Consider the following 115,343-nt stretch of genomic DNA (forward strand, 5'->3'; position numbering starts at 1 on the left):
CCCTGGGATTTCACATCCGACTTAACAAACCACCTACGCGCGCTTTACGCCCAGTAATTCCGATTAACGCTTGCACCCTCTGTATTACCGCGGCTGCTGGCACAGAGTTAGCCGGTGCTTCTTCTGGGGCTAACGTCAAGATGATAACGTATTAAGCTATCACCCTTCCTCACCCCTGAAAGTGCTTTACAACCCTAAGGCCTTCTTCACACACGCGGCATGGCTGGATCAGGCTTGCGCCCATTGTCCAATATTCCCCACTGCTGCCTCCCGTAGGAGTCTGGGCCGTGTCTCAGTCCCAGTGTGACTGGTCATCCTCTCAGACCAGTTAAAGATCGTCGCCTTGGTAGGCCTTTACCCTACCAACTAGCTAATCTTACGCAGGCTCATCTAATAGCGAAAGGTCCGAAGATCCCCTCCTTTCCCCCGTAGGGCGTATGCGGTATTAGCATGCGTTTCCACATGTTGTCCCCCACTACTAGGCAGATTCCTACGCGTTACTCACCCGTCCGCCGCTCGACGCCTGATAGCAAGCTATCATCGTTTCCGCTCGACTTGCATGTGTTAAGCCTGCCGCCAGCGTTCAATCTGAGCCATGATCAAACTCTTCAGTTAAAAAGCTTGCTCACTCAAATCGTTACACTAACAAATAACTTAATTAACTTGTCACCCTAAGACAACAAATCAACATAAAGCGAATTGTTTGTAGACTCTCGTAAGACTTCAATTTTTTTGATCAACTACCTTCCGGTAAACCGAACGGCGATGATCTTCTGAAGACTCCAGCGAGCGCCCACACAAATTATCTGATTATCTATTTTAAAGAGCGTGCTGACCGTGTTGGCTTACTTAGTAAGCTAGACATCGTCTTCGTTGTTGTGAAGCGTTGTCCGTGTCAGCGAGGGCGTATATTAAGGATCTACAGATTTAGTGCAACCCTTTTTGAACGTTTATTTGGATTAATTTCTAAAAAATACCATTCTGATTAAACAACCATCAAATACGTGCTTTTTTGTATAAAAACCAATCAGAATATCGGTTTTCATCTCTAACTTATCGCTATCACCACATCACACCCTACGATGACTTATGAAAATAGCCTAACCAATCTAACGGCTGCACCTTCACCTATCTCTAATACCTACTTCTTAACACTGCACACTTTACTTATATAGTGAGAAGACATGCCAAGTAGCCCTTAGCTTTGATTACAATACTCCCTTAACAAACGATGCGTTGGTAATGAGAGACATTGGTAATGATAAAACGAAGGTCATGAGCTGATGAAGGTTATTCTTCTAGAAGAACAAGTCATCGTGCAGCACAAGTTTTGAGTGGGAGTATTACGAGAAACAAGGAAAGGACGACATTGACCAGAGGTTCACTTCAAATAATCATTTGAAGTGAACCTCTGGTCAACATTACAACGAACAGTATCAATATATTAAGACTATTTTATTGAAGGCTACTTTATATAAAATCACCTAATCTAACTATATAGCCTCAGCGTCGATCAATCCGACACTTAGCCCCTTACGCTTTTCGTTCAGGGCGACCTTCTTCTTGCCAGAAGGTGTGATATTTTTGACCTGGCTCATCATCAACACGAGCATAAGTATGAGCACCGAAGTAATCACGCTGAGCTTGTAGCAGGTTTGCTGGTAACACTTCTGAACGATAGCCATCAAAATAAGCTAACGCAGAGAAAATAGAAGGCGCTGGAATGCCAGACTGAGCCGCAAGCACAACGGTTTTACGCAACCCTGCTTGTTTTTCTGCCATAGAATGAGAGAAGTAATTACTAAGGAGTAAATTCTCAAGCTCTGGATTTTCTATAAAAGCATCTGCGATTTTCTGCAAGAAAGAAGCGCGAATAATACAACCACCACGCCAAATTTTAGCAATGTCTGTAAAGTTAAACTTCCAGTTATACTCTTTCTCTGCCGCTCGCATCAACTGAAAACCCTGAGAATAAGCGCAAATCTTAGCGCAATAAAGCGCTTCTTCTATCGCCTTTTCAACAACCTCAGCTTCAATCTCACCGCTTTCAACATCTGCCGTTAAAATACCAGCTGCGTGTTCACGCTCCGCTGTTAACGTACTTAATGCTCGAGCATAAACAGACTCACTAATAATACCGGCAGGTACACCCATCTGCGTTGCACTGATAGACGTCCAACGACCTGTGCCTTTCTGCCCAGCACTATCAAGAATCATATCAACCAATGGCGCACCGGTCTTATGGTCGTATTGCTGAAGAATATCCGCGGTAATCTCAACCAAGTAACTGTTAAGAACGCCCTCATTCCATTTTTCAAACAACTTACCAATCTCTGCAGGCTCGTAACCTAACAGTGACCGCAGTAAATGATAGGCTTCACAAATAAGCTGCATGTCTGCGTATTCGATACCGTTGTGCACCATCTTAACGTAGTGCCCAGCACCATTTGGCCCAAGATAAGCAGTACAAGGCTCACCTTCCGTTACTGGCTTGCCTGGTATATCACTAACAATCGGCTTGCCGTCTGCGTCCACTTTAGCCGCGACCGCTTCCCACATTGGTTGTAGATATTTCCAAGAGTCTGCATCACCGCCGGGCATTAAAGAAGGACCGAATCGTGCACCAACTTCACCACCAGATACTGCGGTACCGAAGAATTTAAGACGATCTTTGTATTCCGATTCGCGACGAATAGTATCTGTCCATTGGCTATTACCACAATCAACGACAATATCATCAGGCTCTAGGCCTGCTTTAATTAAGTTATCGCAAACTATATCAACGGGCTTACCAGCAGGAACCAAAACAACAATAACCCTAGGTTTAACTAGGTTATTTAATAGCTCTTCCATACTAGAACTGCCAACGATGCGGGCTTCACTTTGTGAGTCTAGACGCTCACGTTCCTCAGTTTCAAGAACGTCTTTAATTTTTTCGGCGTCAAGATCAAAACCTGCAACACGGTACCCATGATCGGCAAAATTTAGGGCCAGATTTTTACCCATTACACCTAAGCCGACAAACCCAATATTGCAGTTCTGATTCGTTTTTAACATAAGTTCGATTAACCTTTAGAAAGAGGGGGAATTCGAGGAATAATCTTACCATGAAGATTGCCAATTCAGGGAAAACTAAAACAAGAAAAATGCAATTAATTATGAATTTATTGCGGGTTTTGTAGGAGATTTCTACACTTTAATATTCATATCGCAAATCAAAGAACATTTATTGATAAAAACATATAACTATATTCTCAGTAAGAATATTTCTCTTTAGAAAAATATCAACAGAATAGAAAGAAAATAACAAAAAATATTGCACTATGAATCCAAAAACACGCTAAGGGTGATTTTAAATAGCCGAAAAATAACAATTTATACTTTAAAAACAACAAGTTAACTGACATTATTAAGTTACAAAAAAGTAATTAAATAACATATCACCATAAGAATATTTTTTCTTAGATTGTTTTGTTACTATCGATTTCAGCCCAATTCCCCCATAAAAATAATAATAAAAATTAGACCACATTTTATAAATCTGAGGATTTTACGACATGCGTTCTGCATCTAAAGTAACAGCAATTCATTCAAATTTGACAACACCAAAACTCGTTGAGAAAGCGCTAGAAAATGGCGAAGGCGTTCTTGCCGATAACGGCGCACTGGTTGTCGAAACGGGCGCTCGTAGTGGCCGCTCACCGATGGACCGCTTCATCGTAGAAGAAGCATCGAGTAAAGACAGCATCCATTGGGGGCCAGTTAACCGCCCTTTCCCCGAAGCTAAATTCGCGCCTTTATGGGATCGTGTCGAAGCTTATTTGAATGAAAAAGAATCCTTTGTCTCAAATATTCATGTTGGAGCAGGTGACGAGTACTATTTACCCGTTATCATGCGCACCGAAACAGCATGGCACCAATTATTTGGTCGCAACTTATTTATTCGCCCTGAAACATACAACCCAACATCAAAAAGCGAGTGGCAAATTATTAACGCTCCTGAGTTCGTTTGTGAACCGGAACGTGATGGCACTCACTCTGAAAGCTGCGTCATTCTAAACTTTGCTGAACGTAAAGTACTTATCGCTGGCATGCGTTACGCCGGTGAAATGAAAAAAGCCATGTTCTCAGTGCAAAACTACTTATTACCTGCTCACGATGTATTGCCAATGCACTGTGCAGCCAACGTAGGACCAGATGAAGATGTCTCCTTATTCTTCGGCCTATCAGGTACTGGTAAAACAACCCTATCTGCAGATCCAGAACGTTTCTTGATTGGTGATGATGAGCACGGCTGGGGCAAAGACACTGTGTTTAACATTGAGGGTGGCTGTTACGCAAAAACAATCGACCTATCCCAGAAAAATGAACCTATCATTTGGGATGCCATTAAATTCGGCACCATTGTAGAAAACGTTGTATTAGATCCAGAAACTCGCATTGCAGATTACGCTGATACATCATTATCGCAAAACGGCCGCGCTGGCTACCCACGTGAGCACATTGAAAAACGTGCTGCTGGAAACCGTGCCGGCGAGCCAAACGCTATCATCTTCCTAACCTGTGATTTGACGGGCGTTTTACCTCCTGTTTCTGTTCTGTCTAAAGAAGCGGCAGCGTACCACTTTCTAAGTGGCTATACAGCGCTAGTAGGTTCTACTGAAGTCGGCGCAGGAACTGGCATTAAATCTACCTTCTCTACTTGTTTCGGCGCGCCTTTCTTCCCTCGCTCTGCAGACGTTTACGCAGATCTATTGATTAAGCGTATCGACGAATTCGGCAGCAAAGTTTACCTAGTAAACACTGGCTGGACTGGTGGAGCACATGGCAAAGGCGGCAAACGTTTCAGCATTCCAACGACTCGTGCGGTTATTGCTGCGATTCAATCTGGCGCACTTATTGATGCGAAAACAGAGCACCTAGACGATGTAAACCTAGATGTACCCATTCAGGTTCCTGGCGTAGATAGCGTGTTGTTGAATCCTCGCAACACTTGGTCTGACCAAGGCGCATACGAAGATCAAGCGAAAAAACTTATTGCTCAGTTCGTTGAGAACTTCAAAAAGTTTGATAGTGTTTCTGACGCCATTGCGAAAGCAGGCCCAGCGCTTTAATTACTCGTTTCCAAAAAATACGCCCCCCGTATTTACCTTAACCCAGTGTATTTTTACACTGGTTTTTTTTATGCTTAGTTGCCATACCTTCCACAGAAAAATACCCTTTTCAAGATGGAACACAGATGCACAAAAAAGGCCTCTCTTCTTGCCGAAGAGAGGCCTTTCAAAATTACGCTCTAACTAAACGTTTAGCCTAACCATTTTCTTGCGTTTTGGAACAAGCGCAACCATGGTGCTTGCTCTTGCCATTCGCTTGGGTGCCAGCTGTGTTGGACCGTACGATAAACACGCTCTGGATGAGGCATCATAATAGTCACACGACCATCTTCTGATGTTAATCCAGTCACACCGTCTGCTGAACCATTCGGGTTGAATGGGTAGCGTTCAGTTGCCTGACCGTAGTTATCAACATAACGCAATGCAATTTGCGAAGAAGACGCTAACGCGGCCATATCTTGATCGTCACGATATTCAGTTTGACCTTCACCGTGAGCTACTGCGATTGGCATACGCGAACCTTCCATACCCGCCAACAAGATAGAATTCGATTTCTGAACTTCTACCTGTACAAAGCGCGCTTCGAACTGAGCCGATTGGTTACGAACAAATTTCGGCCAATGACCAGCACCAGGAATTAACTCATAAAGGTTAGATAACATCTGACAACCGTTACACACACCTAACGAGAAGGTATCTGGACGCTTGAAGAAGGCTTCAAACTGCTCGCGCGCAACTGGGTTAAAGAGAATAGACTTCGCCCAACCTTCACCCGCGCCTAGTACATCCCCGTAAGAGAATCCACCACAAGCAACCAAACCACTAAACTCATCAAGCGTTGTACGACCCGATAAGATATCGCTCATATGAACGTCGATCGGAGTGAAGCCGGCCTTATGAAAAGCCGCCGCCATTTCAACTTGACCATTCACACCTTGCTCACGCAATACGGCGATCTTAGGTTTCACACCAGACGCAACAAAGGCTGCGACTATGTCTTCATTTTGATCAAAACTTACGTTAGCAGACAACCCTGGATCGTTAGCATCCAACAAGTTATCAAACTCTTGTTGTGCAGACTCTGGATTATCACGCAACGCCTGAATGCGGTAACTGGTTTCAGACCAAACACGCTGCCAGTTGATGCGAGTTTCTTCAAGCACGGTTTCGCCGGCAAAACGAATTCGGATAGTGTCATCACCAGACAAGGTCGCAATCGGAGCAACATTAACGCCCGCTTTCGCGTAAGCCGCAATAATATCCGCCACATCGGCATCATTAACTTGCACGACCGCACCCAACTCTTCACTGAACAAAGCAGGGGCAATTTGAGCACGCTGAGTAATGGTGTCATCGAGGTCAATGTTCAGACCCAAATGGCTGGCGAATGACATTTCTGTCAAGGTCGCAAACACACCGCCGTCAGAGCGATCATGGTAAGCCAATAATTTACCTTCCGCGTTCAACGCTTGAGTCGTATCAAAGAACCCAGCCAACGCGGCGGCACTGTCAACGTCTGGCGTTTGCTGCCCCAGCTTGTTGTAAACTTGAGCAATAACAGAACCACCAAGACGATTCTGTCCCGCGCCCAAATCAATCAACAACAAGCGTGTATCAGCCTTGCTTTGCAATTCAGGTGTTAAGGTTTTACGCACATCCGCTACAGGCGCAAACGCCGTAATCACCAAAGACAATGGAGAAGTAACGGCTTTTTCTTCGCCATCTTCTTTCCAAACAGTCTTCATCGACATGGAGTCTTTACCCACTGGAATCGCAATATCCAAAGCAGGACACAATTCCATACCCACCGCTTTTACGGTTTGGTAGAGTTTTTCGTCTTCGCCTTCGTGACCGGCGGCCGCCATCCAGTTCGCTGACAACTTAATATGGTTACGCTTAGTAATTTGCGCGGCCGCTAAGTTAGTCAATGCTTCACCAACGGCCATACGGCCTGACGCTGGTGCATTAAGCAATGCGATTGGAGTACGCTCACCCATGGTCATGGCTTCACCTGTGGTGCTGTCTAGTGACGAGGTAGTCACTGCCACATCTGCCACTGGAACCTGCCAAGGGCCTACCATTTGATCACGCGCAACCATGCCGGTAATCGAACGGTCACCAATGGTAATCAAGAAGTTTTTGCTGGCGACAGTTGGCAAACTTAAAACACGTTTCGCCGCTTCAATAAGGTCCACGTCTACGGCCGTGAAATCATCACCTTTAATAACCGCTTTGGTGGCTTCACGATGCATTTTTGGTGGTTTGCCAAACAACACAGACATTGGCAAATCAACTGGCTTATTACCGAAATGCTCATCCGCTACTTCTAAATGAAGCTCTTCTTTTGCATCGCCAACAATCGCAAATGGGCAACGTTCACGCTCACATATTGCAGTAAACTCTGCAACACGCTCAGGCGATACCGCCATCACGTAACGCTCTTGAGATTCATTACACCAGATTTCGAGTGGTGACATACCTGGCTCATCGTTTAGCACTTTGCGTAAATCAAAGTTACCACCACGATCGCCATCTTTTACCAATTCAGGTAGCGCATTAGACAAACCACCAGCACCCACATCGTGGATAAAACTGATTGGGTTGTTGTCGCCCATCTGCCAGCAGCGGTCGATTACTTCCTGACAACGACGTTCCATTTCTGGATTACCACGTTGCACAGAAGCAAAGTCTAAATCTTCGTTGCCGTCTGCAGAAGCCATAGAGGAAGCCGCGCCGCCGCCAAGACCAATCAACATCGCAGGACCGCCAAGCACAATCAGCTTAGCGCCTACTTTAATTTCTTTTTTCTCAACGTGCTCACGGCGAATATTCCCCAGACCACCTGCCAACATAATTGGCTTATGGTAACCGCGTACTTCTTCTTGTGTCGCACCTTGGATTTTTTGCTCGTAACTACGGAAATAGCCCAACAAGTTAGGACGACCAAACTCATTGTTAAATGCCGCACCACCAATAGGACCTTCGATCATAATGTCCAACGGTGTCACGATGCGAGACGGCTTGCCGTAATAGCTTTCCCATGGCTGTTCAAAGCCCGGGATTTTAAGATCGGACACGGTATAACCGCTTAAACCTGCTTTTGGTTTTGAACCAATACCGGTTGCGCCTTCGTCGCGAATTTCACCACCAGAGCCAGTTGCCGCGCCTGAAAAAGGAGAAATAGCGGTTGGGTGGTTATGAGTCTCAACCTTCATCAAGATATCGATGTTTTCTTGGCTGAAGGCGTATTCACGGGTACCCGGTGCAGGGAAGAAACGCCCAGCAAAGTTACCTTCCATCACAGCGGCGTTGTCTTTGTATGCCGACAAGGTGCCATCAGGATTGTGTTCGTGCGTGTTCTTGATCATTTTAAACAAAGAGCGCTCTTGCTCTTCGCCATCAATGGTCCAAGACGCATTAAATATTTTGTGACGACAATGCTCAGAGTTCGCTTGTGCAAACATCATCAATTCGATATCGATTGGGTTACGACCCAGCTCAATAAAAGAATCGACAAGGTAATCGATTTCATCATCTGCCAACGCTAAGCCTAGCGTTTGGTTTGCCTCAACCAACGCCGCTCGTCCACCTGCTAACACATCGACCGCGGTCATAGGTGCAGGTTCTGCATGAGAGAACATGTCAGACGCGTCGCTCAATGCCGGAAGCACGCTTTCTGTCATGCGGTCATGCAACATTTCTGACAACAGATCCAGCTCGTCCAGTGTCAATGGTGATGCACTGTGGATGAAATACTCCACACCACGCTCAACACGAGACACGGTCGCTAGACCACAGTTATGAAGAATATCGGTTGCTTTTGAAGACCAAGGTGAAATCGTACCTAAACGCGGAACGACTAATACACTTTGTTCAGACGAACTGACTTGGGAGGATTTAGGACCGTAGGCTAGAGCGCGCTGAAGAACCGTTTCTTGCTCTGTAGAAAGCGCCTGACCGTCATGCAATTCAACAAAATGAAGAAATTGCGCATCCACATCCGTGACGGATGGTACAGATGCTTTCATGTTGGCCAATAACTTTGCCTTGCGAAACGCCGATAGCGCTGCGGAACCATGCAGGGTTAGCATGTCGAGTATTGCCTCACTTGGTAGTTTTGGGGGAAATGGTGCGGGTATTTTAAATCAATGACCCAAATAGAGGCCAGCAGTGTCTGTATTTTCTGCACTAAATGCTGAAAAAAAACGATTATATGGCCTTTTTCGCCAATTGTTTGAGCTTCTTTTTTTGCTCACGACGATATTGAAAGAATTGTGTTAGCTGTAATGATGCTTTTTCTGCGAGTACACCACCACAAACTTCGACTTTATGATTGAGAAAAGGCGCCTCAAAAAAAGCACCTTGGCTTTCTACCACGCCACTTTTGGGCTCCGTCGCCGCATACACCACTCGCGCCACACGAGAATGGATAATTGCACCCGCGCACATAGAACAAGGCTCCAATGTAACGTACAAGGTTGCCCCGATTAAGCGGTAGTTATTTACTTTTTTGCACGCATCACGCAGCGCTTGGATCTCAGCATGAGCGGTTGGGTCACATTGAGAAATAGGGGAATTATAGCCTTTCCCAATCACTTCTCCATCGAGTACAACAAGAGCACCCACTGGAATTTCACTATCAGCAGCAGCTTGCTCCGCTAATAACAGCGCTTTTGCCATCCACTCTTCGTCGCTGATCATTTAGTCACCCTATTGTTGATTTGTCTCGTAGCAATATAATTGCTTTTGAGAGCGGCTTGCACCACACTGGCTGGCATAAAAATTGGGAAAAAAGGAAACTCAAACTATGATGACCGTTGCAGATTTGATGGTGACAAATTTAGCCACACTCGAAGAAACTTGTTCATTAGCCGAAGCCAAAGAGTTAATGAGTGAAAAGAACATTCGCAACTTACCCATTGTTAACCAAAGCGGCGAATGTATTGGCATGCTCACACAACGAGAATACCTTCGCTATGCCTTTTATTTAGTCAGTCAGTTTGGCACTCAGCAACTGGCTAAAAAAGAAGAACAAACACCTGTTTCCAAAGTAATGAACAAAGATATCCTTACTATTGAACCAGGTGTCAGCTTAGATGCTGCCGCTGAATTCTTCATCGAGAACAAATACGGCAGCTTACCTGTCGTTAAAAACAACAAGCTTCTTGGCATTTTAACACCAGTAGATTTTGTAAAGCTCGCTCATAAAATGCTACTAGAACAAAACAAATAACACGCTAGGCATTTGCGGTTCTGTACTCGCCTTCTGTTGCAATAGAAGGCGATACTTCTTCTATTCGAACGTCCACAGCTTGAAGACCAAACTCAGTACTCGCTAATTCAAACGACACAGATTGACCTTTTTTTAAGGTTTTATGCCCATCTAGTGCAATCGATTTGTAATGCACAAACACGTCACTGTCAGCGTCTCTTTTGATAAAGCCAACACCTTTAGCATCATTAAACCATTTTACTTTTCCACTGACTCTTTCCATTACTTATTGCCTCTTTTTTTATTTTTATAGAATGCAATGAATGCCAGGCACGCTAATAACATGCCTGACATAACTTTTTATTTATGACTATTTATTTATGACTATTTATAACGACTGGTTCACAACGACTCAATACTCGCTTTCTGTTCTTCCAGTTTACTCACGGTCAAACGAAGGTCGTCACACTTAGCGCGCTCTTTATCCACCACTGCTGCTGGCGCTTTCGCCACAAAGCTTTCGTTGGACAATTTGCCTTCAATGCGCTCTAGATCTTTCGTCGCTTTATCGATTTCTTTTTGCAAACGGGCAAGTTCAGCGTCTTTATCTATCAAACCTGCCATTGGCACCAAGACTTCCATATCGCCGACCAAGGCCGTCGCTGACATAGGTGCATCATCGCCTGCATTCAACCAAGTAATGGTTTCTAACTTGGCCAATTTCTGCAAGAAAGCCAAGTTGGCTTCTAAGCGAGCGCTGTCTTGCTCAGTACCATTACGGAACAACACATCTAGCGGCTTCGATGGTGCGATATTCATTTCACCACGAATATTACGAATGCCTTCGATGACGCCTTTCAACCATTCGATATCGGCTTCGGCTTGTTCATCTTTTTTCGCTTCGTTTGCAACTGGGTATTCCATTACCATGACGGTATCACCTTCAACACCCGCCAATGGCGCAATACGCTGCCAAATTTCTTCGGTTAAGAATGGCATCATAGGATGCGCCAAACGCAAGAAGGTTTCTAATACGCGAACCAAGGTACGACGTGTACCGGTTAACTGTGCCGCACTGGCATTTTCGTCCCAAAGCACAGGCTTAGACAACTCCAAGTACCAATCACAGTATTCGTGCCACATGAATTCATACAAGGCCTGTGAAGCCAGATCATAGCGATGGGTATCAAACGCACGATTCACCGCATCTTCAGTGTGCTGCAAGCGAGAAATGATCCACTTATCTGCCAATGACAACTCAACGTCTGCGCCATTCTGACCACAATCTTGATCTTCTGTGTTCATCAGAACATAACGCGTTGCGTTCCAAATTTTGTTACAGAAGTTGCGGTAGCCTTCAAGTCGGTTCAAATCAAATTTGATATCACGACCACCAGAAGCAAGGGAGCAAAGCGTAAAGCGCAGCGCATCTGTGCCGTAGGCTTGAATACCTTCAGGATAAGTTTCACGGGTATTCTTTTCGACTTTTTCAGCAAGACGCGGTTGCATCATGCCGTAGGTACGTTTCTTAACCAAGGATTCAATATCGATGCCGCCAATCAAATCCAATGGATCGATTACGTTGCCTTTCGATTTCGACATCTTATCGCCGCGCTCATCACGAATCAGCCCCGTGATATAAACGGTTTTGAATGGCACCTTGTTGGTGAACTTCAGCGTCATCATGATCATTCTGGCTACCCAGAAGAAGATAATGTCAAAGCCAGTAACCAACACATCAGATTCACTGAATTCTTTAAAATCTTGTGTTTCTTCAGGCCAGCCTTGAGTCGCAAACGTCCACAAAGCAGAAGAGAACCAAGTGTCTAATACGTCTTCGTCTTGAGTCAGTGTGACATCGTCCGCTAAGCTGTACTTAGTGCGTACTTCTGCTTCGTCTTTACCAACATAAAATTTACCGTCGGCATCGTACCAAGCTGGGATTTGATGACCCCACCAAAGTTGACGAGAGATACACCAATCGTTCAGATCGCGCATCCAAGCAAAGTAAGTGTTTTCCCATTGTTTAGGGACAAACTGAATATCGCCGTTTTCTACCGCTTCAATGGCTGGTTTCACCAAGGTTTCAACCGCCACATACCATTGCTGAGTCAGGTAGGGTTCGATCACGGTATTGCCACGTTCTCCGCGTGGCACTTTTAATTTATGGTCTGCTATTTTTTCTAACAAGCCTAGCGCATCAAAATCTTCAACGACGGCTTTACGCGCTACGAAGCGATCCATACCACGGTATTTTTCTGGCGCCGTATCATTGATCGACGCATCGTCCGTTAAAATATTGATTAACGGCATGTCATGGCGTTTACCAACTTCATAGTCATTAAAGTCATGAGCTGGCGTAATTTTCACACAACCCGTACCGAATTCTTTGTCTACATACTCATCGGCTACAATCGGAATACGGCGGCCAACAAGAGGCAATTCTACGAACTTACCAACCAAGTCAGTAAAGCGCTCATCGTCTGGAGCAACCGCGACCGCAGCATCACCAAACATGGTTTCAGGACGAGTCGTGGCGACCACGATGTAATCTTTACCATCGGCGGTTGTGACACCATCCGCTAATGGGTAACGGAAATACCACATGAAGCCATTTTCTTCTTCAGAAATAACTTCAAGATCTGAAATGGCTGTATGTAAAACAGGATCCCAGTTAACCAAACGCTGACCACGGTAAATAATGCCTTCGTCGTATAGGCGAACAAACACTTCTTGTACGGCCGCAGACATACCTGGGTCCATCGTGAAACGTTCTTTATCCCACGCAACAGAGTCACCTAGAACACGCATTTGATCGGAAATAGTACCGCCTGACTGGTCTTTCCATTCCCAGACTTTTTCTAGAAATTTTTCACGACCAAGATCATGACGTGTCGTATTTTGAGCCGCCAATTGGCGCTCAACGACCATTTGTGTTGCGATACCAGCATGATCACTGCCTGGTTGCCACAAAGCGCGCTTGCCTTTCATTCGCTCACGACGAATCATGGCATCCATTAGAGTATGCTGAAACGCATGCCCCATGTGCAGACTGCCGGTGACGTTTGGTGGTGGTATCATGATTGAAAAAGGGGTGCCGTCGCCTTGAGGCGTGAAGTAACCACCCTCTTCCCAACGTTGGTAAATAGGCTGTTCAATACTTTGTGGTTGGTAGGTCTTTTCCATTATGGTGTCTTAAAGCTCTTATAGAGAGGTAAATTGAATTTTGGAAATTATAGCGCGTCATCGCAAGATAAAGAATAACCTCCAATCTGACGATGGTTATGATTAGATCGATTTAGTCAATTATTTAGCCTTTGTAGGCAAATTTTGCATCACACTCAGCACTTCTTGTACTAATTCAGGCAATCGTTTCTCAAGCACTTTACTTACTGCCTCGGCGATATGCTCATGAGTAAAAACAGCAACATCTTCCGCTAAGTTTTCAGCCTTTGCTTCAACATGAGTACTGGCCAATACAACATCAGGTTCTTCATTGCATAAGACAGGAATCGTAGATTCTTGTTCTAATACTAGGTTTTTCATCGCATCAGAAAGCTGACCCTCCTGACTAAGAGAAGACGACAAGGTGTCCGCAACAACATCCATAAGAATCGGAATATCGTCCTGATTTCGCAACGCCGCAACCAAATCTTCTTCGTCTGGTTCTAATTCATCATGATTAAACGCATTGCCAGTAAAAGCATGGCTCTCAAAAACATCGTCTGTAATCTTTGACGCTACATCAGGCATAAGCTACTAACCAATAAAAATATAAACGAATAGAGGTGATAACAAATAAACAGCAAGGCTTAATTGATCGAAATTTATTTCATCAACTTTCGCATCCAAAACTCGAAATGTCTACCCTCAAAAAATGGTGGGCTCAATTTAGCGTCTAAAAAAGATAAAAAAAAAACAGCAATGACAATCATTGCTGTTTTTTTGGAAAAAGTATCGATGTGACAATATCAATACATTAGTTAGCTTTAGCCAATAAGTAACGAGTCAACAAAGCAACCGGACGGCCGCTAGCACCTTTAGATCCACCACCAGCCCAAGCTGTGCCAGCAATATCCAAATGCGCCCAAGGGTATGCTTTCGTAAAACGAGACAAGAAACACGCCGCCGTTACAGAGCCTGCTTCTGGACCCCCAATGTTCGCAATATCCGCAAAATTACTGTCTAACTGCTGTTGGTATTCTTCGTTCAAAGGCATTTGCCAAATTTTATCCGCTGAAATCTGGCTAGCATCTTTCAACGACTCGGCAACCGCATCATCGTTGGCATACATACCTGAATTCACGCTACCTAAAGCAACCACACATGCGCCCGTTAAGGTCGCGATATCAACGACAGATTTTGGTTTGAATCGCTCGATGTAAGTCAGCGCGTCACACAATACAAGACGGCCTTCAGCATCGGTATTCAACACTTCAACAGTTTGACCAGACATCGTTTTTACAATATCGCCAGGTTTTGTCGCACGCGCACTTGGCATATTTTCAGCCGCCGCCACAACCGCTGTGAAGTTCAGCTTAGGTTTCAATTCACAAATCGCTTTCATGGTGCCGAACACACTCGCCGCACCACACATGTCATATTTCATTTCATCCATTTTTTGACCAGGTTTCAATGAAATACCACCCGTGTCAAAAGTAATGCCTTTACCAAGCAAAACATGAGGCGCTTCATTGGCTTCGCCACCTCGGTAATGCATCACAATAAGGTAACTTGGCTGATCACTACCACGACCGACAGAAAGTAGGCAATGCATGCCTAGCTCATCCATTTTTGTTTCGTCTAGCAACTCAATATCGATGCCGTATTCTTCACCAAAGTGCTGAGCTTTCGACGCCAAGTAGTTCGGCGTACACACGTTACCTGGTAAGTTGCCTAGCTGACGAGCAAACGCTGAACCATTAGCGGTTGACGTACCAATCGCCAATGCGGCTTCGTCAGTACCTTCGATCAGTAGGTTTTCTACTTTAGTACTTTTCTCAGCATCGTCTTGTTTAAAGCCAAGAAAGTTATAAAAACCTTCGTTTAGCCATTGTGCAATCAACGCTGTCACTTCACTTTGTGAACGCTGCTTTAATACTAGAGCGCGACTCGCAAGCGCAACCGTAGCATAAGGAAGTGATTTGATTTGAGTTGCGACTGCCGCAATCACCTTGCGCGCTTGCATATCGCTTAATTCAGATTCTTTGCCGGTACCGACCAACAATACTGGTTGAGCAAAATCTTGAGTTACGCTAGGCAATAATAATGTTTGTGCTAAACCACCTTTAAAAACATTGCTTTCTCGTAACTGTGACAACTGACCATCGGCATTATCATCAACCCAAGCTGTAGACTCAGGAAAAGCGCCTTCGCTTGGTACAAAAACAACGACCAAGTCTGCTTCAACCGTGGATACACGGTCAAATAATGTTGTATTCATGAGAGGTTCCTCAAAATAATAACTTTTAAAAAAAACTGGATAATGTCCTTCTTACCACGAGATAATGGGGGCTTTAGATTTGTAATCAACTCTCCGCACTTAGGCGGCATCCAATTGAGGTGACTTTGAGACTATTCAGATACTTGGCGAAAGAAGTGTTGGTGTCAACCGCTGGGGTGACGCTAATTTTACTTCTCGTTATTTTAAGCAGCCGATTTGTAACCTATTTAGGGCGTGCAACCGAAGGGAAAATGACGTTCGAATTTCTATTCGCCATTCTCGGCTATCATATTCCTTATTTTGTTCAGATCATTTTACCGATTGCATTTTTCCTATCATTGTTGCTGACCTTTGGCCGCCTTTATATTGAAAATGAGATGTCTGTTTTGTTTTCAAGCGGCATCAGCAAACTCAAACTAGCCGGCTACACACTTGGCATTGCGGCGATTGTTTTCTCTATTAGCGCAGGATTAAACTTTTGGTTGACGCCAACGAGTGAATACAAAGTAGCCAAAGCTGTTAATGAGCAAGGGCAACTTTCTAGCTTTTCCTTTTTAATCCCTAGACGCTTTCAAGGGGATGGCCAACGCACTACCTACATAGATAACTTCACACCAAAAGAAGGCTGGATGAACAATGTTTTTCTTTCCGACTTTGTGCGTGAAAATGGCAAATCCATTCCAGTTCAAATGCTCGCCTCTTACGCCGAAGAGATAAAAATGGACTCCAAAGGTGGCCAAAACTATTTGGTATTTAAAAATGGTGTCCGTTATGAAGGTGTTCCTGGCACCGCGGCTTACCGAGTCACTGAGTTCGACACCTATGCGATGCGAATGAAAAGTTCACCTCAAGAATCCATTACAGACCCGACAACTCGAAGTACATATGACCTAATAAAGAGCACTGATCCAGAAGACAAAGCAGAACTGCAATGGCGAATCGCTTTAGTGATAATGATTCCAATCCTTTCCATCATTGGATTATCCCTCAGTCAGGTAAACCCAAGGCAAGGCCGATTCTTTAAAATGCTGCCCGCAATCCTATTAATGATTACCTATATGGCGTTGCTTATTTGGGGGAAAACCGCCATTGGCAAAGAAAAAATTCCTGCTTATTTAGGACTTTGGTGGATTCACGGCATATTCCTCATCATCGCTTTGGGATTATTCGTCCAATATAATCAGGTCTTTAGCCGTAAAAGCGCTCGACTTCCCGCTCAACTAGACAGCGAGTCTAAGCAATGAATAAAATAGACAGATACGTGGCCTCCAGCGTCCTTTGGTCCTTTTTGATCGTGATGTTTGTATTACTTGGCTTAGACACCGCCATTGCTTTTATTGATCAAATCAAAAAAGTGAGTGACGACTATACGGTGCAATCAATCTTTCAAGTTCTCATGTACCGCCTGCCAGGAAAATTTGCAGAGTACGTACCCATTTCATCGCTAATTGGCACATTAATGGGACTGGGCACATTGGCGTCTACCTCTGAATTAACGGTTATGAGGGCTGCCGGAATGCCTATTTGGCGTATCGGATTTTCCGCCTGCCAACCTATAATACTGGTCGCACTAATCGGCATGGGGTTATCAGAATTTGTCGCGCCAGCAGCAGAACAAAAAGCCAACCTAGTAGAAAAACTGCAAGATCAAAAACAAGGAAATTTTGCTTTAACAGGCGGAGTATGGCTTAAGGCTGATAATAACTTTGTCTATATCAATGCCGCAGACAGCACAGGAAAACTGTATGGCATTAAAATTTTCTCCCCTAAAGAACAACATTTAACAAGCATTACCGATGCGAAAACAGCCGTCCATATCAATGATACTCAATGGCTATTGAGCAATGTAAAAAAGACCATTTTTTACCCTGACCATGTTGAAGTCAAAAACTTAGCAACGCAAAAATGGTCTGTTAGCATCAAACCAGAGCACCTGTATTTAGCATCACAAGAACCTGATTACCTATCGCTAAGTCAGCTCAGAACGTATCAATTGTATTTAGAGTCTCAAAAGCAAGACGGCGCCCAATATGCGCTTGAATTTTGGAGTAAAGCATTACGCCCTGTGGCCTGTATCGCACTCGTCCTTGTTGCACTTTCTAGTGTATTTGGGCCGCTGCGCTCATCAACAATGGGCGGTCGTGTTTTTTCTGGCGTAATGATTGGCCTTGCTTTTCAAAACGGCCTGAACTTATTTGGAAGAATGAGCGTCGCAACTGGCTATCCACCCGTTATCGGCGTCAGTATTCCCATCATTATCTGCATAATATCGGGCATTCTCTTAATGAGAAGAAAGGGCTAACGCCATTTTCGGACTTTAGCCTGATGATGGCTAGGATTGAATAAATGCATCAATTCTAGCCAGAGCTTCATTCAATCGAGATTCATCGCAAGTATAGGCAAAGCGTACATATTTATGGGCGTCTTTGACCCCAAAATCCGCGCCTGGCGTCAGCGCCACACCTTTCTCTTCTAATAAGCGCAAACACCAATCCATTGCATCATTGGTCACATTAGACACATCGACATAAACATAAAAGGCCCCTTGTGCTGGCGCAACAACAGGTAAACCAATACGACCCAGCCCTTCTAGCAGAGCCAAACGACGGCGATTTAATGTTTGACGACGGACTTCACACTCTTCGAGCACGCCTGGTTTAAACGCCGAAATAGCCGCGTATTGCGCCACACTTGAAGCAGAAATAAATAGGTTTTGCGCTAATTTAGTTGCCCCTTCAATCGCCCATTCCGGAACCACAATCCACCCGAGACGCCACCCCGTCATGGCAAAATATTTAGAGAAGCTGTTTATTACAAAAATATCATCATCAATAGACAGCGCGGTAAAATCTTCCCCCTCAAAGACCAAACCTTGATAAATTTCATCAACCAATAGATGCCCACCTAGGGCATTGGTTTGTTGCCATGCCTGCGTGAGATACTCTTTGCTCAACACCGCACCAGTAGGATTCGAAGGGGAAGCTAACCAAAGGCCTGAGGTGTTTTTGCCCCAATAAGAAGCCAATTTTGAGAGGTCTATTTCGAAAGCCTGCTCAGGTAACGTATCAATCAATTTGGCTTTCGCGCCAGCTTGGATTAAAAAATGACGATTGCATGGATAACATGGATCCGGCATTAAAACGTCATCACCTTCATTAACCATCAATGACGCCATCAACAATAAAGCGCCCGAAGCACCCGGCGTTACAATAATTCGCTCAGGAGCAACCGACACTTGATAGCGAGAAAGATAATGCTGACTAATTGCTCGCTTTAACTCTGGCAACCCTGTGGCTGGCGTATAACCTGTTTTGCCCTCTTCTATTGAGCGCACTCCCGCTTCATTAATATCTTGCGGAGCAACAAAATCAGGTTCACCTACTTCAAGGTGAATAACATCAAAACCTTCCACTTGTAACTGCTTCGCACGCTCCATCACCGCCATGACTTGAAACGGTGCTATTTTTTCTACTCGAGAGGCCAACTTCTGCTTAGACATATCCATTTCTCAACCTAATTCAACATTTTCATGAAAATTTGCGCAAAAATTGTGGTTTAAAGCCAATTAATCTGGTAAGTTTCCGGCCGAAAAATAAACCACCTAATTTTTATAGTTTACAGGTTACCGCAAAGGAATACCTGAGAAATGAGGCAATGCGTATGCCAAGCACGAACCCGGAATCATTAATGAAGGACTTCACACCTTACGTCGCTAAGGACGGTGAAGAATACATGAACGAGAACCAGTTGGCGCATTTCAAAAGCATCCTGCTTAACTGGAAGCAGGGTCTAATGGAAGAGGTTGACCGTACCGTTAATAACCTTAAGGAAGAAGCAGTAAACTACGCGGATCCTAATGACCGAGCTAGCCAAGAAGAAGAATTTAGCTTAGAACTACGTGCACGTGATCGTGAGCGTAAACTGGTTAAAAAGATCTCTCAAACCATCGAACGCATTAACGAAGACGATTACGGCTTCTGTGACGAATGTGGCATTGAAATCGGCATTCGCAGACTAGAAGCCCGCCCAACAGCCACTATGTGTATTGATTGTAAAACATTGGCTGAGATCAAAGAGAAACAAATCGGCGGTTAATTCGATGCTATCGAATTACCGAGGCCGTTTTGCTCCTTCGCCAACCGGCCCACTCCATCTAGGCTCGCTTGTTTCTGCACTAGCGAGCTATTTGGATGCGAAATACCATCAAGGCACTTGGGTTATTCGCATTGAAGATGTCGATGCCGTTCGTTGCCGCCCTGAATTCACCCAACAAATACTCACCACATTAAACAGCTATCAATTGATAAGCGACGAAGACATTCGCCTGCAAAGTGAACATTCAACGCTATACGAAACACATCTAACAGCCCTAAAGCAATCCCACAATGTCTTCCCATGCAATTGCACACGCCAATCATTAAAAGAATTCTCTGGGCTGCATCCTCACATCTGTTCAAGCGACATCACATCACCACATTCTTGGCGATTAAAAACCAATAATGAACACTACCAATACAATGATCTGATACAAGGCGAAATGGCTTTTTTTGATGATCTTAGTAACAACCATCCTATACTCAAGCGCAAAGACGGCTACTTCTCTTATCAGCTTGCTGTGGTTGTTGACGACCACTTACAAGACATCACTCACCTTATTCGTGGCGCTGATTTAATCGAAACCACCGCCCAGCAACTTCACCTATATACTTTATTAGGATGGCAAGCGCCGCAAATAGGCCATATTCCACTGGTCGTAAATCAAGACAATGAAAAAATCAGCAAACAAAACCATGCAAAACCCATATTAAACGGCGATCTACACACTCTAAAACGAGCATTAAGTTATCTTCAGATAGAGGTTAATGAGAGCAGCAACATCAAAGAAGCACTAGCGCTTGCCATTTCTAAATGGAATCCACTTCTACTAGCAAAGCAAAAAAGCATCGCTATCACAGCAGAAGATCTGCCCTTCATATAGCACAAACACTTTCCAATAATGCCAACATTCCCCTCTGGCGGACAGCGAGCCAATGTGTATAATCGTTACATTGGTTACAAGAGGTGACATTGAAATGCATCACATAATGATAATCTGCCCAGAAGACTCCCCATTAAAAGACGCAGACCGATGGCTTTCTCGCTACGGTTTTCAAGTCAATCTGAGCCACTCCCTTGAGCAAGCAAACAAATATTATGAACTCGCCGACTTCGATCTGTTACTGATCGATCAGAGTATTTTAGCGGTATTAGAACCTGACTTATCAACATTGCAAGGAATGCCACCACGCATCGTATTAGATGCGCGCCCCAGCCTAAACACAGGTGTTAGCGCAATGTCCATGGGGGCAAAATACTACCTCCCCCTACCAACAGATTCCGAGAATCTTCTCAAACGCGTTATTGATGTATTAGAAAACACCCCAGCTCAAGAACCGCAAAATACCGCTCCCAATCCAGAGCTTGAACCGCCCTTACTGTTTGCTCGCTCCGAAAAGGAAGAAGAAGCGAACAAGCTTGGCGATACAGACAGCGGCATCATTGGTAATTGCCCTCCAATGCAAGAACTGTATAGCGATATCAGAAAAGTCGCAGGAACCGATGTTACCGTGCTGATTCGGGGTGAATCTGGGACCGGTAAAGAGCTAGTTGCTAAAGCCCTACACAATCTAAGCAAAAGACACGAAAAGCCACTCGTCAGCGTCAACTGCGCCGCCATCCCAGAGAATCTGATCGAGTCAGAACTCTTTGGGCATGAAAAAGGGGCTTTTACCGGCGCTGTCTCAGCACGAGATGGTCTTATCTTTGCTGCAGATAATGGCACCTTGTTTCTTGATGAAATAGGCGAACTGCCATTAGAAGCTCAAGCGAGACTGCTTCGTGTACTGCAGGAAGGAGAAATTCGTCGCGTTGGGGCGGTTCAGTCTACTACGGTTAATGTGCGCCTAGTGACCGCAACACACAGAGACTTAATGGACATGGTACGCAAAGGTTATTTTCGGGAAGATTTATACTATCGACTCTATGTTATGGAGCTGCTAATCCCGCCGTTACGAGAACGTGACGATGACATTTCTACCATTGCTAAATTTCTTCTCGAAAAAGTTTGTAAGAAGCACAACCGCGCAGCACTCAGTTACAACAAAGAGTTTGATCGCGCGATTCGAGCCCACAACTGGCCTGGCAATGTTCGTGAATTGGAAAACGCCATTGAGCGCGCTGTTATACTAAGCCCCGTCAACAAAGTGGAAGCAGCAAATCTAAAATTAGCGCCCAATACAACAAGCAGGCAGAAAAATGTCACCAGCTCTACAGATTCAAATACGACAAACCAAATGGCGCCATCAAGCGGCACCACACTAGACGACTACTTCAAACACTTTGTGCTGACGCACCAGCACAAGATGACAGAGACGCAACTTGCACAATCTTTGGGCATATCAAGAAAAAGCTTATGGGAAAGACGCCAAAAGCTTGGCATACCCAAAAAAGTAACAACCGATAAGTAACACTTGTTACCAATTCACACAAAAATGCAGAAAGATATTGTAAGAAAAGTGAACAAATAAAGTGTAAAAACCTTATAATTCAATGGAGTATGTTTTTTGGCATAGGATATGCTCTATATAGATCACAACGATAATAAGATTGACCAAGAATAAAAATAAGTTAGTCGTCGTGTGTAAGTTCTTAACAATAAAAATAAAATATAGGAACACTGTAGCCTCTTAAAATAAAAATAAAAATTTGAGGCTATGGATAGAAAATCGCTTTGGATAATTGATTTTTTTAGATATGTAAGCCTTAGGGCGATGAAAACATTGCAATAATAAAAATAAAACTTGAGTAGAACTGCATAAGCAGCACCCACTTTGTTTTCGGAACTAGTATCTTCATGTATCCAAAGCGATTATTTTGTTTTTAATAATCGCTTCCTCCCTACGCACATCATAGTACAATCATCCAATTTGAATACTTTAATACTCGTGTAACTTCTTAGCCACACGTGTAGAATACAGTTTTCGCTAACTTAAAATTTGTCGTCTAATGTTTACAGGATTAAAATCTCTGGTACGTAAAGCCACCTCAATCTTTGCCTCACCTAAGGCTCAGACTTACCCTATTATTATCCCGCGTAGCGATCATAGCTTATCTCGCCAAAATTTAAGCCCGAACGCTGTCAAAGTACTCTATCGACTAAACAAAGCTGGCTATGATGCCTACTTAGTTGGCGGCTGTGTCCGCGATCATTTGATTGATATAGAGCCAAAAGATTTTGACGTCGTTACGAACGCTACTCCTGAAGAAGTTAATGATCTATTTTCGAACTCTCGTCTAATCGGACGCCGCTTTCGTTTAGTTCATGTTACGTTTGGAAGGGAAATTATTGAGGTATCTACTTTTAGAGCCAGCGCTGCTCACGATAGCGGTGCAAGCCAACCTCAAGAATCCTTAAAGGGCAAGGACTCAGCACGATCAGCTCATGGTATTGTGCTACGAGATAACGTTTACGGCAGCATCGAAGAAGACGCTGAACGCCGTGACTTTACCTTTAATGCTCTTTATTACAACGTAAAAGATTTTAGTATCCACGATTACTGTGGTGGCCTAGAAGATATAGCGAACAAAAAAATACGCATGATCGGTGATGCAAGAAAACGCTATCAGGAAGACCCTGTTCGCATGCTTCGCGCTATCCGCTTTGCTGGTAAGCTTGGTTTTGACATAGAAGAATCAACCGCCGCCCCTATTAAAGAAATGGCCCATTTATTGGACCACATTCCACCAGCTCGCTTATTCGAAGAAGTTCTTAAATTACTTGGCAGCGGCAATGGCATCAAAACCTTTCATTTGCTACGTCAATACGGTTTATTCAAATACTTATTTCCAGACACTGAAGCGTTATTGGTGAGTGGCTGGAAACGTGAAGACATCAACCCCGAAGCCTTCATATTGCAGGGCTTAGAAAATACCGATAATCGACTTCAAAATGGTAAAACGACGGCGCCATATTTTTTATATGCCGTCATGTTATGGCCAAGTGTTTTGCTTCGTCATGAAGAATTTTTATCTCAAGGCATGCCAGCGACGCCAGCACTTCATCAAGCGGCTAGTATGGTGCTAGACAATCAGGTTGCTTCTACCGCTATCCCAAGACGTTTCTCTACACCAATGCGCGAAATTTGGGATATGCAGTTCCGTTTACCAAAGCGCTATGGCAAACGCGCCTTTATATTGCTTGATCATCCACGCTTTCGTGCTGCTTTTGATTTCTTACTAATCCGCGAGCTCAGCGGCACCAAACTCGACGACCTTGGTGCTTGGTGGGAATCTTTTCAGTTTGCTAACGAAAATGATCAAAGAGAACTCATCAAAAATATTGATGTACGCTCTAGCGATAAAGAAGCGGTAAAAAAACGCCGCCCTCGCCGTCGCAAGAAAAGTAATGCCCCTCAAAGAGAAACACCTACAGAGTAAAAGGGACTAGAGTGAACCTTGCTTATATTGGACTTGGTAGTAATTTAGAAGACCCAATAGCTCAAATGCACAGCGCTATTGGGCAATTGTCTGCACACCCAGATTTGACCGGTTTTCACATTTCCACACTCTACTCCAGTAAACCGGTTGGTCCTCAGGATCAGCCGGACTACGTAAATGCTGTTGCTTGCGTACAAACCCATCTAAGCCCCATCGAACTACTCGACGTATTACAAAGTATTGAGCAAGCGCACCATCGCGTTCGAGAACGTCATTGGGGACCACGTACACTCGATCTTGATTTATTGCTATATAACAATGAGACCCTTGCCTTGCCTCGCCTCACTGTTCCTCATCCTCACATGCTAGAAAGAGGGTTCGTTATCCGTCCCCTTATGGATCTGGCACCAGAAATGCTCCTAACTAACGGCAACACCGTGGTAGAGCATTTACGCCAACTTGATACCAGCGACTTGGTTTCTATAGAAGAAGAATGATCTATGTATTCAAATAACTCTGAAAAAAAACTCAGCCGTCCAATCTCTTTGTCTGACCTTAAAGCCATGAAGGAAAACAAAGAAAAGTTCACCTGCTTGACCAGTTATGATGCGACTTTTACTCACGTCATGAACGAAGCAGGCGTTGAAACAATTTTGATTGGCGACTCTCTCGGTATGGTTATTCAGGGTCAAGAAAGCACACTACCCGTCACCATTGAAGACATGTGTTATCACACAGCGGCGGTCAAACGCGGCAACACTAACGCCTTCATATTGGCCGACATGTCCTTCATGACGTACAACTCCATCGAACACGCCCTAGAAAACGCCGGTAAGCTGATGCAAGCTGGCGCCAATATGGTGAAAATCGAAGGGGCTGCGTGGCTAAAAGACATCATTAAAGCACTCAGTAATCGTGGCATTCCCGTGTGTGCTCACCTTGGTTTAACCCCTCAGTTTGTCAATAAGCTAGGTGGCTATAAAGTACAAGGTAAAGGCCAACAAGCGGCAGACTTGTTACTGTCTGATTCACTTGCGCTGGTTGAAGCCGGTGCCGATGTATTGCTTTATGAATGCATTCCCACTGAGCTAGGTAAAACCCTTACCGAAGCAGTTTCAGTACCGACAATCGGCATAGGCGCAGGCCCACATACCGATGGACAAGTCCTAGTGATGCACGACATGATCGGCGCTAACATCGGTAAACGTCCGCGCTTCGTAAAAAACTTTTTAACCGATGGTCGTAGCATTCAAGAAGCTTTCGAAGCCTACGTTTACGAAGTCAAAAACCAACAATTCCCTACGTCAGAACATGGATTTAAATCATGAAAACCTTTCACACTGTTGCCGAACTTCGCGCGGAATTAAAAAAAGAACGCCTACAAGATAAAAGCATCGCGTTCGTTCCAACCATGGGTAACTTACACGATGGGCACATGTCATTAATTCGACGTGCCGTAAAAGAAGGCGATGTGGTCGTGTCTTCTATTTTTCTAAACCCAATGCAATTTTCTGCTAATGAAGATATTGAACGCTACCCAAAAACATTAGAAGAAGACAAAAAAGTCCTCAAAGCAAATGGCTGTCATTACTTGTTTGCCCCAGACGCAAAAGAAATGTACCCAGATGGCAAACGCAGCCAAACCCAAATTGAAGTGGTTGGTTTATCCAATATATTGTGTGGTGCTACTCGCCCCGGACATTTCGTTGGTGTTTCCACAGTTGTGACAAAATTGTTTAACATTGTTCAGCCAGACTGTGCCATATTCGGCAACAAAGACTTTCAACAACTCAAAGTCATTGAAGACATGGTGCGCGATCTAAGCTCTAACGTTCGTATCATCGGTGTCGATATTGCACGCAACGAAGATGGCCTAGCCATGAGTTCGCGTAATGGTTACTTAACAGAAGAAGAAAGACGCATCGCTCCTGCAATGTACAAAACCTTGTTATGGGCAAAAGACGCGTTACTAGAAAACCGTGCGAGTCACGAGGACATTCGCGAACAAGCTCAAAAGAAGCTTGAAACGGCTGGCTTTAAGCGTGATTATTTCGAAATCCGCGCACAAGATAATTTACAAACACCGTCAGAAGAAGAGAAGAGCTTAGTCATTTTGGCTGCGGCATACCTAGGTCATGCACGTTTAATAGATAACTTGCGTATTGAATTGGCCTAACTCATTTTAAGACCAAGGGAGATTGTAATGCATTCACCTACCCAACTTAGCGCTTGGCAAGCACTAGCAGAGCACCAAAAAGAAATCGACTCTGTTGAGATGAAGTCCTTGTTTGAACAGGACAAAAATCGCGCCGAAAAGTACACAGTACAAGCCGCTGGCTGGACACTGGATTACGCAAAAAACCGCGCGAATCAAAAAACCTTATCCTTACTAATCGACCTTGTTAAAGAAGCCGGCTTAACAACCGCCATCAAAGGCATGTTTAGTGGTGCACATATCAACAACACCGAAGATCGTTCCGTGTTGCACATAGCGCTTCGCGCAAGCCAGGCTCAAGAATCGCTCATGGTAGATGGCGTCAATGTCTTGGCAGAAGTTCGCTCAACGCTAAAACAAATGGAAAAATTTGTTGCCCAGCTGCACAGCGGCGAATGGAAAGGCTACAACGGAAAAACCATTACAGACGTGGTTTCTATCGGTATCGGCGGCTCTTACCTTGGGCCTAAAGTTGTCGCTGAAGCGCTCACCCCCTACAAAAAAGATGATATCAAAGTACACTTTGTTGCCAATATTGACGGCTCTGACATCACGGGTAAGCTTAAACAACTGAACCCTGAAACCACCGTTTTTGTGATTTCATCAAAAACTTTTGGCACTCTAGAAACCTTGTCGAACGCCAACGCTGCGCGCGACTGGTTCCTAAACAATGGCGGTTCAGAAGACACCGTTAGCCAACACTTTGCTGCTGTTAGTTCGAACGTAGAAAAGGCCGTCGCTTTCGGCATGGCAGAAGAAAACATCTTTCCTATGTGGGACTGGGTAGGCGGTCGCTACTCTCTTTGGTCTGCGATTGGTCTGCCAGTTGCGATTGCGGTTGGCATGGATAACTTCTACGCCTTGCTCGATGGCGCACATCAAATGGATGAGCATTTTCGTACAGCACCGTTTGAAGAAAATCTACCCGTCATCATGGGTGCATTGGGCGTATGGTATATCAACTTCCATAACGCACAAACTCATGCCTTGATCCCTTACGACCATTACTTACGCGCCTTACCAGCGCATATCCAACAACTGGATATGGAGAGTAATGGTAAATCGACCCTCTTAAATGGCGATGGCGTTGAAACAGACACAGGTCCAATTATCTGGGGTGGCGCTGGCACCAACGGCCAACACGCTTATCACCAGTTATTGCATCAGGGTACACGTCTTGTACCAGTGGATTTCATTGCGCCATTGGCGTCACACAATCCGATTAAAGATCATCACGCACAATTGTTTGCCAACTGCTTAAGTCAATCGCAAGCGCTAATGGTTGGTAAAACCCTTGAACAAGCGCAGCAAGAGCTTCGTGATGCCGGCGCGACTGCCGAGCAGATCGATACCATTGCACCGCACAAGGTGATCAAAGGCAATCGTCCAAGCAACACACTTCTAACGAATAAGATGACACCAGAAACCGTCGGTGCATTGATCGCCCTTTATGAACACCGTACTTTTGTACAAGGCACAATTTGGGGTATCAACTCATTCGATCAGTGGGGTGTAGAGCTCGGTAAAGTATTGGGTACTGACATCTTTAACCGCCTTGTTAGCGACAGTGACAACAGCACATTAGATGCGTCTACCCAAGCACTGATTAAAGCGTTCAAGAAAGCACAAAGCTAATTTAGAAGCATTGTTCCTTTCCTTTAAAGGCCTTCAACATGAAGGCCTTTTTACGTTTAAGCACTCTTCCTGCAGCACCACCCTCACCTCATAAATAGAAAAATTCTTCGTTTCTACTCTTCTCGCATTACTTACACCTTTTTAAATTTCAGTAAACATTGCTGATTAAGATTGAAAACACACAAGACCTAGTTGACGAAGACAACCGATAAGGATGAGAATCAATACCAATTAACGTATTGATAATAATTATCAATACTCATAACACTCTTTGGTTGAAGTCGATACTTCAACCAAAGACAAAGAGAGAGATACCTCATGTTGCTACGCTGTTTCCTTCTGGTTTCCGTTTTTTCAGGTGTTTGCCTTCCGGCTTATGCCGAGCGATTAATTATCCCGTTGGAATTAACACCTAATGGTTTTTTACCAAAGCAACTCCACATTCCAGCTAATACTCGCATACAAATTAAACTCAACAATAACACCAAAAAAGTAGCGGAACTCGAAAGCTACGACATGAAATTCGAAAAAATAGCGGTACCAAATGGGCATATATCTGTATTTACCGGCCCATTAAAAGCAGGGAAATATACCTTTTTTAACGACTATGCATCGAACGTAGCCGGCACTGTCATCGTTAAAAAACCATAAAGGAAACACCTTATTATGATCGCGGTTTTACTCATTGTGTTCAGAGAAGTCCTCGAGGCTGGACTGATTATTTCCATCGTCGCGGCAGCATGTAAAGGGCTCAATATTCGTATTCAAGTACTTAGCGGCATTATCCTTGGCCTACTCGGTGCTGTGCTGCTGGCGAAATTCACCAGCTTAGTAGAATCATCGTTATCTGGTTACGGGCAAGAAATATTCACCGCCTCAATTTTATTAATCGCAACGCTTATGCTGGCTTGGCAAAATATTTGGATGTCGGTAAAAGGGCGTGAAATAGCGGAAAAAACCAAACAGGAAATGCAAGTAATGTTGCTGGATAACAAAGGCAGCTTTGCTATCGTCATTGTTATCGCCATTGCGGTATTACGAGAAGGGTCTGAAGTTGTACTCTTTTTATACAGCCTTTTCCTCTCTTCTGGCCTTACCGAAAATTCCATGTTGCTTGGTGGTTTACTTGGCACCGCTTTAGGCGTGTTAGTCACCTACTCCCTGTACCGAGGCATCGTCATGATTCCTCTGCGCTACATCTTTTCTTCCAGCAACTTCATTTTATCGTTAATCGCGGCCGGCTTATCCAGCCAAGCCGTCGGCATACTTGCGAACATTGGATTTTTACCTCAACTCGGTTCGCAGGTTTGGAACAGCTCATTTTTATTATCCAGCAACGGTTGGGCTGGTGTACTGGCTCACTCCGTTGTTGGCTATACAGCGACCCCTATGGGGATTCAAATACTAACGTGGTGCGTCGTTTTGCTGGCCATTTCAATAACCACTCAGCGACTCAAACAAAACCACCTCAACAATCAGGAAACTAAACATGCACTCAACATGTAACATGAAAAAAGCACTTTCTATAACCGCTATATTGTGTAGCGCCGCAGTCATGAGCCAATATGCAAGCGCTCGTGAATACCCAGTTGGCGGACCTATCCATAAAGATGGCATGGAGATCGCTTCGTCTTATTTGCTGAATATTGAAACCAGTCCGGCGCCAAGTTCAATGATAATGGGCAAAGATGTGGTGCATCTTGAATCCGATGTACACGCGACTCAAGACAACAAATGGGGATTCCCTAACGGTGCTTGGATTCCATACATGAGTATCGACTATGTGGTCACGAAAGTGGGTGATCCAAGCTTTATGGAATATGGTCAAATGCTACCAATGACCGCCGCAGATGGCCCTCATTACGCGCACTCCGTACAATTAAAAGGCAAAGGTACCTACATCGCCCACCTTCAATACACAGCACCAGATGAAAAAGGCTTCTTACACCACATAGATAAAGCCACCGGCGTACCGTCTTGGTTCAAACCATTTAAAGTCGATTTCAAATTCAAATACCCACAGTCTTAACTGCTTCCTAAATAAAGCTCTATAAACAAAAACACCAGCCGTTGCTGGTGTTTTTGTTTAGCCTGCTCACTTGACGCTACTCTATTTAGATAACATCAAGCCTAAATCAAACAGGTTAATCCAAGCCTGAGTCGCACAAACCAAACCAACCCAAGCGGCATTTCTCTTCGCTTTTAAACTCCAAGTAAAACCGCCTAGCTCATCAAAACGTCGCTTGGCTTCTGCAAACATGCATTTTTATGTCCCGAGCAACACCCTCTAAACCAGGGTATATAAAATAAGCAGAGACCCCCATCTCCCTTAAAGAATTCCTAATGTCAGCTTTTAAGTGATGCGGAACAATGAGCTTGCGGTGTTTACGAAAAGATGGCTCATTAAAAGGCTCAACACCAAGAAAAAGTACTGTTGATTGATTCAAGTAACGCTGATCTTCATACGGAGGCCTTATAAAAGTTCCAGTGTCGGCTACAGTAGGTTGAATAACTAAGGAACTATTTATTTCTTGATCTACATAACACGTCTTTAAATTTATATATTCAATCCGATCTTCTATCATGGAGTCTTCAACAATATGAATCACGCCATCATTATCGTCATGAGTTTCACTCGCAAAGAATAAAGCAACCAGAGGGTTTGTAGTCCAATCGAGCAATCTAGTTGGACAGCCATAATGCTGAGCTAAAACCATCCACTCCAATTCACAGCTAGGTTTTTCTCGATTAGTTAGAAACGCTCTAGCACCACGCTTAAACTCTGAAATCACATTTGGCTCATGACAATCGAAAAAAATCTTAGCACCCTCAGATAAACCTCGAACTATTGAAGGCAAAAGAGGGTAATTTTGTGATTGCCCTCTAAAAACTTTATCTACCATTCCTTTTACGGGGTTAAGGTCTTTAATACCATCGTGAAAATTTAACCAAAATTGATTAAGAGTAAGTGATTCTTCCATTTCTATCTCACTAATACAAAAGGAGTAGGCCCTTAAAACACAGACTATCGCGAATTTTTCTAGCTAGTCTATCCGAGTACTTAAACTACCAGATCCATTAACACCAAGTTAAACTCATTCTTCCATACGATGCGGGCAATTTTCCTCAGCATAGCCTCCGAAGCTGAAAAGAATCTTGCAACAGCAGGAATCAAGCTGTTTAATTCAAACAGTAGATTTAATAGTGATATCGTAGCTGTGCTATCAAGATGGCATCGTCTTGATATTTATAAACAATTCGGTGTTCGTCGTTAATACGGCGAGACCAATAGCCAGCAAGACCATGCTTTAGAGGCTCAGGCTTGCCAATCCCTTCATAGGGTTCGCGCTGAATGTCTTTAATCAGTAAATTAATCCGTTTTAATACTTTTTTGTCCGTACTTTGCCAGTAAAGATACTGATCCCAAGCCGCGGTTGAAAACGTCAGCTTCACTCGATTAATTCTCTCTCAACGCCCTTACCTGCTTCCAGCTCAGCAATAGATTCCAGCAATACTCTTGCGTTTGCTGGTGAACGTAGCAAGTAGGTAGTCTCTTGCATGGCTTCATAATCTTCTAACGACATAATGACAACTGGGCTCTCGCTTTTACGCGTAATAATGACTGGCGAATGATCATCACAAACCTTAGCCATCGTCTTAGCTAAGTTTGCCCGAGCTGCGGTATAGCTGATAGCATCCATTACTTATATCCTGTACTTAATTCTGTACCACTGAGTATAAAGTAAACACCCAAAGTAAATCAACAAATCACACCCAGGACATGATCAGTGAACACCCTTACCACCGCCTTCAAGGCAGTCGAACCCTGCATTCAGACAAGTGACTCACCTCTAGCGCGTACTGATACAAGGCATTTCGGCATTGTGTGTCGTCAAAGGTAAAATTTGGCCCATCAGGGTGTTGCCAGCTGTATTTCATAGTATGAGCCGATTAAGTGGATTATTCGGCTCAGAATTACATTATATTTTGAGCCGAATAAGATATTTATTCGGCTCATTTTAATTTTTGCGCTTTTCAGATCGAGATACAGCGCCATTCCACCCTATGCAAAGCGTTCATCTAATAGGCGAGCAAACTAATCCTATTACTCAGGAAGAAATAAAGGCCTTTTAGTATCAATAAATAAAAATTCACGAATCAAAAATAACATCTTAAGCATCGTTTACTCTTGAGACGTATTGCTTTTTTCAGGGGAGAACTCGGCTGCACGCTCCAAAAGCCATGATCTAAATGCTTCTACATAAGGTAAGCCTGCACTGTTTGGTTCAATCACAAGATAATGCGCACCAATGGCGATGGGGGCAGAACGTACAGCAGGTACCAAGCGGCCCTCTTGTAGTTCCTTACCGATATAAGCCATATTCGCGAGCGCTACGCCGTGCCCAGCGGCGGCGGCTTGGATAGCTGTATCATCATGTTCGAAACGAATCGCGGTATCCAACAGCACTTTGGCCTCTGGAACAAATTTGAGCCAAAGGCGCCAGTCACGTCCGGTTAGCTCATTAAATATCAATTTAAATTGCTCCATCTCTGAAGGCCGCTTTGGCTTACCACCTGCTAACAGAGCCGGTGAGCATACTGGCATTAACCATTCTGCCATAATGAATTGACTGTTGTCAGGAATGACCGCTTTTGAATCATAAGGATCCCCCAACATATAAACGATACTGACATCGGAGCGTCTGCCTTCTCTTTGATGCGTTTTTCCGTCTGCTTGCAGGTTGATGGGGTAGTTTGGGTAGATAGATTCAAAGTCTGCCAGTCTGGACATTAGCCAACGGATGGCAAAGCTCGTGGTGACCGACAACGTAAGCGCTGGGGTATAACCTAATATTTCTTCAGATACTTGAGAGATATCCTGCATTGCCGGATGGCTGACGGCCAATAGCCGACGCCCGATATCGGTTAACTGAACACCGCGTCCAACTCGATCAAACAATGGCAGGCCATAGTAATCCTCTAATAGCTTAATTTGGCGACTGATGGCGCCTTCTGTTACATGATATTCCATCGCGGCAGATTTAAAACTCATATGCGACGCCGCCGCATTGAAATAAGTCAGAGCGGTTAATGGTGGTAATTTCATTAGCTAGACACTCTTTTAATCTTTACATTATGTAAAGATTAGCAATTATTTAAATCGTTTGTAAGTACTCATAATCCACTGTGTAATGTCTGCTTCGACAAGCTAAACATTAGGCAGTCTATAAATGACCATTGATATCGAAAAAATCAGATCTGAGACCCCTGGGGTAGATAACAGCATTCATCTACTTGCCTCTGGATCTGCTCTTATGCCCCAGCCAGTTATTGATGCGATCATTAATCATACATTGCTCGAAGCTCGCATGGGCGGCTACGAAGCTCAAGCGGAAGAAAGCGAAAAACTGGAGGCGACGTATCAGTCTATTGCGACTCTGATCGGAGCAAAAAAACATGAAATTGCTCTGATGGAAAATGCGACAGCCGCATGGTGTCATGCTTTTTATGCTTTGCCATTAAAAGCAGGCGATAGAGTACTGACTTGTGAAGCAGAGTATGCCGCAAATTATGTGGCTTATTTACAGCGAGTAAAGCGTGATGGCATTGTAATCGACGTTATCCCAAGCGATGAATCGGGAGCCATTGATACTGTAGCGCTTGAAGCAATGATAGATGAGCGGGTTGCTCTGATTGCAATCACCTGGATCCCTACCAATGGAGGACTAGTCAATCCAGCAGCAAAAGTAGGAAAAATCGCTAAGCGCCATGGTATTACCTATTTGTTAGATGCTTGTCAGGCGGTGGGTCAAATGCCAGTCAATGTGCAGCAGCTAGGTTGTGATTTTCTCTCTGCGACGGGAAGAAAGTTCCTTCGCGGGCCTAGAGGGACAGGATTTCTTTATGTTACAGAAGCGTTAATCGAGGGCTTAGAACCTATCGTAATTGATCACTTTGCAGCCCCTTGGGTAGCGAAAGATCAGTATCAATTACGAGGCGATGCACGACGTTTTGAAAACTGGGAAAATTCTTATGCCCTCAGGTCAGGTTTATCGGCAGCAGTAGAATATGCGATGGCAATAGGTCTTGATGACATACAGCAGCGCTCTTGGTACTTAGCAAACTACCTACGAGGACAACTCTCAGACATACCGGGAGCCATCATCCGAGACTTAGGTACTGAGCAATGCGCTATTGTCAGCTTTACCATTGATGGGAAAACACCAAGCAATGCCGTGTCTCAACTTCGGCATAAAAATATTATCATAGGCGCGTCTGACCCTTCGAGCACAAGGCTGGATGCTGAAGCTCGAAACTTACCAAGGGTCATGCGGGCAGCACCTCATTACTACAATACAGAGAGTGAAATTGACCTGTTTATTGCGGCATTAAAGAGCGCTTAAGGGGTCAGAGCAGTTTTTACTATCGAAAGAGAAAAGCCACTTTGCTTTCACAAGGTGGCTTCCAATATTAAAGAGAAGTATCTAGCAGTTCGATTAGGCTGTGGCGATGATATCGTCCATCGCTAGACGAGCTTTTGGTAGGCCGTGGTTCCAATCGTCGCCGTCTTTGTGGTAACCCATTGCCAAGGCAACTTCACACACATGGCCGTCTAACTCTGTAGCAAATGTTTCGCCAATCAACTCAGGATCAACCCCTTCCATCGGTGTAGAAGCAATACCTAAACGCGCCAAGGTATGCATGATGTTCCCCAACGCCAAATATACTTGAGCTTTAGTCCAGCTCGCGTTATTGCCATGTTCGTCGGTATTCATCTCGGCGAATGCATAAGCGCCCATAAAGCTGTCATACATTTCAGCAGGCAAGTGACCTGAGCTTACTTCAGCATCGACACGCTTTCTGAATTTGTCTTTCGTAAAAGTCGGATCATACGCCAGTAGCAAGGTGTGTGACGCTTCTTTTGCATGCAGTTGATTGAACTGATGTTTATTGGCAAAGGTGTCATGCAAACGCTGTTTACCTTGCTTACTTTCTACCAAGACGAATTTCCATGGCTGAGAGTTGATAGAAGAAGCTGACAAACGGATTGCTTCTTTGATCACATCTAGATTTTCAGGCGAGATACGCTTATCCGCATCGTATTTCTTAGCCGTATAGCGGCTGTTCAAGTCTTGAATAATTTGGTGAGTCATCATCTTCTCCAACGAGTCATAAGGGTAATAACGAATTGAAGCCATTATAAATGCATCACTTTAAATTTATAATTAACCGTATAGACTAAACTCTTTAAATTTTTTGTTAATAATTTTCTTTCTGCTTAGGCATAAAAAAAGCCACGATGCTTTCACATCATGGCTTTTAAAAGAATGAAATCACCTAATACAGATCAAATGTATTCGACTTTCTCAATCTCATATGTTGCTTCGCCGCTTGGGATTTTAACAACGACTTCGTCGCCTTCTTCTTTCCCAATGATGGCTTTCGCGATTGGTGAAGCGTAAGAAATCTTCTTCACTTTCACGTCGGCTTCATCATCCCCTACAATTTTGTAGGTTACGGTTGCTTCTGTATCCACATTAAAAAGTGTCACGGTCGTGCCGAAAATCACTTTGCCGGAAGCCGGTACAGATTTCACGTCGATTACTTGTGAATCAGACAGCTTGCCTTCGATCTCTTTGATACGACCTTCAGCAAAACCCTGCTCTTCACGAGCTGCGTGATATTCCGCGTTTTCTTTAAGATCGCCATGCTCACGAGCGGTTGCGATATCCGCAATCACGCGAGGACGAACTACGGTTTTAAGATGATTAAGCTCTTCACGTAGACGAGCTTCACCTTCTACCGTCATTGGTACTTTTTTCATTATTTCCCCAAGTGCAAATCTTGCAGTCTTCTAACTTTTGTTTCACCTTTCAAGCTGATCGCCATGCTAGTCGCTTCAGCGCCGGCCAATGTTGTAGTGTAACAAACCTTTCGCTGCAATGCTGTGCGGCGAATGACAGAAGAGTCAGCAATTGCCTGTGTGCCTGATGTGGTGTTGATAATATAATCAATTTCACCATTTTTCAGCATATCAACAATATGAGGACGTCCTTCGTTTACTTTATTTACTTTGCTTATTGCCACACCGCGCTCAGATAAGAATTTTGCGGTGCCTTCGGTACCGACAATATCAAACCCTAATTCGATCAAGCGATGAGCAACATCAACCGCACCTTCTTTATCCATATCACGAACACTGATGAAGGCTCGTCCAGACGTTGGCAACACAGTACCGCCACCTAGAACCGCTTTACCAAAGGCTTCAGCGAATGTATCGCCCACACCCATGACTTCACCAGTCGATTTCATTTCAGGGCCAAGAATAGGGTCAACGCCTTGGAATTTATTGAACGGGAAAACCGCTTCTTTCACGCTGTAGTAAGAAGGAATGATTTCACTCGTGAAACCAAGCTCTTCTAGCGTTTTACCCGCCATAACTAGCGCAGCAACTTGTGCGAGAGAGCGACCAATACACTTAGAAACAAACGGTACCGTACGTGATGCGCGAGGGTTAACCTCAATCACATAGATTTCGCCGTCTTGTACCGCAAGCTGAGTATTCATCAAACCGATAACACCAAGCTCAAGCGCCATGTTTTTAATCATCTCGCGGATGTCGTCTTGAACATTCGCTGGCAATGAATAAGGAGGCAAAGAACACGCTGAGTCACCTGAGTGAACACCGGCTTGTTCAATGTGCTGCATGATGCCGCCGATAACCACTTGATTACCATCACTGATACAGTCGATGTCAATCTCGATCGCCGCATTCAAAAAGTAATCCAATAAGACTGGGCTGTCGTTAGACACTTTCACAGCCGTTGTCATGTAGCGCATCAATTCTTTTTCGTTATAAACGATTTCCATTGCACGTCCACCCAGTACATAAGATGGGCGAACAACAAGAGGATAACCGATTTCAGCGGCTTTCATCGCGGCTTGGTCAACGCTACGCACGGTAGCATTATGCGGCTGTTTGTAACCTAGACGCTGGATCATGCTTTGGAAACGTTCACGGTCTTCGGCACGGTCAATCGCTTCTGGCGTTGTACCAATAATAGGCACGCCTTCGTTTTGCAAGGCACGAGCAATTTTCAGCGGTGTTTGACCACCAAACTGAACGATCACACCTTTTGGCTTTTCTTTGCGAACGATTTCAAGTACGTCTTCCAGAGTAACTGGCTCGAAGTACAAACGATCCGACGTATCGTAATCGGTAGAAACTGTTTCTGGGTTACAGTTAACCATGATGGTTTCGTAACCCGCTTCGCGTAAGCCTAGCGCCGCGTGTACACAGCAGTAATCAAACTCGATACCTTGACCGATACGGTTTGGGCCACCACCTAGGATAATGATTTTATCTTTATCAGTCGGCGCCGCTTCACACTCATCTTCATAAGTGGAATACATGTACGCTGTGTTGGTCGCGAATTCTGCAGCACAAGTATCAACACGCTTGTAGACTGGGTGCACATTGACTAAGTAACGACGCTCGCGCAATGACTTCTCAGTCACTTGCAACAAGCTTGCTAGGCGAGAATCGGAGAAACCTTTACGTTTCAAGCGACGCATTACGTCGTAAGTCATGTCGGTTAGGCCTTTATCAGCCAGACCCGCTTCTTCTTTGATCAAGTCTTCGATCTGTACAAGGAACCAATGATCGACACCTGTATCGGCGTAAATTTCATCAATTGTCATGCCAGAACGGAACGCATCGCCAATGTACCAAATGCGGTCTGCACCTGGATTTTGAAGCTCATACGCAAGTTTTTCTTTGCTGTTTTCTTCAGAGAAATCCAACTGAGGATTAAAGCCATCCGCGCCGACTTCTAAGCCACGCAAGGCTTTTTGCAAAGACTCTTGGAAAGTACGGCCAATCGCCATCACTTCACCCACTGACTTCATTTGCGTCGTTAGACGGTCGTTCGCCGTTGGGAATTTTTCAAAAGTGAAACGAGGAATTTTCGTCACAACGTAGTCGATTGCAGGCTCGAAGCTCGCTGGCGTTTGACCACCAGTGATGTCATTTTGCAATTCGTCTAGGGTGTAACCGATTGCCAATTTCGCGGCAATTTTAGCAATTGGGAAACCTGTCGCTTTCGATGCCAAGGCAGAAGAACGAGACACGCGAGGGTTCATCTCGATAACCACCAAACGGCCGGTTTTCGGATCCATACCAAACTGTACGTTTGAACCGCCGGTCTCAACACCGATTTCACGCAATACCGCCAAAGAAGCGTTACGCATGATTTGGTATTCTTTATCCGTTAGTGTTTGTGCTGGCGCAACAGTAATGGAGTCACCTGTGTGAACCCCCATAGCGTCAAAGTTTTCGATTGCACAAACAATGATGCAGTTGTCTTTTTTGTCGCGGACAACTTCCATCTCGTACTCTTTCCAACCGATCAAAGATTCGTCGATTAGCAGTTCGTTAGTTGGGGATAAGTCCAAACCACGAGTACAGATTTCTTCAAACTCTTCCATGTTATACGCGATACCGCCGCCGGTGCCGCCCATGGTGAAAGAAGGTCGAATAATACAAGGAAAGCCTAAATCAGCTTGTACGCTTTTCGCTTCTTCCATGCTGTGAGCGATGCCGGCACGAGGACACTCAAGACCAATTGCCTTCATTGCTTGGTCGAAACGATTACGGTCTTCCGCTTTGTCGATGGCGTCTGCCGTCGCACCAATCATTTCAACATTGTATTTAGCTAATACACCGTGACGTTCAAGATCCAACGCACAGTTCAGTGCTGTTTGGCCACCCATGGTTGGTAGCACAGCATCTGGACGCTCTTTCTCGATGATTTTTTCAACCGTTTCCCACTCAACCGGCTCAATGTATGTTGAGTCCGCCATCACAGGGTCAGTCATGATGGTTGCTGGATTTGAGTTCACTAGAATAACGCGGAAACCTTCTTCGCGTAGCGCTTTACACGCTTGAGCACCAGAATAGTCAAATTCACAGGCCTGACCGATAACGATAGGACCTGCACCTAGAATTAAGACGCTTTTAATATCAGTACGCTTTGGCATAGTGTTTCGTTCCTGCTCAGGCTTTGTTGGCTTTGATGTTTTCGATAAACTGATCAAACAGTGGCGCAACGTCATGCGGCCCTGGGCTCGCTTCCGGGTGACCTTGGAAGCTGAACGCGCTCTTATCAGTACGGGAAAGTCCCTGCAAAGAACCATCGAACAAGGATTTGTGCGTCATCTTAAGATTGGCAGGCAATGTGTCTTCGTCTACCGCAAAACCATGGTTCTGGCTGGTAATCATCACAGTGCCTTTTTCAATGGCTTGTACTGGATGGTTAGCGCCGTGGTGACCAAATTTCATTTTCTTCGTTTGCGCGCCAGAGGCCAACGCCAATAACTGATGACCAAGACAGATACCGAAAACAGGAATCTCTGTTTCTAGAATCTCTTTGATTGCTTGAATCGCGTAATCACATGGCTCTGGGTCACCAGGGCCATTAGAAAGGAAAATACCATCTGGATTCAAAGCGAGCACATCACTTGCTGGCGTTTGTGCTGGCACAACCGTTAGACGGCAACCGCGCTCAACCAACATACGCAAGATGTTCTGCTTCACACCAAAGTCATAGGCAACCACGTGGAAATCGAATGATTCAGGGGTTGTATGGCCTTTTACTAGATCCCAAGTAGACTCCGTCCACTGGTAAGTCTCTTTAGCAGACACTTCTTTCGCTAAATCCATACCCTTAAGGCCAGGAAATGCTTTTGCCGCAGCAATAGCAGCGTTTTCGTCTAGATTTTCGCCAGCCATGATACAGCCAGATAGAGCGCCTTTTTCTCGCAGAATACGTGTTAACTTACGCGTATCAATATCTGCAATGCCAACAACGCCTTTTCGCTTTAAATAAGAGCCTAAAGACTCTTGTGAGCGCCAGCTGCTTGCCATCAAAGGAAGATCACGAATAATCAAGCCTTCACACCAAACGTTATTTGATTCTTCATCTTCAGAGTTAACGCCAGTATTCCCAATATGGGGATAGGTCAAAGTGACCATTTGTCGAGCATAGGAAGGATCTGTAAGAATTTCTTGATAACCAGTCATCGAAGTGTTGAATACCACTTCGGCTGTTGAGGAGCCATCTGCTCCGATCGACACCCCTTTAAATACAGTGCCGTCTTCTAGAGCAAGAATCGCTGATGTTGCCAAAGGAACCTCCCGTTTAGAGCCTATCAGGTTGCAAAAAAGCGAGAGAACCATCGGCTCATCTCGCTTTTAAGAAATTGCGTTTTTGCCGTTCATCCATTGATCAATAATCAAGGGATCTCGCGTTCAAAAAATCTGCCCAATTTTACTCTTATACGCCCTTAGCGTCCACCGCAAAGCCACGTAAATTAACAAAAACTCTGAGTTTATTTCAAAATTCAATTGACTTTATGGTCAAGAATAGATAATCGGCCACTATCTATTAGCACAAGAGTCCATCGGCTACTTCTTGAGCAACTTCATAGCCTTTTAGATTTCCTAACACAGCTAAAGAGAAGGTCATCGCAGCAGCAGGGCCCTGTCCAGTAATAATGTTATCGTCCATCACGATTGGCTGATCCGAGATATATTCTGCACCGATTAGGCCTTTTTCAAATCCTGGGTAACAAGTAGCCTGTTTATCCGCAACAAAACCATGCGTACCAAAAACTAACGCAGGTGCCGCACAAATCGCACAAAGCAACGCATCTTGAATGTCGTGCTTTTCCAATATATCGATCAATAATTCACAGTCACGTAAATGCTCAGCGCCAGGCATGCCACCAGGTAAAACAATGGCATCGTATTGAATGCCGACCACCTCTGGCAACAACACATCCGCTTCAATTTTACAGCCATTGGCGGCCGTAATATTCTTAGAATCATGTACGCTGGCTACCGTGACATTAACACCACCACGGCGCAACACATCGATAATAGTGATTGCTTCAATATCTTCACTGCCGTTTGCAATAGGGACTAATACATTACTCATGGTTTGATTCCTTCTTTCAATTCGTGCTTTCTATTTTATAAAAACTCACCAACAACACACATCGCTCTAGACTAGATAACATGGCAGAGGTGACAAATAAGCATTACACGCAGACATTTAATGTGAACAAACACGCGGTTTCTCGCCCTTGCTCCGTTGTATAGTAATTTTTACGGCGCCCTACTTCGTCAAAACCTAATGATTGATAAAGCCGTATCGCACCTATATTCGATTCACGCACCTCTAAGAGATACTCTATCACCCCTTGGGCGGCCGTTTGTTCGATCCAAGCAGACAATAACTGTTTAGCCAAGCCTTGGCGACGCTGAGTTTGATCCACCACAATCAGTTCTAATTCTGATTGCTCGAACAATAAAGACGCTGTTAACCAGCCAACCAGTGTTGTCTCATTGTGTTGCACGTCGGCTGCGCGCTCTTTTAAAGTCGCTTCGACGACCCAATTAACACGCGAGACGAGCGCCTCTTCGACCAGCGTCGCACTCCAAGGATGAGGATTCGACTCTTGATCCAGCAGGATAAGCGCTGCCGCATCAGCTAAGGTTGCAGGACGCACTATAAATGAGGTCATAACAAATTTCTTTTAGTCAAAATTAGAAAGCTAGCTAAAAATAGAACTAGCTGTTTTGAAACAAGGCACTCTGCATAATCTGCCAAGCGTCTTTGCGTAACTCGGGGATACGGTAGAGTTCAGGCAAACTCACAATGCGCGCGACGGGGAATGCCTTTATGGCGCAGTCCGCAGACAACTCATCATATAAGGTCGCAATATTGTCACCCGCCAACACCACTTTTGGCTCACCACGAAAAAATTGGGTGAAGCCCAATACAAAACTCTCTAATGCGCCCAATAACCAGTCTTGTCGCACTAAAAAATAAGGATTCCTCAACGCACCAGGCCAAGATAAGCCACGACAGTCCCATTCCTCGATAGGTGTTTTTAACAACGCCTGAGCCATTTTTAACGCTAAACGATCAATCTCTTCTTGTTGCGTAAATACCGTAGGCACTTCGCTTAAAATCAGTAGTTGATTCGCAAACACATACCCTCTTAGCTCAATTCGTGTAATCGCTGTCGTCGAAGACACGGCTTCAATAGGCACTTCTATATCAACCGCTAACTCTTCAATCGGTTGTAGATCTTCAACGACAATTTCAGGGCCTGCATTTAGCTGCTCGCGCAAATACGCCACCGATTGCTCTTTTTCTTCTGGAGCAATTTTAGCCACAGGTTCTGGCATTGCAGAGCCAAAGCCTTTAGAAGGCGTCACCGCACTAGGTATAGATTCAGTAATAGGCTCAAAGGATTGATCCATTGCCCAAGGTTGCGCAGGATAAAAAACCGTTCCTGTAACCTCATCAGAAGTCGACAACCAAGCCGTTACTCCCATCTGGGCTAAGCAATGCGTCTGAAAAGACTGTTTTTGATCCAATTCGCGCGTCATAGCACCCTTATATTCTCAGAAAAATGACACGATCTAGCCGATTGGCATCGTGACTTTATGAACTCTAATAAAGAAGCGAATATACGCTTTTGGCCAAAAACTTGCCACTTCACGCCCATTTAATCCTAATTTTAACGAACAATATAACAATCATCGATTAACTCCCTTTAGGATGACGTAGTCGGCCATTCTTGACCTGTGTATAATCCTAAGCAATCATCCCTTAACCATTTGCCTTCGAAGGATCACTATTCATGAAATCCCTCATTTCATGTCTTGCTCTTACCCTCGCTGTTTCTTTCAGTGGACTAAGCCAAGCAGACAATTTACCTAATTTAAAAGGTCGAACTATTGTCGCGGTAACCGAAAATGCTTACACACCGCTTAACTTTGCAGATCCGGCAACAGGAAAAGGCATCGGCTGGGAATACGATGCGATGAACGAAATTGCCCGCCGTTTAAATGCCAAAGTTGATTGGCAATTAAGCAGCTGGGATACCATGATCCAAGCAGTAAAACAGGGACAATATGATATTGGTATGGATGGCATCACTATTAATGCTGAACGCGCCAAACAAATCCAGTTTTCTGATCCTTATATGACATCCCAGCAATTCATGTTAGTGCGAGCAGATGAAACTCGCTTTGATGATGCTAAGTCTTTCGCGGCGAATAAAAACCTTCGTTTTGGCGCTCAAGCTGGTACCACCAATTTTTATGTGGCGGTCTATGATGTGTTAGACGGAAATGAAAACAACCCTCGTATCACCTTACTCGATACATTTGGCACCTCGGTACAAGCATTGAAATCTGGTGACGTAGATTGTGTACTCATGGATTCAACTTCCGCTCGCGGCTACATGGGCGCGAACCCTGGCAAATTTAAAATTGTCGGCGGCCCGCTTGGTTCCGAAGATTTTGGCTTTATCCTAACCCCTGGATCTGATCTTCTGAAACCGGTTAATGCGGCAATCAAAAGCATGAAAGCCGATGGCACTATGGAAGCGCTAAACAAAAAATGGTTTTTTGACTACAACCAAACAAAGTAAGCCTTCTGAACCATCACACTCTGTGTAGTGTGATGGTCAATTTCGATTCATTCAACCGCGATAGAGCGGTCTAGCTATTTGATAATTATGCCCTTTAAAAAGACCTTAGACCGTACCCCATGGTGGCTTGTCGCGACCATTATCATTTCATTAATGCTCATCTGGCATATGATTTCAGACCAAAGCTACCAACGCATTGCTGGGGCATTAAGCAAAGGACTGTTAACCACGCTAGGCGTGACATTGAGCGCTTTTTTCCTAGCCAGCGTGATGGGGTTATTAGTTGCTTTATCTGGATTTTCTCGCTTTCGTATTGCACGGGAACTTAGCCGCTTCTATGTGGAGATTGTTCGCGGCGTGCCGGTGCTTGTTTTACTCTTTTACATTGCTTTTGTCGGCGCGCCAGAGCTGGTTAAATTCTATAACTGGGTATTACAAATCCCCATTGAATCTGGATTATTAGATAAAGCCCAAACGCGCGACTTCAACATGCTATGGCGTGCTATTTTTGCGCTCTCTATTAGCTACAGTGCATTTATTGCGGAAGTCTTCCGGGCGGGCATTCAAGAAGTAGGTAAAGGACAAATTGAAGCAGCAAAGGCATTAGGTTTGTCGAACTGGCATCGCTTTCGCTTCATTACGTTTCCACAAGCCATCCGTAAAATTCTCCCGCCATTGGGCAATGACTTTATCGCCATGATCAAAGACTCGGCATTGGTCTCCGTGCTCGGTGTGCAAGACATCACTCAGCTTGGCAAGATATTCAGCTCATCGACTTTTCAGTTTTTCGAAACCTATAACGTCGTGGCGTTTATGTATTTGGTACTAACGCTTTCCCTATCTCTTATGATTCGAGGGTTTGAAGCTCACCTTAGACGCAATGATCATCATTGACTAAAGACGCGCTATCACTCGAATACATTATGTAAGCTTGGAGAAGCGTGTTTGAATCGAGTAATCCTTGTTCGGACCCACCACCGAAAAGCTCAGTTCAAATTTATCGTCTGACAAAAATTCAAACTTGGCGTCGTAATGATCTTTGATACACAAGTGGTGAGAGGTCAGGGTACTGGCTTGAGTAAACGCAAAACTCAAGAACAACTCGCCTTTCGTGGCGCCATCAGAAAAGTAAATATCAAACCCTGCGTCCGTCATCCTATAGGTGTAGCGTCTAAACGCATTGGGCTTTTTATGTTCTGAATTCGGCAAGACCATGGCTTCTTGAAAATCTAGCCATTGCTCATTATCGGTATGACGCTGAAAACTGGCTTTTCCGTTGATATTGCCAAAGCCCGAAATTACTCTCTGCACTTCCCAGTCTCCCAGAAAGTACGATAAAACGTCTTTTGCTGCTATTGCATACATGCACACAAACACTCTATTTTTGCCAAGATGGTTTACGAATAAGAAGACAGCTAGCACCCTAGCCGTGCTGCCACTCTCTCTAATTAGGAGTACTTATAAATTCAACAATTAACATTATTAATACAATAATTCTGGATTGATATCATCCAGCTTCTCAGTACCTGACAATGCCATCGCTACTTCAAATTCTTCGCGTAAAATACGTAACATATGAGCAACACCTGGCGCACCCGCAACAGCCAAGGCATAAAATTGCGCCCGACCTAACAATACAGCGTTCGCGCCAAGAGCAATCGCTTTAAAAACATCCGTTCCCCGCTGAATACTGCCGTCCATTAAAACCACAAAATCCTTGCCAACCTTCTGCCGTATTCTTGGCAATACCTCTATAGGGCTCGGCACACAATCTAGTGTTCTACCACCATGGTTAGATACAACAACCCCTTTAGCACCTATTTTCTGAGCTTTTAGAGCATCATCTGGATGTAAAATTCCTTTGATAACAACAGGCAGGCTAGTTTGCGCTATCAACCATTCAATATCTTCCCAAGTAGGTGCTTCGCTCATCATGCCCTGAAATACAATACTTTCATCAGGCATAAACTCTTTCGTAGGCAAGGGTGGACGGTGTATTAAATTAACAGCAGAAACATGATCAGGTAATTGAAATTTTGCACGCTGAGCCCGGTTACGAATACCATGAATCGCTGAATCAACCGTCACGGTCAACGCTGTAAACCCAGCCAACTCTGCTCGTTTCACTAAGTCTAAATTAAAATTACGGTCTAGTTGCCAATACAGCTGAAACCACTTTGGTGTGGTTAGATATGAGCTTATTTCTTCCAATGGCTGGCTACTCAAAGTACTTACCATCATACCCACATCAAGCGCACTGGCCGCTCGTGCGGTGGCGATTTCCCCCTCCTCATGCGCCATTCTTTGAAATGCTACTGGCGCTAACATTATGGGCGTACGCCACTGCTCTCCAAAAATAGTCGTGGCTGTCGAACCACGGGTGACATCTTTTAACACACGCGGGAATATTTTTATTTTGTCTAAAGACGCCCTATTTTCTCTGAGTGATATTTCATCAGCACCGCCGCCATACACATATTCATAAATAGCATGAGGGAGAACATTTTTGGCAAGACGTTCATAATCTGCAAGGCATAGCGCCTCATTAATAGAATTAGAAGAACTCATAAATTATGTATCTACATGCAGTCGAACAAGACGATGATATAAGGCACTTAACTTGATGACTTGTGGATTATCCAAGCCTTGCTCAGTTCCTAACGTTTGAATGGATTGATCTAAATCGTAAAGTATCTCACGCTGTTCATGATCACGAACCATGCTTTCAATCCAGAAAAAACTGGCGAGACGCTGCCCCTTAGTAACGGGCAAAACTTGATGTAAGCTGGTTGATGGGTACAAAATCATATCTCCTGCTTTGAGCTTAACTTTATGCTCTCCATAGGTGTCTTGCACACACAACTCCCCCCCTTCGTACTCACTAGGATTGTTAAGAAACAAGGTAGCTGATAGGTCAGTACGAAGTCGAAAGGGGGTATCCGGCACAATACGAATCGCATTATCAACATGCCATCCATAGTGCCCACCATTCTGATAAGCATTAAACAACGGTGGGTATATTTTACGCGGTAGCGCTGCAGAAACGAATTGCGGACTATTCGCCAACACTTGCAAAATATGATCGCCCAATTGGCGTGTCAGTGGATCATTAGAGGGTAATTGTTTATTTTTTTTTACTTTAAAAGCCTGCTCACCAGCACTCTTTGATCCTTCCTGCCAATCTGCAGCCGCCAAATGTTGTCGATACTGTTTTAACTCATGCTCAGACAGTACATTCGGAATAGTGATCAACATAATTTCTCTCTATAAAAATAAGCCAAAGGCAATTGGGGTTAGCAACTGCCTTTGACTTTAATGGCTCAACTCAGTAGCCATAAATTAAAATTTATATTTGGCCGTAATACTGGCAGAACGCCCAGCGCCTAAGTAAACAAAATTACCGCCGCGATAGATTGCTGTGTAGTATTCTTTATCCGTAATATTTTGCACATTCATTTGAAGGTCAAAATCTTTATTAACCTGATAAGTGGCAAAAGCATCGTACACAACATAAGAAGGAGCTCGTATGTTAGTGTCTGCAGATGTCCCTGCATCAGGTTGTCCACCTAAGATTTCACTAGAGTAGGTTGCTACTGCGCCAAGACCAAATTTTGGCGTGAAATGGTACTTCATTTGGAGGTTAGCGCTTCTATCAGCAAAATTGGCTTTTGGCTTACCAACATTAGTATCGTCGTAAGACTTTAATGTTTTAGACTTCATTATTGCAAGCCCTGCTTGCGCACTCAACTTAGGCGTTACATTACCAGATAAGCCAAGCTCAATACCTCGTACTCGATTTTTACCCGTATTCAGAGAACCGCCAGACTGATAGGAATCATTGCCTCCTTCAATCACATTGTCTTTCGTAATTTGAAACAGAGCAGCCGTTAATAATAACTTGTGATCCATCAAGTTCCATTTGGTTCCTACTTCTAAATTGGTTGTTTTTTCTGGCTCTGCATTGCTGTAGTTTCCATCAGAATCAACACAAACACCGCCATAGCCACAACCAGAAACAGAATCTATTTCCCCGCCATTAATATTAGAAGACGTTGACCAAGTAGCATAGACATTCCCATGCTCCCATGGAGAATATACAGCCCCAAAGTGACCATTAAAGAAGCCATCACTGTACTTATAATTCCTCTCAGCTACAGCGTTACCTCCGCGATCCGTCGATGCGGCAATAAATGCATCATAATCAAAATAATCATATCGAACACCACCATGCACTTCCCAATCGTCAGACAAAGTGACGGTATCCATTAGGTAGGCTGACAAGGTTTTAATTCTCGCTGTACTAGAGGCCTCATTATTTCTAGTGACAGATCCCTGCCATATAGAATTGTCTGCATTCAATGGGTCAACCGTAATAGGTAAGCCCGTTACGGTGTAAGCTCCCGTGCTATTTCGACCGCCATTCGCGTCTGTATGCTCATCAGCGTACTCAACACCCGCAACAAAAGAATTTCGTTTACCAAACAACATAGAATCCCAAATAAAGTTCGTTTGGTTTCCTACATATTCATTTTCCTGCCAGCCATTAAAGGCTGTAAATGATGAAGTGCCTTGCACCGCAGAAGTAATGTAATCGTTAAGCGTTTTACCGACTCGTGTTTTGTTTTCTAAGCGCAAATCATCAGTTAAATAAGCTTCTACCTTGATCGTTGCAATATCCGCTTCGCTTTTGTCAAAATCTAAGCCATTTTGTCCAACATAGTCATACTTTCTCACCTCTCCCGTATTGCTATCCATTGAATAACCAACATCTTGTTTGTCATTCGCTCGGAAGTAATAATAATCTGCGCTAATAGTAACGTCAGTATTTGGCTCATAAACCGCAGAAATCAGAAACCCCTCTTGGTCTATCGCGTCTTCTACGCGATCTGTATCTGCATCAGAGAGCAACGCATTAAATCGTATGGCAAATTCATCATTTACAACTTTGTTAGTATCAAGCGTAAAACGCCTCTTATTATCCGTACCTATGGTGCCACCAATGATGGCAAAATCTTCGTTATAAGATGCTTTCTTGGTTACTGAGTTTACCGCTCCCCCTGTCGTTCCACGACCTCCAAAAGTAGAGCTGGGGCCTTTAGAAATTTCCACCTGCTCTAAAGCAAAAGTTTCTCGAGAAATAAGGCCTGGCTCACGTAAACCATCGGTATACACATCACTTCTCGCTTCATAACCACGGATTATGTAACGATCGCCAAAGGAGTTGCCACCTTCTCCTGTACCTAAAGTAATGCCCGGTTGAGCGCTCAAAATAGACTCTAGATCCGTTTTACCAGAATCTTCTATCTTCTCCTTTGTCAAAACGGTAATGGTTTTAGGTGTATCCGCTATGTCTCGGGTATATTTCGAATCAGACATTTTTTTTGCTTTATACCCAGCCCCAGCCTCTGCGTATGGATTGTCGTCTCCTGCCACCTCAGTATCTTCAACTAATAACGTATCTAACGTTTTCTCAGCGGCAAATACTTGAGGTGCAAATGAAGCTGAAATAGCCAACGCTATTAAGCTCATTTTCATAGGAGCAAGCGACGCTGATCGACTGCCTTCGACTGAACTACGAATATTGATATGTTCCAATTAACTATCCCCGATCTAAAGTGATATTAAATTCTTATAAATGAGATTGATTATTATTAGCATTTAATAATTTTAGTCAACCTGATACGTCATAATGCTTACATTATTTTACAAATGAATTAGATGGAAAATTATGGATTTGATACTGGACATGAATGGTAATGATAATTAATATCATTACGTTATAAAAACTAAACACTCGATGGGTCTTATAGAAAATGAAATTAAACTTAACAATACCGCTTAAAACACTAGTAAATGGGGCGCTTATTACTGCTTTTGTAATGACTACCAACCTCTATGCCAGCGGTAATTTAAATGTATATTCCGCCCGAAAAGAAGCGCTTATCAAGCCGGCGTTAGATGCTTTTGCGAAAAAATACAGAGTAAATGTTAATTTAATAACCGCTAATGCGGATGTGCTTCTTAATCGACTGATAAACGAAGGCGATGCCAGCCCTGCAGATATTTTTATAACAGTGGATGCTGGACGATTATTTCGGGCGAAAGAAGCTGGTGTTCTCAAACCCGTTGAAACAGATTATCTAACCAAAACAGTTCCTGCTCATTTACGTGACAAAGATAACTATTGGTACGGTTTATCTCAGCGTGCACGAGTAATATTTTATAATCCGAAGCGAATTAATAAGTTTGACTTTTCAACATATGAAGACCTTGCCAACCCAAAATGGAAAGGCAAGATATGTACCCGTTCGTCATCAAATATTTATAATCAATCATTAGTTGCCTCGATGATTGCAACGCAAGGAAAAGAAAACACACTGAACTGGATAAAAGGCTTTGTGGACAACCTTGCTAGACCACCATTTGGCGGTGATACTGACTTACTTCATGCCGTGGCGGCTGGTGTTTGTGACCTGACTATTGCGAACACTTACTATTTTGGGCGCATGGGACAAAGCAACAATAAAACAGATCAAAAGACTTACCAAAGCCTCGCTTTATTTTGGCCAAACCAAGGTGTTGACGAGCGTGGTGCTCACGTAAACGTTAGTGGTATTGGGATGACTAATTCGGCTAAAAACACTCGGAATGCACGACGCTTAATGCAATTTTTAACGAGTGAAGACAGTCAAAAATGGTATGCAGACGTTAATAATGAATACCCTGTTAAAGTCGGTATTCCTGCACCGAGAAATTTACAAGTATTCGGCACATTTAAAGCTGACACCCTATCTCTGAGCGCCTTAGGTGAAAACAATAGGTTGGCGGTAGAGCTGATGGATCAAGGTGGCTGGAAATAAGCCACTAGAACTACTAAACCTCTCATTTTTTAGGCTCAAAATAAAAGAGGGTTCTCTTTATACAAAAGTAATCATCAACGTCATTTTCTTCGTTCTTTTTATCAGGTCACTTCTTGATCTATGTCTACTAGGCTCGTTGTTACTAGCAGTAGACTAATGTCGCGCGAGTGACATAAAAACGATTTTCTGCCACTCAATTGTATTGTTTCATCCACAACAACAAGGGGTAGGGTTATGTCATTACAAGGTAAAGTGGCACTAGTAACTGGTGCTGGACAAGGTATTGGTCGAGCTATTGCGTTACGTTTAGCAAAAGAAGGGGCTGATATTGCTCTAGTTGATTTAAACGAAGAAAAAATACTTGCTGTCGCTCGTAAAATAGAAGGCTTAGGACGAAAAACAGCCATTTTTAAAGCCGATGTTAGCGATCAAAAACAAGTCTATGCCGCGATCGACCACGCTGAAAAAGTATTGGGTGGTTTTGATATTATGGTGAATAACGCGGGTATCGCGCAAGTACAAGCGATTTCGGATGTGACACCAGAAGAGCTCGATAAAATCCAAAAAATAAACGTCGGCGGTACGCTTTGGGGAATTCAAGCCGCCGCGAAAAAATTTATTGCTCGCAAGCAAAAAGGCAAAATTATCAACGCATCTTCCATTGCAGGTCATAATGGATTTGCTCTGCTGGGTGTTTACTCGTCTACCAAATTTGCAGTTCGCGCTCTAACTCAAGCTGCGGCGCAAGAGTACGCAAGCCAAGGTATCACAGTGAACGCTTATTGCCCTGGCGTAGTTGGAACAGACATGTGGGTTGAGATTGATAAACGCTTTTCTGAAATCACCGGAGCAGCGGAAGGTGAAACCTACAAAAAATATGTAGAAGGTATCGCGCTTGGTCGTGCGCAAACACCAGAAGATGTCGCAAATTTTGTATCCTATCTTGCTGGCCCAGACTCTGATTATATGACAGGGCAAGCGCCATTGATCGATGGTGGCATGGTTTATCGTTAACCGATCAACAACATAAATGACAATACTAAAAAGCCACCATACATCTCGTATGGTGGCTTTCTTATCTGACCATCACAAAGAAATAACAGGTCTCTAGGCGCTAAAAAACGAAATGAACCAAGGCTTGTAGCACAACAAACGACATCACACCCGCTAGAATATCGTCTACCATGATACCAAAGCCGCCACCGACATTTTTATCCAACCAAGAAATGGGCCAAGGCTTCAAGATATCAAACAAGCGAAACAAAACAAAACCCAACACTATGTAAAACCAGCCTGCTGGCGCTAGCCACATGGTAATCCAGTAACCGACAAACTCATCCCAGACAATCCCAGAGTGATCATGAACACCTAAATCTTTGGCCGTTTTATGACAAAGATAAATACCCACGACCGAGGTAATAATCAGCATCAGTAAATATTGCTGATTCGTTAAATGCTGAAGAATAAAATAGAAAGGTATAACCGCCGCCAGCGTACCAAACGTACCTGGTGCTTTTGGTGCTGCGCCCGAACCTAAGCCGAATGCTAAAAAATGTATTGGATTTCGCCAAATGGAACGAGGTACAGGATGTGCCATGAATATTTTCCGTGTCTATTAAAATCTAAAATTAGAGTAAATAACCATCGTCATTTGCTCATTAAAAATGTTGCCAGCCTTCTAGCTCACCATGATAACCATCAATTTCAAAACCAGATTCCACGATGGTCCCTATTTTAGTGCAAGGCAAATGCAATGTCTGGGTAATTAACGAAATCTCTTCGGCCATCTCTGGCGACGCGGTAAAGCAAAGTTCATAATCATCACCACCGGTTAACGCAAGCACTGTTGCCAGCTCGGGTTGCCATTGGCACAACTCATTAGAAATAGGCAGTGCATGAACCTCTAATTTTGCCCCGACACCGGACGCCTTTAGTATGTGCTGAAGATCTTGCGCCAGTCCATCAGAAATATCCATCATCGCATGCACGACTCGTTTTAAGGCCATGCCGGCAATTAAACGCGGTTGGGGGCGCCAAAATCGATCATAAAAATAGTCAAAACGCTCGCTGGTTACTTGAACCTCTCCCGTGACAATCGGCACCGCAGCGCTGGCATCACCCAACAGACCAGTCACATAAATATCATCACCGACGTTAGCATGGGAACGCAGTGGTACTTGATCCGCTTCCACATAGCCATGCACTTGTAAGGTAATGGTTAATGGCCCTTTTGTTGTGTCACCACCAACTAAAATCAATCCAATGGGTTCTGCAAGCTCAGCCATGCCTTGCGCTAAACCGGCAAGCCATTGCGGATCAGATTCTGGAATCGTGAGAGCGAGAGTGAAAAAAGCGGGTTTCGCACCCATTGCCGCCAAATCACTCACACAAGTGGCAACGGCTCGGTAGCCAATATCTACAGGGTCTGCGTCTACTGGAAAGTGCCGCCCTTCTACTAAGGTATCCATCGAAAATACTAAGCTTTGACCAGAAGGCACCACGACTTGCGCGCAATCGTCCCCAATACCCAATAATATATCGTTACGCCCATGCGTATCCGCCATCATTGAGGCTTGGAAAATATTTTGTATTAACTCAAATTCTTTCAACAGAATACCCTTTTTCTGATACCGTTTAACGCCCGACCATAGCACTAGAAAATCTGACTATCGTACTAGAAAGCCTGACAATGAGACCCTACAGTGGCTGTTATTCATGGCTAAAGAGAATACCCCATTGGCCAAACAATGTCAGACACGGCATCGCGGCTTAGCGCCCTAAGATTTCAGCTCTTTCGTCAAGGCATTCATAGGAGCCCATTTCGAACTCTCGACAAATCCACGGGCGATTTTCATAAATAGTACACATCAAGGTGTCACGGTCGACCGCGGAACACCAGCCATCGTCTAAACGCAGCATGGTTTCTGCCCCCCATTCATCCACAGAAATATGCTTCTCTGGCACGCCTGTATCAGTAATAATCATGACCTCTAAGCGACAACAGCACGCCTCACAATTGGAGCACGAAACTTCTGGAACGGTGACATTTTTAATCGGAATGGTCATTGCTATCTATCGTTAATTAAGTCGCTCTATAGTACTGCAAAATACAAAGAGGTAATAATTGTATATTAGCCATAAAAAAGCCCCTGCATGATCACTTTTCAGTCATCCTACTGGGGCTATTTGCCATTTCACAATGGCGTTATCTCATTGACTCACATCGCCGAAAAGACAATGTTTTAGCTGTTTCGACGAGCCGCGATTTCTTCACGACGAACGCGTTGTGCTAATTTATCAAGAATACCATTAACGTATTTATGGCTTTCTGATGCACCGAATCCTTTCGCAAGCTCAACACCTTCGTTGATAACAACACGATATGGAACATCCAAACGCTCAGACAATTCATACGCACCGATACGCATAACGGCAAGTTCGATCGAGTCTAATTCGCTCAACGAACGATCCAAAAGCTCTTCGAACAAATCGTCTAATTTTTTTGCACGACTAGTAACGCCTTGCAACAATTCACGGAAATAGGCCTTATCACATTCGCTCATGTCTTGGTCTAGGGTGAATTGTGTTTCGATTTCACTGACAGGTGAATGATTCATCTGCCATTGGTAAATCGCCTGTAGTGCCAAACGACGAGAAGCACTGCGCATTTGAGAACGTGAAGGTTTTTTTACCTTACGTTTCTTCGGTGCCGGATTTTGGTCGTTTGTTGTTTCCACTTCGCTCATTTTTTGCCTCAGTTATCCAGACTACGTAGGACAGCCACGGTTTCTAGGGCAGACAATGCTGCTTCTGACCCTTTATTGCCCGCTTTTGTACCTGCACGCTCAATCGCCTGTTCAATGGTATCTACGGTCAACACGCCGAAAGATACCGGAATACCATATTGTAGCGCTAATTGGCCAAGGCCTTTCACACACTCACCAGCAACATATTCAAAATGTGGCGTACCACCACGAATGACCGCGCCTAACGCGATAATGGCATCGTGCTTTCCTTGGTCAGCCACTTTTTTTACGACCACTGGAATTTCGAATGCACCAGGTGCACGAACAATGGTCAAATCTTCCTTGCGAATACCATGGCGCACTAATGTGTCCACCGCACCTTCTAATAAACTTTCAACGATGTAGCTGTTAAAGCGACCAACAACAAGAGCGAACTTCGCACCTGGTGCTGCGAAGTGACCTTCGTAGGTAGTAATATCGTTCATTATCATCTCTCTTAATCTTGTGTCACGGCTGCTGTATCAGCACCCGGATAAGGAATAAATTCAACCGCTTCTAAATCGAAGCCCGTCACCGAAAATTTCTTCGGTGAACTTAATAAACGCATTTTACGAATACCAAGGTCTCGCAAAATTTGTGATCCAGTACCCACTGTCAAATACGTGCCAGAACCACTTTTATCTGACCCTTTTCCAGCAGGTGGACACAGCGACGCTTCAAAACTGCTCGCTAAATCATTGGTTTTATCTGGGCTGTCGATCAACACAACCACACCTTTCCCTGCTTTACCTATGTATTCAAGTGACTTACTCATCGACCAACGAGGCTCGTCTGACTCACTAAGAATCCCTGCAAAATCACGCGCAGGATCGGCCACATGAACGCGAACCAAACTCGGTTCATCATCACTAATTTCGCCTTTTACAAAAGCAAGGTGAGATAAGCCCTGAACGGTATCACGATAGGTAATCAGATTGAATTCGCCCGCCTCTGATTGCACAGTACGTTCGTTTTCACGAACCACTGTGGTTTCATTCAGCGTACGATAATGTATCAGGTCGGCGATTGTACCAATTTTTATGCCGTGTTTCTCGGCAAACTTTTCTAAATCTGGTCGACGTGCCATTGTTCCATCATCATTGATGATTTCAACGATGACAGAAGCGCCTTCATAACCGGCCATACGAGCCAAATCACAACCTGCTTCAGTATGCCCTGCACGACTTAATACACCACCAGCACGCGCCATCAAAGGGAATACATGACCGGGCTGAACAATGTCTGATGGTTTCGCATTCGCCATCACTGCACGCTTCACGGTTAACGCACGATCTGCGGCTGAGATCCCCGTCGTTACGCCTTCTGCCGCTTCAATCGATAGCGTGAAGTTGGTCGCATAAACCGTACCATTATCATTGACCATCAAAGGCAAATTCAGCTGCTTACAACGCTGTGGCGTTAACGTCAGGCAAATTAGCCCACGCGCGTTAACCGCCATAAAGTTAATGATTTCTGGAGTAATGCATTCTGCTGCAACGATTAAATCGCCTTCATTTTCACGATCTTCATCGTCCATCAAAATAACCATTTTACCTTGACGGAAATCACCTAAAATTTCATCTACACTGTTTAACGCCATCTTAATCTCACTTCTTGTTATATAAGGACAAGTGTCAGGACAAGCTCATTGTGAATACTACGCGTCGTACTTTATCTTTTTCATCGTATTAGAAATCTGTTTCTATGCGTCGTCTTCATAATGATCTAAATATTTAGGAACATAAACTAAGCGAAGGTCTTGACCGACTTGACGCACGGACGTTAACTCTAAATCCAGCGCTTCGCCCATTTGATCCAACGGCAGCTGAAACATTGGTCTAGCAGTCGAACCAAGCAGTTTTGGGGCCATGTAAACGACAATTTCATCGACCAAGCCTGCTTGTATAAAACCACCGGCTAATTCGGCTCCAGCCTCAACCAACACTTCATTAATCCCAGCATCGGCCAATTGTTCCATGGCATTCAATAAATCCAAACGACCATCTTCGCCACGAGGTGCAAAACGAATATCTACGCCTTTTTCTTGCAGCACATCAAGATGCTCAGACTCCACTTCTTCTTCCACGACAAACACACAAGCTTGATGGCTTGGGTAAAGAATTTTAGCTTCTGGAAGAATAGACAGCGCCGTATCCATCACTACACGAAGTGGTTGACGAACATTTTTGGCTTCTGTTGGTTGATCTAAATGATCAATGCGCACTGTCATACTTGGGTTATCAGCTAATACCGAGCCAATACCCGTTACAATGGCATCACTCTGCGCTCGTAAACGCTGCACATCTTGGCGCGCTGCAGCACCTGTAATCCACTGACTTTCGCCAGATTCCATGGCGGTGCGACCATCAACACTCATCGCCAGCTTCACTCGAATAAACGGTAGTCCTTCGCGCATCCGCTTAACAAAACCGGGGTTTAGCGCTTCGCAATCCGCTTCTAACACAGGCCCAACAACCTCGATGCCTGCTTTATCCAATTTAGCCAACCCTTTCCCTGACACCTCAGGATTAGGGTCTTGCATACCAAATACGACTCGTGCGACACCCGCCTTGATCAGTGCATCAGCACAAGGCGGCGTTTTGCCTTGATGGCTGCATGGCTCTAATGTGACGTACGCCGTGGCACCCGTTACATCTTGGCTCGCATCCGCCAGGGCATTTACTTCCGCGTGACCTTCACCAGAGCGTTCATGGTAGCCTTCGCCGATCAATTCATCGTCTTTCACGATCACACAACCCACTCGTGGGTTTGGGTGCGTGGAGTACAGGCCTTTACGAGCCAGTTGTAGCGCTTTTGCCATCCAGTGTTCGTGATTATAAGTCATGATTTATTCTCTTCGTTCAAAACGGGCAATGGTGCATCGTCATCTTTATTGCTTTCTAGATGATCAATAGCATCGCGGAATTCACTAATGTCTTTAAAGCTTCGGTACACGGAAGCAAATCGAACATAGGCAACTTGGTCAAGGCGCTGCAATTCTTCCATCACTGCTTCGCCAGTCCAGCGGGACGGTAACTCGCGTTCGCCTGTGGCTTGCATTCGTTCCATGATGCGAGTAATTGCGGTTTCAACTGCCTCTATACTGACTGGGCGTTTTTCAATGGCTTTTAAAATACCACTGCGCAGTTTTTCTTCGTCGAACAATTCTCGACTGCCGTCGCTTTTAATCAGCTTAGGCATTTGCAGTTCAGCCACTTCGAATGTAGTGAAGCGCTCCTGACAATGGCTACAAGCACGACGACGGCGCACTTGAGAACCTTCAGAGACGAGGCGGGAATCAACAACTTTGGTATCTTGCGTTCCGCAAAATGGACATCGCATGGCATTTCCAGAATGACGGTAAAAAGGGTAATAAAAGCCAATTAAACGACTCTATTTTCTATCAATAATAATACCAATCTCATCTAAATATAGCTACCAAGTGGTACCCGCCCAACGCACCATAAAATGATTTAGATCACAGGGCATGAGGCTAAGTCATTTACCTGTCTTCACTCTTTATTAAGAATCAATAGATTTATAAACCAAGACCTTTGTACAATGTAAAAAACGCGACTAAAACAACAAAAACGGTCAAAAAAAGACCGAATAAGATAAATATATAAGGATATAAAATGCCTTTCGCAGAATTATCAGGGCTCGTGGCAGCGCTTTGCTGGACAATATCTAGCTTGCTGGCACCTAAACTAATTCAACGTTTTGGAACCATGCGTTTTAATACTTTTCGAATCGTAACCGCCAGTGCTATTTTGCTCTTCATCAGCGTCATAACACACCGTTTTGATCCCTCTTTATGGGCACATAAAAACGCCATCATGCTGTCTGGCATATTAGGGATTTTCCTAGGCGATACGTGTTTATTCAGTGCGGTGCATCGTCTTGGCCCCAGACGAGCGGGTATTCTTTTCGCCACCAATGCGCCTATCGCCATCCTACTGAGTTGGTTGTTTTTAAACGAATCACTCACCTTATGGCAACTGTTCGCCTGCGCGTTAGTGCTCATTGGTGTGGTCATTGCGATTCTTTTTGGCAAACGCCAACAAACTCACGACTGGGAACAAACCAAAGGCCGTTTAAGTGTCGGTATCCTGATGGCATTAGGCGGTGCATTAGGCCAAGCCAGTGGCGCCTTGCTAAGTAAACCCGCGCTGCTTGATGGCGCAGACCCCATCGCCGTATCGGCATTACGAGTGTCCACCGCCGCTATCGCCCTCATTCTTGCTTATGGGCTCTATTACCGTCATCACTTACCCGTAAGCGCCACGCCTTTTCAGAACCTCACCAGCAAAGATTTTATGGGATTAGCCACCATTGCGGTGGTCGGTATGGTGATTGGCATGAGCGTTTTGGTCTGGGGAATTGGCCACGCCGACGTGGGCCTAGTAACCACGTTATCGGCCACGGTTCCTGTATTAATTTTACCTGGACTATGGATTACCACCCGACAACGACCTTCGGGTGGCGCTTGGCTAGGCGCAAGTTTAGTTGTTATGGGAGCCGCGCTGATTATTCTTCATTAGGGTCAGCTGTGCTATCCTAAGGGCACTTTGTTTTGTCATCGCCCCTCGCTTTTTATTGGTTCATTAGGGCAAAGAAAAACGAGGCGCTTTCACTTATTTACTCATCTACTTCAGGAAATTAACTCGCTTATGGCTCAGTTTGTTTACAGCATGAACCGCGTAGGAAAAGTCGTACCTCCTAAACGCGAAATTCTTAAAGACATTTCTCTTTCATTCTTCCCAGGCGCTAAGATCGGTGTATTGGGCCTTAACGGTTCTGGTAAATCCACCCTGCTTCGCATTATGGCCGGTGTAGACACTGAGCATAATGGTGAAGCTCGCCCGATGCCCGGTATCAAAATCGGCTACTTGGAACAAGAACCTCATCTTGATCCAACAAAAAACGTTCGCGGCATTGTAGAAGAAGCTTTTGCTGATGTTATTGAAGCAATGGCTCGCTTAGATGCAGTTTACGCAGAATACGCAGAACCCGATGCAGACTTTGACGCCCTAGCAAAAGAACAAGGCCAGCTTGAAGCTTTGATCGAAGCCAAAGAAGGTCACAACCTAGAACGTGCGCTAGAAGTCGCGGCGGATGCCCTTCGTCTTCCTGACTGGGAAGCCAGTGTAGAACACCTTTCTGGTGGTGAACGTCGTCGTGTTGCACTGTGTCGTCTATTGCTAGACAAGCCAGACATGATTCTTCTAGACGAACCAACTAACCATTTGGATGCAGAATCTGTTGCTTGGTTAGAGCGCTTCTTGAAAGATTATCCCGGTACCGTTGTGGCGATTACCCATGACCGTTATTTCCTAGATAACGCCGCCGGCTGGATTCTTGAATTAGACCGTGGTCACGGTATTCCATACGAAGGTAACTACTCTTCTTGGCTGGAACAAAAAGACGCTCGACTACAAACCGAAGCGAAGCAACAAGCCTCTCATCAAAAAGCCATTAAATCTGAGCTTGAGTGGGTTCGTCAAAACGCCAAAGGTCGCCAGTCTAAATCGAAATCTCGTCTTGCTCGCTTCGAAGAAATGAGCTCGAAAGAATTCCAAGATCGTAACGAAACCAACGAATTGTACATTCCACCAGGCCTTCGCCTTGGCGCGAAAGTCATTGAAATCGAAGGCGTTAGCAAAAGTTTCGAACACAAGATGCTACTAGAAGACTTCAATATGGTCGTACCACAAGGTGCTATCGTAGGTGTGGTCGGCGGTAACGGCGCGGGTAAATCAACCTTGTTCAAAATGATTGCTGGCCTAGAACAACCAGACACAGGCACAGTCACTCTTGGTGAAACTGTACAACTGGCTTACGTGGATCAAATGCGTGAACTAGACGGCGAACAAACCGTTTTTGAATCCATCGCTGACGGCCAAGACATGATCACGGTGCATAACTATAAAGTTCCGTCTCGTGCTTACATCGGTCGCTTCAACTTCAAAGGGTCAGATCAACAAAAACTCGTTAAGCACTTGTCTGGTGGTGAGCGTAACCGTTTGCACCTTGCGAAATTGCTTAAAGAAGGCGGCAACGTATTGCTACTGGATGAGCCGACAAACGACCTTGACGTAGAAACCTTACGTGCACTAGAAGATGCGTTACTTGCCTTCCCCGGCGCTGCCATTGTTATTTCCCATGACCGTTGGTTCCTTGACCGTATCGCAACACACATCCTTGCTTACGAAGGCGATTCAAAAGCGGTATTCTTCGAAGGTAACTACGCAGAATACGAAATCGACCACAAGAAACGCACAGGCAACGAAGCCACACCAACACGTATCAAATACAAACGTATTGATGCTTAATATGAGTTAGCTGCACCAAGCATCATCTCGTTTTATGTAAATTTGACGAGATGATGTAACTAACATCACATCATATCCTTTGCAATCTGTTTCAGCTTATTTTTCGCGTAAGAAATCCTTTTCCGATTACCATTTTGTAATAGCTTTATTTTTTTATTTACAAAAATCTTTTGTTCTTTAGTTAAATAAGATAGATCTCTTTTAAGAAAGTCATTTACCCACACCTGCCATTCATAAACATTTATGAGCAACCTAATTTCAAACTCTATAGGGTAATAAACACCATCAAGAGGCACCTTTATATTGTCACCAGACTTATACTCAACTAGTTTTTCCCCTTTAACCTCATATATATTACCAATTCCTTCCTGATAATCTATAGCATGTTCTTTAATATATGGATTTTTATATTTATTAGAAAGTTCACTAACCAGCTCTCTACCGAACATTGGCTGAGCATATAAAACTCCTAATTCTTTTATTCTTTTTCTTATTATGGGATTAGAAACCCTACAAGTACCATTTTCAATATCAACTCTAAGCATATCACTATTTCTATCTAACGAAATTTTACTAGGATAGGGAAAACCAACTCGTCGAGACAATAAGAAATAAGATGAGATATTAGTAAAACATACACCATTGACCATCATGCTAAATACCGATGGTTCATTCATAAATAAATACGTATCAGTACCTTGAAAACTAAGGTGTAGCTTATCACTTTTGTATTTCTCAATAATCAACACTCTATCAAATTGACCAACTCTTTTATTAATATGAAAATTTGGTTCCAACTTCTCAAAAACATTTTCTTCATCTTTCAGTTTGTCTAATGTTGCTAAGCCAAGCCAGATACCGACCCTTACTTTATCAAACCAATCAAATAGCAATGAAAGTTTTTCTGTAGGAATAGAACGTCCATTAATTACATTTTCAAATATATTTTTTGCTTTCCGTTCTAGATCAGAATATAAATTATTACAATTTTCACATGCTGGGAAAACAAATTGGTCGTATGAAAATCGACGTGGACCACCTTCTTTATTGAATCCGAAATTAGCTATCCTTTTGGGATCACCAGTTAAATTAATCAACCAATCAGGAATAACATGTTCTTTTGTTTTTGATTCAGGTTTATTTCCACAAAAAACACAAAATTTTGCCAATCAATTCTCCTCAGCAACATAGTAACTTTAATTTCAATGCTCTTTTTTCTTCACGAGAAAAAGTACTTTAGACTCAGTACCTCTGGGTTTACTTTCGCCCTACCCCTACTTTTCACAGCCTTGTTTATAGCGTTTAACTTTGGAACATAAGATATCAAACTGACGCATGGTGATTTTATCAATCGCACCTGCTTCCTTAAGGCCTTTGGCTGTTTTATGAACAGACTTTAAAATATCACTCATGACTAGGTATCCTTCGTTTAGCCTAAAAAAATTAGGTTAACTGTAGCACTTTCTTCGACGCTTCTGCCAAGAACCCTAAACGGGACTTGTCTTCTGGATCAGCCGCCACCACTTTGTCGATCTTGCTAATTAATAAGTGCGGTAAGGTAACATTGACCTTCTCGCTATTTGCCAAGCAGTTGCGTGATATCTACACCGATCACTGCTTACATATCAACATCATCAACTCGCATTGAACCATCTCCCTGCTATTCATACCTAAATTATTTTCGAACAGCCTTCCATGATTTAACCAGTTCTTTTTGGTCGATCATTTTGTACACCCATTCACGACCATCTTTTTCTTTCTTAAACAGCTCTAGTTCAACCAAACCGTTTAATGTCGTCGCCGCAGTATTGTACGAACAACCAAGATTATCTTTCACATTGTTGATGGTGAAAGAAACGGCTCTTTCGCTTTTTGCCACTTGGAAAACGGTCTGTTGTTTGTCCGTCAATTTACGATACAAGCCTGAATCCCAAAGCCATCTATGAAAGATGTCCATTTGCTCAACTGACTCTTTATAAGACGCTTTAAATTTATTAATTGCCCGAATAATGATGCGGCATTGATGGTCAATAAAGTAAGTCAAATCCATGTCATCTGTTTCAGTATAAAGGTAGCTTTTACCGTATTGCACCGGGGCTTCTTTCAATAACAAGCTGATTGCAATGTAACGAAACGCAGCAAACTCATTTTTAAACATGTACCAATAAAATAATGCTCTGGCGACACGACCATTTCCATCATGGAAAGGGTGTTCATAACCAATACGAAAATGCAGCGTAATGGCCTTTACCAAAGGATGGATGTAATCCGAACTCTCTGCATTGTGGTGTGACTCATTAACCCAGTTTACTAACGTATTAAGCCGAGTAGTCAAATGTTCTGCTTTTGGCGGCGTGTGAACTACTTCGCCATCATTATTCTCTACAACCACATCATCAGTAGTGCGAATCACGCCCGGTTTATACTTTTCATCTTCAATTCCTTCTACACCAATTTGATGAAGCTCCTCTATAAACTCAACAGAAAGGTCTTTATTTCTATGCTCCCACGCAAACTTCATCATCCTGAAATTGCCGAGAATCATTTTCTCATCAAGGCTTCTGGGCTTTCTCGCCCGTTTTAGCATATCTTTTGCTACTTTCGTCGTTGTCGCGGCACCTTCTAGCTGACTACTGCTAATCGCTTCATTTTCTATAAGGTCATTTAGCAAATAATCTAAATGCTTGTGCTCTCCAATCTTGTTACACATCCATTCAAGTGCCGCAGTTGTGGTATTGCGATCCGTTTCACTAATGGCTTTTTGAATTGTTGGAGTAAGGTAAAAGCCAGGCACGTTTCCCACCCTATTTTTCCCACTCAAATAAAGAACATGCTTCTGCTTATTTCTAGCCTCTTTCACCAGTGACCATATCACTGAAAGGTCTAGTTTTTTGGGTAAACGGTGCTTAAGTTCATCAAAATGAAAGTACCGCCCTTTGCTATCTACTGGGTTCATATACTCCATATGATCTGCAAACATTTCTGCCGATTGACTAGCAAGATACTGTGTTGGATTTTTTACCAATTCTTTAGGCGGTGAAGCAATCATGGCTATCTCAAAAACAAGAGTAATTGAGATAAAGATAACAAAGAAATATATCGCTGTCTCAAAAACATAGATTTTTGAGACAAATATAGTTTGGGGAGCACAAAACCTCAAACTTCCGCATGATGGTTTTATCAATTTTTGATGGGGTTAGAGGAAGAATTTTCCGATTTGGATCTTAAAACTGTCTTTTTGTACGTACGCGTATTCCACTTTGTTTAACAGTCCTAAATTTCCGAGAACACTCAGTAAGACGGTTTCATCACAGCTCTCCATCCGCTCGCCGATGATGATTTTAGATAAGGACTTTTTATCATATTGTAGAGAGTCGGATGTTTCCGTTATAAAGCGATATTCCCGCTCATTTTCAAATTCTTTCGGCTTTTGAAAAAAGAGGTTTCGATACATGTTTTTATCGCGTAACACGTCATGATCAGCACCTGGTGGCGACGCCAACCCATGGTCGCCAGACAATGGATCTAACAAGGTTCTACCAGATTGATAATGCACATCATCATTGAATAATACGGCATTTTCTATGCTTGAAACAAAACTATCAAAACTAAAAACCAAACAGAAACCTTTCAATTCATTGCCGTAATGCGCCCACATAAAAGGGGAGTTTTCTATTTGAGAAGGTTCTCCTTTCGTCATGCTAAGAATGCCAAATTTTTTTAAATCTTTACTGTGCCCTTCTAAAGCGAACATACCTTCTGTTGGGTCATTTAACTGATCAGTTCTGGCAAAATACAGGCTATGTTTGATTAACCCTTCTAACGAGAGGTTATTGATCGTTTGAAACTTATATAGATTCATCAAATACTCCATCGATAACGTTTGGCATACTAGGCAATCACATCGATTCCTTTTTCAGCCAATGACAGTATTTTCAGCACAGCCTCTTTGGGGCAGCGTTCGCCTTGCTCCCATTTTTAACAAGCTTGTCGTTGACGCTTAGACATGGACATCAAACTTACGCATGGTGGTCTTGTCTACCTCGTCTGCTTTGTTTAGCTCTTTGGGTAGTATTCAAACAACACTCAGAACATCCTGCACTCTTCTTCCAACAGTTTCACGGTAACGCAATTTCCTAGTGGAAACAAAAAAACCGCTTACTTTTAGGTAAACGGTTGTCAGGAAACATCTGCAGTTATGCTCACTGGTCAATGTAACCAAAGCAGTCTTATCGCAAACCTATCGAGCCATGACGCTTGTTAAACATTCTGCTAGGTACTCGACATCACGCTCTTGCAGTCCGGCTAAGTTCATTCGCCCTCCTCCGACAAGGTAGACGGCATGATCTTCTCGCAAACGCTTTAGCTGGTCGTCATTGGTACCAATGACGGAGAACATGCCTTGATGCTGCTCAATGAAGTCAAATTGGTGGGTGCCGGTCTGGCTTCTTAGCGCGCTTGCTAGAGAGGTTCGTACGCTCTGAACACGCTCCCTCATCTGAGTCACTTCTGTTAACCACTCCGCTGTTAATGAGGCGTCTTCTAAGATGGTGCGAACAATAGCGGCACCATGATCTGGTGGCATAGTGTAAGTACTTCGAGCGCATTCCATAATTCGACTTTTGATGCATTCACTCTGGGCCAGCGAGCTGGATGCAATCACGGCGATACCAGTACGTTCACGATACAAGCCAACGTTTTTAGAGCACGAACTGGCGACTAAGTACGTAGGCACTCTCTCTGCTAAATAACGAAAACCAGCCACATCTTCTTCCATGCCACGCCCAAAACCTTGATAAGCGATGTCAATAAAAGGCAGAAAGCCTTGGGCATTTGTCATATCTGTTATCGTTTGCCAAGCGGCATAGCTTAAATCCGCGCCAGTTGGGTTGTGACAACAGCCATGCAGTAGCACGACATCATTTTTGCCTAATTTAGCGATGGTATCCAACATAGCAGGTTCATTGACTGTTTTGGATATGGTATCAAAATACGGATAATAGGCGACGTTAAGGCCCGCCGATTTCATTATAGGCGCATGATTAGCGTAACTTAAATCACTCAACCAAACAGTGGCATTAGGGTTCGTAAGCGCAATAACATCGGCCAATAATCGCAGAGCCCCACTTCCTCCAGGTGTTTGCACACCCACGACTTCTGTGCGTGTTGAGTCACGACCTAATAACAAAGTTATCATGGCATTATTAAAGCGCTCGCAGCCTGCTAGACCGACATAAGCTTTGCTGCCTTGAGTCGCCAACAACTGCGTTTCGGCCTTTTTAACGGAACTTAATACCGGTGTGACTCCCTGTTCATTTCGATAGACGCCAATACCTAAATCCAATTTCTTAGCTCGTGGGTCCTGCTGACAAATGAATGACTGAGATAAAATAGGGTCTTTCGCGGCAGGAAGAAGATCTGCAAACATAACGTATATATCCTTAGATTTTAGAGACGAGACAGCACAAAAAATGACAGTTAATGCCAATGAGCTAGCGCGAGATTTTCACAATACCGCTTGCCAACACCACCCCGACACTGACAAAACACAGGCCGAGTATCGCAGCAAAGCCAATGGCTTCGTGGAGCAAAGGAATGGCCAACAAAGACGCTAATACGGGCGTTAATGCTCCCATTGCCGCCGTTCTTTCAGCTCCCAGTAAGTTAATAGCGTAGCCGTAGCTAAACCCAGTTAATAAACCAACTAAGAGAGACTGTACAAAAAACTGCCCCGCTAATTCACTAAAACTGACCTGATTCATCCCTGACGAGACAACACCCGTTACCAGCAGCATAAATAAAATAACAGTCGACACTAACCCAAGCAGACCCGTTGCCGCTAACGGAGGCAAACCAGCAACACGTAAACTGATGGTATAAACAGCCCAAAAGAAACTGGCGCCAATGAACAACAAATCCCCTTTCCATACATCCCCACTTAACGACAACATAGACAGCACAACCAATGCCACCACGCCAATTAGAATCAGCATCAGCCCTACAAAACGAGGCCGACTAAGGCACTCTTTAAACACCAGTACGGCAATAGCAGAAACGAATAAAGGAAACATACCAGGGATTAATAATCCGGCATGAGAAACAGGGGCAAAGTGCATCCCCGCCGAACTAAGAAAAAAGAAAGGCACACCCGCACCAAGCGTAATGCCTAATAACGTCCACTTAGGCACCTTTACTAGCAAGCGGCGAGAGCGAAATAAAAACGGAAATAACACTAAAGCAGGAATACCATAGCGCATCAGCGCTAAATCAAATGTTGTCAGTGCGGACTGTGACCCCATTTTTACACTGACAAGCCAGCTCGCCCAAATACACGCGGTAATAAACGCCGCCAATAAACCAACTTTAAAAGCCGTTCCCGTTGCAATGTGACGATAACTTGATTCTGTAGATGGCTGAGGATGTGTTAACTCTGACATGGTCTATTCCAACAAAATACGTGTTTCATTAATGAGAGTTCATGAACAGTATTATGAACAAAGACGCGAGGACATGTCCTTGCTATTATCTCCCTAAATAATGCTTTTATTAGCACAATATATTAATTAAATAACGATAATCATAAAGGTATGCCAATTTGGATATTAACAAGACAGACTCTCAAATACTCACCCTTCTTCAGTACGATGGTCGGCTCAGCAATGTCGAGCTAGCAGAACAGATTAATCTATCTCCCTCGCCTTGCCTTCGTCGTGTTAAGCAAATGGAAAGTAAAGGATTGATACAAGGTTATAGAGCCACCTTAGATCGCGTAAAAATTGGCTTTTCGATGACTGTCTTTATTGAGGTCAGCCTGAACAATCATTCGGGAAGCGCCAGCAGTGCCTTCGAAGCCAGCGTACTGGCGATGCAAAATGTAATCAGCGCCTATTTAACCTCTGGAGCCGCAGATTACCGCTTAGAAGTGGTTGCTGAGGACCTACCGGATTACGAGCGAATCCTGAAAGAAGTTCAAACACTCCCTCACGTCAAAGACATTCACAGTAACTTTGCCATTCGCGCGATTAAGACCGCTGCGCCTTTGCCTTTAACAAAAGCATCAGGTAAAACAAAGGCATAGTCTGAAGAAAACGCTGTCGTATAGGAGTCTGGATATGAGAATAATCAACGCGCGATTAAGGCACAAAACCGAGTGGTACACCGTTGAGATCGAAAACGGTGTGTTTGCTGCGATAACTAAGCAGGATACGACGGTCATCAAGAGTGCTGACGATATTGATGCCCATGGTCAGTTACTCTGTGCGCCGTTTGTTGAACCTCATATTCATTTGGATGCCGCTCTCACCGCAGGCGAGCCGGAATGGAATCGTAGCGGCACCTTGTTCGAAGGTATTGAGCGTTGGTCACAGCGCAAGCCCATGCTTAGCCGCGACGACATTCGCCAGCGCGTAAAACAAACTTTGTCGATGCTGATAGACAATGGCGTACAGCACATTCGTACCCATATCGACACTACTGACCCTTCTCTTATTGCCATGCGCACCCTCTGTGAATTACGCGATGAGCTAAAAGAGACACTGGATATTCAAGTGGTCGCCTTTCCACAAGAAGGCATTCATTCTTACCCGAATGGCGAAGCCTTGATGGAAGAAGCCATGCAGATAGGCGCAGACGTGGTCGGCGGGATTCCACACTTCGAATACACTCGTGAACTGGGTGAAAAATCGGTAAAAACCTTGATTCAACTGGCGCTAAAGTACGATCGTTTAGTCGATGTGCATTGTGATGAAATCGACGATCCTAACTCACGATTTTTAGAATTTCTCGCGCACGAAGCCATGCAAGCTGGTATTGGAGACAGGGTCACAGCCAGTCATACAACGGCGATGCATTCTTACGATAACGCCTACTGTTCGAAATTATTTCGTTTGCTGAAACATTCTGGCATTCATTTTGTGTCTTGTCCCACCGAAAGTATTCATCTACAAGGTCGCTTTGACGCTTACCCAAAACGTCGCGGCTTAACTCGTGTTAAGGAGCTCAGTGAGGCGGGTATGAACGTTGGTTTCGCGCAGGATTCTATTTTCGACCCATGGTACTCACTCGGTAACGGCAAACTACTGCGCTCATTAGATTTTGGTTTGCACATCTGCCAAATGATGGGCCACGACGATTTTGTTCATGCGTTGGATTTTATTACCGACAACAGCGCCAAGTTGATGCAGCTTAAAGAGTACGGAATTGTCAAAGGCCATCCAGCCAATGCCATTTTGTTAAGCGGTGAAGACGATTACAGCGTACTGCGCAATCAAGGTGAGGTATTATTAAATATGCGTCATGGTAAAATTCTGATGCAACGTCAGCCTTCCACCGTTACTCAACGAGTCAGTTTGTAAATGTCTTTATCGTCTAAACAAAAACAAGATCCGCTTGATGCATCAAAAGTAGGCATTTCACAGCGCGCACAGTTATCCATTGCCGCTTGGCTAGAATCCAATACTGAGTTTCGACTGCCTAACCGAGCGGCGAATCTCAAGAGTGCGCTGCAATCCTTAAATACCGTACCGCCGAGCAAAAGCTACCTTGCCCAAGCCGCACAATTAAAACGCTACTTTGTCCGTGGTCTATGCGTTATTTTTGCGCTAACGTTTGTGCTTGGATTATTAGCGGTTCCTCCTGCTTTTGCGGTCTCGGCATCCGGTAAAGTGAATATTTTCTGGCTCTTAATTGTTATGTTGGGCTTTCATGGGCTCAATCTCGTCATCTGGTTCATTGGCATGTTAGCGCTGGGGCGTAACACTAGTCACTCTAAAGGCTTTCTTCTTAATACGCTGATATTCGTAAATCATAAGATTAGTAAGCATTCACATATCAACACGGATGCCAGCTCGGCATTTTGGCACTGGCAATGCCCTGCTCATTCAAATCGCTGGTTATTGAGTGCTATTTCACACACCGCTTGGCTCAGTTATTTATTCGCTGGCTTTTTAATGACCCTATTATTACTACTCACAAACCAAGTGAATTTTGTCTGGGAAACCACCTTATTAAACGATCAGCAATTTCTTTGGCTAACCCAGCAATTAAGCGTTTTACCTAGTCTACTTGGCATTACTGTGCCGAACCAAGTGGACATTCTCGCCAGCCGTGTAGATATCATTTCGCAAACCGCCAGCACCAGACAACATTGGGCGAGCTTACTACTCGCCAGTTTAATGCTATATGGCGTAGCGCCTCGTCTGCTATTGAGTCTGTTCAGTGTTGCTATGTATCGCCTTAAACGCCTGACCTTGCCAAAAACAACGCAAGAACACGCTATCGAGCGACGTTACCAAGAGCAATCTAGCAGCCAGATACTTGATAAAGAGAAGTTCAATAAAGAACAGCGAGCTCATCAGACACAAGGCCCAAATAACCAAAGCGACTTAACGCCAATAAGTAATAATGCTCTCAGCCAAGTTTGGGGGTTGTTTGAATGGAGCCAAGCGGTACCGCAATGTCTCGCTGGAACGACGACGTTGACCACGCTCAACGACGCGGCACAACAACAGACCTTTTTAATCGCCCAGTACTCGCAGCCTGTTTATATTTTGGTGGATGGCGAACACAGTCCAGACCGTGGCTCACGACGATTCTTATTAAACGCGGTAATATCATACCCTGACCTGTCTTTAGTGATCGCCAATGGACAAAAGGCACCGTTTGCTAATGACTGGCAGCGCACAGGGCTGGAGTCCGGCATTAATCCAGACCATTTTTTCGCCTTGTTGGATGATAAGGACATACTGTGACAATTTCTCTTTTAGTCGTTGGTCATGCCAATACAGGCAAAACATCACTGGTTCGTACTCTGCTCCGCCAGCAAACATTCGGTGAAATCAGCAATCAAGCGGGTACCACACGCCATGTGGAAAGCGCAGCCATCAAGTTACACGGCAAAACGCTACTTACTCTGACCGATACGCCTGGTTTTGAAGATTCCATTGGTCTTTGGGAAACACGCCAACAAACTCCTTTTAATCAATACCAAGGCTCTGATTGGATCGCCCCTTTTTGCCAAAGCCATTTAGCACAAGATGTATTTGAGCAAGAAGCGAAGATCCTGAAGCAATTGGATCGCTGCGATATTATTTTGTACGTGATTGATATTCGCCAAGCGCCTTTGGGCAAGTATCTCGACGAGCTCACGTTGCTTGCCAGCGCCAGTAAACCTATCGTACCGATTCTAAATTTTAGCGCCGCTCCTAGTTCACACTTAGAAGCATGGCGAAAAATATTAGCAGAGCGTCACCTTCATGCGGTGGTGCGCTACGACTCTGTCGCGTTTTATTTTGAAGATGAAAAACGTCTTTATCAAAGTTTGCAGAGCTTGATGCCAGATCACTACGACGACATCGAAGCCTTATTAACAACACGTGAAGCCGCCGCTCAATCACGACAAAAAGCGGCCATTGAAGCGCTCGCAGACTTACAAATCAACGCGGCCAGCAGCCGAAAAATATGTAAAAAACACCCGCCAGAGCACGTTGAAGTAAGCGCATTCGAAGCGCATATTCGTACACTAGAAAGTCAATTCATTCGATCGTTACTGCAGCTCTACGAGTTTCGAAAAGAAGATGTATTACCAGATAGTTTTTCTATTCAAAGTGGTGAATGGCAACAGGATATTTTCGCCTTTGATACACTCAAAGAATGGGGACTAAACACTGGCGCCAGTGCCATGACAGGCGCAGCAATTGGGGCTGGCGTCGATGTGATGACTGGCGGTTTATCCCTTGGAGCGGCTACCGCAATGGGCGCAATTTTAGGCGCTTCCTGGCAAACCGGCCGACACTACAAAGACACATTAAAAAGCAAACTGACTAGGCGTCATTACCTCTGTGTCGACCCTGCGACATTAGGTGTCTTGTGTTTGCGAGGGTTGGCGCTCATTACTCACCTTAACCAACGCGGCCATGCCTCTCAACAAGCCTATACTCTTGGAAAACACAGTAAAGACGACCAATCTAATGAGAATAAAAAATCTGAAGAGAGCATCAAAACACTCATTCATGATTTGAAACCTTTATGGAAAAGCGCACAACAGCACCCTGAGTGGAGTGATCAAACATTAGCCCCTTCACAACCTGTTAAACAACAAATCATAACCGTATTGAAAGCTCACGGTCATGACCTAAACAAACAGAAATAACAGAAAGTTGTCTCTGTATGCTATTGAACAGCATCAGAGACAAATTGTTCCAAAAAATATTGCATTACGCATACTTCAGTCACAGTCTAATTGATATTATTTTCATTACTAAAAAAAGTACATCTAACTAAATGTTAGATTGAAAAGTTAGAGAATACATAGATAACGAGGGTTACAGAGCGATTTCTAACTTTTTTCTAAATATCTAAATTTTTCACTAATTTTGATCATTAGATTGCAATGCAAGTACGATTAAAAGTTAGATGCGACCACGGTTGATTTATCTAACTTTTAGTCGTTCTGGTAAGGCTCATAACTTGATTCCTTCAATGTGTCGTCAATAAAATTGCCATGATAACGCGGTTGCAGAAAGCTTTTTTGCCACTTGCAAGAAGCGAGTAACAAAACGAAAGATCTATATAACACGAGAAGAAACGAAAGGTGAGATATTTAATTTTATTGAGATGCTCTGCAATCCAATAAAATGTCATTCCGCACACCAAATGTATACCTATCTACAGTTACACTGTGAAATCAAAATCACTAAAGAATTTGATTTCACATAGTAACCATGCTCCTTCATCTTTTTCTGGCCCGTGAAATTCTTCCCTGTGGCCTTTCTACATTTCTACAAATATAATGCGGCGGCACCCGCAAAAGTAAAACCAAGTTTATAGCAAATGTCACTCCCTTCTTTCAATGAGCTAAACTTGTCTGAGTCACAGTTTGACTCATGAAGAAAATGGCTACCTTTATATCCGGTACTCTCTATAAGAGCATAGGTATGTTCTTTTTTTACAATTTTTCCAATCAGTTTTAGATCCCCTTGGCTGTCTTGTACTATTCCCCTAACTTGATGTTTGCTTTCGGGTTTCATTCGAACTGACTTTAGTTTTCCAATCAGCTCAATATACTCTCCATAGGAATTATTGAGGTAAAGTTGGCGTGCGTACCAAAGCTGATTGAAATGGTTTGTATCTCCATCTGTAAAAGACCGTTTTAGATGATACTCAGCTCCTATTAGATCTTCAGGAAAATAACGAACTAGAAGCATCCCTATTTTAGCATGAGCCAATTTATCAGAGGGTCGGCATTCGATTACCTGCTCTAAAACTTTTTTAGCTTCCTCAAAGAGCCCTTTTTCGATATAAATATTACTTAGGCTAGTTGCTATGTAGCTATTTGAATTATTCTTCGAAAAAGCTTTTTTTAGGGTTTCAAATGCCCTTACATTATCGCTCAATAAACGCGCTAGCTTGACTTCATCGTTGAGTAGAATTTCGTCATCTGGATACTTCTGAAGGGAGTCACTTAGAGATTTTTCAGCTTTTTTTACAGCTTCGGTAATTAGCTCTTCATCTTCGCTTTCAATAGCATTTTCAAGTTTAGCTAAAGAAACTTTTACTAATGTATCATATCCATGAGAACTGGTTGAATTACTTCCAGTGTATGTTGAAGCTAATGAGTTAGCTTTATTATAATGTCTTTCTCTTTCTAGGCCTGTTGTTACAGATGCTCTTATTAACTCAAGATCTGCTAGTGTGTGTTTAATGGTAGTATTGTATGGGCCAAATTTTTGAGCTAAATACAACAACTCTTCTGCTTCTCTATATTTTTTCCGCACTGAACGCATATAAAAAATTGCTTTTTGCTGGTAATAATAGTCATCATCTCCACAGATAGTGTATGCAACATTATAAATATTCTCAATGAGATCTAAATCAGAGAATATTTCTGAAAGGGAGCGATACTTAATGAATTCTCTAAATGCTGTCCTATCAGGACTGTAGCCAATGTCCAAAGCGTGTAGAAGCGAAATTAGGTTATCGTACCTATCTGTTTCAGACGTTAAAGCGTGAGTGTAGACCATTTCTGCTATAAGTTGATGTCGAGCTACATAGGCACGATCATAGGCTGGCTGGAAGTCTGTTATCTGTACTACATTCTCTAGTGGCAAGAAAAAAGATGAATTAAATTGATCAAATGAAACACCATGAACTCGATTAATTATTCCTGCCCGTACAGGGACATTCAACCGATTCATAATACATACTGTACGATAGATTAATTGGGCTTTTTGAGGCACGATATTATCATATTCATCTTCAATAATCTTGGCAAAAGATTTCGCTGTTGTTACCTCGTGTAAGGCAACAAGAAGTTGTCTCCCAGCAGTTTCACTAAATGCCTTAACCTGATCTTCACGAGATTTATCTTTTAAAACACCTAGACAATTGTACCTATTTAATTTATCAATTAGTTGATTAATTTCACGTATTCCAAGATACCTAACTTCAAATTTATCATTCAGAAATCGATGAATGGCAGCACACTCTGTATTCCACTCATTATTTCTTTCGGCAATTATTATTGTTACCTTAGATTTTGATTCCGACAACTTATTTATCAGCAACAGAATGTCTGGGACATGTGAGACGGCTTTATCGATGAATAAGAATATACGCTCGTTAATTTTTTCTGCTATCTCAATGATTGAGTTATAACTAATTTTTTCCTCACTGCTCCAGAACAAACAGACTTTACCGTAATCAATCGTTGAGTCCCAAGCGATCCGTTTCATAGCTATAGATTTGCCAGAGCCAGCGCTTCCTGTTATCAAATATACTTCGACAGTCCCATTGCGCTCATCTTCTTCACACAGTATTACTTGCGAAATAATCTCATCGGAAATCGTCCTTGAAATATCTAAGTCTTCTTGTATGGGAGACCAGTCCCTTGAGTACCCATGATAGAAAAGCTCAGGTCTGCTTTTTTCCGACGACATTCCAGAACGTACTAATTGCAAATGAGATTCTAAAACAGCCAAAGACTGACTGGTTATCTTGTAATCATTTTTTTCAAAAAAACGTTCGATTTCATGATCTTTTTGACGGGGTTCAAACTTCCTTTCAATTTCTGATATATCTTTAGCAAGTTCATTGAGAAAAGCTTCAAACGTACCTTTTATTAAACTAATTTTCCGACCCTCCCAAAGTCGATAGTGCATGTCCGAAAATTCAAGTATCAAGGCATAGTATCTTGGACGACTTTTAGTGATTGAGCTAATTTCAGTAAGTATTTGTCTTATATCGGCATCCTCAAGGCTATGTCCAACAAATAAAATTGTATAATTTGTACCCATATCCTTTAATCGTTCAAAGAGTACCTCTCTTTTTTCTCTATGGGACACGTATTGGTCTGTTGTTAAAATTAATGGAGGATCTTGTCTCGCTAATTTTAGTAATACAGCCATGGAGTTTTACATAAGGTAAATCAGAGCTCGTTGCTATAAGTGAATCAATACGGTCTGTCGAACTATAAATAGGAACTAATTTCTTAGGTGCATCTCCTACTTTTGAGTAAGCTTTTTCTATGATCAAATCGTAGTTAGTTGAGTAGATACTTTTCCAGCGAAAAAGAGAGATTTTTAGATGAAAGTCAGCGGGTTCAAAATCTTCAAAGAGCTTTTTGATAAATATTTGTACAGCTATAGGGTCATGTTCTGACATTGCAAGTTCTGAAACAGTAGCAAGAGAGAAACTCTTTGCTTCTCCACCTAAAAATCTATCAGAAAGTTTTTCTATCAAACTAGAAACACCATACATAGCGTTGCCAGCACAGTCTGTTGCACCCATTGATGCACCAGCACCTAGAAAAAGAACAACATTTTCCCTTTTGATTTCTTCCACCAAACTAGGACTAATCTTCATCCATGCTACCTTTTATTAGGGCTATTAAAGCTCGATTTAAGCAAATTAGCCGAGATTGTTCTATTTATCGGCTACCGGTTTTGATTTATTAAAACTCTACATTATTAGCAGTTCACACAATTTAAGAATCTTATTTGGTGAATGGTCTCACGTTAGATAGCTGCTTCCTAGTTGCGGTCTTGTGTCGATGTAATTCCCATGTCAACTGAGCCACTGACGTTGCCATCACAGCCATTTCTTGTTTTAACTGCTCATTTTCAGCATTTAAACGCTTTTTGCTATTTTCTAGTGTATCGCTCTTTTTCTTATCTGAAAGCTTTTTACGTACTGCGATGTTAGCCTTTTTAGCCACTTCTGGGTTTGGGTGGTATCGCCCCTTCTCTGCCATCACCATTTCTAGGATTGCAGGGTGATTTTTACATGAGCCATTGCCAACACCAGCCCGTTTTTCTACTGCAAAAGGGCTGATTTTCTTACCTTCTTTTTTAAGGTTATCAAATGCCTTTAGCAGTTTGGCTCTTACATCTGTCATTACAAACCTCCAAGCTCGAATCGTTCAAATGCTATGTTGTGGTCATTCATAACTTTCTCAGCAGAGCGAATGTCAGTGAGTTCGCGAGCCAATGTATTTTGGTTGTAGAACCCCATCTCTTTCATTTGCTGAATTTTAACCGCAATATGTTTGCGCCTTTCTTGCCAGCGTATGGCCTCATCATGGTTGATGTTGAGGTTTTCACAATCTCGACCAATACAAGTTGAGGCTTCAAACAAGTGGGTCATCTTGCAATAACTAATAAATTCATTAGGTGAATGTAAAAAAGCCATCAATAAGAGGTGATTTTGGAACGCTAGCAATAAGCTTTTTAGTGTATTCATGTTGCGGATTCTCATAAAGCCTATCAGCATCACCCATTTCTACTACTTTCCCTTCTTGCATTACCATTATCTGATCAGATATATGCTTAACGACGGATAAATCATGAGAGATAAACAAATATGAAATCTGAAACTCGTCTTGTAAATCTTGTAGAAGGTTAAGAACCTGCGCTTGAACAGAAACATCCAAAGCAGAAACCGATTCATCACAGATCAAAATATCAGGCTGCAATGTTAAACAGCGAGCGATAGCAATACGTTGACGCTGCCCTCCCGAAAATTCATGGGGGTATTTATTAAATGCATTAGACTCAAGGCCCACTTTATCTAATAACGCCTGCGCCAGTTCTTTGCGCTCTTGTTTACTTTCACCTATATGATGAAGCAACATGGGCTCCATCAAAATCTGTCCAACCGTAAACCTTGAATTGAGTGATGCATAAGGATTTTGAAAAATAATCTGAACACGACGTTTCAAGGGTTTAAACACATCGCTTGGCATTTTCAAAATATTTTTTCCTTCGAAATACACCTCGCCCGAGGTAGATTCAAGTAAGCGCATAATAATATGTCCTACCGTCGATTTTCCAGAGCCCGACTCCCCCACAATCCCTAATGTCTTTCCTTTTTGTAATTGAAACGAGACACCATCAACCGCTTTTAAATCTATATGGCGAAATAATCCTGTTTTGATTTGAAAATACTTACAAAGATTTGTCGCCTCTAGGATGACATCACCACCGTCTTGATAACCTCGAAGACGATTAAGAGGCGCTTTATAAGCTTCATCTTGGAGGAAATCATCTATTACAGCCAAGCGTTCTGGGCGATGCGTTAAGCTAGGGCGGCAGTTCAACAAGGCTTTTGTATAAGCATGTTTAGGATGGCTAAATACGTTATTAATTAGGCCGGTTTCACAGATTTCTCCATGACGCATGACTATTACTTGATCCGCAAACTCGGCGACTACGCCAAGATCATGAGTAATAAATAATACGGACATTGCTCGCTTTCTCTGCATGTTAGCAATCAGATCTAATATCTGTTTTTGAATAGTGACATCTAATGCCGTAGTGGGTTCATCTGCAATCAATAATTTAGGCTCACAGGCAATCGCAATAGCGATCATTACGCGCTGCTGCTGCCCTCCAGACAATTCGTGCGGATAGGCATAAATACGATTCTCTGGGTTCGGTAAACCGACTTCGGTTAATAAATCGATAGCCTTTTTCCTAGCCGTCTTTTTGCTCATTGATTTATGTTCTCGCAGCGTTTCTATGATCTGGTCACCAATAGTAAACACCGGATTCAACGAACTCATCGGGTCTTGAAAAATCATTGCGATATCTGCTCCACGCAAACGGCGAAGCTCTTGTCTAGACATATCTAAGACAGATTTACCATTAAATTCGATACGACTTTCTTCAGCTATCCGAGTATTAGACTCTGGTAATAAACCCATTAAGGCTGTTGATGTAACTGACTTTCCAGAGCCAGATTCACCAACAAGCGCTAATACTGTATTGTTCGGGATATCAAAACTGATGCTTTTTAGGGCTTCAAAGTAGCCGCCATCTTCTAATTTAAAGTCAATTTTTAGATTACTAACGCGGACCAATGGAGTATTCATATTATTCCCTACTAATTCACTTTTGGGTCTAAAGCATCACGTAGACTATCGGTTAATAAACTAAATGCTGTCACCAGCACAGACATGAACACTGTCACTGTCAGCATTTGCCACCAATAACCTTGGATCAATTCCGAAGGAACTTCAGCTAACATGGCTCCCCAGCTCGTTTGTTTAATGCCCACGCCAAAACCCAAGAAAGATAACACCACCTCAGACTTAATCATTCCAACAGTCAAAATAGAAAATTGAACCAGTAGAATGTGGCTTACATTAGGTAAAATATGAATAAACATTTTCCGGGTTTGACCTGCACCGATCGCATCCGCCGCCTTGATGTAATCTCGATCTTTGTGTTTCATGAATTCCGCTCTCATGAGTCGAAACACATAGGTCCATGATGTAACGGCAAAAATCAGTACTAAGGTTCCAATACCACGAGAAAATACGGCGGCGAAAGACAGTAATAAAAGCATGTCAGGCACTGAGGTAAAAATGCTATAAAACCACATCAATACATCATCTACCCACTTACCAAAATAACCGGCAATAGCGCCTAAAATTGTCCCGATCAAAATCGAACAACACGCCCCCAGTAAAGCAACTGAAACAGACACCGACGTTCCTTTAAGGGCTTTTTGAAAGACGTCTCGACCTTGTCCATCTGCACCTAAAAATAACGTTTCAGACTTTTTCACTGCCACTGTTGTGTATTTTTTCTCGTTAGAATTAGCCTCGGCCATTAAAGCGGCTAATGGGTCATTTGCACCATCATCCGCATCATTTTCAACTCCACCCGTTTTAGCGGTACTTGAATTGTCCGCCGTTACAGCGTTAATTTGAGTACCTCGTGGCTCCCATGTTGCAAAAGTTGGTGGTGCGTGAGGAACTGCCACGTCGGCTCGCCAATTACTACCAACAAGGCCTACCCAACCAGCAGCACAAAGCAATAAATAGAAACAGACAATCGCTAAACTGATCATGCCAACCTTGTCTCTTTTTAAGCGCTTCCACGCAAGAGAAGACAAGCTTTGAGTAGGAATGTCTGTAGATTTACTAGAAATATCAACCGTGTCATAGTTATGTGCCACGCTCTTATCATTCACCATAATTCATCCCTTAATTCAGTTTCACGCGTGGATCAATCCATTTGTAAAGCAAATCAGCCAGTAAATTAAACACCATAATGGCAATAACCAGATAAATAGTAATTGCTTTAATAACGGGGAAATCACTGGAATTCACGGCTTTTAAAATTTCGTTGCCTAACCCGGGAATACCAAAGAAACGCTCCATTAGAACAGAGCCGGTAATCATATATGGCAAAGAAGACATCACCCCTGTAACAATAGGAATTAAGGCATTTCGCATAACATGCTTCAATACGACTTTTTGCTCAGATAAGCCTTTGGCTCTAGCAGTACGAACATAATCGCTATTCATTTCTTCAATAAAGCAACTTCGATAAAATCTTGTATCTGGGGCCATACTTACCGTTAAGCCAATAATAAGCGGAAGAGGAATATAAATGAGAAAGTTCTGCCAGAAGCTATCGCCCCAACCATAGACTGGAAACCACTGCATTTTATAAGCAAGGAAATATTGGCCTGCAATAATGTAGACCAAGATACTGATAGACATTGCAATGGTAGACAAAATCGTGACTGCTCGGTCATAGATACTGCCTTTGTAGTAAGCAACAGAGGCGGCAAATAATAGTGAGAAAAACAAAGAACAAATCTGCCAGCTCAATAACAACATGACTGATGGTCCAATACGAGTACTAATAATCGTTGATACTGGCTGCTGGGTAGACCAAGATGTTCCGAAATTCATTGTGATAACTTGCTTTACAAAAATCCAGAACTGCATAGGCAAGCTTTTATCTAGGCCTAACTGTGTTCGAATACTCGCCAGAGTATCGGCACTAAGGCTCTTGCCCGCTAAAATATAAGAAGGATCCCCCCCTACAAGGGTGTAAAGAATAAAAAGTAAAAGCATTACTCCTAGCAAGGTAGGAATCATTTGCCATAGTCGGCGTAAAATATAAGACAGCATAGTCACTCCTAAAGTTAAATAAGCACCTACTACGAAGCTTGGTGTGAATACTTATTATCCACACCAAACATCGTCACTGGTTTTGGTCTATTCAAGAAGTTTGACTATTTTTTAATCTCAATAAAACGCCAATAAGTAATTAATGGATTCACTTTCAAACCATGAACATTAGCGTGCGCGACAGTACTACCAACACGAGTATCACCAAAAATATAAGGTTGATATTGAGCCAACATACGGTTCATTTTGTCATATAACTTTTGACGAGCGTCTCCATTCGGCAATTTTAAAGTTTCCTCATAATCTTTATTATATTGAGGTAAATTGAAGGCAGAAAAGTTCGCATCCCCTTTGTTTGGACCATAGAACATCTGCATAAAGTTTTGCCCATCTGGGTAATCTGCACTCCACGCTAACCCCCACATTTGCAGTTTACCCTCACGATTTGCTTTAGATAACTCAGTCCATCGAGCTACTTTGAATGTTAGCTTTATTTTTAAAGAGTCAAAAGCCTGTTGCCAGTATTCATTCCATTGTCGATCTATAGCCGCTGATCCAGAGCCCATTTGTATTGATAATGGGGAACCGTCAGGTTGTGTACGGTATCCATTTTTACCTATTTTATAGCCAGCAGCATCTAACAAAGCATTGGCTTTTGCAGGGTTAAACTTGACACCTATTTTAAGATTGGGGTTGTAGCCTGCAACGCCCTCAGGAATAGCATATTCCACCGGCACAGCTTGCCCTCTGCGAATACGCGCAATGGTTTCACTACGGGGAAATGCCATAGCAATTGCACGACGCAATGCGATTTTACGTGGGGTATAACCACCGACTTCTGGATCTTCCATGTTGAAAAAATAAAAGGTGATTTCTAACGCTTTCAAGCGTTGAAGCTGGATCCCTTTATCCGCATATTTTTTCGCCAACGTCACATCTAATGGATTTTTAGGATTCATCACCAGAGCTTCTTTCAACGCTGGCTGAGGGATTTGACTAACATCAAGTTGGTCATTCAAAAAAGCTAACCAGTTTGGCTGCTCTTCGTTGATTATATTAATGTTCACCTGCTTCACTTGAGGAATTATTTTTCCTTTCATTTCTTTAGCGACTTGCATAGAAACAGGATCTTTCGGATTACCTTTAAAATCAAAAATTTCTTTCCTAAAACTAGGATTAGCCTCCAATACAATTTTACTACCAGGTTTCCATGTTTTTAACTCATAAGGCCCCGTTCCTACGGGATGTGCATTGGTATTAGACGCATTAGCTTCAATTACTTCACGCGCTACGGCACCAAAAGAAGGCATTGCTAGAATAGTCGAGAAATTATAGTTCACGTGAGTCAAATTAATTTGTAACGTGTACTTATCTAATGCCTTAACACCTTTGATCTGAGTATCATAATTCAGAGGTCCAGTACCAGCTTCTTTCTCTAATTTATCAGCCCCCACAAACTGCCCTTCGACCAAATAGCTTTGCGGTGAGTTAATCGTTTTATCTAATAAACGCTTGAAGGAATACACATAATCAGCTGCAACTAACTCGCGTTTTTTTCCTTTAAACGCGGGATCTGAAGCAAAGTAAATCCCCGGTTTGATCTTGAATGTATAAGTCTTACCGCCATTCGTTATAACTGGCATGGACTCTATTGTGTTAGGAATAAGTTTGGCAGGCCTAGCAAGATAATCATAGGTTACTAGAGGGTCATATATATTAGAAACGACATCTAGCGAATAGCTATCTGACACCTTAGCGGGGTCAAATCCCGTAGCGCCTGCCGGAAAAGCAATGTTTAACGTCTCTTTTGGAGTCGCCGCCAATGCCGACCACGAGTACACGGTAATAACGGTACACAAAGCGACTTGATATATTTTTTTCATTATTCTCATTCCCTAATCATGACGCTGTATAAAACAAAAATTAAGTAGACATTGTCAATGTTACGCTTTTTTAAGAAACGGCCATTTTTTAGTGACCTTTAGTAGTATTTAACGGTTCATATCTATGACTATCATTCAGGCTTCTCACTCTCAAAGTCAGAAAAAAAATGATCGTTATAAAAAAAATTAAATATTCTTGAATCACAGAATAAAAACTAAAATAAACTTACATTGTGAAATTAAACCAATAAAAACAATAAGATAAGTTATTTATAAAAATTCAAAAAACATTGAAGAAAGAAAAAAAACATTGATCTACATATTTATTATGTCATTAACATATATTTTTTTAGGCACTGAAGCCTATGTAATTTTGAATAAGATAATCAGTAAAACCTCCTTAAGGCCATCGCAGAAAAAAGTTAAAATACTATTTTAGTGTCAGAATTTTACCAATTACTTTCAGTTCAATGGCTTTATATAACCGCACCATTATGTGATAAGAATATACGAGGTAAATAATTCATAATAAGGGAGAAGATGATGTATCGCTGGATGCTGTGTTTGTTGTTTTTATGGTGTGCAGGAGCACAGGCAAAATTTTCCGTTTCAGGTCTTGAGTTAGTTCATACCGTTCCAGTCGAGACCAACTTAGCAACACCAGATTTACGAAACCCTGTCAGCGTATGGTGTGATGAGTTTGATAATGCAAAACAGGAAATCGATATTGCTCAATTTTATGTTACTGGAAAAACGGGGGAACCACTTCATAAAGTCATCGAACACTTAAAAGCGGCAGGAGAACGTGGCGTAAAAATCCGTTTTCTGATGGATGAGCATGGCTTGTCAATTTCTAATACAAAAACCTTAGACACACTAAAAGCAATTCCTAACCTGACTTTTAAATTAATTGATTACAGTAAAATAGGCGGCGGTATTGTCCATGCCAAATACTTTGTTATAGACGGTGGAACAAGCGCCTATATAGGTAGTCAGAACTTTGATTGGCGATCCTTGAAGCATATTCATGAAACAGGTTTACTGGTTACTAATTCAACAATTGCACAACAAGTACAAGCCATCTTCGAAGTCGATTGGCAAAACCAAGCCCTTATCGCGCAAGGGCAGCCCCCTGTTGTATTAAATCAAAAAACGGTTTTAGCTGACGAATCTCAAGAAGATTACCTAGTTGCCAGCCCGAACGCTTTTAACCCTCCGGGGGTAGGTGATTCGCAAAGTGAGCTTCCTCGTTTATTAGCCAAAGCGAAAAAAGAAGTTAAAATCATGGTAATGACGTACGCGCCATTATCTTTTTCCACACACCAACCATGGCCATACTATGCAGTTATTGATACAGCGATTCGTGCCGCGGCTCAGCGAGGTGTTAAAATTGAACTCATGGTATCTAGTTGGAATACCGGCAAACCAGACATCGACTACTTAAAAAGCTTACAAGTGTTACCTAATATTCAGGTCAAGATCGTCACTATCCCACAAGCAAAAGAAGGTTTTATTCCTTATGCCCGTGTTATGCACACTAAGGCAATGGAAATAGATAACAAAATTGCTTGGGTTGGCACCAGTAATTGGGAAGGTGGCTATATGGATAATTCGCGCAATTTAGAAATTGTTATGCAAAACAAGCCGATGGCCATGCGCATTACCGAACTTCATCAACAACTGTGGAACAGTGCTTACACTAAAGCATTAGATGTGAATCACGATTATTCAAAACCACATCCTGGCTCGGCGAAATAATATAATTTTTTGCGAATAATTGGCGTAACAGAACTATTTTATCCGGCAAAAAACTACTTGTTCGGTTGAGCCAATTCCGCATCTAGGCGTTGTTTTGTTTCATGCATCAGTGTTTCGCATTGTTTAACCAAATTAACCACATCGGTCTCATGCAGACCGGTGGTTGCAATAGGTGGTAGCATTTCAACAATCACCTTACCGTTGCACCAGCGGTTCACTTTTACGTGCTCGTGGGTGTTACTGCATACGACGGGGATGATGGGCACACCTGCTTGAACCGCCGCATGAAATGCTCCACGTTTAAAAGGCAACCAACCACGACCTCGACTACGCGACCCTTCGGGAAACATAAAAATAGATAAGCCTGTGGTTTTCATTCCAGCAACAACTTGATCAATAGTGGCGATGGCTTGCTTTTTGTTATCGCGGTTGATCATGATATTACCGCTGATCCAATATAAAGCCCCAAAGAAAGGAACCCAACGCAAAGAGCTTTTACCAACCGTTACCGCACCTCTAGGAAACACGACTGGCACAGTGACTAAATCGAAATTATTTTGGTGATTAGAAACATAAACAGCTTGAGGAATCGATTCGGATTCTTTAGCAACTCGCCCTTCTACAGACAAGCCAAACAAAGGAGCAACTCGGACAAAGACTTTACTAAGGTGGTAAACACGGTCTTTAGACCCTAATGTGAATAGGCAGAACACTAAGCCCCACAAAGTAATACCAACAATCGCAATAAATAGTAACAACACTCTTATTAGAAATAACATACTTGAACTTACCTTGCCCTCAAATAATGAATCTGACTGAGTCAAATTAAAACTGACAGATCATTTATCCAATGTTTAAACGGGTTTGAATGCCTGTTGCCAGCGTAAAAACTCTTCTGCAACCAATGGTTTGGAGAAATAATAACCTTGGATTTTATCGCATTTATACTGACCAAGCAGAGCAACACCTTCGGCATTCTCCGCGCCTTCTGCAGTCACTTGGAAGCCTAAACTATGAGATAGTTCAATAGACGCTTTGACAATAAATTCATCGCCTTTATTACTATCAATGTACTGAATAAATGCTCGATCTATTTTCACCTCGTTGACAGGCAGTTCACGTAAGTACGCCAATGAAGATTGGCCAGTCCCAAAGTCATCGATAGCAAGATGAATCCCTAACGACTGCAAGCCTTTTAATACTTGGATCACTTTAAGCCGATCTTTCATAACAGCACTTTCAGTCACTTCTAAAGCCAGCGCTTCAACAGGTAAATTATTCTCTTTGAGCGCCTTTTCAATCATTCCTGGTAGCTGTTCATTAACTAGATCATGGGCCGATAAATTGATGGCAACACGAATTCTATGCCCTTCAGACCACCATATATTTAGCTGTGCAAGAACAGATTTAATGACCCAATGGGTCAATAATTGAATGTTACCAGCATGCTCTAGTAGCATGATAAATTCGTCGGGAGGAATAAAGCCTAATTCGGGATGACGCCAACGAATCAAGGCTTCAGCTTCGTTACAGTCTTTAGATGCGACGCCCACTTTTGGTTGATACACAACAAACATTTGCCCTGAATCCAAAGCCTCAGACAAGTCACCAATAATACGCAATTGACGCTGATGGCTCTCATCTTGACCCGCTTGGTAAAAAGCAACACCACCAGGCTCTTCTTTGGCTTGATCCACTGCGATGTCTAAGCGGCGCATAGCATCATTGACACTCAGAATCGTGTCTTCTAGTGGTAGTACACCGACGGCAACGGAGAGCAGAACTTCTGACCCTTGAACGATAAAAGCCTCGTCAAAGAAGGCGCTCAATGAGTTGCATTCGTCTGATGTGATTTCCTCATCAAATACCAATAAAAATTGATCTCCAGCGATGCGTGCTTGCATCACTGCATGACTGCCCCAGGCCAATAGTCGTTCTGCGACTTTAAGTAATAACAAGTCGCCATTATCAAAACCCAACATATTGTTAAGGTCTTTGAAGTGGCGAATGTCTACCAATACCAAATACCCCTTTTCACGAGGCAGCTCTCTATTCAGGTATTGCTCCACCGCGCTGCGATTATGCAAACCGGTATGTAGATCATGAAAGGCTCGATTGGTTAGCTCTTCTTCCCGTAATGAAATTGAGTTTTGCATCGACATCATGGTATTCGCTAACACACAAAACTCACCTTTTACGGCTGGCGCTTTGGCTTCAATACCGATTAAACCAATCTGCCTAGCGAACTCAACAAGACGTTCGATTGGTGCTGTTAAGTTTCTGGCAAGCAGGATGCCAAATAATAAGGCCAACGCTAATGCGCCGGTAAAGATAAGTAACAGTTGATTACGGGCTCGGTTATAACTTTCTAACCAAGGTTTGTATGGCAAGTGCAAAACACCCCATTGATTTTTGGCATCTAAGTCGATACCAAGAGATAAGTATTTATCCGAGTTGGTAAATTGAGGTTTTTTAGTAAGCGCGCCCACACTTTGAATTTCTGCAAATAAATCATGCTTATCTTGTTCGGGGAGAGTGGAATATCCAGAAACTTCTTGCCCATTATTTGTATCGCCCACGAAGCTAATTTCCAGCCCCGTTACCGCTTTAATTTCTTGTGCCAGCTTTTTATCTAATAAAAAAGCCATGCCAACCCAAGCAATAGTATTAGGAGCTTTTACAGGCACTAAAACCAACTGATAGGCTTGCCCATGAGAAGAAATCATAGTGTTAATGGCTGCACCGCCTGAGCGACGAGCAGATTGAATTAGACTCGAAACGGTTTTATCAATATCCAATTCTTTGGTAGCGGTAAGTATCTTCCCTGAAGGCGAAACTAAGAAAGAAACATCAGCACCAATACGAGCACCTTGGTTGACTAAAACAGAACGGATTGTCCCTATTTCTTGCGTAGCAACGGCTTGTTTAAAACCGAAATCAGAAACGAGAATCCCAACACCTTTGGTCAATCGATCTGCTCGACTTTCAAGGGATAAATAGAATACATTTCGTGCGACGTCTATCGCTTGAACACCTTGTTTATAATTGTCTTCTTTTAGCGAACTAAGTACCGCGACTGCGGTTCCTAGTTGAACCATCGCAAGCAAGCCTAATAATAAAACGATTAACCGCGAACGAAAGCTAGTTAACATATAATAATTCCTCTAAACCTACGTCGACGGCAATGACTTCTCAAGCTCAAGTATTCTTTAACGCGTGACTCACTTTAGGGTGAGTTCATTATGGCGTCACGATAATTGTATTATTTTCGCTTGATTTACTAAGCAGTATATATATTTAGTGCATAAAGAGTTAGCAAAGGGGAAAACTAAATCTCCTTTAGCGAAAAGTAATAAACAAAGTATTCTTTACTGGTTATGGCGCCCAATAATTATCTTGCCAATAATCCATTTGATTATCTTGTAAAAAACTCCATGCCACGAAACGGCTAATTTTTTGCCCTTGCGCCATTTCTATGGTTTTTATTTGTCGTGCTCCTACTTCTTTTAGCGTGCGATAAATAGCATCCAGATTACTTTGTCTGGCAACCAATGAAGTAAACCAAAAACAGCGATCAGAATAGTGAACACTCTCTTTAATCATACGTGAGACAAAACCCGCTTCACCACCGTCACACCATAGTTCAGGCGCGGTTCCACCAAAATTCAACACCGGCTTAGTGGTCGTGGACTTTGTAGATTCTTTTCCTTTTACACCCCGCCATTTACGTTTTGATTCATCCTGCATAGCAGCTTCACTAGTGTGAAATGGAGGGTTACAAAGCACCACATCAAAGCGCTCTTGCTCTTTCCAAATACCAGCAAATAACGTCGCCGTATTGTTTTGCAAGCGAACGCTCACCGCGCCTTTCAAACAAGCGTTTGATTTAATAATGGTGTCACAGGTTGCCACGGCAATAGGGTTAACGTCTGAGCCAACGAACTGCCAGCCATATTCTTGATGACCAATAATAGGGTAAACACAATTTGCACCGACTCCCACATCCAGCGCTCTGACACTTTTTCCTCTAGGAATCACACCTTTATTACTGTTTGCCAATAAATCGGCAAGGTAGTGAATGTAATCTGCTCGTCCTGGAATAGGTGGGCACAGATAGCCAGGTGGAATATCCCAAAACGCCACGCCATAAAAATGGCTTAATAGAGCACGATTTAATGTTTTGACAGCGGCGGGATTGGCAAAATCAACTGATTCATTGCCATATTGATTAAGCTTAATATAGTGGGAAAGCTCAGGGCATGAATCCGCTAACAGCGCAAAATCATAACGCGCCTGATGAGGATTACGAGGGTGTAATTCGAGCTTATTAGTACGCTGACCTTTCGATTGCTTATTTTTCAATGCCGCCATAATGCCGTCAATTTTATCAAAACGTCAGTATAACTGAATTTACCTTTAAGGTGGACTAACAAGCATTTAGAGCTAAATCGCAGGGTAAGGAATTAGGTCTTTAACAACCCGCTCACAAATACCTCTAAACCAAATAACACCCGGATCATTTCCGACAGATTTTGGCCAGCTTGAGTAGTAATTAATAAACGGAAAGTCCATTGGTAAATCTTTTATTACCAAGCCAAATTGCTCTCTAAAACGCTCTGGAAGTAAGCCACTATTACTCATTAACAAGGATGTTCTACCCACAGTCTCAAGCGCCGCCAACATATAAGGCGTACGGAAGGCAAAATGCCGTTCGCGCGCACGATCACCAAGTAAGGCATCACTAATGATTGGATTAGCCCCTCCTACTCCTAGGTTTACTAAGACATGAGAGTAGGATAGATAATCATCCAAGGTGATGCTTTCTCTGTCAGCCAGCTCATGATTAGATGACATAATGCAACGGAATTTCTCGTGGCCTAACAGCATTTTCTCAAAGCGGTTTGGCAGCTGAATATAATCACTGCACAATGCCACATCGAGAGAGTGCTCCGCTTGATTAAGCAAGCTAGTTTCCGTCAGTGTGCTCGTTTCTAGTGAGGCGAATGGGGCTTCTCGATAAAATTGCTCGGCAATCGCAGGCATATAAGCTTGTGCTTGATAATGGGTTGTTTGCATACGAAAGGTACGACGGCTACTTTGCGGTTGGAATTCAGACTCTGTCCATAAGCCAGCCATTTGCTCTAACATCAACTTCAAAGGCGCCTCTAATGCTAAAGCTTTTGACGTTGGCACCATCTCTTTTGAGGTACGAACAAACAAGGGATCATCGAACGCATCACGTAAACGATTTAGCAATCGACTCATCGCAGATTGACTCAAAAATAAACGATCTGCCGCCCGCCCAACATTGCGTTCTTCAAGTAAATATAAAAGCCCTGTTAACGATTTCAAATCCAAATGCTGTAACGTGCTGGGAATCATAAGTAAAATCCGATTTATGCATAATAGTTAGAACTATTATGCATTGGATTTAATCGTAAGGGGAAGCCATGATGCAAGTTCGGAATAACTTTTTCTTAGGATCATCGTTATGTTAACGCCAAAACAAACTTTCTTATTCGGCCTCTTTTTTAGCGGCGTTACCGTATTTTTTTGGGGCATGCTGCCGATTGCACTAAAGCTGTCTTCAGGCTTTTCAGATCCAATCACCCTGACTTGGTTACGCTTCTCGGTTGCAGGAATTATTTTAGGATTATGGCAATGGCAGCGTGGGAAGTTAGGTGAGTTCAAAACATTGGCCAAAAAAGACTGGTTACGCATTTTTTCTGCTGGGACATTTTTGATCATCAACTACACCTGTTTTGCTTGGAGCCTACAGTTTTTATTACCAGGTTCTGCTCAATTAAGCTTTCAAATTGCACCACTATTTTTAGCATTAGGTGGCCTTTTCTTTTTGAAAGAAGCCATTCACATCAAGCAATGGGGCTGTTTTGTTCTGCTTGGTATTGGCATGTTGGTGTTTTTTCACCCTGTATTTTCAAGTGAGCAAAGCAATAATATTTGGATTGGCTTTGCCATTATTCAAGTATCTGCGTTAGCTTGGTCTCTCTATGCGCTGTTACAAAAATCGCTATTTACCAGACTCGCCCCTTCTAATATTTTACTGGCGATTTATTGGTATGCCTTGGTTGTGATGCTGCCTTTTTCATCGCCTAGCCAATTAGCGTCCATGTCTTTTAACGATGCGATAGTGGCGGCGTTTTGCTGCCTTAATACGCTCATCGCTTATGGAGCATTCGCGCAAGCGTTACGTTATTGGCAAACAGTGCAAGTCAGTGCCGCCATTGCATTAACGCCTGTTACCGCTTTTATCTTGACGGAAGTCTGCGTGGCATGGGGATTTTGGCCTGACATTATCCAATCGTCACATGCAGATGCTTTGAGTTTAATTGGAATGTTAATGGTGGTGGTTAGTGCGATAAGCGTGCAATTTATTAGCGCGTCTATTCAAAGGAAGAAGCACCGAGCAGCCATGGAACAACAGCCACTAAAAGTGGCTTGAATGCTGGTGTTAGAGAATGTTATTGCTAAATAAAGCCATTGTCAGAGGGTTATTTTCGATAGGAGCTTTTCGCGTTTAAATCCAAGCGAAAAAAGGCAGTAAAGACAAACTTAAGACAATCAATATAGCGAATAAGGTAAACACGCTCTCTGCCGGATTCTGACGAGCGTATTGAACATAACCCACCAGCCATTCCCAAAGGGTGGGTGGCTTGCGATCCGTCATTCGTTTGAGTTGATCCTCACGAATTAATGCTCGCGCTGCGGTCGCGTGCTCTTTATCTTTTACCCAGATACCCGCTAAGGATATTTGCCAGCGTCCGGCAGACGTTTCGTAAAAAGGAATATCGTTATCAAATAGTAATTGGCGAATATCATCCGCTTCGTCATCGGGTACATATTTGAGTCGAAAAACCAGAGTAGCCATAACGCGCCTTTTACTATCAAGAGGGAGAGAACGGCGCAAGGATAAGAGAAGCTCTAGTGAAATACAATCGTCTGGCTTGTTTCTAGTCCGCTACTTTCTCAATAACTAAAGTAAGATAACCCACATCAAAACCAAATTTACTCAATACCGATTCATTAATAACCACGTTCTCGTTCACTTTATACATTCGATCATCAACGCTAACCTCTAAAAGGTCACCGTCATACGGAACTTGCAGCGTGTATTTCATAAACAAAGCATTACCCGCTTGGCTAATGATGCCCTTACCAATAACATCATTAGCTGTTGCCGTATAATGCCCATTTTCATCTGGCGTCATTACCCAAGTACGCTGCTGTTTTTCACCATCATCAAACACGAAGTTTTCTTTTAGCGTTCCTACTCCATTTTCCCACTGACCATATAGGTCAGCATTAAAATAGCGAATCACTTTACCACTGCGATTTTTTAAGATCCCATGAGCTTTGAGAGGTCCAGAGAAAAAGTTAGACAAAGCGAAACTGGGTGTATTCTTAGCATATTCAGAAACATCTGGCGTCGAGCAGCCAGCCAGCAAAATGAAATTCACAAACACCAGCGTTTTTAACCACGTCATTTGTTTCATGAGCAATGCCATTTTCTCTTCCTTCTATCCGATCACTTAAAATAATGATACTGAATATCGACCGCTTTATAATCGCCGTTTTTATCTGCAATATTGGCACGACCAGTAAAACGTAGCAGGCGTTTTGTCTCTGGGTCATACGCTAATAAAATCGGATCTATTAACATCCTAACAACCCATGAGTCTGGCGTAAGAGCAAAACATTCCGCGCCTTTTTGAGTATCTGGTTTACATAAGCTTCGACTCACAGTAAAGCCAACGGTAGATTGGCGACTAGGAGCAATGAACTGAACGTCCATTTTTGTGTCATTTTCTAGAGACTGCCAATATTCTTTCACAAACGCATTAAAACCAGCGTCTACTATCATGCCTGGTTTATAGGGAATATCTGCTGTTTTTACTTTTGCATCTTTATTTTTTTGATAATGAACAATAATATTTTTTGAGTTGCTATTAACCTCAATTCTTTCTCCATTACGTTCATTTACTTGAGTAAAACTGGGGGCAATTTTAGATTGGCTCTCATCAATAACTTTATGCCCAAAGACCAGACCATCAGGCTCTGAGTACTCTACATCGTGCTTACCATTTGCGCCTATTGTGTGCGTTTCTCGATACAGCAACGCCCCTGTTTTTACACTGTAAGCGGTACCCACTACCTTATTAAAGCTTTCTTCCGCTGATGCTATTTGGCTAAATGTTGCACCTAGAATAAAGGCAACCAACAAAGGGAGTACTGGCTTACGGGTAATAGATTGCTTGATCATAATTGCTTATCCTCTTTCGAATACAGAGCCCATTTTTCACAATAGTACACGCTAATTGGCAGGATTAGTGCCCAAGCTAAAGCAATGACAAATAAAGAAAGCCAAATGGGTTCGGCTAACGAAATGTCCGTAAGCTTTGTTCCAGCAATGTAACTAAAAGTTGGTCCAATAAAACCCAGTAAAGCACTCAAGCCATACCGGGTTCTTAAGAAAGCCAAGCTATGGGCAAATAAGGTGGCAACGGATATCCACAGACATAACAACCATATCGGTGGAAGATTGCCAAAATGTTGCATGTCTGCCGGAATCGTAAAAATACCGAGACGGAAAAAAGCCCCGTCAACCAGAACACCCAAGAGGAAAAACAGTAACACCAAACGCCACTCAGCACGCTTATGCATAAAGTAATGATAGTGCAAAAATAAATACACTAACGTTACAGGCAAAGCCACATAACTACCGCCGAGGACGCAGCTAAACCAAACACCTTGAAATAACACCGCATTAATCAAGGATTTCATTTCTATTCCTTATTGATGCACAGACGCTAAAGCAAACCGATGCTCAGGTTTTGCAAAAATAAATTGCCCAGTGCTGATAGCGCGCTCTTTAAACCCACCTTCACAATACGCCAGGTAGAAATCCCACATACGGCAAAAAACATCATCAAAACCCATATTGGTAACATCTAAACGAGCCGCATGAAAACGCGTCCGCCAATCGGCTAATGTTTTAGCATAATGTTCAGTAATATCTTCCAAACCAACAATTTGCATATCGGTTTTTTGGGCAATTTTTTGTGCGATAACTTGATTGGAGGGCAAACAACCACCAGGAAAAATATAACGTTGAATAAAATCCACTGAACCACGAGCATAATCATAACGCTGATCCGCAATCGTGATCGCTTGAATAACCATCACCCCATGCGGTTTCAGCAACTGACTGCATTTACTAAAATAACTGTCATAGTATTCGTGACCCACCGCTTCAATCATTTCAATCGAAACAAGTTTGTCATACTCACCGGTCAAATCACGGTAATCTTCTAGCAAGAGTGTGATTTTGTCACTCAAACCTGCTTCTTCCACTCGCGCTTTGGCAAAGTCATATTGCTCTTTAGAAATAGTGGTTGTCGTTACCTGACAGCCATAATGCTGAGCCGCATGTATTGCCATGCCTCCCCAGCCAGTGCCAATTTCTAATAAGTGATCTTTTTTTGATAATTGTAATTTCTGACAAATCCGATCCAGTTTATTCACCGATGCGATTTCTAAAGAGGCATTATCTTCTGGGTAGACTGCAGCGGAATACATCATGGTTGGATCAAGAAACAATGAGAAAAAGTCGTTGCCTAAATCGTAATGGGCAGAAATATTTTTCTTTGAACCACGCTGACTATTAGCATTGAGCTTATGAGCAATTTTAGCGCCGATACGACTCCAGATAGGACGCTTAGCATCCATACTGTTGATCACGTTTAAATTGGCCACCATCAGACGAATAACAGCAACTATATCTGGCGATGTCCACCAGCCTTTCATGTACGCTTCGCCTGAGCCAATACTGCTGTTTAAAAATATATCCCGATAAGCGCCATTGCTGTGTATTTGAATATGCGCATGATGACTGGCGGTGCTTTTAGGCGCACCGAATTCATGTAACTGGCCTTGGTCTTCTAATGTTAAATGCCCTATTTCGAGCTTTTTTAACATCTTAAATACCACGCGTTTAGCCATGCTATCGAACCACTCTCCGCGACGGCTCTTGCCAACTTTCTGATTATTTATACTGACTGAGTTCATTCAATCATGCCCCTATGTTTTATTATTTAATGTTGGAAGATTCAGTGTCTGGATGCGAATAAAATGGCACTTTTTTCAACCACAATGCTAAGGCTTGCCAATAAATCCCCGCGACAACTTTCATTGTCATAACCGGATAACTGAACAGCACCTTAGCCAATGAAGCACGAGAAATAGAAGTCCGCGTTAACGACAAGGTTGCATCGAATACACAACGCTCTGGGTCGTCTTGTTCTTTATTCTGCATATGAACCGCCAGTTTTTTGCCTGGTGTCGTACTGCGCCAATCATAAAAATGATTCATTGGATGAAATGGCGAGACATGCATCTCCTTATTAAAAATAATACGTTGACGATGGCGAGTTGGATCACACGAAAGCACATAAGTAACACGCTCTTTCCAAGGAGTATTAGTCACTTCTAGCAGCATAGCGTTAAGCTGCTCGTGTTCGTCAAAGCAGTAATAAATAGTAATTGGATTAATAATAAAGCCAAAATATCGACAGTTTGTCAGCACTCTTACGGGGCCGGTTAAATTCGTCTTCAGCTCTTTATTTACTTTCGCCAACACAGCCTCTTTTAAAGGCACCACCTCATCACCAAAATAATCTTGTCGCTTAAATCTGGCTAAATGAAACGCCTTTTTCGACCACCAAGGACTAAGCGTCAGAATTTGATCCAATTCATCCAGATCAAAATACATCATAAAAACTCGGTAACGAAAGCCATGCTCTTTCGGTGAGAAGCGACGATGGCGCACGACGCCATGGTAAATAGCGCTATGATATGTTTCACCCTGTACGGACTTTTGAGCTACTTCCATTGAACCCCCAAACCATTCGCAACGCGCACGCCACTCCAGCAACCATCTTCATGAAAGCCATTACGCCAATAAGCCCCACAGAACCAAGTATTATTAACGCCATTAATGTCTTGCCAGCGATTCTGGGCGGCAATACCTTCTAATGTGAAGGTAGGATGAGCATATTGATAGCGGCCAATAATTTTGCTTGGGTCAATCGTTTCTGTCTGATTAAGCGTGACGACATACGTTGTTTCGCTGGTGAAGTTCTGCAAAATATTCATGTTATAGCTTAAGGCCGCAGGCTTTGTTTGATCTTTACCTAAATGGTAATTCCAGCTTGACCAAGCTAATTTAGTTTTCGGCAGTAACTTATCATCCGTATGAAGCACCACATCGTTGTTACGGTATGGAATCGCCGACAAAATAGCCTGTTCGTCTTCACTTGCGTCACTCAATAACGCTAAAGCCTCATTACTATGACAAGCAAACACCACTTGGTCATACGTCTCAATAACACCCTGTTCAAAATGCAATTCCACGGAATCAGACAATCGTTTCACTTTTTTAATTTTGCTGTTCAATCGAATTTTTTCTTGGAACAATCTGACTAACGGCATCAAATACGCAGAAGAGCCTCCTTTTATGACTCGCCATTGTGGCCGATCATTAACGCTCAACAGACCATGGTTTTTGAAAAAACGTACAAAGAAAACTAACGGAAAATCCATCATTTCCTCAAGCGTTGCTGACCAAATAGCGCTGCCCATGGGAATTAAATAATGGCTAGCAAAACGCGAGCCGTAGTTTTTCTTAGCGAGGTAATTGCCTAGTGACAATCCCTCTTCAAGCTCACCACTTTCTAAGTCTCGAATCGCCTCTTTGTTAAATCGCATAATGTCTTTCAGCATACCCAAATACGGCAAGTTGAACAGATTTCGTCGCTGTGCAAATAAAGTATTGAGATTGTTGCCACCGTACTCCAAACCGGTTCGCTTACAACTCACACTAAAGCTCATCTCGGTTGGTGTAGACAACACACCTAATTCATCCATTAAGCGAATAAAATGTGGGTACGTCCAATCATTGAATACGATAAAACCCGTATCAATAGCACGCTGTTTTTGCCCCTCTTGAACTTGCACGGTCGCCGTATGTCCACCGATTCGAGGGGCGGATTCAAAAACAGTAATGTCATGCTTACGCTGCAATAAATATGCGCTGGTTAAACCGGAAATCCCTGATCCAATAATGGCAATTTTCACTCATTGTCCCCTTGGGTACGCCTATCTCATTAAAAAAGCGTACGCTATCAATTTAATATTTAGGCGCTGTCATTACTGCCCAGCGCTTTGGAAACTGCTTGGCGACCCAAAGCATGGCGGTTAATCGTTTAGGAAAAGCGTATTCGTAAGGCCGCTTTTCAATAGCCGCTTCTATGCGGACGGCAGCCTGCTCTGATGACATCAAAAATGGCATAGAAAACGTGTTTTTTTGAGTTAATGGCGTATCAACAAAACCCGGCAAAATACACGTCACATCAATATTAGAAGACAGTAAGTCCACTCGTAATGATGATAAGAAATAACGCACCGCCGCCTTGCTTGCCCCATAAGCTTCAGCTTGGGTAAAGGCCGCTTGTACTGCTTGAGAACTGACGCCGACAAGATGAGGTTGTTGCGCTTTTTTGAGTAACGGCAGACAGACCTCAACACTGTTCACTAGGCCAAAGTAATTAACCGACATGACACGCTTCATCATGCTCCAGTCTGGGTTGTTAATATCCAAATACTCACAGTTTCCGGCATTCAAAATAACGCAGTCTAAGTGTGGTGAGTGTTGCCGCAAGAGATCACGAACACAGTCAATTTGAGTGTCATCTGTCACATCATAAGGAATGAAGATAAGCGCTTCATTGGCAATAAAATCGACTAACTTGCCTTCTGTTCGAGCACTAGCGAGCACGTGATAACCGCGTGCTAAATAACGCTCAACAAGGGAAAAGCCAATTCCTGAGCTAGCACCCGTAATCCAAATGACTTTTTTTTGCTTACCAGCATCCATTGTCACGCTCCTTATTGCACCGCTAAACGTTTTTTTAACCCCTTAACAACACATCCCAATAAAGGAACATGTTCGTACAGCATTTGCCCTAGGTCGTAGACGTCTTCGTGGTAATAAATACGGTCATTGAATTGGATCTGACTAATGCCACGTACCGTCAATGTTTTATTACCTAGCTTAGGATGCTTAAAATGCATATTCCATTTAATGTAAGCGCAGTTATCACTCACCATCTGATCTAGGTATTCAAAGCGACCACTATTAACATCCGTACATAAATCCGACATGTAGGCATGAAGCTGCTCAATGCTTCTGACTTCCTGCACTGGGTCTTTAAAAATAATATTGTCTGCATAGAGCTCATCTATTTTCGACAATGGGATGTGCTTAATATCCTGATAGAATGCTTTGAAGGCTTCTATCAATCTGTCTTGAGAATCCATTTAGGCTTCCACCGTAACTAACAAAATGTCGTAACAATTCACTGTACCAAGAGACTCATCAGTTCATTGCCCTGTTTTGTATTAAACGCACTCATCAGCGCCTTGGATCACTTTTTGATTCTGTTAACGCCATCCAACCTTTATTTGATGTGTAGAAATATTCTCAAGAAAGAAGTGATCTACTATGCTTAGCCTAGCGTATAGATACCATAACGTAATTGACGGCTAGCAAGCATTAAGCCATCACCACTTAGCTTTTTATGGAGTCATAAATGGAGCGTGCCAAACAGACACAACCTGATGACCAACTAGTGCAAGATATGTTTGCCGTCGCTGAACATCGCGATCAAGTAGCCTTAACTCGGTTATTCGATCACTATGTGCCTAAAATCAGAGCCTTTTGTCTCGCGGCTCAGCCTGGCGCAAATCTAATGGCAGATGATATTGCTCAAGAAGTCATGATTAGAATTTGGCGAAAAGCACATACCTACAAGCCAGAAGCTGCATCACTAAATACGTGGGTATTTACCTTGGCAAGGAATGCTCGGATTGATTATTTTCGTAAAAATAGCCGTCATCAAACCAACATTGATCCTGACTATCTTTTCCAGAGCATCGTCGATGAAAATGCAGATCCATTCAAAGATGCTCAGCACCAACGAGATCAAGAACGCATTAAAGATGGGTTAGATAAACTGCCACAGGATCAGAAACAGGTATTATATAAAGTGTATTTAGAAGGCAAAACACATAAAGAAGCAGCAGAAGAATTATCGCTACCTCTTGGGACAATAAAATCTCGAGTTCGCCTAGCACTTCACAAACTCACTATTTACATTAAGAGGTAGTCACCATGCTTAACCATCATCCAAGCATTGAAATGCTGACTGACTACGCTGCAGGCTCACTGGCATTGGCATATTCTTTGTCTGTTTCTACACATTTAGAGCATTGCTCGGAATGTCAGCAACACGTTCGTAAACTTGAAGTATTAGGGGCAAATTTATTTACCCAAACAGCCCCTGAAAATCAATCGCTGTCTTTTCTAAAGCAGTCTTTTTTCGAAAAATTAACGGAAGAAGAACAAGATAGAACAAGTGAAACTCTGGCTGAAAACAAGCAAAAATCAGTAAAGAACTGGTTTGACGACTACAAAATTCCTGCAAGCCTACGCCAGTTTGTACCAAACAATTACGATGAACTGTCTTGGATGAAGTTATCGCCATCTGTCAAAATCGCCACTTTGTGCGACGAAGATGGTATTCAGGTTTCTCTTACTCGCATCAAGGCCGGCGCACATATTCCAACGCACACTCATGCCGGTGAAGAAATTACATTGGTATTGGAAGGCGCATTTTCTGATGAGAAAGGAGTGTATGCCCGTGGTGACTTTGTCAGCCGTAATGCGAGCCACAAACATAAGCCGATGGTAACAAAAGACGCTGAATGTATCTGCTTAACAGTACTGGATGCGCCAATTGAGTTTACGGGTTGGCTTACTCGTTTCTTCAATCCTATTATGCGTCGCTATCACCCACAAACTCAGTAAAAACAGAGAGAACGCTTTTTTAAGATATTGAAAGATGACGACCGTTTTTCCGAAGATAGGCTACAACAAGAAATATTTTTGAAAATATGGTACAGTCCTTGTTCAACTAACGATAAGGACTTAATTATGGCTACTAAGAAGAAGCAACCAGCCGCTTCGGAAACGTCGGAATCTATTGAAAAGCAAATGCAGGAATTCCTTGCACGTGGCGGCCAAATCGACAAAATAAACTCCGGTGTTAGTGGTCAGTCTCAGCTTACGGGATCTCGTCATATTTCCCTAGGCAACAATAAAACGAAAAGCCAATAAGCTTTTCGTTTTATTGTTTGAGCAAGAGAACCGCACAACCTATATCGAAAAACCAATTAATCACTCTTCCCCGCATCAAATATCACATCGTTAAAGATGGACGTAAACGCTAAGATTTACGACAAAATAACGTTCCTAAATATAAATGCGTTAGACTAGAATTCAAATAATATCACCTTAAAGGATCTATCATCCATGCTCACTGAATCTGATCGTGCCTTTTTCAGGCCTAAATGGCGACGTGTTGCCGCTACCTTATTCTGTGTAGCTTGGTCAGCTTTGGAATGGTCTGATGGCGAAGCATTCTGGGGGAGTGTTGCTATTGGGATTACTATTTACTGCCTATGGAACTTCTTCTACAAGTTTAATGACAATAATACGTCGCAAGATTCGTAAAAGCTTAACAGGCAAATATCTGCCTTTTTATCTTCTCCGCTATATTACTTACTAGGCAAACGTCACAATATCGTAAACCAAGCTCCTTGGTAAAAGCGTATTCCATACCCTCCTAAGACATTTATTCGTCTCAACTTTTGCTATATTGATTGCTATAGAGTTTTGTATTTTCTTTTTCCGATGTGTGGAAAGCCTCTCTTACCGTCGAAAAGAAAGTAAGCCTCCCTAACGACTCTATCGCTGCTGGTTCTCCAGTTGGCGGTTCTTGCCCACCTACTGGTGGGCTTTTTTATGTATTAACGCTTTGCGTTATTTATTGCATTTCATTATCCAATTAGGCCCGCTAACCTGCAAAAAGCCTTTGGTCATATTTTAGCCATCTAATTGTCACCCACCTGTCACATTTGCACTCTAGTCTCAATAGTACCAACTAAGAGTCTTCCCCCTAGCGGAGCGCCATTGTGATACAAGTAGAACAATTGATTGCCAATAAATCACCTCAGTTCTTCAACAAGAGCCCACTTATTACTCGCCCTACATTGAGCGTACTAAAACACTTATTTCACGAAAATGAAGTGAATCATTTTTTAGATAAAAATGAGGATTGCGCTGGTTTCGAGTTTATTGATCGAGTCTTAGACCATTTCAATTTCACTTATCAAGTTGGTCAAATGGACCGTCGCAATATTCCCGCCAGCGGCCGCGTGATGATCATTGCTAATCATCCACTTGGTGCACTTGATGGCTTAGCACTATTGCGCTTAGTGGGAGAAATTCGTCCTGATGTGAAGATCGTTGGTAATGATTTATTAATGGGATTCGATGGCCTCAAAAGCCTCGTGTTACCCGTCGATAATATGGGCGGAAAGACAGGGCGCCAGCAACTTAAAGCGATTATGAATTGCTTACACAATGAAGAAGCCGTCATTATCTTTCCTGCTGGAGAAGTTTCCCGCCTATCGCCTAGCGGCGTAAAAGATCAACGCTGGAACCATAATTATCTCAAACTAGCTCAGAAGACCAACAGTCCATTGCTACCGGTTCACATTGGTGGTCGCAACTCGATATTATTTTACACCAGCTCTTTGATTTATCGCCCACTGTCTACTATCCAGCTCGCTAACGAAATGTTTCGTCAAAGAAACCGAAAGATACCAATGCAAGTAGGCCAAGCGATTCCAATTCAAGAATTGGCCAAACTACCGTTAAATGATAAAGAAAAAAGTAAGCTGGTAAAGCGTCACCTTTACCGCATTGCAAAAGGCAAAAAACCACTCCTTAAAACAGAGAAAACAGTCGAACATCCACAGAATCGGCAATTAATTCGTAACGAATTAAAGCAGTCTGAGCTCCTTGGCAGTACCAAAGACAACAAGCAAATCTACTTATTTAATTACGACCCCATGTCCGTCATTATGAAAGAAATCGGGCGTTTACGGGAGATTTCCTTTCGTAAGGTAGGCGAAGGTACTGGCGAACGCTCTGATGTAGACAAATTTGATCAACATTATCGCCATTTGATTTTATGGGATGAAGAAGAATTAGAAATCGTCGGGGCGTATCGTATCGGGGAAGTTGCTCGTTACATGAAAGAAGATAACCAAAATCGGATTTATAGTGCGGAATTATTCCGTTACTCATGCGATATGGAGCCCTATTTTGAACAAGGTATTGAGCTGGGCCGCAGCTTTATCCAGCCTAAATATTGGGGGAAACGCAGCCTAGATTATTTATGGTATGGCATTGGCGCTTATTTAAACCGTCATCCAGATATTCGTTATATGTTTGGACCTGTGAGCCTAAGCAACAGCTACCCACAAATTGCCAAAGATTTTATCGTGTCTTTCTACACACTGTATTTTTCAGATAAAGAACATTTGGCCAAATCATTTACACCATACCAGGTTAACCCAGAGCACACTGAAATCATTTCAGGATTATTCTCAGGCACAAGCTACGAAGAAGACTTTAAAATCCTGAAAGAACAACTCGGACATTTTGGTGCCAGCGTTCCAACGTTGTTTAAACAATACAGTGAGCTCTGTGAAGAAGGTGGGGTTCGCTTCTTAGACTTTGGAGTCGATGCCGACTTTGGCTACTGTGTGGACGGTTTAGTCCTAGTAGACCTAAATACAGTCAAAGAAGCGAAACGAAAACGTTACCTAGATCAATGATGATGACGATTTGAGTGGTGGGGTTTCTGGTGATTTTTATCATGGGGTAACTTGAATAAAACAAGATAAGCGATCTTAATCACCAGCATCACAGTTAATACGATAAGAACGATCAGTTGTAGATCCATGCTATCACCACTTATTTGTAATTTTAAACGGGTGCGTTATGTCACTTTCTAAGTGTAGCTTATATCATTATTAAACAGCAAAAAACTGTGCATTTATTGATCTACGGCACTAAATAATAGCAACGACAGGCCTTAATTTGGCTTATTATTAGGTGAGTCAAATTATCATTTGAAGCAAAATGCCAAGTTTTACTCAAATATGAATGACTTATGGTAAATGGCGCAGGTCTTGCTTGAGAGAATAGAGTTACCCCTTTATTTTACCTGACACATTAGTTTCATCTCAAAAATAGATATTGGAGCTGGAAATGATTGAGAAAAAGTACCTAAAAACCAAACCACAATGCAAAGTAAAATTTGCGCTTCCTGCCGACAAAGTTGGTAATGCCAAAAAAGTAGCTGTTGTTGGCGACTTTAATAATTGGGACTGCAACGCAAACCCAATGAAAAAACAAAAATCCGGCGTGTTTGCCTCTACGTTAAGTTTGGGAATTGATGCCGCTTATCAGTTTCGCTATGTATTAGATGGTACAGAGTGGATCAATGATGAAATGGCCGATGACTATGTACCAAGCCCAATAAGCTATGATACAAATGGTGTCATTAGCCTCTAAAAATAGCTTCCTAGTCTATTTCTACGTCTCTCTTTCATAGTGTGGACCAGAGGCGCTACTTTTTTCTCAAGTCCTTATTTTGAGGGCACTTCTGTACCTGCTTAAAATAAAACACTTCCTTTGCCTAGCCTCCTAGCTTTATCCTTAGACCACTAATTAATGGATTCAGGCTGCAATTAATAGTCAAAAAATGTACAATTGTTTTTATTAAACGCGCGTTTAATAAAAACGCAGCAATCAGTATCTCGATTATTCAAGCGAATATATCGTCAAGACACTAAACGATTAAAGAGGTTTACCATGGCACATCAGCAGCAATATATTCACGGTCGCTACCTTGCATCTACAAGCGGAGAACATTTCGAAACGCTAAACCCTGCAACAGGTGAAGTCATTGCCACTATCGAGCACGCTGGACAAGCTGAGCTAGATGCTGCTGTTGAGTCGGCAAAAAAAGGGCAAAAAGTATGGGCTGCAATGAGCCCGGTAGAACGTGGCCGTATCTTAAAAAGAGCAGCAGAATTACTACGTGAAAACAATGAAGAACTTGCTCGATTAGAAGTACTCGACACCGGTAAACCATTACAAGAAGCTATATGTGTTGATATTGAAACCGGTGCAGACGTAATAGAATACTACGCAGGTCTAACCGACAAAATCCAAGGCGAATACCAAGATCTTGGTAACGGCAACTTCTACTACACTCGTAAAGAGCCTCTTGGCGTATGTGCTGGTATCGGCGCATGGAACTACCCAATTCAAATCGCTTGTTGGAAATCAGGGCCTGCACTGGCTGCAGGTAACGCCATGATTTTCAAACCATCTGAAGAAACACCGTTAACAGCACTGAAATTGGCTGAGATTTACACTCAAGCTGGCTTACCGGATGGCGTGTTTAATGTGGTTCAAGGCGATGCTCGCACTGGCCAGATGATTACCGCGCACCCAGGTATTGACAAGGTATCGTTTACTGGTGAAGTGGGTACAGGTAAAAAAGTCATGGCCGCTTCTGCACAATCTCTGAAGCAAGTAACCATGGAATTAGGGGGCAAATCCCCAATGATTATCTTTCCTGATATGCCAGTTGACCAAGCTGTGTCTGCCGCGATGCTAGCCAATTTCTATACTCAGGGTGAAGTTTGTACCAACGGTACTCGTGTTTTTGTCCATGCAGACATCATGGATGCTTTTACTAAAGAATTAAAAACTCGTACTGAAGCCATGATCATTGGCGACCCAATGGACATGGATACACAAGTTGGCGCATTGATCTCTAAAGATCATATGCAAAAAGTACTTGGCTTTATTGATGCGGCCAAAGCATCTGGCGCAACGTTATTGTGCGGTGGTTATCAAGTCACTGACAATGGTTTAGAAAACGGCGCCTTCGTGGCACCAACTGTCTTCACCAATTGCACCGACGACATGCCGCAAGTACGTGAAGAAATCTTCGGACCAGTTATGTCTGTTTTAAGCTTCACCGATGAAGATGACGTTATTGCTCGTGCAAACGACACAAAATACGGTTTAGCGGCTGGCGTATTCACCAAAGATTTTGCCCGTGCACACCGCGTAATCAATCAAATGCAAGCCGGTATTTGCTGGATCAATGCATGGGGCTCATCTCCTGCAGAAATGCCTGTTGGCGGTTATAAAGAGTCTGGTGTTGGTCGTGAAAACGGCATAGATACGCTTTATCACTACACCCAAAATAAGAGCGTATTTGTTGACCTGAACGACGTTCAAAACCCTTATTAAGCGAGAATATAATGGCAAACGAAATTTACGATTACGTTATTGTCGGCGCTGGTTCCGCGGGTTGTGTACTAGCAGACCGACTGACAGAAAATGGCGACAACAAGGTATTATTATTGGAGATGGGCGGCTCAGACAAGAGCGTTTTCATCCAAATGCCAACCGCTTTATCGTACCCAATGAACACAGACAAATACGCATGGCAATTCCATTCTGATAAAGAGCCAGGCTTAGACAACCGAGAAATGCACTGCCCTCGTGGCAAGGTACTAGGTGGGTCATCTTCCATTAATGGCATGGTGTACGTTCGCGGACATGCTTGCGACTTTGATCAATGGGAAGAAAACGGTGCGAAAGGCTGGAGTTATCAAGCTTGTCTACCATATTTCAAAAAAGCGGAAACATGGAAAGGCGGTGCAGACATGTATCGTGGCGGCCAAGGTCCCTTGTTTACCAACAATGGTAACGACATGACTTACAACCCTCTTTACCAAGCTTTTATTGATGCAGGCGAAGAAGCTGGTTACGGCAAGACAGGCGATTACAACGGTTACCGCCAAGAAGGCTTTGGCGCAATGCACATGACAGTAAAGAACGGTGTACGTGCTTCCACATCTAATGCCTACCTTCGTCGTGCAATGCAACGCCCTAACTTAACACTAAAAACTGGGGTGCTTAGTCACAAGGTCATTTTCGAAGGTAAAAAAGCAATTGGCATTGAATTCAGTAAGAATGGCAAAACTCAGCAACTAAACGCCCGCAAAGAAGTCATTTTATCTGCTGGTTCTGTCGGCTCGCCACAATTACTCCAATTGTCCGGTGTCGGTCCAAAAGACGTGCTAAAAAAAGCAGGAGTTCCTCTTTTACATGAGCTACCTGGTGTTGGTGAAAACCTGCAAGATCACTTAGAAGTTTACTTCCAATATTTCTGTAAAAAACCCGTCACGCTGAACAGTAAACTTGGTTTAATCAGTAAAGGGTTGATTGGTACCCGTTGGATGTTGTTTAAAACAGGTCTGGGGGCGACTAATCACTTTGAGTCTTGTGGTTTTATTCGTTCTCGCGCCGGACTCAAATGGCCAAACATTCAATATCACTTCTTGCCAGCAGCAATGCGATACGATGGGCAAGCCGCGGTTGAAGGGCATGGATTCCAAGTACATGTTGGACCCAATAAACCAGAAAGTCGTGGTAAGTTATGGATTGAATCAGCGGATCCGCAAGCCAAACCTCGTATATTGTTTAATTACATTTCTACCGAACAAGATAAGCAAGATTGGCGCGATACTATTCGCCTAACCCGTGAAGTACTCCAACAATCCGCTTTAAATGAATACCGTGGTGATGAAATTCAACCCGGTATGGCGATTCAAAGTGATGACGAAATTGATCAATGGGTAAAAGAAAATGTGGAAAGCGCTTACCACCCTTCTTGTACTTGTAAGATAGGCGCAGCCAACGACCCTATGGCGGTCTTAAATGAACATTGCCAAGTACGTGGTCTGAAAAACCTTCGTGTCGTGGATTCGTCTATTTTTCCAACGATCACCAACGGTAATTTAAATGCACCCACCATCATGGTTGCAGAAAAAGCCGCTGATATGATTCTTGGTAAACAAGCCTTACCTAGCCTAGGCGCACCGGTTTGGATTCATCCAGAATTTGAAACCAAACAGCGCTAAATAATGCTATTTTGTCACTGATGACATTGTTAATAAAAACCCCAAGATGAAGTAATTCATCTTGGGGTTTTTATTAACTAACTCGACAACATAATCATCTGGCGCATCTCGATAATAAACACCATCTGAGTAATACATATCGTCTCTCGTACGAAACTGAAAATATGATAGTTACAGCAGCACTATCGCTTGGACTACACAAAAATCACGGTATGGATGCTGATGCTAGAGGCCTGTTTAACGCTTAAACCAGCGCCACACAAACAACATTCGTAATAAGGCAGCGGATACATACGTCATAGCACAAGCAAATAAAATGCGTTTTACTTTAGGCAAATCTTCTTTCGGCAAGTAGCCTCCTTCTTCTAGAATAGGCAGTGCCTTATGAAAGCTGGCATCCCATTCTTCCGGCAAAATAGCCACTTGCACCAACACCGCCAGTATTCCTGATAACCCCACGACAAGGGCATGAATGGCCACCAAATAGGGGATGTGCAATACAACCGACAATAACGGCCAACCAATTAATAAACCACCAGCAAGCCGCTGTAAAAAGACCGCCTTTGGCAAATAACGTACTCGCAAACGTGCAATTCGTTCTTGCCGCTCATGAGCAATCGCATGGCCAACTTCATGGCTTGCCACCGCCACCGCAGTTAACGACTGCCCAGCAAACACACTGGGGCTTAAACGGACTTTATGTTGCTGAATATCAAAATGATCGCGGCCTTCTTGCGTGGTTTCCACAGAAACCTCATTTAACTCAAAACGACGAATCAAATGCTGAGCCAACTCGCCACCAGAACCTGGCAAATCATTCCGCGTTTGAGCGTAACGCTTCAAGGTAAATTTCACCCATAAATGCGGCCCACAAAAGAGAGCTAGAAACAGTAAAATAGCGAAAATCCACAACATAACGCACCATCTATTATTAAAAAAATAATTCATTTCATGTAATGGCTTTGACCCTTCTAGGCCTATTCATCTACACTTTGAGCGTTTTTAAAGGGAAAAGCACACTATGAGAAACCCACTAATCGGCCCCATCTTACATATATTAAAAAAACACCCTGAAGGCGTGGGCGAATTTGAGATTCTTAAAACACTCAAACAACAGATTCCTGAGCTAACAGACATTGCCACAGACGTTAACCTGCAATTGTTTCGACAACATTTTCTTATTATGAACGCCCTTTATCAGCTCCAATCAAGCCTGTGGCAAGAAGAATCACTGTCCCTATCAATCAGCGCCACTCACATTAGAATCCTTCCCTGCACACAAGTTCCCCTTTCAAACAGCAGGGATATTAATAATAGCGTCGATGCCAAACTGGCGGCCTATTATCTCGATTGGCACGAATATGAGAAAACAAACGAAGCGGATGTATCAAGCTTATTAAGCAGTTTTTACCAAGGAATTTATCTCACAGGTGACCGCGAGGCGGCGCTTGAGACCTTACAGCTAACCCAATCATCCCCGAGCAAAGAAGAGATCAAACGCCAATACCGAAAGCTCGCACATCAAACCCATCCAGACCGTGGGGGCGATACAGACGCCTTTATATCGTTACGTCAGGCCTATGAATGTCTGATGTTCTAGACGTCAATAAGTCTGTTATAAATTGTAAATTCAACGACGAAACATTGCGTTGCTCTGGCATAGCACGCAAGATAAATGCTTCTTAACAGCGTCCACACAATAATAGCTGTTGACTCATTTTTGATTACAAAGTTGATAGAAAACGCTTATGCCTCTACTTATATCGCCGTACATCACCGCTGAAAAACGCAACACCTCAAAAAGTAAAACAAGAGCACTGCTCACCACTCTGAGCCTATTCTCATTACTTTCGTTAACCGCCTGTAGCCAGTTTGAAGTGGATCCTTCCAACGACTTTAAAAATAATGGTCTCGATAAAAATGGAGTAAAACGAGACTCTCTATATTTAAAAGAAAGCCTTCCACCGGGCCTCCCCTATCCAGATCCCAGTTTTCAAAGTGGCTTAGAGCAACAAGTGGCATACTTGAATAAAATATCCAATCAAACATACCAACTAGAAAACACCGAAGTGAGTGTTCAGCAGCTCAAACAAGTGACCCACGAAATTCAGCACTGGCTTAAACAGCCTACTTATCAGCCCCATTTAAAAGCACTGCAATTGGCGGGGCAAGATTACCGCGGAAATGTACAAATTACGGGGTACTATGTTCCCGTGATACAAGTACGGCATAAACCTGATGCGGTGTACCGCTATCCACTTTATCGCAAACCATTAAAACGCGATACGAACGGCCAATTCCCTAGCCGTGAACAAATTGATTTTGAAAACGCCTTGCAAGGTCAAGGACTCGAAATTGCTTACAGTGCGAGTCTAGTCGACAATTTTTTCTTACATGTACAAGGTTCTGGCGTTGTGCAATATAAAGATGGCACTCGTGAACTTCTCTCATGGGGTGGTGTTAATGGCTGGCCGTACCGTAGCCTAGGGAAAATTCTCATTGAAAATGGTGAAATAGCACGCGCTGATATATCGGCACAAAGTATCAAACGCTGGCTTAAAGATCACCCAGATAAAGTCAGAGAAACACTCTCGCAAAACCCAAGCTACTTATTCTTCAGTGAAGGACAATCTGACCCAGTAGGCGCAGCAAATGTTCCTCTGACACCACTTTACTCGGTTGCAGTAGATCCTAAAGTCATTCCTCTTGGCTCCATTTTACTGGGCGAAATGCCTAAATTAGATCAACAAGGCAACCTCATTGGCCACGAATTTCGTTTGTTACTGGCGCAAGATAAAGGCGGCGCGATCAAAGGTCCAGGACACATAGACTGGTATCAAGGAATTGGGGATGAAGCTCACGTTCATGCTGGGCAACTCAAGCATTTTGGCAAAGTGTGGCTGCTGTTACCAAACAACGCTTACCAAACCTCAGTGCCTCAGGAGAACCCTTCAGAGAAACCACCATTGCACCCAATAAATTAAAAAAAAGCGGCGTACTTTACACACTAAAGTACGCCGCTTTATGTGAGATAAACAGACCAAGATTCACGTTAAAAAGCGTGACCTTCCTAAAGAGCTAGTCCTGCATTTAATGACTAAAATCCCCTCCTAGTTCAACCACATCATCCAAAATATTCTGTTTAAGCGTATAAGAGCAGAACAAGAGCAAAACGACATCAACTCATCATTACCTCTAGATCCTCTCAATCCGTTTCAGCCACGCCCTAAACAATGCCAAAAAATAATGCGTAGTAAACATCGCTAAAGAAAGCACCAAAATAATGCAGACATGGAACGTTTTTTGCTTGTGATTACCCTTTTAAGTCCGTCATATCTGTTTTTTTAGCAATTTGCTTCTTAATACAGCAAAAACAAAAACATAAAGCACCCGTTCGGTGCATTTTATATAGGAGCGCTTCGTGACCGTCACAAACAGTGCAGTAGAAACACTGATTTCCAATTCAAATACTTTTTTTATTCTGCTTGGTGCCATCATGGTATTTACCATGCATGCCGGCTTCGCATTTTTAGAAGTCGGGACTGTGCGCCATAAAAATCAGGTCAATGCGCTAGTAAAAATAATGACTGATTTTGCTATTTCCGCTCTGGTCTATTTTTTCATTGGATACCATATAGCCTACGGCGTCAGCTTTTTCGAAAGCGCGACCACACTGTCACAAAACAGTGGCTACGCTTTGGTTAAGTTCTTCTTTCTTATGACATTTGCCGCCGCCATACCCGCTATTATTTCTGGTGGTGTGGCAGAACGCGCTAGATTTTATCCTATGCTTATCTCTGCAGCGATTATAGTCGGTGTTGCCTATCCCTTCTTTGAAGGTCTGATATGGAATGGTAATTATGGGTTTCAACATTGGTTAACTCAGCAATATGGTGCGCCATTTCATGACTTTGCGGGCTCCATTGTCGTTCATGCATTTGGAGGTTGGGTTGCTCTAGCGGCCATTGTGTTACTCGGCACTCGTAATGGTCGTTTCAGAAATGGAAAGCTCATCGCATTTGTCCCATCAAACATTCCATTTCTCGCCCTAGGTGCCTGGATTCTTTGTATTGGCTGGTTTGGCTTTAACGTTATGTCCGCACAAACTCTAGACGGTATTAGCGGACTAGTGGCTGTCAATTCGTTAATGGCGATGGTTGGAGGGATTATTTCTACCATGGTGCTGGGTAAAAAAGATCCGGGATTTATTCATAACGGACCTCTCGCTGGACTGGTTGCCATTTGCGCAGGTTCAGACATTATGCATCCTATTGGAGCTCTAGCAACCGGGCTGATCGCTGGCGCATTATTTACTTGGTTATTCACACTCATACAACAGAAATTCCACCACATTGATGACGTATTGGGTGTATGGCCGTTGCATGGAGTTTGTGGAACTTGGGGTGGGCTTGCTGCCGGTATATTTGGCCTAAAGTCCTTTGGCGGATTAGGCGGTGTCAGCTTTATGTCTCAAATCATCGGTTCTTTTACTGGCATAGGAATCGCGTTAATCAGCGGTTTTGTCGTTTATGGTGCGGTCAAAGCCATTAGTGGTTTGCGCTTAAGCGAAGAAGAAGAATATAACGGGGCGGATCTTTCCATCCATAAAATAAGCTCTGATAGCAGAGACTAAATAGCGTCTGACAATCCATATCAGAATGGCTGATGCTCTAACAAAATGGGCTATTGGAAACGACGTGGTAACAATAGCCCAGCAGCATAAGACGATGTTCTAACAATGAAATCGTCTATTGCTCCTTAAACAAACGTCGTTCTATCAACCTAATTGCACGGCGATACATAAACCAAGAACAAATGCCTGCCAACACATTGCCAAACAGAACACCTGTAAATAGGCCTTTTAAGCCCGCTAATTCAGAGCCGATCCAAAGGCACGGCAAGAAAAAAGCAAACAGCCGTAAAGCAGATATAGTCAACGCGGTATATGATTTCCCTAAGGCATTCGAGATCGACACCATCAACATGCAAATCCCCAACGGCCCTAAGCTAATCGGTATTATCATCAGATGCCAATGTAAAATCTGTCGAACTTCCGTCTCGCTAGTCATCAAGTTGGCTAAACCACTTGAAGCAAAAAACGTCACAACGGCGATCAATAACTGAAATAATAAAACAAAGCGACACGCCACTTTTACAATATAACGAATGTCTTCAGATCTTCCCGCCCCTAATAAACGTCCGATAAAAGGCGGCATCGACATCGTCAATGCCAAAACGGACACAATCGCAAAGAATTCAAAACGCGATCCTAGAGCCCATGACGCTACCGCGGCGGTACCAAATCCTGCAATCAGTTTGGTGGCCAACATAGACGATACCGGAGGCAATAACTGACTCACCATCGCAGGCCCCATTATGTGGCCAATATCCGCTAAGCTTTGAGTGATTTTTAAGTCTTTCCAGTCAAACATGATCCAATGCTTACGAGCTACTTTAGGCGCAACCACCAAAACGCCAATACCGAACGCTAAGGTTGTAGCCATGGCCGCACCATTAAGCCCAAAACCCAATTTGAAAATGAAAATAGGATCTAACACTAAGTTCAGAACACTCGTCACTATCATCATTATTCCAGGTAATAATGTATTTCCATGAGACCGACAAATGCTGTAATAAAAATAGATCAAGGCGCCTACCCAAGCGCTAAGAAGCCAATGAGGCCAATAAGAATCAATGATCGGATACACAGAATCTGGCGCACTTAACAAGGCCAAAATAGGATGACGTAGCAACCAAATCAACACCGCAAAAAAAGCGATACCAATGCTGCCCATCGTTAAAACTAAGCCACCTAACTGTTTAGCATAACGTGTTTTTTGTGCCCCTAATGCTCTGGATATAATCGCCGTCGTAGCGATCCCTAACCCAACCTGCAAGCCAATTACTATCATTTGAATAGGTAAGGTAAAACCCTGAGCAGCCAAAGGTAAAATACCTAATTGGCCGATAAAAGCACTGTCTACCAGCTGAAAACTCATTAACGACAACACCCCAAAAAGCATGGGCCAAGTCATAGTGAATAATTCGCGAGCAAGAGAAGGTTGAGCTGAGTTTGAAGACATAAATTAGGTATTTCTAAGCAGAAAAGGAAAATAAGGAACCCGGATTATACGTGATTTTCCTAACAAATTCGTCATATCGAAATTTATCTATTTATTATCACGATTCTCCGACTAAGAGTACTAACGGCCACACCTTAGTGACTTATTCCTTGATGGTTACTTAAAGAAATTAGGCAAGCAGGTACGAGAGAGTAAGAAAGTACATAAAAGCACTACTCTAATGAGATGAAAACACCCTGAAGGTGCTTTTCGGGCTGTGTTTTAGACATGAATTCCGTATCATATTCCTCACCACTGCTGGCGCTGTTTAACGCCTCAACGGCTTTCAAGAAAATTAGAAGGATTGCATGGAATTTATTTGGATATTATTTGCGTTTGTCTGCGGCCTCGCCGTTAAGTTAATCAATTTGCCACCTCTCATTGGCTTTTTGTTGGCTGGCTTTTTACTGAATGCATTTGGCATGCAGCCCAGCAGTACGCTAGATTCTTTGGCTAATTTAGGCATTACCTTGATGCTGTTCTGTATTGGCTTGAAGCTCCACGTAAAAGACTTATTTAAACGCGAAGTCTGGGCGTCGACTCTAGGCCATATGGGTCTTTGGACTGTTTTACTGATTGCGATCTGCTTACTATTAGGCAGTTTAAGCCTGCCTTTCTTTGGTATTCTGGAGTTAAAAACCGCGGCGTTACTTGGCTTCGCACTGAGTTTTTCCAGTACGGTTTGTGTCATCAAATTACTGGAAGAAAGCAGCGAGTTAAAAACACGTCATGGACAATTAGCACTCGGCATTCTGGTGATGCAAGACATAGTCGCTGTGGTCTTCTTGGTGTTTGCTACTGGGAAGACGCCATCACTCTGGGCGCTCGCCCTGTTTGGCCTATTGTTGGTCCGTCCCATCCTGAATAAAATCGTCGATAAAGCAGGCCACGGTGAAATGCTCCCACTTACCGGACTTTTTCTCGCACTGGGTGGCTATGAACTTTTCTATCTTGTTGGTGTAAAAGGCGATTTAGGGGCTCTGATTTTTGGTGTGTTACTCGCGTCTCACAGTAAAGCCGCCGAAATGAACAAGGCTTTGATGAACTTTAAAGATCTGTTTCTTATTGGTTTCTTTTTGTCCATTGGCTTTACCGCCTTACCAACGTTAAATATGGTCGCGGTCAGCTTTATAATCACCTTGGTTATCTTAGTGAAGTTTGCCCTTTTCTTCGCACTGTTTACCAAGTTGAAATTACGTGGGCGTACTTCTTTCTTATCGTCTATTGTGCTGTCGAATTACAGCGAGTTTGGCTTAATTGTGGTCGCTCTGAGCGTAGCTAATGGCTGGCTTGCTAAAGAGTGGTTGGTGGTACTCGCCTTGGCGGTGTCTTTTTCTTTTATCATTACCAGCTTGCTATATCGAAACGTACACCGCTTGTATCGTAAAAACAAAGAAATCATTCGCCGCTTTGAAAGTCCAAAATGTTTGCCTGAAGATGTCTTCGTACAACCGGTTGATACTGAAATCTTGGTCGTCGGATTAGGTCGAGTAGGACGCGGCGCCTTTGATTCACTAAAAGGTTTGGTGGGTGATACCGTGGCCGGTATGGACGCAGACCGAAACCGCATCACTAAAATGCAAGAAGCCCAAGACAACGTCTTTTATGGCGATGGAGAAGACGCTGACCTTTGGGAGCGTCTCGACACCTCAAGCATTCATTTGGTGCTATTGGCGTTACCCGCGGCAGAAGATACTACTAATATTGCCGTGCAACTACGTAAAGCCAATTACACTGGACAAATTGCCGCGATTGCCCGCTATCAAGATGAGCGTGACATTCTCATCGACAGTGGCATCAATAATGTCTTTAACTTCTACACCGAAGCCGGTACTGGGTTTGCCGAAGAGAGCTTAGCCTTGATCCGTTAAACGGACTGACTCCTAGAAAGCAAAAAACGATGTGTTATGCCTTATTCAATCGGCCTATCACATCGTTTTTTTCGCCTGTAATCAGTGCTTTTAAGGCGGCTAGATTATTTTATTACAGTTAAATTGTTTTATAACAGTTAAGAAGTCATCGCGTTAAGTTTCGCTTTCACCATTTCAGCTTATGCCGTCAGCTCGGCATAGCGTTTTATATCCCCGCCACGCTGAGCTTGCATAGCCTTTTCCAATAGTTGTCCATATTCTTTGTCGAGCGCTTTGCGCGGATCAGATTTAAGAAAAGAAAACATATAACCACCTCTTTTTTGAAGACTTGCCTATCAATACGTTGCTAACGCCTTTTTGGATTACTAAAGGGCTTCTGACCGAATGCATCCACTGCGAGCGTCTTACGTTCCGCCGCGCGTTTAAGGGCCTGTTGTTTCTCGTTTTGCGACGCCGCAGACCAACCTAGAATGTCTTCTAAAGAACGAAAACAACCTAGACAGATATCTTCTTCATTCAGGCAGCATTGTCGAATACAAGGAGAAGAAATCGTCATATATACTCTCATGCTTAATAGTTGATATAACTAAGTTTAGACCATTTTACGCTTCTAGTCGGAAGCGTAGCTCACTTGCTCTTAATTCCAAAAACACCTTTGTTTTCAAATAAAAACTGACCTTGTCTTAAAACGAAAAAAAACACGTATTTGATACTCAAATACGTGTTTTTTATGCTCCTTATATCCCCCGTTAATATCTTATAGGGAGGTATAAGTTACTTTAATTAGCAATTAAACGTCTAAGAAATCCATGATTCCTTCGGCCGCTTTACGCCCTTCATCAATCGCCGTTACAACAAGATCAGAACCACGCACCATGTCGCCACCAGCAAAAATTTTCTCATTGGTTGTTTGGAACATGTACTTGCCTTGCTTAGGCGCTAGAACACGACCACGAGAATCGGTTTCGATACCGAATTTCTCAAACCAAGGTGCCGGGCTCGCTTGGAAACCAAAGGCCACTAAGATCGCATCTGCAGGGATAATTTGCTCGCTGCCTTCAACAACTTCAGCGCTACGACGACCATTTGCGTCTGGCTCGCCCATCTTAGTTTCTACTACCTTGATGCCTTCCACTTTACCATTACCAACGATTTCCACTGGCTGACGATTAAAGAGAAACTGAACCCCTTCTTCACGCGCATTGGTCACTTCTTTACGTGAGCCTGGCATGTTTTCTTGGTCACGACGGTAAGCACAAGCGACACCTTTAGCGCCTTGGCGAATCGCCGTACGGTTACAGTCCATCGCAGTATCACCGCCCCCTAAGACAACCACTTGCTTGCCTTTTAGGTTGATGTAATCGCTTTCGTCTTCTTCGAAATCTAAACAATGGTTCACATTAGAAATCAAGTAATCTAACGCATCATGAACTCCAGGTAGATCTTCCCCAGGGAAGCCGCCCTTCATGTATTTATAAGTACCCATGCCTAGAAACACAGCATCGTACTCTTCTAAAACATGTTCAAATGGTACGTCATCGCCAACCGAGGTTCCCAATACAAATTCAACGCCCATTTCTTCAAAGATCTCACGACGGCGCGTCATGACACTTTTTTCGAGCTTAAATTCAGGGATACCAAACGTCAGCAAACCACCGATTTCTGGGTATTTATCAAACACTACTGGTTTAATACCATTGCGC

At 43.1% G+C, this 115,343-nt stretch carries 105 protein-coding genes and 1 rRNA gene (1 of these 106 running past the window's edge); 40 read left to right on the plus strand and 66 right to left on the minus strand.

What is annotated here, in order from left to right; all coding sequences use genetic code 11:
• Positions 1–615, minus strand: a 16S ribosomal RNA gene (locus tag V6259_RS11185); the annotation flags it as partial.
• 918 nt (positions 616–1,533) lie between these two features.
• Positions 1,534–3,057, minus strand: a complete 1,524-nt coding sequence (gndA, locus tag V6259_RS11190; RefSeq protein WP_341584573.1) for an NADP-dependent phosphogluconate dehydrogenase — start codon at positions 3,055–3,057, stop codon at positions 1,534–1,536.
• Between the two features lie 500 nt (positions 3,058–3,557).
• On the opposite strand from gndA, the gene V6259_RS11195 reads away from it, so the two are divergent.
• Positions 3,558–5,114, plus strand: a complete 1,557-nt coding sequence (locus V6259_RS11195; RefSeq protein ID WP_341584574.1) for a phosphoenolpyruvate carboxykinase — start codon at positions 3,558–3,560, stop codon at positions 5,112–5,114.
• Positions 5,115–5,305: 191 nt separating this feature from the next.
• Here the strand turns inward: V6259_RS11195 and purL are convergent, their stop codons facing one another.
• On the minus strand, positions 5,306–9,205 hold the full coding sequence (gene purL / locus V6259_RS11200; RefSeq protein ID WP_341584575.1) for a phosphoribosylformylglycinamidine synthase: 3,900 nt from the start codon (positions 9,203–9,205) through the stop codon (positions 5,306–5,308).
• Between the two features lie 118 nt (positions 9,206–9,323).
• Positions 9,324–9,815 carry a tRNA adenosine(34) deaminase TadA gene (gene tadA / locus V6259_RS11205; RefSeq protein ID WP_341584576.1) on the minus strand — a complete coding sequence of 164 codons (492 nt, stop codon included), beginning with the start codon at positions 9,813–9,815 and terminating at the stop codon, positions 9,324–9,326.
• Between the two features lie 106 nt (positions 9,816–9,921).
• Here tadA and V6259_RS11210 point away from each other — a divergent pair, with 106 nt between their 5' ends.
• On the plus strand, positions 9,922–10,347 hold the full coding sequence (locus V6259_RS11210; protein WP_133012385.1) for a CBS domain-containing protein: 426 nt from the start codon (positions 9,922–9,924) through the stop codon (positions 10,345–10,347).
• Between the two features lie 4 nt (positions 10,348–10,351).
• Here the strand turns inward: V6259_RS11210 and V6259_RS11215 are convergent, their stop codons facing one another.
• The 4 genes from V6259_RS11215 to V6259_RS11230 all read right to left on the minus strand — a co-directional run bounded on the left by V6259_RS11215 (position 10,352) and on the right by V6259_RS11230 (position 15,769).
• Complete coding sequence (locus tag V6259_RS11215) at positions 10,352–10,609, minus strand: cold-shock protein (protein ID WP_341584577.1); 258 nt, start codon at positions 10,607–10,609, stop codon at positions 10,352–10,354.
• A 119-nt stretch (positions 10,610–10,728) separates the two neighbouring features.
• The gene (locus V6259_RS11220; protein WP_341584578.1) at positions 10,729–13,512 is read right to left on the minus strand and encodes a valine--tRNA ligase; all 2,784 of its coding nucleotides are present in this window, start codon (positions 13,510–13,512) and stop codon (positions 10,729–10,731) included.
• 120 nt (positions 13,513–13,632) lie between these two features.
• Positions 13,633–14,079 carry a hypothetical protein gene (locus tag V6259_RS11225; protein ID WP_341584579.1) on the minus strand — a complete coding sequence of 149 codons (447 nt, stop codon included), beginning with the start codon at positions 14,077–14,079 and terminating at the stop codon, positions 13,633–13,635.
• A gap of 226 nt (positions 14,080–14,305) precedes the next feature.
• Positions 14,306–15,769: a leucyl aminopeptidase gene (locus tag V6259_RS11230; protein ID WP_341584580.1), complete on the minus strand. Its 1,464-nt coding sequence runs from the start codon at positions 15,767–15,769 to the stop codon at positions 14,306–14,308.
• A gap of 155 nt (positions 15,770–15,924) precedes the next feature.
• On the opposite strand from V6259_RS11230, the gene lptF reads away from it, so the two are divergent.
• Positions 15,925–17,013, plus strand: coding sequence for an LPS export ABC transporter permease LptF (lptF, locus tag V6259_RS11235; RefSeq protein WP_445928511.1), 1,089 nt, complete (start codon positions 15,925–15,927; stop codon positions 17,011–17,013).
• Positions 17,010–18,071 (plus strand): LPS export ABC transporter permease LptG, encoded by a 1,062-nt coding sequence (lptG, locus tag V6259_RS11240; protein ID WP_341584582.1) that lies wholly within the window; start codon positions 17,010–17,012, stop codon positions 18,069–18,071. Before lptF ends, lptG begins: the two co-directional genes overlap by 4 nt.
• Before the next feature lie 30 nt (positions 18,072–18,101).
• Here the strand turns inward: lptG and V6259_RS11245 are convergent, their stop codons facing one another.
• Positions 18,102–19,274: an aminotransferase class I/II-fold pyridoxal phosphate-dependent enzyme gene (locus V6259_RS11245; protein WP_338068574.1), complete on the minus strand. Its 1,173-nt coding sequence runs from the start codon at positions 19,272–19,274 to the stop codon at positions 18,102–18,104.
• A 155-nt stretch (positions 19,275–19,429) separates the two neighbouring features.
• Here V6259_RS11245 and dksA point away from each other — a divergent pair, with 155 nt between their 5' ends.
• The 11 genes from dksA (at position 19,430) to V6259_RS11300 (ending at position 30,123) form a co-directional block, all read left to right on the plus strand.
• Positions 19,430–19,864, plus strand: coding sequence for an RNA polymerase-binding protein DksA (dksA, locus tag V6259_RS11250; protein WP_133012378.1), 435 nt, complete (start codon positions 19,430–19,432; stop codon positions 19,862–19,864).
• 4 nt (positions 19,865–19,868) lie between these two features.
• The gene (gluQRS, locus tag V6259_RS11255; protein WP_341584583.1) at positions 19,869–20,747 is read left to right on the plus strand and encodes a tRNA glutamyl-Q(34) synthetase GluQRS; all 879 of its coding nucleotides are present in this window, start codon (positions 19,869–19,871) and stop codon (positions 20,745–20,747) included.
• 94 nt (positions 20,748–20,841) lie between these two features.
• Positions 20,842–22,275, plus strand: coding sequence for a sigma-54-dependent transcriptional regulator (locus V6259_RS11260; protein ID WP_341584584.1), 1,434 nt, complete (start codon positions 20,842–20,844; stop codon positions 22,273–22,275).
• 538 nt (positions 22,276–22,813) lie between these two features.
• A complete protein-coding gene (gene pcnB, locus V6259_RS11265; RefSeq protein WP_133012375.1) occupies positions 22,814–24,244 on the plus strand; it encodes a polynucleotide adenylyltransferase PcnB in 1,431 nt (476 codons plus the stop codon).
• A gap of 11 nt (positions 24,245–24,255) precedes the next feature.
• Positions 24,256–24,741 carry a 2-amino-4-hydroxy-6-hydroxymethyldihydropteridine diphosphokinase gene (folK, locus tag V6259_RS11270; protein WP_341584585.1) on the plus strand — a complete coding sequence of 162 codons (486 nt, stop codon included), beginning with the start codon at positions 24,256–24,258 and terminating at the stop codon, positions 24,739–24,741.
• Between the two features lie 3 nt (positions 24,742–24,744).
• Complete coding sequence (gene panB, locus V6259_RS11275) at positions 24,745–25,572, plus strand: 3-methyl-2-oxobutanoate hydroxymethyltransferase (protein ID WP_341584586.1); 828 nt, start codon at positions 24,745–24,747, stop codon at positions 25,570–25,572.
• Positions 25,569–26,420, plus strand: a complete 852-nt coding sequence (gene panC, locus V6259_RS11280; protein WP_341584587.1) for a pantoate--beta-alanine ligase — start codon at positions 25,569–25,571, stop codon at positions 26,418–26,420. The genes panB and panC overlap by 4 nt, the downstream gene beginning before the upstream one ends.
• A 27-nt stretch (positions 26,421–26,447) precedes the next feature.
• Positions 26,448–28,094 carry a glucose-6-phosphate isomerase gene (gene pgi, locus V6259_RS11285; protein ID WP_341584588.1) on the plus strand — a complete coding sequence of 549 codons (1,647 nt, stop codon included), beginning with the start codon at positions 26,448–26,450 and terminating at the stop codon, positions 28,092–28,094.
• A 318-nt stretch (positions 28,095–28,412) separates the two neighbouring features.
• Positions 28,413–28,745: a cupredoxin domain-containing protein gene (locus tag V6259_RS11290; protein WP_341584589.1), complete on the plus strand. Its 333-nt coding sequence runs from the start codon at positions 28,413–28,415 to the stop codon at positions 28,743–28,745.
• 15 nt (positions 28,746–28,760) lie between these two features.
• On the plus strand, positions 28,761–29,600 hold the full coding sequence (locus V6259_RS11295; RefSeq protein ID WP_341584590.1) for an FTR1 family iron permease: 840 nt from the start codon (positions 28,761–28,763) through the stop codon (positions 29,598–29,600).
• Entirely contained in the window at positions 29,584–30,123 is a 540-nt protein-coding gene (locus V6259_RS11300; RefSeq protein WP_341584591.1) for an iron transporter, read from the plus strand. The genes V6259_RS11295 and V6259_RS11300 overlap by 17 nt, the downstream gene beginning before the upstream one ends.
• Before the next feature lie 81 nt (positions 30,124–30,204).
• Here the strand turns inward: V6259_RS11300 and V6259_RS11305 are convergent, their stop codons facing one another.
• The 5 genes from V6259_RS11305 to V6259_RS11325 all read right to left on the minus strand — a co-directional run bounded on the left by V6259_RS11305 (position 30,205) and on the right by V6259_RS11325 (position 33,201).
• On the minus strand, positions 30,205–30,354 hold the full coding sequence (locus V6259_RS11305) for a hypothetical protein (protein WP_341584592.1): 150 nt from the start codon (positions 30,352–30,354) through the stop codon (positions 30,205–30,207).
• Positions 30,326–31,075 (minus strand): FRG domain-containing protein, encoded by a 750-nt coding sequence (locus V6259_RS11310; RefSeq protein WP_341584593.1) that lies wholly within the window; start codon positions 31,073–31,075, stop codon positions 30,326–30,328. The genes V6259_RS11305 and V6259_RS11310 overlap by 29 nt, the downstream gene beginning before the upstream one ends.
• A 217-nt stretch (positions 31,076–31,292) precedes the next feature.
• A complete protein-coding gene (locus V6259_RS11315; RefSeq protein WP_341584594.1) occupies positions 31,293–31,547 on the minus strand; it encodes a Txe/YoeB family addiction module toxin in 255 nt (84 codons plus the stop codon).
• Positions 31,544–31,795, minus strand: coding sequence for a type II toxin-antitoxin system Phd/YefM family antitoxin (locus V6259_RS11320; RefSeq protein WP_341584595.1), 252 nt, complete (start codon positions 31,793–31,795; stop codon positions 31,544–31,546). Before V6259_RS11320 ends, V6259_RS11315 begins: the two co-directional genes overlap by 4 nt.
• A 482-nt stretch (positions 31,796–32,277) precedes the next feature.
• A complete protein-coding gene (locus tag V6259_RS11325; RefSeq protein WP_341584596.1) occupies positions 32,278–33,201 on the minus strand; it encodes a LysR substrate-binding domain-containing protein in 924 nt (307 codons plus the stop codon).
• Positions 33,202–33,325: 124 nt separating this feature from the next.
• Here V6259_RS11325 and V6259_RS11330 point away from each other — a divergent pair, with 124 nt between their 5' ends.
• Positions 33,326–34,498: an aminotransferase class V-fold PLP-dependent enzyme gene (locus V6259_RS11330; protein ID WP_341584597.1), complete on the plus strand. Its 1,173-nt coding sequence runs from the start codon at positions 33,326–33,328 to the stop codon at positions 34,496–34,498.
• A 93-nt stretch (positions 34,499–34,591) separates the two neighbouring features.
• Here the strand turns inward: V6259_RS11330 and V6259_RS11335 are convergent, their stop codons facing one another.
• From V6259_RS11335 to V6259_RS11365, 7 genes are all read right to left on the minus strand, one after another.
• A complete protein-coding gene (locus V6259_RS11335) occupies positions 34,592–35,293 on the minus strand; it encodes an NAD(P)H-dependent oxidoreductase (protein ID WP_341584598.1) in 702 nt (233 codons plus the stop codon).
• A 149-nt stretch (positions 35,294–35,442) separates the two neighbouring features.
• Positions 35,443–35,919 (minus strand): transcription elongation factor GreA, encoded by a 477-nt coding sequence (gene greA, locus V6259_RS11340; RefSeq protein WP_341584599.1) that lies wholly within the window; start codon positions 35,917–35,919, stop codon positions 35,443–35,445.
• Positions 35,919–39,134 (minus strand): carbamoyl-phosphate synthase large subunit, encoded by a 3,216-nt coding sequence (carB, locus tag V6259_RS11345; protein ID WP_341584600.1) that lies wholly within the window; start codon positions 39,132–39,134, stop codon positions 35,919–35,921. The genes greA and carB overlap by 1 nt, the downstream gene beginning before the upstream one ends.
• Before the next feature lie 16 nt (positions 39,135–39,150).
• Positions 39,151–40,281, minus strand: coding sequence for a glutamine-hydrolyzing carbamoyl-phosphate synthase small subunit (gene carA / locus V6259_RS11350; RefSeq protein ID WP_341584601.1), 1,131 nt, complete (start codon positions 40,279–40,281; stop codon positions 39,151–39,153).
• Between the two features lie 259 nt (positions 40,282–40,540).
• Positions 40,541–41,092, minus strand: a complete 552-nt coding sequence (locus tag V6259_RS11355; protein WP_341584602.1) for a DJ-1 family glyoxalase III — start codon at positions 41,090–41,092, stop codon at positions 40,541–40,543.
• A 103-nt stretch (positions 41,093–41,195) separates the two neighbouring features.
• On the minus strand, positions 41,196–41,681 hold the full coding sequence (locus V6259_RS11360) for a GNAT family N-acetyltransferase (protein WP_341584603.1): 486 nt from the start codon (positions 41,679–41,681) through the stop codon (positions 41,196–41,198).
• Positions 41,682–41,727: 46 nt separating this feature from the next.
• Complete coding sequence (locus V6259_RS11365) at positions 41,728–42,555, minus strand: hypothetical protein (protein ID WP_341584604.1); 828 nt, start codon at positions 42,553–42,555, stop codon at positions 41,728–41,730.
• 254 nt (positions 42,556–42,809) lie between these two features.
• Between V6259_RS11365 and V6259_RS11370 the strand changes: the two genes are divergently transcribed.
• Positions 42,810–43,604: a transporter substrate-binding domain-containing protein gene (locus V6259_RS11370; protein ID WP_133012359.1), complete on the plus strand. Its 795-nt coding sequence runs from the start codon at positions 42,810–42,812 to the stop codon at positions 43,602–43,604.
• Positions 43,605–43,691: 87 nt separating this feature from the next.
• On the plus strand, positions 43,692–44,498 hold the full coding sequence (locus V6259_RS11375) for an amino acid ABC transporter permease (protein ID WP_133012358.1): 807 nt from the start codon (positions 43,692–43,694) through the stop codon (positions 44,496–44,498).
• A 27-nt stretch (positions 44,499–44,525) separates the two neighbouring features.
• Here V6259_RS11375 and V6259_RS11380 read toward each other — a convergent pair whose 3' ends face one another.
• From V6259_RS11380 to V6259_RS11395, 4 genes are all read right to left on the minus strand, one after another.
• Positions 44,526–44,969 (minus strand): DUF6314 family protein, encoded by a 444-nt coding sequence (locus tag V6259_RS11380; protein ID WP_133012357.1) that lies wholly within the window; start codon positions 44,967–44,969, stop codon positions 44,526–44,528.
• A 117-nt stretch (positions 44,970–45,086) separates the two neighbouring features.
• Positions 45,087–46,172, minus strand: coding sequence for an alpha-hydroxy acid oxidase (locus V6259_RS11385; RefSeq protein ID WP_133012356.1), 1,086 nt, complete (start codon positions 46,170–46,172; stop codon positions 45,087–45,089).
• 3 nt (positions 46,173–46,175) lie between these two features.
• Positions 46,176–46,859 (minus strand): Fe2+-dependent dioxygenase, encoded by a 684-nt coding sequence (locus V6259_RS11390; protein ID WP_133012355.1) that lies wholly within the window; start codon positions 46,857–46,859, stop codon positions 46,176–46,178.
• Between the two features lie 84 nt (positions 46,860–46,943).
• Positions 46,944–49,199 carry a TonB-dependent receptor gene (locus V6259_RS11395; protein WP_341584605.1) on the minus strand — a complete coding sequence of 752 codons (2,256 nt, stop codon included), beginning with the start codon at positions 49,197–49,199 and terminating at the stop codon, positions 46,944–46,946.
• 218 nt (positions 49,200–49,417) lie between these two features.
• On the opposite strand from V6259_RS11395, the gene V6259_RS11400 reads away from it, so the two are divergent.
• Together V6259_RS11400 and V6259_RS11405 are read left to right on the plus strand one after the other, a co-directional pair.
• Entirely contained in the window at positions 49,418–50,464 is a 1,047-nt protein-coding gene (locus tag V6259_RS11400) for a Fe(3+) ABC transporter substrate-binding protein (RefSeq protein WP_341584606.1), read from the plus strand.
• A 234-nt stretch (positions 50,465–50,698) separates the two neighbouring features.
• Positions 50,699–51,478: an acetoin reductase gene (locus tag V6259_RS11405; protein WP_133012352.1), complete on the plus strand. Its 780-nt coding sequence runs from the start codon at positions 50,699–50,701 to the stop codon at positions 51,476–51,478.
• A 100-nt stretch (positions 51,479–51,578) separates the two neighbouring features.
• On the opposite strand, the gene V6259_RS11410 is transcribed toward V6259_RS11405, so the two are convergent.
• From V6259_RS11410 to nrdR, 8 genes are all read right to left on the minus strand, one after another.
• Entirely contained in the window at positions 51,579–52,061 is a 483-nt protein-coding gene (locus tag V6259_RS11410) for a phosphatidylglycerophosphatase A family protein (protein WP_341584607.1), read from the minus strand.
• A gap of 61 nt (positions 52,062–52,122) precedes the next feature.
• Positions 52,123–53,073, minus strand: a complete 951-nt coding sequence (thiL, locus tag V6259_RS11415; protein WP_341584608.1) for a thiamine-phosphate kinase — start codon at positions 53,071–53,073, stop codon at positions 52,123–52,125.
• A gap of 160 nt (positions 53,074–53,233) precedes the next feature.
• Positions 53,234–53,530: a YkgJ family cysteine cluster protein gene (locus V6259_RS11420; RefSeq protein ID WP_133012349.1), complete on the minus strand. Its 297-nt coding sequence runs from the start codon at positions 53,528–53,530 to the stop codon at positions 53,234–53,236.
• 176 nt (positions 53,531–53,706) lie between these two features.
• Entirely contained in the window at positions 53,707–54,210 is a 504-nt protein-coding gene (nusB, locus tag V6259_RS11425) for a transcription antitermination factor NusB (protein ID WP_133012348.1), read from the minus strand.
• Positions 54,211–54,218: 8 nt separating this feature from the next.
• Positions 54,219–54,695: a 6,7-dimethyl-8-ribityllumazine synthase gene (ribH, locus tag V6259_RS11430; RefSeq protein WP_133012347.1), complete on the minus strand. Its 477-nt coding sequence runs from the start codon at positions 54,693–54,695 to the stop codon at positions 54,219–54,221.
• 11 nt (positions 54,696–54,706) lie between these two features.
• Complete coding sequence (gene ribBA / locus V6259_RS11435) at positions 54,707–55,849, minus strand: bifunctional 3,4-dihydroxy-2-butanone-4-phosphate synthase/GTP cyclohydrolase II (protein ID WP_341584609.1); 1,143 nt, start codon at positions 55,847–55,849, stop codon at positions 54,707–54,709.
• A 102-nt stretch (positions 55,850–55,951) separates the two neighbouring features.
• Positions 55,952–57,094, minus strand: a complete 1,143-nt coding sequence (ribD, locus tag V6259_RS11440; RefSeq protein ID WP_341584610.1) for a bifunctional diaminohydroxyphosphoribosylaminopyrimidine deaminase/5-amino-6-(5-phosphoribosylamino)uracil reductase RibD — start codon at positions 57,092–57,094, stop codon at positions 55,952–55,954.
• Complete coding sequence (gene nrdR / locus V6259_RS11445) at positions 57,091–57,591, minus strand: transcriptional regulator NrdR (protein ID WP_133012344.1); 501 nt, start codon at positions 57,589–57,591, stop codon at positions 57,091–57,093. The genes ribD and nrdR overlap by 4 nt, the downstream gene beginning before the upstream one ends.
• A gap of 293 nt (positions 57,592–57,884) precedes the next feature.
• On the opposite strand from nrdR, the gene V6259_RS11450 reads away from it, so the two are divergent.
• Entirely contained in the window at positions 57,885–58,790 is a 906-nt protein-coding gene (locus V6259_RS11450; protein ID WP_341584611.1) for a DMT family transporter, read from the plus strand.
• A gap of 129 nt (positions 58,791–58,919) precedes the next feature.
• Positions 58,920–60,581 carry an energy-dependent translational throttle protein EttA gene (gene ettA, locus V6259_RS11455; RefSeq protein WP_133012342.1) on the plus strand — a complete coding sequence of 554 codons (1,662 nt, stop codon included), beginning with the start codon at positions 58,920–58,922 and terminating at the stop codon, positions 60,579–60,581.
• Positions 60,582–60,646: 65 nt separating this feature from the next.
• Here ettA and V6259_RS11460 read toward each other — a convergent pair whose 3' ends face one another.
• The 7 genes from V6259_RS11460 to V6259_RS11490 all read right to left on the minus strand — a co-directional run bounded on the left by V6259_RS11460 (position 60,647) and on the right by V6259_RS11490 (position 67,018).
• Positions 60,647–61,750 carry a hypothetical protein gene (locus V6259_RS11460; RefSeq protein WP_341584612.1) on the minus strand — a complete coding sequence of 368 codons (1,104 nt, stop codon included), beginning with the start codon at positions 61,748–61,750 and terminating at the stop codon, positions 60,647–60,649.
• A 105-nt stretch (positions 61,751–61,855) separates the two neighbouring features.
• Positions 61,856–61,993, minus strand: coding sequence for a hypothetical protein (locus V6259_RS11465; protein WP_341584613.1), 138 nt, complete (start codon positions 61,991–61,993; stop codon positions 61,856–61,858).
• Between the two features lie 31 nt (positions 61,994–62,024).
• The gene (locus V6259_RS11470) at positions 62,025–62,168 is read right to left on the minus strand and encodes a type II toxin-antitoxin system HicB family antitoxin (protein WP_341584614.1); all 144 of its coding nucleotides are present in this window, start codon (positions 62,166–62,168) and stop codon (positions 62,025–62,027) included.
• Positions 62,169–62,256: 88 nt separating this feature from the next.
• Positions 62,257–63,630, minus strand: a complete 1,374-nt coding sequence (locus V6259_RS11475; protein WP_341584615.1) for a Fic family protein — start codon at positions 63,628–63,630, stop codon at positions 62,257–62,259.
• Positions 63,631–63,777: 147 nt separating this feature from the next.
• On the minus strand, positions 63,778–64,443 hold the full coding sequence (locus V6259_RS11480) for a DUF2971 domain-containing protein (RefSeq protein WP_341584616.1): 666 nt from the start codon (positions 64,441–64,443) through the stop codon (positions 63,778–63,780).
• Between the two features lie 378 nt (positions 64,444–64,821).
• Positions 64,822–66,009 carry an amino acid aminotransferase gene (locus tag V6259_RS11485; RefSeq protein WP_341584617.1) on the minus strand — a complete coding sequence of 396 codons (1,188 nt, stop codon included), beginning with the start codon at positions 66,007–66,009 and terminating at the stop codon, positions 64,822–64,824.
• 64 nt (positions 66,010–66,073) lie between these two features.
• Entirely contained in the window at positions 66,074–67,018 is a 945-nt protein-coding gene (locus V6259_RS11490; protein WP_341584618.1) for a DMT family transporter, read from the minus strand.
• Between the two features lie 158 nt (positions 67,019–67,176).
• Here V6259_RS11490 and V6259_RS11495 point away from each other — a divergent pair, with 158 nt between their 5' ends.
• From V6259_RS11495 to V6259_RS11510, 4 genes are read left to right on the plus strand one after another with little or no spacing between them, the layout of a single operon-like run.
• Positions 67,177–67,659: an Lrp/AsnC family transcriptional regulator gene (locus V6259_RS11495; protein ID WP_338068573.1), complete on the plus strand. Its 483-nt coding sequence runs from the start codon at positions 67,177–67,179 to the stop codon at positions 67,657–67,659.
• A 34-nt stretch (positions 67,660–67,693) separates the two neighbouring features.
• Positions 67,694–68,935 carry a cytosine deaminase gene (codA, locus tag V6259_RS11500; RefSeq protein ID WP_341584619.1) on the plus strand — a complete coding sequence of 414 codons (1,242 nt, stop codon included), beginning with the start codon at positions 67,694–67,696 and terminating at the stop codon, positions 68,933–68,935.
• Positions 68,936–70,330 carry a DUF2868 domain-containing protein gene (locus V6259_RS11505; RefSeq protein ID WP_341584620.1) on the plus strand — a complete coding sequence of 465 codons (1,395 nt, stop codon included), beginning with the start codon at positions 68,936–68,938 and terminating at the stop codon, positions 70,328–70,330.
• Entirely contained in the window at positions 70,327–71,730 is a 1,404-nt protein-coding gene (locus tag V6259_RS11510; RefSeq protein ID WP_341584621.1) for a DUF3482 domain-containing protein, read from the plus strand. The genes V6259_RS11505 and V6259_RS11510 overlap by 4 nt, the downstream gene beginning before the upstream one ends.
• Positions 71,731–72,358: 628 nt before the next feature.
• Here V6259_RS11510 and V6259_RS11515 read toward each other — a convergent pair.
• The 8 genes from V6259_RS11515 to V6259_RS11550 all read right to left on the minus strand — a co-directional run bounded on the left by V6259_RS11515 (position 72,359) and on the right by V6259_RS11550 (position 81,887).
• Entirely contained in the window at positions 72,359–74,983 is a 2,625-nt protein-coding gene (locus V6259_RS11515) for a P-loop NTPase (RefSeq protein ID WP_341584622.1), read from the minus strand.
• Positions 74,910–75,440, minus strand: a complete 531-nt coding sequence (locus V6259_RS11520; RefSeq protein ID WP_341584623.1) for an SIR2 family protein — start codon at positions 75,438–75,440, stop codon at positions 74,910–74,912. Before V6259_RS11520 ends, V6259_RS11515 begins: the two co-directional genes overlap by 74 nt.
• A gap of 130 nt (positions 75,441–75,570) precedes the next feature.
• A complete protein-coding gene (locus tag V6259_RS11525) occupies positions 75,571–75,972 on the minus strand; it encodes a hypothetical protein (protein ID WP_341584624.1) in 402 nt (133 codons plus the stop codon).
• Positions 75,972–76,220, minus strand: a complete 249-nt coding sequence (locus V6259_RS11530; protein ID WP_341584625.1) for a hypothetical protein — start codon at positions 76,218–76,220, stop codon at positions 75,972–75,974. The genes V6259_RS11525 and V6259_RS11530 overlap by 1 nt, the downstream gene beginning before the upstream one ends.
• A 22-nt stretch (positions 76,221–76,242) precedes the next feature.
• Entirely contained in the window at positions 76,243–77,946 is a 1,704-nt protein-coding gene (locus V6259_RS11535) for an ABC transporter ATP-binding protein (protein ID WP_341584626.1), read from the minus strand.
• 11 nt (positions 77,947–77,957) lie between these two features.
• Positions 77,958–79,055 (minus strand): ABC transporter permease, encoded by a 1,098-nt coding sequence (locus V6259_RS11540; RefSeq protein WP_341584627.1) that lies wholly within the window; start codon positions 79,053–79,055, stop codon positions 77,958–77,960.
• Between the two features lie 10 nt (positions 79,056–79,065).
• Positions 79,066–80,004: an ABC transporter permease gene (locus V6259_RS11545; RefSeq protein WP_341584628.1), complete on the minus strand. Its 939-nt coding sequence runs from the start codon at positions 80,002–80,004 to the stop codon at positions 79,066–79,068.
• A 104-nt stretch (positions 80,005–80,108) separates the two neighbouring features.
• The gene (locus V6259_RS11550) at positions 80,109–81,887 is read right to left on the minus strand and encodes an ABC transporter substrate-binding protein (protein ID WP_341584629.1); all 1,779 of its coding nucleotides are present in this window, start codon (positions 81,885–81,887) and stop codon (positions 80,109–80,111) included.
• Between the two features lie 540 nt (positions 81,888–82,427).
• On the opposite strand from V6259_RS11550, the gene V6259_RS11555 reads away from it, so the two are divergent.
• On the plus strand, positions 82,428–83,645 hold the full coding sequence (locus tag V6259_RS11555; RefSeq protein WP_341584630.1) for a phospholipase D-like domain-containing protein: 1,218 nt from the start codon (positions 82,428–82,430) through the stop codon (positions 83,643–83,645).
• A 53-nt stretch (positions 83,646–83,698) separates the two neighbouring features.
• Here the strand turns inward: V6259_RS11555 and V6259_RS11560 are convergent, their stop codons facing one another.
• From V6259_RS11560 to V6259_RS11575, 4 genes are all read right to left on the minus strand, one after another.
• A complete protein-coding gene (locus V6259_RS11560) occupies positions 83,699–84,424 on the minus strand; it encodes a 1-acylglycerol-3-phosphate O-acyltransferase (protein ID WP_341584631.1) in 726 nt (241 codons plus the stop codon).
• A gap of 75 nt (positions 84,425–84,499) precedes the next feature.
• Positions 84,500–86,797 carry a putative bifunctional diguanylate cyclase/phosphodiesterase gene (locus V6259_RS11565; protein ID WP_341584632.1) on the minus strand — a complete coding sequence of 766 codons (2,298 nt, stop codon included), beginning with the start codon at positions 86,795–86,797 and terminating at the stop codon, positions 84,500–84,502.
• Between the two features lie 223 nt (positions 86,798–87,020).
• Positions 87,021–88,016, minus strand: a complete 996-nt coding sequence (gene rlmF / locus V6259_RS11570) for a 23S rRNA (adenine(1618)-N(6))-methyltransferase RlmF (RefSeq protein ID WP_341584633.1) — start codon at positions 88,014–88,016, stop codon at positions 87,021–87,023.
• 72 nt (positions 88,017–88,088) lie between these two features.
• Positions 88,089–89,027: a LysR family transcriptional regulator gene (locus V6259_RS11575; protein WP_341584634.1), complete on the minus strand. Its 939-nt coding sequence runs from the start codon at positions 89,025–89,027 to the stop codon at positions 88,089–88,091.
• A gap of 109 nt (positions 89,028–89,136) precedes the next feature.
• Between V6259_RS11575 and V6259_RS11580 the strand changes: the two genes are divergently transcribed.
• On the plus strand, positions 89,137–90,108 hold the full coding sequence (locus tag V6259_RS11580) for a DMT family transporter (RefSeq protein WP_133012321.1): 972 nt from the start codon (positions 89,137–89,139) through the stop codon (positions 90,106–90,108).
• A 75-nt stretch (positions 90,109–90,183) separates the two neighbouring features.
• Here the strand turns inward: V6259_RS11580 and V6259_RS11585 are convergent, their stop codons facing one another.
• The 9 genes from V6259_RS11585 to V6259_RS11625 form a co-directional block, all read right to left on the minus strand.
• The gene (locus V6259_RS11585) at positions 90,184–90,534 is read right to left on the minus strand and encodes a DUF6164 family protein (RefSeq protein WP_133012320.1); all 351 of its coding nucleotides are present in this window, start codon (positions 90,532–90,534) and stop codon (positions 90,184–90,186) included.
• An 82-nt stretch (positions 90,535–90,616) separates the two neighbouring features.
• Entirely contained in the window at positions 90,617–91,171 is a 555-nt protein-coding gene (locus V6259_RS11590; RefSeq protein ID WP_341584635.1) for a DUF3833 domain-containing protein, read from the minus strand.
• A gap of 20 nt (positions 91,172–91,191) precedes the next feature.
• Positions 91,192–91,926: a hypothetical protein gene (locus V6259_RS11595; protein ID WP_133012319.1), complete on the minus strand. Its 735-nt coding sequence runs from the start codon at positions 91,924–91,926 to the stop codon at positions 91,192–91,194.
• Complete coding sequence (locus V6259_RS11600; protein ID WP_133012318.1) at positions 91,923–92,447, minus strand: DUF2878 domain-containing protein; 525 nt, start codon at positions 92,445–92,447, stop codon at positions 91,923–91,925. The genes V6259_RS11595 and V6259_RS11600 overlap by 4 nt, the downstream gene beginning before the upstream one ends.
• Before the next feature lie 9 nt (positions 92,448–92,456).
• Positions 92,457–93,731 carry a cyclopropane-fatty-acyl-phospholipid synthase family protein gene (locus V6259_RS11605; RefSeq protein ID WP_341584636.1) on the minus strand — a complete coding sequence of 425 codons (1,275 nt, stop codon included), beginning with the start codon at positions 93,729–93,731 and terminating at the stop codon, positions 92,457–92,459.
• Between the two features lie 22 nt (positions 93,732–93,753).
• On the minus strand, positions 93,754–94,554 hold the full coding sequence (locus V6259_RS11610; RefSeq protein WP_341584637.1) for a DUF1365 domain-containing protein: 801 nt from the start codon (positions 94,552–94,554) through the stop codon (positions 93,754–93,756).
• A complete protein-coding gene (locus tag V6259_RS11615) occupies positions 94,545–95,798 on the minus strand; it encodes an NAD(P)/FAD-dependent oxidoreductase (RefSeq protein WP_133012315.1) in 1,254 nt (417 codons plus the stop codon). The genes V6259_RS11610 and V6259_RS11615 overlap by 10 nt, the downstream gene beginning before the upstream one ends.
• A 52-nt stretch (positions 95,799–95,850) precedes the next feature.
• On the minus strand, positions 95,851–96,597 hold the full coding sequence (locus tag V6259_RS11620) for an SDR family NAD(P)-dependent oxidoreductase (RefSeq protein WP_341584638.1): 747 nt from the start codon (positions 96,595–96,597) through the stop codon (positions 95,851–95,853).
• Between the two features lie 11 nt (positions 96,598–96,608).
• Positions 96,609–97,040, minus strand: coding sequence for a nuclear transport factor 2 family protein (locus tag V6259_RS11625; RefSeq protein WP_133012313.1), 432 nt, complete (start codon positions 97,038–97,040; stop codon positions 96,609–96,611).
• Between the two features lie 272 nt (positions 97,041–97,312).
• On the opposite strand from V6259_RS11625, the gene V6259_RS11630 reads away from it, so the two are divergent.
• The 8 genes from V6259_RS11630 (at position 97,313) to betA (ending at position 105,647) form a co-directional block, all read left to right on the plus strand.
• Complete coding sequence (locus V6259_RS11630) at positions 97,313–97,888, plus strand: sigma-70 family RNA polymerase sigma factor (RefSeq protein WP_133012312.1); 576 nt, start codon at positions 97,313–97,315, stop codon at positions 97,886–97,888.
• Between the two features lie 5 nt (positions 97,889–97,893).
• The gene (locus tag V6259_RS11635; protein ID WP_341584639.1) at positions 97,894–98,589 is read left to right on the plus strand and encodes a ChrR family anti-sigma-E factor; all 696 of its coding nucleotides are present in this window, start codon (positions 97,894–97,896) and stop codon (positions 98,587–98,589) included.
• A gap of 126 nt (positions 98,590–98,715) precedes the next feature.
• The gene (locus V6259_RS11640) at positions 98,716–98,898 is read left to right on the plus strand and encodes a hypothetical protein (RefSeq protein ID WP_133012310.1); all 183 of its coding nucleotides are present in this window, start codon (positions 98,716–98,718) and stop codon (positions 98,896–98,898) included.
• A 195-nt stretch (positions 98,899–99,093) separates the two neighbouring features.
• Positions 99,094–99,294: a hypothetical protein gene (locus V6259_RS11645; RefSeq protein WP_341584640.1), complete on the plus strand. Its 201-nt coding sequence runs from the start codon at positions 99,094–99,096 to the stop codon at positions 99,292–99,294.
• Positions 99,295–99,755: 461 nt separating this feature from the next.
• Entirely contained in the window at positions 99,756–101,468 is a 1,713-nt protein-coding gene (locus V6259_RS11650; protein WP_341584641.1) for a lysophospholipid acyltransferase family protein, read from the plus strand.
• Between the two features lie 436 nt (positions 101,469–101,904).
• Positions 101,905–102,210 (plus strand): isoamylase early set domain-containing protein, encoded by a 306-nt coding sequence (locus V6259_RS11655; RefSeq protein ID WP_133012307.1) that lies wholly within the window; start codon positions 101,905–101,907, stop codon positions 102,208–102,210.
• A 300-nt stretch (positions 102,211–102,510) separates the two neighbouring features.
• On the plus strand, positions 102,511–103,968 hold the full coding sequence (betB, locus tag V6259_RS11660; RefSeq protein ID WP_133012306.1) for a betaine-aldehyde dehydrogenase: 1,458 nt from the start codon (positions 102,511–102,513) through the stop codon (positions 103,966–103,968).
• 11 nt (positions 103,969–103,979) lie between these two features.
• Complete coding sequence (gene betA / locus V6259_RS11665) at positions 103,980–105,647, plus strand: choline dehydrogenase (RefSeq protein WP_341584642.1); 1,668 nt, start codon at positions 103,980–103,982, stop codon at positions 105,645–105,647.
• A gap of 237 nt (positions 105,648–105,884) precedes the next feature.
• Here the strand turns inward: betA and V6259_RS11670 are convergent, their stop codons facing one another.
• Positions 105,885–106,562 (minus strand): zinc metallopeptidase, encoded by a 678-nt coding sequence (locus V6259_RS11670; protein WP_341584643.1) that lies wholly within the window; start codon positions 106,560–106,562, stop codon positions 105,885–105,887.
• Positions 106,563–106,668: 106 nt separating this feature from the next.
• Between V6259_RS11670 and V6259_RS11675 the strand changes: the two genes are divergently transcribed.
• From V6259_RS11675 to V6259_RS11685, 3 genes are all read left to right on the plus strand, one after another.
• Entirely contained in the window at positions 106,669–107,247 is a 579-nt protein-coding gene (locus V6259_RS11675; RefSeq protein WP_341584644.1) for a DNA-J related domain-containing protein, read from the plus strand.
• Between the two features lie 148 nt (positions 107,248–107,395).
• Positions 107,396–108,631 (plus strand): murein transglycosylase A, encoded by a 1,236-nt coding sequence (gene mltA, locus V6259_RS11680; RefSeq protein WP_341584645.1) that lies wholly within the window; start codon positions 107,396–107,398, stop codon positions 108,629–108,631.
• 437 nt (positions 108,632–109,068) lie between these two features.
• Positions 109,069–110,280, plus strand: a complete 1,212-nt coding sequence (locus V6259_RS11685) for an ammonium transporter (protein WP_133012295.1) — start codon at positions 109,069–109,071, stop codon at positions 110,278–110,280.
• Between the two features lie 115 nt (positions 110,281–110,395).
• On the opposite strand, the gene V6259_RS11690 is transcribed toward V6259_RS11685, so the two are convergent.
• Positions 110,396–111,730, minus strand: a complete 1,335-nt coding sequence (locus V6259_RS11690; protein WP_341584646.1) for an MATE family efflux transporter — start codon at positions 111,728–111,730, stop codon at positions 110,396–110,398.
• Positions 111,731–112,077: 347 nt separating this feature from the next.
• On the opposite strand from V6259_RS11690, the gene V6259_RS11695 reads away from it, so the two are divergent.
• A complete protein-coding gene (locus tag V6259_RS11695) occupies positions 112,078–113,640 on the plus strand; it encodes a cation:proton antiporter family protein (RefSeq protein ID WP_341584647.1) in 1,563 nt (520 codons plus the stop codon).
• Between the two features lie 179 nt (positions 113,641–113,819).
• Here V6259_RS11695 and V6259_RS11700 read toward each other — a convergent pair whose 3' ends face one another.
• The 3 genes from V6259_RS11700 to V6259_RS11710 all read right to left on the minus strand — a co-directional run.
• Positions 113,820–113,945 (minus strand): DUF6435 family protein, encoded by a 126-nt coding sequence (locus V6259_RS11700; RefSeq protein ID WP_341584648.1) that lies wholly within the window; start codon positions 113,943–113,945, stop codon positions 113,820–113,822.
• Positions 113,946–113,986: 41 nt separating this feature from the next.
• Positions 113,987–114,196 carry a DUF1289 domain-containing protein gene (locus V6259_RS11705; RefSeq protein ID WP_207923245.1) on the minus strand — a complete coding sequence of 70 codons (210 nt, stop codon included), beginning with the start codon at positions 114,194–114,196 and terminating at the stop codon, positions 113,987–113,989.
• A 234-nt stretch (positions 114,197–114,430) separates the two neighbouring features.
• A protein-coding gene (locus V6259_RS11710; protein ID WP_133012290.1) for an FAD-dependent oxidoreductase crosses the window boundary here: on the minus strand, positions 114,431–115,343 show its 3' portion. The gene runs 509 nt beyond the window's last position; 913 of the gene's 1,422 nt are visible here — the last part of the coding sequence; its start codon lies beyond the right edge, outside the window — the gene reads right to left on this strand; it ends in the stop codon at positions 114,431–114,433.

Source organism: Marinomonas sp. TI.3.20, from assembly GCF_038155025.1.
GTDB lineage: Bacteria > Pseudomonadota > Gammaproteobacteria > Pseudomonadales > Marinomonadaceae > Marinomonas > Marinomonas flavescens.

Coding starts and splice junctions, on each gene's coding strand:
- gndA (WP_341584573.1), bottom strand. CDS start 3,057: ATGTTAAAAACGAATCAGAACTGCAATATTGGGTTTGTCGGCTTAGGT.
- V6259_RS11195 (WP_341584574.1), top strand. CDS start 3,558: ATGCGTTCTGCATCTAAAGTAACAGCAATTCATTCAAATTTGACAACA.
- purL (WP_341584575.1), bottom strand. CDS start 9,205: ATGCTAACCCTGCATGGTTCCGCAGCGCTATCGGCGTTTCGCAAGGCA.
- tadA (WP_341584576.1), bottom strand. CDS start 9,815: ATGATCAGCGACGAAGAGTGGATGGCAAAAGCGCTGTTATTAGCGGAG.
- V6259_RS11210 (WP_133012385.1), top strand. CDS start 9,922: ATGATGACCGTTGCAGATTTGATGGTGACAAATTTAGCCACACTCGAA.
- V6259_RS11215 (WP_341584577.1), bottom strand. CDS start 10,609: ATGGAAAGAGTCAGTGGAAAAGTAAAATGGTTTAATGATGCTAAAGGT.
- V6259_RS11220 (WP_341584578.1), bottom strand. CDS start 13,512: ATGGAAAAGACCTACCAACCACAAAGTATTGAACAGCCTATTTACCAA.
- V6259_RS11225 (WP_341584579.1), bottom strand. CDS start 14,079: ATGCCTGATGTAGCGTCAAAGATTACAGACGATGTTTTTGAGAGCCAT.
- V6259_RS11230 (WP_341584580.1), bottom strand. CDS start 15,769: ATGAATACAACATTATTTGACCGTGTATCCACGGTTGAAGCAGACTTG.
- lptG (WP_341584582.1), top strand. CDS start 17,010: ATGAATAAAATAGACAGATACGTGGCCTCCAGCGTCCTTTGGTCCTTT.
- V6259_RS11245 (WP_338068574.1), bottom strand. CDS start 19,274: ATGGATATGTCTAAGCAGAAGTTGGCCTCTCGAGTAGAAAAAATAGCA.
- dksA (WP_133012378.1), top strand. CDS start 19,430: ATGCCAAGCACGAACCCGGAATCATTAATGAAGGACTTCACACCTTAC.
- gluQRS (WP_341584583.1), top strand. CDS start 19,869: ATGCTATCGAATTACCGAGGCCGTTTTGCTCCTTCGCCAACCGGCCCA.
- V6259_RS11260 (WP_341584584.1), top strand. CDS start 20,842: ATGCATCACATAATGATAATCTGCCCAGAAGACTCCCCATTAAAAGAC.
- pcnB (WP_133012375.1), top strand. CDS start 22,814: ATGTTTACAGGATTAAAATCTCTGGTACGTAAAGCCACCTCAATCTTT.
- panB (WP_341584586.1), top strand. CDS start 24,745: ATGTATTCAAATAACTCTGAAAAAAAACTCAGCCGTCCAATCTCTTTG.
- panC (WP_341584587.1), top strand. CDS start 25,569: ATGAAAACCTTTCACACTGTTGCCGAACTTCGCGCGGAATTAAAAAAA.
- pgi (WP_341584588.1), top strand. CDS start 26,448: ATGCATTCACCTACCCAACTTAGCGCTTGGCAAGCACTAGCAGAGCAC.
- V6259_RS11290 (WP_341584589.1), top strand. CDS start 28,413: ATGTTGCTACGCTGTTTCCTTCTGGTTTCCGTTTTTTCAGGTGTTTGC.
- V6259_RS11295 (WP_341584590.1), top strand. CDS start 28,761: ATGATCGCGGTTTTACTCATTGTGTTCAGAGAAGTCCTCGAGGCTGGA.
- V6259_RS11300 (WP_341584591.1), top strand. CDS start 29,584: ATGCACTCAACATGTAACATGAAAAAAGCACTTTCTATAACCGCTATA.
- V6259_RS11305 (WP_341584592.1), bottom strand. CDS start 30,354: ATGTTTGCAGAAGCCAAGCGACGTTTTGATGAGCTAGGCGGTTTTACT.
- V6259_RS11310 (WP_341584593.1), bottom strand. CDS start 31,075: ATGGAAGAATCACTTACTCTTAATCAATTTTGGTTAAATTTTCACGAT.
- V6259_RS11320 (WP_341584595.1), bottom strand. CDS start 31,795: ATGGATGCTATCAGCTATACCGCAGCTCGGGCAAACTTAGCTAAGACG.
- V6259_RS11325 (WP_341584596.1), bottom strand. CDS start 33,201: ATGAAATTACCACCATTAACCGCTCTGACTTATTTCAATGCGGCGGCG.
- V6259_RS11330 (WP_341584597.1), top strand. CDS start 33,326: ATGACCATTGATATCGAAAAAATCAGATCTGAGACCCCTGGGGTAGAT.
- V6259_RS11335 (WP_341584598.1), bottom strand. CDS start 35,293: ATGGCTTCAATTCGTTATTACCCTTATGACTCGTTGGAGAAGATGATG.
- greA (WP_341584599.1), bottom strand. CDS start 35,919: ATGAAAAAAGTACCAATGACGGTAGAAGGTGAAGCTCGTCTACGTGAA.
- carB (WP_341584600.1), bottom strand. CDS start 39,134: ATGCCAAAGCGTACTGATATTAAAAGCGTCTTAATTCTAGGTGCAGGT.
- V6259_RS11355 (WP_341584602.1), bottom strand. CDS start 41,092: ATGAGTAATGTATTAGTCCCTATTGCAAACGGCAGTGAAGATATTGAA.
- V6259_RS11360 (WP_341584603.1), bottom strand. CDS start 41,681: ATGACCTCATTTATAGTGCGTCCTGCAACCTTAGCTGATGCGGCAGCG.
- V6259_RS11365 (WP_341584604.1), bottom strand. CDS start 42,555: ATGACGCGCGAATTGGATCAAAAACAGTCTTTTCAGACGCATTGCTTA.
- V6259_RS11370 (WP_133012359.1), top strand. CDS start 42,810: ATGAAATCCCTCATTTCATGTCTTGCTCTTACCCTCGCTGTTTCTTTC.
- V6259_RS11375 (WP_133012358.1), top strand. CDS start 43,692: ATGCCCTTTAAAAAGACCTTAGACCGTACCCCATGGTGGCTTGTCGCG.
- V6259_RS11380 (WP_133012357.1), bottom strand. CDS start 44,969: ATGTATGCAATAGCAGCAAAAGACGTTTTATCGTACTTTCTGGGAGAC.
- V6259_RS11385 (WP_133012356.1), bottom strand. CDS start 46,172: ATGAGTTCTTCTAATTCTATTAATGAGGCGCTATGCCTTGCAGATTAT.
- V6259_RS11390 (WP_133012355.1), bottom strand. CDS start 46,859: ATGTTGATCACTATTCCGAATGTACTGTCTGAGCATGAGTTAAAACAG.
- V6259_RS11400 (WP_341584606.1), top strand. CDS start 49,418: ATGAAATTAAACTTAACAATACCGCTTAAAACACTAGTAAATGGGGCG.
- V6259_RS11405 (WP_133012352.1), top strand. CDS start 50,699: ATGTCATTACAAGGTAAAGTGGCACTAGTAACTGGTGCTGGACAAGGT.
- V6259_RS11410 (WP_341584607.1), bottom strand. CDS start 52,061: ATGGCACATCCTGTACCTCGTTCCATTTGGCGAAATCCAATACATTTT.
- V6259_RS11420 (WP_133012349.1), bottom strand. CDS start 53,530: ATGACCATTCCGATTAAAAATGTCACCGTTCCAGAAGTTTCGTGCTCC.
- nusB (WP_133012348.1), bottom strand. CDS start 54,210: ATGAGCGAAGTGGAAACAACAAACGACCAAAATCCGGCACCGAAGAAA.
- ribH (WP_133012347.1), bottom strand. CDS start 54,695: ATGAACGATATTACTACCTACGAAGGTCACTTCGCAGCACCAGGTGCG.
- ribBA (WP_341584609.1), bottom strand. CDS start 55,849: ATGGCGTTAAACAGTGTAGATGAAATTTTAGGTGATTTCCGTCAAGGT.
- ribD (WP_341584610.1), bottom strand. CDS start 57,094: ATGACTTATAATCACGAACACTGGATGGCAAAAGCGCTACAACTGGCT.
- nrdR (WP_133012344.1), bottom strand. CDS start 57,591: ATGCGATGTCCATTTTGCGGAACGCAAGATACCAAAGTTGTTGATTCC.
- V6259_RS11450 (WP_341584611.1), top strand. CDS start 57,885: ATGCCTTTCGCAGAATTATCAGGGCTCGTGGCAGCGCTTTGCTGGACA.
- ettA (WP_133012342.1), top strand. CDS start 58,920: ATGGCTCAGTTTGTTTACAGCATGAACCGCGTAGGAAAAGTCGTACCT.
- V6259_RS11465 (WP_341584613.1), bottom strand. CDS start 61,993: ATGAGTGATATTTTAAAGTCTGTTCATAAAACAGCCAAAGGCCTTAAG.
- V6259_RS11475 (WP_341584615.1), bottom strand. CDS start 63,630: ATGATTGCTTCACCGCCTAAAGAATTGGTAAAAAATCCAACACAGTAT.
- V6259_RS11480 (WP_341584616.1), bottom strand. CDS start 64,443: ATGAATCTATATAAGTTTCAAACGATCAATAACCTCTCGTTAGAAGGG.
- V6259_RS11485 (WP_341584617.1), bottom strand. CDS start 66,009: ATGTTTGCAGATCTTCTTCCTGCCGCGAAAGACCCTATTTTATCTCAG.
- V6259_RS11490 (WP_341584618.1), bottom strand. CDS start 67,018: ATGTCAGAGTTAACACATCCTCAGCCATCTACAGAATCAAGTTATCGT.
- codA (WP_341584619.1), top strand. CDS start 67,694: ATGAGAATAATCAACGCGCGATTAAGGCACAAAACCGAGTGGTACACC.
- V6259_RS11505 (WP_341584620.1), top strand. CDS start 68,936: ATGTCTTTATCGTCTAAACAAAAACAAGATCCGCTTGATGCATCAAAA.
- V6259_RS11515 (WP_341584622.1), bottom strand. CDS start 74,983: ATGGCTGTATTACTAAAATTAGCGAGACAAGATCCTCCATTAATTTTA.
- V6259_RS11520 (WP_341584623.1), bottom strand. CDS start 75,440: ATGAAGATTAGTCCTAGTTTGGTGGAAGAAATCAAAAGGGAAAATGTT.
- V6259_RS11525 (WP_341584624.1), bottom strand. CDS start 75,972: ATGACAGATGTAAGAGCCAAACTGCTAAAGGCATTTGATAACCTTAAA.
- V6259_RS11530 (WP_341584625.1), bottom strand. CDS start 76,220: ATGACCCACTTGTTTGAAGCCTCAACTTGTATTGGTCGAGATTGTGAA.
- V6259_RS11535 (WP_341584626.1), bottom strand. CDS start 77,946: ATGAATACTCCATTGGTCCGCGTTAGTAATCTAAAAATTGACTTTAAA.
- V6259_RS11540 (WP_341584627.1), bottom strand. CDS start 79,055: ATGGTGAATGATAAGAGCGTGGCACATAACTATGACACGGTTGATATT.
- V6259_RS11545 (WP_341584628.1), bottom strand. CDS start 80,004: ATGCTGTCTTATATTTTACGCCGACTATGGCAAATGATTCCTACCTTG.
- V6259_RS11550 (WP_341584629.1), bottom strand. CDS start 81,887: ATGAAAAAAATATATCAAGTCGCTTTGTGTACCGTTATTACCGTGTAC.
- V6259_RS11555 (WP_341584630.1), top strand. CDS start 82,428: ATGATGTATCGCTGGATGCTGTGTTTGTTGTTTTTATGGTGTGCAGGA.
- V6259_RS11560 (WP_341584631.1), bottom strand. CDS start 84,424: ATGTTATTTCTAATAAGAGTGTTGTTACTATTTATTGCGATTGTTGGT.
- V6259_RS11565 (WP_341584632.1), bottom strand. CDS start 86,797: ATGTTAACTAGCTTTCGTTCGCGGTTAATCGTTTTATTATTAGGCTTG.
- rlmF (WP_341584633.1), bottom strand. CDS start 88,016: ATGGCGGCATTGAAAAATAAGCAATCGAAAGGTCAGCGTACTAATAAG.
- V6259_RS11575 (WP_341584634.1), bottom strand. CDS start 89,027: ATGATTCCCAGCACGTTACAGCATTTGGATTTGAAATCGTTAACAGGG.
- V6259_RS11580 (WP_133012321.1), top strand. CDS start 89,137: ATGTTAACGCCAAAACAAACTTTCTTATTCGGCCTCTTTTTTAGCGGC.
- V6259_RS11585 (WP_133012320.1), bottom strand. CDS start 90,534: ATGGCTACTCTGGTTTTTCGACTCAAATATGTACCCGATGACGAAGCG.
- V6259_RS11590 (WP_341584635.1), bottom strand. CDS start 91,171: ATGGCATTGCTCATGAAACAAATGACGTGGTTAAAAACGCTGGTGTTT.
- V6259_RS11595 (WP_133012319.1), bottom strand. CDS start 91,926: ATGATCAAGCAATCTATTACCCGTAAGCCAGTACTCCCTTTGTTGGTT.
- V6259_RS11600 (WP_133012318.1), bottom strand. CDS start 92,447: ATGAAATCCTTGATTAATGCGGTGTTATTTCAAGGTGTTTGGTTTAGC.
- V6259_RS11605 (WP_341584636.1), bottom strand. CDS start 93,731: ATGAACTCAGTCAGTATAAATAATCAGAAAGTTGGCAAGAGCCGTCGC.
- V6259_RS11610 (WP_341584637.1), bottom strand. CDS start 94,554: ATGGAAGTAGCTCAAAAGTCCGTACAGGGTGAAACATATCATAGCGCT.
- V6259_RS11620 (WP_341584638.1), bottom strand. CDS start 96,597: ATGGATGCTGGTAAGCAAAAAAAAGTCATTTGGATTACGGGTGCTAGC.
- V6259_RS11625 (WP_133012313.1), bottom strand. CDS start 97,040: ATGGATTCTCAAGACAGATTGATAGAAGCCTTCAAAGCATTCTATCAG.
- V6259_RS11630 (WP_133012312.1), top strand. CDS start 97,313: ATGGAGCGTGCCAAACAGACACAACCTGATGACCAACTAGTGCAAGAT.
- V6259_RS11635 (WP_341584639.1), top strand. CDS start 97,894: ATGCTTAACCATCATCCAAGCATTGAAATGCTGACTGACTACGCTGCA.
- V6259_RS11640 (WP_133012310.1), top strand. CDS start 98,716: ATGGCTACTAAGAAGAAGCAACCAGCCGCTTCGGAAACGTCGGAATCT.
- V6259_RS11645 (WP_341584640.1), top strand. CDS start 99,094: ATGCTCACTGAATCTGATCGTGCCTTTTTCAGGCCTAAATGGCGACGT.
- V6259_RS11655 (WP_133012307.1), top strand. CDS start 101,905: ATGATTGAGAAAAAGTACCTAAAAACCAAACCACAATGCAAAGTAAAA.
- betB (WP_133012306.1), top strand. CDS start 102,511: ATGGCACATCAGCAGCAATATATTCACGGTCGCTACCTTGCATCTACA.
- betA (WP_341584642.1), top strand. CDS start 103,980: ATGGCAAACGAAATTTACGATTACGTTATTGTCGGCGCTGGTTCCGCG.
- V6259_RS11670 (WP_341584643.1), bottom strand. CDS start 106,562: ATGTTGTGGATTTTCGCTATTTTACTGTTTCTAGCTCTCTTTTGTGGG.
- V6259_RS11675 (WP_341584644.1), top strand. CDS start 106,669: ATGAGAAACCCACTAATCGGCCCCATCTTACATATATTAAAAAAACAC.
- mltA (WP_341584645.1), top strand. CDS start 107,396: ATGCCTCTACTTATATCGCCGTACATCACCGCTGAAAAACGCAACACC.
- V6259_RS11690 (WP_341584646.1), bottom strand. CDS start 111,730: ATGTCTTCAAACTCAGCTCAACCTTCTCTTGCTCGCGAATTATTCACT.
- V6259_RS11695 (WP_341584647.1), top strand. CDS start 112,078: ATGGAATTTATTTGGATATTATTTGCGTTTGTCTGCGGCCTCGCCGTT.
- V6259_RS11700 (WP_341584648.1), bottom strand. CDS start 113,945: ATGTTTTCTTTTCTTAAATCTGATCCGCGCAAAGCGCTCGACAAAGAA.
- V6259_RS11705 (WP_207923245.1), bottom strand. CDS start 114,196: ATGACGATTTCTTCTCCTTGTATTCGACAATGCTGCCTGAATGAAGAA.